We start from the raw sequence: 115343 nt of genomic DNA, 5'->3' as shown, positions 1-115343 counted from the left end.
GCACTGGTGACTACAGCTTAAAGCCAACTATTAGAGTAACTACTGAAGCGGCTTCTGGTGCTATTTCTGGAATGGTAAACCCATTTGAATATCAAGTAGAGGTTAGTGCTGTTTCTGGTACCGAAGAACCTATCACTGCGTTAACAAATGAAGAAGGTAAATTTATGTTACACGGAGTACCTGCTGGTACGTATAGCGTAACTTTTACTCCTGACGAAACTTCTGGATTAACTGCTAAAACTGTTGAAGAAGTTACTGTAGTATTAGGAGAAAATACAGATATGGGAACAGTTGAGTTAGAATAACTCACTTAACATAAATTATTACAAAGGATGCTGTAAAAAGCATCCTTTTTTTATACTTTTAAGCTAAAATTTATTTCCATAAATGGACGCTTCTAAAAAAGCTATTACACAACGCATACAAAACATCATAAATGATGAAAACTTAAACACGTTAATTCCTGAAGTTATTGACTGTTTTAAAGAGCTCTCTTTATCCAAAAATGAATTTTTAGTAAAAAAAGGAGAAGCTTGTCGGTATTTCTGTTTTGTAGAAAGTGGTATTTTACAATACGCTGTTAGCGTTTCTGGACAAGAAAAAACCACCTATTTAGCTTTAAGAAACGGATTCGCCTCTTCCTTAAAGAGTTTTTTACAACAAACTCCTTCGCCCAAAAACATAAAAGCATTAAGCGCTTGTAAACTTTGGGTATTAAAGATTAATGATTTTAAACACCTAATGAAAAACAACAAGGCTTTTCATCAATTTTATTACAACTTTATAGAAAATCAAATTTTTTTAATTGACGATTACCGTATTGATTTGTTGACTTTAACTCCCGAAGAACGTTATACTAAACTACTCGTAAACGAACCCAAACTACTTCAAGAAGTTCCGTTACATTATTTAGCTTCGTTTTTAGGGATTTCTACTCGACATATGAGCAGAATTCGAAAAAATATAAATTAGCGCCAAATGGCTAATATTTGCACAGTTTCTTTCCGTATTTTTGAGGGAATCTTATCAATTTAATTGAATCATTATGAAGTACGACGCAATAAACAGTCAATTATTTATAAAAAACCGCAAAAACTTTATGGCACAAATGAAGCCAAATAGTTTAGCTGTTTTTAACTCAAACGATATTTATCCTGTAAGTGCCGATAGCACATTACCTTTTGAACAACACCGTGATATTTTCTTTTTAAGTGGAGTTGATCAAGAAGAAAGTATCTTAATTTTATTCCCAGATTGTCCGAAAGAAAATTTACGTGAAGTACTATTTTTACGTGAAACTAATGAGCATATTGCTGTTTGGGAAGGTGAAAAACTAACCAAAGAAAAGGCTTTAGAAACTAGCGGGATTAAAAACGTACACTGGTTACAAGATTTAGAAAAAGTATTAGCTGAAATGATGGCTTTAGCTGATACTGTTTATATCAATACTAACGAACACTATCGTGCTAATGTTGAAACTGAAACTCGCGAAACACGTTTTACTAAGTGGTTATTAAACAAATATCCTGCACATTCAGTAGCAAAAAGCAACCCTATTTTACAACGTTTACGTTCAGTAAAAGACCCAATTGAAATTGATTTAATTCAAACCGCTTGTAATATTACTGAAAAAGGATTTAGACGTGTATTAGATTTCGTAAAACCTGGTGTTTGGGAATATGAAATTGAAGCAGAATTTATTCACGAATTTGTTAGAAATCGTTCTAAGAAATTTGCTTATACACCTATTATTGCTTCTGGTAACAACGCAAACGTGTTACACTACATTGAAAATAACCAACAATGTAAAGCAGGTGATTTATTATTAATGGATGTTGGAGCTGAATACGCAAATTATTCTTCTGATATGACGCGTACCATACCTGTTTCTGGACGTTTTACTGACAGACAAAAAGCAGTGTACAACGCTGTAAACCGTGTAAAAGATGATGCTACAAAAATGTTAGTTCCTGGAACTCTTTGGGCTGAGTATCATGTAGAGGTTGGTAAATTAATGACTTCGGAACTATTAGGTTTAGGCTTATTAGACAAAGCAGATGTTCAAAACGAAGATCCAAATTGGCCAGCATACAAAAAATACTTTATGCATGGTACTTCTCACCATATGGGGCTAGATACGCATGACTACGGATTGTTACATGAGCCAATGCAAGCAAACCAAGTATTTACAGTTGAACCTGGTATTTATATTCCTGATGAAGGTTTTGGTATTCGTTTAGAGGATGATGTGGTTGTTCAAGAAACAGGTGAGCCATTCAATTTAATGCGCAACATACCTATTGAAGCTGACGAAATAGAAGATATTATGAATACATAGTATCATTTCCCATACTTTTAAAACGTCATTAGTGTATTTCTTATAGAAACTCTAATGACGTTTTTCTTCTTAAGACAACCCTTTTTACTGTCATTCCGAACGACAAAGGAGGTGGAATCGTTTTTTTTCAATTCCAAAGGTTAACTTTTTTTACTATTTTTAGTATTTAAAAATTGTTATTGTAATGACTTATTTAGGAATGATTGGAGTATGGCAACTTATCTTAATACTAGTTGTTGTACTACTAGGAATTTTACCATCAATTATTGCTCTTTTTGATATTTTAAAAAGTGAGTTTAAAGGAAACAATAAAATTGTTTGGGTTTTCGTTGTTTTATTAACCAACTTTTTTGGTGCTATTTTATATTTCCTAATTGGGAGAGAACAAAAAATAAAAAAGTAAACAAAAAACCCTTCACCATGAAAAACCTACTTTACATATTTGCTTTTACACTAATCTCATGTGCTTCTAGTCAAATAAAAAACATTGATAATTCCGATTTGGTCGGAACGTGGAATTGGACCAATACCGATGGTGGTTTTGGAAATCATATTCATAAAACTCCTGAATCACTTGGTAAAAAAGTACAGCTAACCTTAGAAAAAAACTATCAGTTTTCAATTTTTGAGGATGGCGAAGAGATTTTAAAAGGTACCTATACTCTCACTATGAAAAAAGCGATTTATTCAAATAAAGAAGAACGATTCTTACAACTTTCTAAGGATCATCAAATTTCTGGAATTATACTCTCAGGAATCATTAGAATTGTAAAACCAAATACCTTAGAGATTTCTGATAATAATTACGATGGACTTGGAAGTATGTTTTCTCTTTCTGAATAAATGTCCTTTTAATCTTAATAAAGAACTAAACTTCTTTTGTTTATCAAAAAAAAGAGCCCTGTATTAGAGCTCTTTTCAATTATTAATCAATTTTAAACACTACTTTACTGTTAAAGTGTATTGCGGTGTAGGATTCAACGGACAAAAATATACGTACTCTCCTTTTTTTAAGGTTACTTTTTTAGAACTTGACTTACTGTTGTTTTTTACTAAAGAAGTTACATATGCGTTTTTTATATGGTGTTTTTCTTCTGTTTTTCCTTTTGGTGCTAATACAAACCCTACATCATGTCCTACGTTCTTGTTTGAAATTTCAAAAACATAGGTTCCTTCTGGAAGGGTTAAGGATTGTTGAGTAAATTTTCCTTTTGTTTGTTCTAAAGAAATGGTTTTTGCCTTTTGTGCATTTGCTGTAAATGCAAATCCAACGAATAATACTAAAATAGCTACTGCTTTTTTCATTTTTATTGATTTTTATAGTTTTACTTGTATAGACGAATAGCTGTGCAACCTAAAACCCCGTAACTACACTCTGTTAATAAGGCTGCAAAAGCTATTCGTTTTTATGCTTTTTGTGTGAATTTTCCTGCTTCTACTTTTGGAAAATCAACTTCGGTTTCTGCAATATGGTTTACATAGTTTGTTAAGGTGTTAGCTACTACATTTAAAACGATTTCTAAAATATCTCCATCGTTATACCCTGCTGCTTTTACCTCAGCTATTTCTGCTGAACTAACATTTCCTTTGTTTTTTGTAACACGTTGTGCAAATTGTAAGCCTGCTTTGATTTTAGCATCAGAAGCTTCCGCTTGACGATTTTGTTCAATTTCTCTTTCTGACAAACCGTTGTTTTTTCCTATTGCTGTATGTGCTGATAAACAATAATTACATTTATTTTCTTCTGCAATAACTAAAGCTAATTGCTCTCTAAATTTGTTTGAAAAGTTTCCACTTCCGTTTAACTCTCCTAAGCTTAAATAGCTTTGTAAAAGTGCTGGTGAATTTCCCATTACTTTAATTAGGTTGGGAATAAATCCTAATTTGTTTTGAACTGCATCAAACAATTCTTTTGATTTTCCTGTTGTAGTTTTTGGATTCAACGTTTCAATTCTTGTACTCATAATTTTATTATTTCTAAAGTTGTTTTTAATTAATTTTTTTCGCAGTTACATACTTCTCTTTCTGAAAACTGCTCGTCGTATTCTTGATACCCCCAACAATTTGGGCATTGGTTAATTTCTGTTCTCATAATTTGTTGTTTTTAAATTCTGGTACAAAGATGCGACGGAAGTAGACCTTAAAAAATGGACAAAGGTTCTTAAAACTTGGACACACTATTTTCACTAACAGTTTTCTTACATAAAGCTGGCTTTTTTTTACATTTTGGTAAAATAAGGGTAACACAAAAGCATGCTTTCCTTAGTACTTTTAAACTGTCAGAAAGGTTGTTTGTATTAGTGTAACAAAAAACTTTATTAGTTGTGTAGTTTACCACGCGTTGCGTGGTTTTTTCTTTTACAAGCTATAGCTTCTTTTAAATTGTTTTGGCGATTGCCCAGTAGCTTTGGTAAAAAAGCGAGAAAAGTAGGCAGGATCATTAAATCCTAAATCAAAAGCAACTTCTTTAATAGAATCATCTGTGTACAGCAACAATCTTTTCGCTTCCGTAATAATTCTATTTTTAATAAAATCACTCGGTGTTTCTGTTCCTATTTTTTGAAGGTGTTTGGTTAATGATTTTGGTGATAAACCTAAGCGATAAGCATATCCTGTAACTCGGTGTATTTTTTTGAAGTTTTGTTCTACCAATAAACTAAAATCTTTAAAAAGCTTGGTTTCTATATTCTCTTTTACAAAATCTTTTTCTTTTTTTATACGTACAGAATATACAATAAACTGTTTCAAAAGCGATTGTAGCATATCGTATTGGGCTGTTTCTTCCAATTCGAATTCTTCTATTAAATTTTGAAAAATAAAATCTAATTTTTGCGTTTCTTTTTCTGAAGGTACTACAAAAGGGGTTTCATATATATTATTAAACAATACCCCGTTACATGACACCTCAGCATCGTGTGTTTGAATACAATAAAAATCTCTTGTAAAACTAAGTTGATAGGCTTCTTTAATTTTTTCGGAATCTACTGAAAATACTTGTCCTGGTGATAAAAAAAACAATACTCCATCTTCAAAAGAGTAACTTTTAAAATCGATGTTATACCTCCCTTTTCCTTCTTTTATCCAAAACACCTTGTATTGATCTATTTGCTGTGGTGAGTTGACCACACATAATTCTTCAAACTGAACTGTTTGTAACGAAAAAATATTTTGATAGGAATAGTTTTGAATATCTTGTACCGCCATTTATACATAGTTTTATCGTTTGTCGAAAAAAACAGGAAGAGCTGACAAGTTTTTAAAACTTAAAATTCGCTTTAAAACTCGAATAATTGATAATTCGGGTTTTAAAGCGAATTCTAATAAACTTATTTAAGTCACTATTTTTAATTAGCTTCTATAACGGTATATTATTTAGTTTTCTATGAATAGCATCATTAATCATTTTACTAAACGTATACTTTACATCTTTTAAAAAAGGTTCAAGCTCTTCATAAGCGCCATACGGATCTAATATATATATATCCGGATCTTCTTTATCCTCGTCTAAAAAAAAGATACTATATATACTATCTAGTCTATCAAAGACAAAATAAGGTCGATTCATTGTATATCCACAATTTTCTAAACTTTCTTCACAATCTTCTCTTAGTTCTTCAAAATCATTATCAACAACACCTGTTCCACTTCTTATACCAGCTAAAAATAAATATTCTCTAAATGCTAATGGAAACTTATCTCCTCTATTATAGTGAGACTCTAGTTCTTGAATTTTATCTTTCCCTAACCCTTCTATCTTAATTCTAGGATTTAAGCTTGGGTTGTCTTTTAATTTTTGTAAATATTTTAATTCCATTATTTTTTCTTTTTTAATTTGTCATACATTCTTTCATATTTCTTCATTATACCCTTAATCTCAGGATACAACTCTTTTAAATCTGTAAAACCACTTACAGCTTCATCGGTTTTAACCACAAACTTCACTTTTTTACCTAGTGTCTTTAAATATTCTTCCAACATAACAAACTCACGAGAACAACTGGTACATGTAGCAAAAATATTACTAGTTTCTATCACAAATTCATCAGCTTTATTTACATGATTTTTTAAGAAATTGTAAATAAATTTTATTTCACTATCATATTTCCTTGGTTTTCCTGTTAAATCATAAGCACCTGTAACAAATTTAGTAAACTCATCGTAGTTTTCAAATACATCTATGGTATTAGCTGGTAACTTTGGCGGGTTTCCAAACCTATCTAAAATTCTTTGCTTATAACCAGATAAAGAAAACTCGCTAACTTCATCTACTTGCTTCCCTTTGTCAAAAAATTTAATTTTAAAATCGGCTTGGTTATGCCCTTTTACTAAACCTGGAAAGTCGTCTAAGTGCCTTATAAACAATTCTATAATTTCAGTTTTTGTTATAGAAACTAGAGATTTAGCTCTCCATAATTTTGTAGTTTGGTTTACCTTATGAGCTAATTTAGGTCTGAACAATAAATAATCTTTTAAAGCTGTATCTATATCTAACTCTGCTATTTCCCTTAATTCTTTAAGTATTTTATATTTGTCTACTCGAGAAATTCGTTTTTTTGGATCTGGATAATTTACTTGTTTTTCTAATAACTTTTCAAACTCTGTTTCTTTTTTAAAGAGTTTCTTTGCAGTACTTTTTATACCATTTTTAGTAGCCAAAGCAATTTCACCAGACAAGGAAGCTAGTTCTAACCAAAATAGGAATTCGCTTATGGCTTTTCCTAATTCTTTTTCTTTAACATTGGTAATTTTTAACAATGCATTTACGGTACCACTAGTAATTTCGGCACCTGCTGCTGCTCCTTTTACTGTCTTGTATATGGTATACGTACGTATAAACTTATTACTTTTATTGAGTGTTTCTGCTGTTTTTACGATACGTGCTAAGTGCCTAAATTTTGCTAAGTTCCCTACTCCTGATAAAGTAGTAATCACATCTACACCATATTCACCAGCAGTAGCCATATTACTCCAAAAGCTTTTATCTTCATTTGCCTTAAGTAACAACATTGGTGAAAAACGTTGTACTGCAATGGCTTTATCTTTAGAAGCATCGGCAATAAAAACAGGTTGTAGCGGGTGATATTCAGATTGCCAATCTTCTTCAGTAAATTTTTCTACCAGTTCTCCCAAATCTGGATGAAGTACTTTTACTACATCAGCTATAACGCTTTCATGTGGAGTTACTACTATATTTCCTGTTTCAGTAAACTCTAAGTTCATATTACTACTGTAAAAACCTGCTAACTTATTGGTTTTATACGGCAGTATTAATCTTGGTGTGTTTGGGTTTTTAGTTTCTACTAAAGGAGAAGTTTTGCTAAACACTTCATTTGCTGGATCCGTAAAACTACTATTACGCCATAGTTTATAAATAAATGTATTATATACTACAAAAGAACTTGTATTTAACTTTCCATATAATGTTAATAAATAACTGTTTTTTGAACTTGTTTTACGGATTAAGAGTTGTTTTAAAACTTCATCATTTTTTTCTTTTACCTTATACTCTTCATCTTTTTGAGTGAGTTTTATTCCATGTAGTAGCTTTAAAATAATGTCTTCGCTGTTAACTCCGTAATTAGTTAACATCCCTTCTAAGGCTACCCCAATAGTTTTCCACAAATACCCCACTCCAAAAGTTGTTTTTTCTTTATTTTTTGGATCTCTATATTTTAGAACTTCTGTTTCAAAAACTTCTGAGGGGATATAGTATAAATAAGTTAATGCCTCATTAATATTATTTTTACTTCTTTCTAACAGCAAATAGATAATATCTAGGTATTTTTTACAAAAGTTATATTTGTTACTCCCTTCTGAAGTATCTAAAATAGATATTCCATTTTGAAAGTATGTTACCATCATAAAACCTAAAAACCCTTCTACATTTTTAAATGTTAACTTTATAGCAAAACCTTCTTTATAGGGGTCAACCTCAAAATCATCATTCTCGGTAGGGTGATAATCATAAAACAATGTTACTTCGTTATTATTACTTATTACTTTATCTGGATACCAATATAAATTTCCTTCTTTAGAGTTTAGTTCTACCAATACTTGTCTTTTAGCAGTATCAGAAGAATCTATTTCATCGGTTAAATCACCTAATACTCTTTCTATAAATCCTCCAGTATAGCCTTTTGCATCTTTAAAATCTAAAAGGTAAGATCCATTGGTAAGTCCTCCTAATTCTTTTGGATTATAGTACAATGCTCTTTTGGAGAATATCTGTATTTCTGCCAATTGAGTATTACGTGTGTATATTGCTTCTTGAGCTTTATGATAATATAGTTGGTCTTGCTCTTCTATTTTTACAAAATTGCTATCATCTAACGCTACAAAAAAATCGTTGCTACTCTGGTTGTTTAGTAAGTTTTCTAAGGTTAAGTATTTAGTAACTCCATTTATCTCTTTTTGAAAATAGTATGAAATTTCACCTCCTTTAACCTCAACATATAAAACTGAAGAAGCATTAATTTGTGTATACGGACTACTTAACGGATCTTCTAACTTCTTTTTTATTGATTTTGTTATGTTTTTAGAAAGAACATCTTGGTTTTCATTTAAAAAATCCTCATCAATTTTTATAAAATGATATTCTAGTGTTCCGCTACTGCCTCCCTTATGCTTTTTGGGATTTAAGTAGGCTATTAATGTGTTTATATTACTCATTTTCTTTCTCTTTTAATTCAACAATCGGTATCCTACACCTACATTATGGGTAGGTTGATTGAGTTGGTTGATATTTAATCGGTAACTAGCAAACCATTTTCCTTTTCGGTTGTATTGCAATCCGAAACTGAGGTTGTCAAAGGTTTGTGGGTTTCCTCCTATTTCGGTAAAGAGATACAAGCCACTTCTGTAGGTTTTTGGATGCTCAATTGTTTTGGTAATCGTAATTTCTCGGGGTACTTTGAGTTTATACGACAACTGACTATCTAACAATTTTCCTTGTACCAAATCGTAGTTATAAATTTCTATATCGGCATTCTTTAAAGTATCTCGGTATATTTTTGCGGCTACATAGTTGTTAGTGTCTTTGATAAAAATGGTGTCTTTTACAATCTTGGTGACATCATTTTTATGTACATACACTTTTTTGTATTTAATGGTTTGTACTTTAAACGTGTCTATTTTGGTTTGCCAAACCGTGTCTTTTACTACGGTTATTTTAGGTGCTTGAGGTGCTACTTTTTGGTTTCTTTTGTTAAAAAGATTGACAAATAACAACACTATAATGACGCCCAATAGCAACCTATCGGTTTTATGGTTAAAAAAAATCATGATGTTTTTGTTTTAGCGTTTAGAAAAATGTTTGTCAGTTCAAAGGTGAGGTGGTGCTTTTGAAGTTTAGGTTTTGGCTACGCTCAACCTACTCAATAAAACCTTACCGAAATGACACAAAACACTAAAGATTACTAGAAAAAGAACCCCTAAAAACGAATGCTAGTGGTTAGACTTTTAGGGTTAATTAAGGAGTATATACGTTTGTTATGTATGTTCCTGATACTTCTATTCTACCATTTGTATAGGTTGTTCCTATAAATAGCGAGTTATTATCTCCACTAAAACCATCTTGCTTTAGAAAGTTAATACTAGAGCCTGAAGCAAAAGCATAAACTGAATAAAAGTTTTCATCTCCTCCTATAAAATCAGCTATAGAAACTCCTTGATTTAAAACTGCAGGAAAAGGTAAGTTGTCAATTTTAATTTGATTTGAGGGAGTTCCTGTAGTATTTATATTATTTATAGCTATTGAAAAAGTAACCTGATTGCCTACTCGAGTATAACTGGCTTGACCAACTGTAAAAGAATATACACTACCTTCAATTACATCCACAAAGTTTGGAGTAAAAGTCCCTTCCTCATAAAAATTAGCTTTCATTAGTCCTGCATTGGTAGCGTCTGCTGCTGGAATTACAGCATTTGTTCCCGAGTCTGATTCAACTATTCCTTGTGTTGCTGAAGGCGTGTATGTTAGATTTGTTGATCCGCCGCCACCAGCTGCACTGATTATTGGATTTAATGGATCAGTATTATCAATTGTCACGTTTGTTCCAGCAACCACCGATTGAACACCGTTAGGTTTAGCGTGTGGTAAAATATCTTCACCTTGCAATATATTTGAAGGTGAATTACTGAATGAGGATGTCAAAGCAGTTCCGAATTCCCATCCTGAATTCAAAACAGTAGGATCGAAATTTGCAGCTATTCTATCATGCACAGTGATGTTGTCAACAGACACAACCCATTGCCTATAATTATTAGGCTCTGAAAGGTTTTTAATCCCAATTGATGATTTTCCATTGTAATTTTCAAAATAAAAAGCCCATTCACTAGTGTTATCAGACGTTAATAACGTCACGTGTTTATTATTAAAACCTCCTGAACCGTTAGTTTCAAACTGCAGATTTGCTTTTACATAATTCGGCTGGTTTACCTCTAAAAAATAGACATCCATACTATAATGCAATCTTCTATTATCTGGTATAGATATGTACTCTAATCTATTACTGCCAGACCCGCTAGAAGCAAAGTAATTAAAACTATCTATCGGGTCTATTGAAAAAGACGGAAACCCATTAGTACCTGAATTTCTGTGTATGTTTGGGTAATAAACATCGTTTGTCGTATCGTAATACCCTGTTCTTTTATCTATCAATGAAGAATATTTAATCTCACCATTTTCATCTGCAAAATCAATGCTTGAGCCTGATGAACTTATTACTGGTTGTGACGGATCTGTAGTATCAATTGTAATGTTTGAGCCTGCTTGGTATTGTGGAACAGTATCTTTCAAATTACTTAAATCCACCGTAAACGTAGAATTATCATCACGTGTAAAAGTGGCTAATCCATTAGTGTCAACAGTTCCTGATACCAACCTCGCTAAATTGGTATTATCTAAATACGGAGTTAAATCAATTTGTGATACACTTACTCCGTCTTTTAATAAATCAACCGTATTGGCTCCAGAAATGGGAGATAAGGTATATTCAGGTACCTGCTGCTCTGAAGCCACACTTACCTCTCCTGTTTCATCAATTACAAACCTTCGGTTTGCTTCTCCTTCGGGTTGTTTTGCATCGATATAACTATCAATTAAATCGGAATATTGTTGTTGTGTAGGCTTGTCACCTGTTTCAAAAAATTGCTTTAAGGTTTCTTTGTTTTGTTTCATTTTTGTTCTTTTTTATCGTTTTTAAATTGGTTTTGATAAAAAAGAGCCGCTAAAAACTGTTTTTGTTAGGGGCTAAACTTTTTGTGTTTTGTTAGAGGTTTTATAGTTATCGTTTTTACTAAAGAATTATATACAAACATTAGTAAAGCCATCATATTTACTTTTTATATAACTATCATATTAAATTTCCAACATCCAAATCCATCAAGTATTTTATCTGTCTTTTTCTTTTGTTATTACCATAACATACTAATTTAATTCATGGGTATAAATAACCTCTTTAGCTTTTATAGCTCTATTATCTAAATAGTCATAATTTACTGCATTATGTATAATTTTACCATAATTTACTAAATGTTGTGTATTTAATAATATATAATCTTGTAAATTATTTAAGATTGGGTAATCTACTGAGGTTTTAAAATTAATTTTATTTAGACCTCTAAACTCTACAAGCGTATTTAAATCAACTTCTAGGTTAGTGTTGGTAGTAAAATCTAAAACTTCTATCAATTCTGTATTCATATTAAAAGTACAATCCTCCAGTATTAATAAAGGCTTGAAAACATCTTCAGTAATTGATTTTGTTACATTTACACGATATAATCTACTACTACCTCCTGCATCCCAATAAAAATTATGAAATCTTACATAAACGTTATCTTTTAGTGTTGTATTATTAGTATTTCCTAAAGAGGATATTAAGGTTAGATTAGAGTTTACTGTTTTTAATACTCCACTTATATTAACTTGTCTAAACTCATTTGATTGACTTCCAAATTGAGAACTATAAACATTTAATGAACCATCTATAACACTATTATTAAAAAATATATTTACAAAAGAACCGGTATTTAAATTACATATGGTAGTTCCTACTGTAGAGTTTATAATGTCACCTATAATATAGTTTCTAATACCTGTATACTCATGACCATTTATAGTAGAAGGACTTTCAGATGCAAAAATCAAAAGAGAGCCTGATTGAGTAAAATTAGAATTATCTATTAAATCTATTCGAGCTTCTACATTCCTAAATTTATAGGTTCTAAACAACCATACAGTACTAGTAACTACAGGTTGGTCTCTAATTACATTTATTCTTCTTATATCTAATTTTAAATCATAATAGTTAGTATTACTTTCCCAGACTATGTACCTCTTTTCATTTCTATGAGTAAAGTTTATGATGTCTGCATTAATATTAACCTTAGCTACTGCATACCCATTCATATCAGTGGCTTTAATTACTTTAAATATAGAATACCTATACTCACCATTTCCTAACGGGTTATTCATACTTGTATCATCGCTACAGGATATTTCCTTAGCTTTAATGTTAAAGCTATTATAAATATTTACCTGTCCATTTAATCCACATATTAGTGTTCCGTTTGGTATATAAATTCCACCATCTTTAAACATAATATTACTTAATAGTTTTATAGTAGGAGCTTCTAGACTAAATATATTTATATTTAATTGTTTTCTAATATCGTTAGTTAAGTCTAATGTATATATAGCAGAGTCTAATATTACTATTTGATATTGCACAGTTGTATAAGAAAATCCATTTTTTACACTATTTTGCTCTGTTACTATATCAGTTATAACCGATTGTAAGTCGTTATAGTGATTTATTAGACTTCCTAATTCAGGAGTATGAGCAATACTTCCTGACTTTACATATGCAAAATTGGTAGCTATTACTGCTGTATCTCTGTATCCTATTTCACCAGTAGTTTTATAAACTAAACTTTTATCAAAACTCGAATCTAAATTCGCATCTGTCGGGTTTATTCCTCCTAAATTCAAACCACCAAAATCTACTGTAAAAGTAGAATTATCGTCTCGTGTAAACGTTGCTAATCCATTAGCATCAACAGTTCCTGATACTAATCGTGCTAAGTTGGTATTATCTAAATATGGTGTTAAGTCAATTTGTGATACGCTTACTCCGTCTTTTAATAAATCAACGGTATTGGTTCCAGAAATGGGTGATAAGGTATATTCAGAAGCTTGTTGTTCAGAAGCTACACTTACTTCTCCTAATTCGTCAATTACAAACCTTCGGTTTGCTTCTCCTTCTGGCTGTTTAGCATCGATATAACTATCAATTAAATCGGAATATTGTTGTTGTGTTGGCTTGTCGCCTGTTTCAAAAAATTGCTTTAAGGTTTCTTTGTTTTGTTTCATTTTTGTTCTTTTTTATCGTTATTAAATTGTTTTTGATAAAAAAGAGCCGCTAAAAAGAGTGTTAGCGACTAAACTTTTTCTTTGTCGTTGTTTTTTTGTTTTTCGGTTGTTTGCTCTAAGGTACTTTGCATACCCGCTTGTTTTAACAAACTGTGCAATGCTTTAAAGGGGTTTACTCCATAAATTTTGTTGTAGTTTTCTAAAATTGACTTAGTTTCGGTAATAGCTATAAATCCTGCTATTATTTTTAAAAAAGGAACTTCATTTACAATGTGTTTTTCTAAAAAATAAGCTGATATTATTACCAAGTTATAAATAACAAACTTTGAAATGGTATGTCCAATTCGTTCGCTTTTTATAGGTATTTGTAATTTTAAAGAGGCATAGGCTCCTGTAATAAAATCAACTACGATTAGTAACATCATGGTAGTTAACACTCCATTTAAAGGCGACAGTAAAGCAAGCAACCAAAAAATGAAATGCGAAAATTTATCCATTCTTTTTTAGTTTTCTAAAGTCTAATACCCTGTTTTTAGGATATGCTTTAATACTTACACTATTTCCTTGATTACCTCCTAATAGATACACATATCGTCTGGTTTCTTTAATTAAGAACCCAACATGTCCTTTCCAGCTACTAGGATTTTCTCTCCATAAAACTACCACATCTCCTGGTTCTGGATTTGTAGTAGAGTCTCCTACCGACAACCAACTGCGCGCAGTTAGCTGGTTTGTATGTTCATAACCTGCTTTTTTGGCTACCCAATTTGCAAAGGCACTGCACCAAGCGGTTTCATCTTTAAATTTTCCTCCATCAAAACCTAATGAAGTAAAATAGTTTACAATTTGAGGATGATCTTTTGAGCCTTTCACCTCTTTGACTCCATATTGCGATAACGCTACTGATATTAAATTATTCATACAAATGTTTAATTTTTTTAAAGCGCTTGCAGACAAAACTTGTAAGTTGTTGATTCTTTTTCTTTTTCCTAGACCTGAAAGGGGTTAATCATAACTTTTTTTCGTTTCTGCTTACATTAAAGATTAATAAATAACAATGAACTGTTAGAAAAGCAAGACAAATATAAAACATATTACAATTAAAAACAAAACAAATTACAAATATTTTGCATTATGTTTTAATCTAGAGGTGTTCTTGAAAATTCTCTATAACTTTTTACATAAAAAAACCACCTAAAGTTTTAGGCGGTTTTGGTTTCAAATATTAAACTCTTGTTTGTTGATCAACTATTTTTAAAATATCGGGAATTCTATATTTTCCTGTCATCATAAGAATATTGGTTTTTGCTTGCTCTACATCATAACCAATTGATGAAACATATAACGGCTTTTTACTTTCTCCTCTGTAAACAGGAAAAGAGACTTCTTCTGTGTTATGAAACCTGTTTTTTGCAACTCCTATCACAGGCACTTTCTCTTTTAATTCTTTCCACAAATATCCACCCAAACCAAATTCTTTTTGATTACTTATGTAACAATGTCCATCAATTATAATGGCTTCCAATGTATTCAAATCTAATGACGCTAATAACTTTAAAATACAAGGAAGTTCTCTTTTATAAAAGTTTCCTGACTGATACTCTTCTACTCCCTCATAAACTGTTGTTAGTATTTTTTTAGGTTTTTCATCTTCCCAAGAAAACAAAGCGCCAACTACCTTGGCACTTTGCTTATAATAATAAACATCTATAGCTAACAACATAAACATTATTTTAATGTACCATCTTCATTGAAATCACGTGAAGTATTAGGAACTAATTTATTATTACTCATCTTATATTCTGACTCTAATTGACCATTCTTATAATAGTCCCTAACCCAACCTTCTTGGTACCCATTAACATACTCCTCCTCTCCAGACAACCATCCTTCTTCTTCATACGTTAAACAAAATCCTGTAAAAGGTTTCCCTTGATAATATAATATAGGTGAGCCTCCTCCATCCATACTAAATAAATTTAAATCTTCTTCTCTTATTCTTAATATTTTATCCATAATTTAATTTTTTATAATCCTATAAATTTTACAAATGTTGTTAAGTAATTACAATGAACACATGGTGGCTGAATTTTGTTAGCACCAAATCTCAAAAACCTATTGTAACCAACTATATTCTTAAAAACCTCGTCTCCTAGTTTTCCTAAAGGATCTATTTCTTTTAGTAAGGCATCTAACGCTCTTATTTCACCATGGCTTGCCTCTACTCCCGCTCTTAAAATATCATCCGTATCTGCGTTTAACCCTTTTTTTACCTCGTCGAGATGCTTCATATAACGTTTTTTTAAACTTGGATGCATCTTGTCTAAAAACCTCTGAAACTTTGTTATTTTCCCTTCACTATCTATATATTTATTAAGTTCTTTTGAAAATTCACCTATCTCATCAACACCTTCAATTTTTCTAGTGAAATTGTGTGCTGTAAATGTTTTAGATATTTTTCCATTCTTTACATAAGTCATTCCTGATACCATAACATACTTCTTCAATCTGTTTTTAGATAGGTTTTTAATTAATGTTTCTACAACAGAATTAACTTCTTTGACTGTTTGTCCTCCAGCTTTACCATATTTATTCAAAGCAAAACCAAAATCAATTAAATCTTGCAAATCTTTACTTTTGTACCTTGTATTGTATGCATCCTCAAAAGATTTAATTAATGAATTATTCAACACATCATCCAAATACTTTTTAGCATCAGCCTCACTAAGTTTTTTTAGTTTCTCAGCAAGTTCTTCTACTTCATTTTTTGTTCCCCTGAAAAACTCTTTACCATCTTTTACTAAAGCATATAGATTTTCTCCAACTGGAACTGGAACACCACTCGCCAATACAGGTTGCTGTGGCACTTTTTTAATAGCTACATCAAACTTTTCAAAAAGTGTATAAATATCATCCCTAAAAGTTCTCGTTGCCTTAGACAACCCTTCAAAAAACTCATCTAACCATTTTCTTAGTGTTTTAAGATGCTTTGGAATATCTTTTATAAAGTCTGCAATAACATCAACTAACTTTACAAATGTATCAATGCCAAATTCCACAGTATTCCCTAACGCTTTTGCTGCTTTTTTAGGTATTTCTGCTAACGCTTTATACGATCGTAACGTTTCTTTTAATGCTTTAGCAATCGTTCCTGTTCCTCCTGTTAAAAAGAAGGTAGCAACCTCTGAAGCTACAAAACCAACGAAGAAACCAATATAATACCCTAAGGCTCCTGGGTTTATTTTTATATCTGAGGTTAAAAACCTAAATACAATTTTTACAGCATATGCCGGCATACTGGCTATAAAGCCAAAAATAGCTTTTAAATTCTCTAGCGTAAACAGTGCTACAAAACCATCTATAAGGTTTTCAAAACTCTCTGCAAACAAACTTAGGTAACTAGCTGGATTTTCAAAGAACTCAGTGCTTTGTATGGCTGCGTTTAGCACATCAAAGAGCATTGCTAAAATATCAATAAACGATTTAACAAACTCTATAATACTGTTAATTAATCCTACTAACAATCCATTGATATACTCGTATAAATCCAACAAATGGTTTGATACGCTATCAAAAAAGTCTTGTAGCTGTGTAGGAATAGCATCCAATACCTCTATTACCTTACTAATATCAAACGGTATCAGTTTTGCAAATCGTCTTTTTTTAAGCAGTAATTTTGCTATTGAAGTGGCTTGTGTAGCTGCTGGTTGTATATAGGTTTTATAAACGTCGTTGCTAAACTTTTCTACATCAAACAAATTACCTTCTCCTCGTAATTTAGGTAATAACGGATTGTATTTAGACCCAGATTCATCTTTAAAAGCCGTATTCCACCGTTCTTCTCCTAACTTTAATTTGTTTACTTCTTTACTTGCGTTTTTTAACCCACCTGATATATCTGTAAAAACATCTTTGGTAGACCATCGTATGATTCTTCCTCCTTTCAGTAACTTTTTAGTAACCAACAAATAAAACACACTATCTTCCTCTGCTAATTCTTCTTTGATCATTTCAGAAAGGTCATTGGTTTGTACCTGAACTCCAAAAGCTTTTGCTACTTTAGAAAGAGTTAACCTATCTACCTCTGGTAAAGTTTTTACATTTTTTCCTTTATGAATTCTGAATACCGTACCAAAAGCATTCGTGCCTCCACCAGATTCTATAAACACCACTATTTGATGTGTATTTACTTTGGTAATATTTTGGTACGCTCTTTCTAGTTTTGCTCCGTTATCTGAAACAAATACCGTAATAAACGCATCGTATTCAATGCTGACTTCTTCTTTCTGTTTTGACTTTGAGCTGTTTTGAATCTCAAAAAAAGCATCATCTTTAAGGATGTCTCCCCAAAGCTTTATATAAAACTTTTCGTTTATTTTATAATAGGTAATTTCTCCAAGACTAAAGTCATAATACGACTTTATAAACGCTGTGTTTTCTGGACTTATATCGTAATCAAAATCATTTAAAATTTCACCTACTGGTTGTGGATTTTCTTGCAAAAAAAAATCTCCATATTCTCCAGATAATGTACTATTGATATGTAAAAACCACTTATTGGGATGTTGTACTCCTTTTTCTATTTCTACATATATATTAGGGCTTGGAACTGCTGTTTCTTTTATTTTTTGTTGCTGAACATCTGAAAACACCACCAATCCATTAAAATTGGTTTTGTGTTTAAAATGTTTGCTTCCATATTCATGAGCATGCATATTTTTTTTGTTTTTTATGATTAATAAAAAACAAACCTCACCCAGCCCTCCTCTTCTCAAAAAGAGGAAGGAACTAACAAACACAATACGTTTTATTGATTTTTTGGGTGAGGTTTGTGACTGTGTGTATAGAAAAATGTTTGTTAAACAAACATTTTTACTGCACTTATGCTACATTATTAGTATCGCCCACAATATCGTAATCTACACCATCTGGTCCTTGTCCTATCTTATAAGTACTTACATCAAATAAGCCTTGACCTTCACAATCTGGATTACACGGCAAACCTCCTTCGTTTAATACAACAGAATCTGCTTGTAACACGGTTAAGGTTGTTGGTACACGGGTTTCCCAAGTACCTTCTACCTCACCTTCAATGGTTTGCATTTCTTCGGCAACAGAAACATATAAATCATCGTCCATATCGGTAACCATACCTTGACCATTCCAAATTTCACCAGTTTTCATATACCAGTTTACAGCTTCTTCAAAACCTGGGCGTACAGGTACTACTGATCTTGCCATACCACTTTGTAAAAAGGCTTGGAAAACAGGGTCGCTACCTTCGTTGTGCTCAAAATTAGCATCCCAATCATTTTCATCAGCATAAAAATATGGGTAAAATGTATACGCCATAATTTCCCAATCAAACGCTTGTTCAAAAAACTTAACAGTTTCTGCATGTTCTTGAAAATTAAGATTTCTAGCTACATGCTTAGCCCCAGTTTCTTTACCATTCTCTTTATAATTATCTTGAGCAGTAACAACATCAAAAGGTTTTGTCATTAAGTCGATAGCAATACGTTTTAGTTCACGTTTTTCAATACTACGATTGATTTGAGAACTCAATTCTTTTTTCTTTTCACTTGGTTCATTCTCTAACTCCTGAGACTTGATAAAGTCATTATACTCTTGTAAACGCTCATTATAAGCATCCATAATAGCTTTATAAGTTTCATTCTGCCACTTTTCTTGTGCCTCATCGGTCACTTTACATGTTACACTTACATTAAAGTTAATAGCAAACATATCCCATGTTGATGCTGAAACAGCTAAAGCTCCTTTAATCTTTTTGCTTTTTAATGAGTATCTATCTGAACTAAATAAAATCTCTTTATTCCCTTTTGTATAGTGAGTCTCTCCTCCAACTGATATATATACTTCACCTCCATTACTATCTCCTGAACCATGAGAGAAAAAACCTCCAGAAACCAAATAATCACTAACTACATATCCTTCTGGTAACTCTATATTTTCATTAATAGAATCTCCTTCTTGTGTTCCATCTCCTGTTATTCTTTTGAAGTTAACTTTAAACGATTTACTCACTTTCACCTCTGGATCCAAAAAAGCAGAAACTTCTGCATTATACTCAGAGGCTATTTTTTGATAGTTTGTATCATTTAATTCTTTTGAATTTTTAACTCCTCCAAACAACTCTTTCGGATGAATAGGTTTCTTAGGAATTACTTGTCCTGTCGGTGTTTTTTCATTTCCTTCGCCATTTTTCAAATATGATTCAATATAAAACTTCGCTGGTTCTGGTAACGCAAATTCATACATTAAGCGTTTACCATAATTTATCAACTTATTCTTATAAATCTTATCTACCCAACGATACACTCCTGTAACATGTTTATCTCCTTTACGGTTATCAAATCCATGAGTATTATTCTCTTCATATTCTCGCAATATACGAGACGTACGTTTGGTACTAATCTTCTGTACCACGCGCTCTAAGGCTCTTTCTGTTACCTCCTGCGCATAGGTTTGTGCTTGTAGGTTTGAATCTGAAGAAGAATTAGAAGATGAAGTATTAAAGCTTGTTCCTAAACTTAAACCAAAACCAGAATAACTAGCATTAGCCCCAAAACTAGTAGCATTATCACTATTTACAATAGACGACGCTTCGTTTTGCATTTCATTACGTTCTGTTGAGGTAGTGTCTGTTAGGTTTTCTACTTCTTTTTCTGTTGTTGTTTCCGTAGTTGTTTCTGAAACTCTTAAATCTCTAGTAGAACGTTCTTTATATTCGCGTGCCATGATATTTTCTATATGCGACACTTCTCCGGGCACATAGCAACACACCTCTTGTTCTACTCGCCTAAAATCTGCTACTCCTAATTGAGATATTCCATAAAGAACACCTTTTCCATCAGTACTTGGACCCTCAGAGGTATTACCACTAACTATACATTGACCAACAAAATTGTTAGTTATTTCATAGTACCCATCATCAAACTTAACCTGAAACATAATGTTTTTAAACTCTAACGACACTCCGTTACTTAAAACAAAACTACCGTTCAAACCAAATACAGGTCCTGAAATTAACTGTTGTAAATTTTCTGGAAATAACTCAATTCGTAACAACGTATCATCAAAACTAGCAGGACTACTCTTAAATGAAGTTCCGGTATATGGTACTTGAGCATCAATATCATCTAAAGTATAGTTTGCTTCTGTTACTCTTACATTAGTAGAATCTTCAACCTTTAAAAACATAATAATTTTTGATCCTTTCCCTATTTGACCAAAAACATCTCCCGAATAAGAGTACAAAGGTGTACTTTTACTAAGGTTGTAATTTAGAGTACCTCCTTGAATAGAAACAGCTCTTACTTTTTCTGGAGTGTTTTCTAAAATTTTCTGGTTCTCTTCTTTTATTTTTTGTCTAAGAACCGTTTTTGCCTCATAAAAATTATCATATAATTTAAGTCCTTCAGAATTTAATAAATCTTTAGTCCCTTCTGAATACTGAAAAGTAGTTGTCGTTGTACCGTCTGCAGCTCTACTAATCTCTTCTGCTTTTTCAAATTCAAACTTAGGCAATTCTAAATCCGGATATATTTCTAATCTTTTTTCAAATCCTGATGTAGCGTCTACAATTGTTTGAATCGTTGGTTGAGCTACATTTTTTATATCTTCTACAGCTAATTCATGAGCTTGTAAAGCTTCTTTATATCGTACCTGCTCACTTTTATTATAAACATACTCAGCTTTTTCAATTTCCTTTAAACCTAGTTCATATTGTTGTAAACGTGTTTTAGCCATCTCAACCTGTAAACTAGATGTCAAATACTCTGATGAACTAGGACTTATGTTTGTAGCTCCTCCTTCAAATTGCTGATCTGAAATAACCACTTCTTTAGGCACAATAACACTTGCATTCGCTCTACGTACAAATTCTTTTTCATTTTCTTCTGTAAAAACAATTTCCCCCTCTGTTTCTTGTGAAAAGCTGTTAGTAAACACATTAAATGCTTTTAAAAACTTATTCGCTACCAACATTTGAATCAATCCTTCTCGAACAATAGCCGATTCCTTGTTAATGGTTTGATAAAATAAGTTTTCCCATAAAACGAACTCTTCATCAACAGTAAGTTCTTGTGCTGCATATAAATTAGCATCAATACCAGCATACGATAATACTGTCTTATTGCGCAGTAACCATCCAGAAAACTGATATAACGCTTCGTGTAAATTTTTAATCTCTACCCTACTCGCTATGGGTGTAAAATTCGTACTATAAGCTCCTTTTAAGGCTGTTTTTCTTTCTTCGTTTGTAGTAGCTCCTTGTATTACTTGAAAAGCTAAACTCTCTGCTTTTTTTTCTTCTGGAAACGAAACAAATCCGATTTCTTTGTCTTCAATTAATTGTGGACTACGTAATGTTACAAACCTAAATAGGTTTGATTTGATTGGTTTTTTACTCATTTTTATAAAATTTTAATTAATTCTTAATCAAGCTCAAAAAAGAGCCCTGTTTAGTTGCTTTTCTAACAGTTCTTTTTTCTTGATTTTGGTTTTATTCAAAAAAATGTTTGAATAAACGAGTATAGATTTCAAAAAAGTGAAGAAAATCAAGTTAAAATCTTAAAAACACAATCGCTAAAACCACACAAATGTTTGATTATTACAATTTTTTTGTATATTAGCAATTCATTAACGAGGCAAATATAAAACATATTACACATTCAAACAAACAAAAGTTTAATTATTTTTTGCAATATGTAAAAACATAAAATGTTATGGGAATTTCCGAAAAAATAGCAGCAATTAGAGATGCTTTTAACTTAAATAACTTTTCTTTTTCAAAAAAAATAGGGGTTACTGGAACCACTATAGATAGCATTATTAATGGGAGACCTCAGTCTGACGGTAGTAGAAAAAAAACAAAACCTGGTTACGATGTTCTTACTTCTATTATTAATGAATTCAACATTAATCCCGACTATTTATTTGGAAAAAGTGATGCAATGCTAAAAACTGAACCTACAAATATTCAAACATATTCTGGAGTTCCTCAGGTTGTTTCTGTGAATTCTTCAGGTAATGAAAACGTGGTTTATGTTCCTATACAAGCAAGAGCTGGTTATTTAAATGGTTATGGAGATTCAAATTATATAGAACAACTTCCTTCTTTTAATATGCCTCATCTTAATAATGGCACCTTTCGTTGTTTTGAAGTACAAGGAAACTCTATGGTGCGTACTTTTTTTGATGGAGATTTAGTTTTTGGAAAGTATGTTGAGAATTTACATGATATTAAAGATGGTCGTATCTATGTAATTGTAAGTAAGAATGATGGTATTGTTTTAAAACGTGTCATTAATAGAATAGAAGAAAGAGGTAAACTTATTTTAAAAAGTGATAATAAAGATGGCAACTACCCTACTTATACCATAAATGCTGAGGAAATTATGGAAGTTTGGTATGTAACTATGTTCGCCTCTAAACAAATGCCTGAACCTGTTGATGTTTATGATAGATTACACGATTTAGAAAGTAAAATTGTTGAATTAGAAGAGCAAATTAGCAGTAAAAATTAACTTTTATGCTTAAAAAACTGCTTTTTTTAGTTCTTTTACCCCCTTTTTACACCACTGCTCAATCCAACTGGCAACAATTTAAAAAACTACAAGGAACCCAAAAAACATGGGTACTACTCCATCCTTTTAAAGCAAAAAAAGCTTTTATTGTTTCACGTGAAGCATCGAGAGTAAGTGACTCTCTAAGAGTTTCTCCCTTACTAGATGGCGATTATGCAGGCGGACAAGTAGATGCTTTTCGTCATGCTTTTTGGATGGCTTTGTTACGACAATCAATTGGAGAAAATGCAGCTCGTTCACTTGGCAAAGCTCACGAAAAAGACAACTATAAAACATATAAAGAGCGAAAACTGGAAGACGGTGTTATTCCTGATCAAATTTCTTCTGAAATGGATTTATTTAACAACGAAATTGGCTTAACACTTTCTAAAAAAGGTGGTAACCTTCCTAAAAATGGGTTAATGTATAGAGTAATCAATGCCATTCATCAAGGAAAATTAAAAATTATTAAAAAAGATAAAAACGGTAATTTTCTGACTTGTAATAATGAGGTTATCCCTAAAAAAAGGCTTTTTGGTAAATGGGAAAATAATAAATGTTTGGTTGGTTCTAATTATAATAGATAAATGCAAAAAGTATATGTAATTTCAGGTACCATGTGTACGGTAGATTTATGGCAATATGTTTTTCCTAAACTAAAAAACATACTTCCAGTACATATTGATATTACTCCTGCTAATTCTTTTGAGGAAATTAATCAAATGATACTGAATCATATTGAAGAACCAGCTACAATTATTGGTTTTTCTTTAGGTGGATTTTCTGCTATGAACTTTAGTGTTCATTATCCTGAAAAAGTGAGAAAGTTAGTTGTAGTTGCTGCTAATACTGATGGATTGAGTGATTCAGAAATTCAACTAAGAAAAAGCACTATTGACTTTTTAGAAAAGCACACCTACAAAGGAATCTCTCAAGTAAGAATTCAACAATTTTTACACACAGATAATCACCGTAATTCCGAAATTATTTCTGTTATTAAAAAAATGGATGCCGATTTAGGAAAAGACGTACTACTTCGTCAATTAAAAGCAACTTCAACTCGTTTAGATATTTCGCAAAAAGTTTTAACCTTAAACACACCTATGTTTTTTATTGCTGCTGAAAATGATGCCCTTGTCAACCCCAAAAAACTAAAAGAATTTGCCAATAAAACTGAAAAAGGAACATATATAATGATTAAGAATTGTGGTCATATGATTCCTCTTGAAAAACCTGAAGAACTGGCATCAATACTGAACTTAACCATCAACTAACAATATAAAATGTCTACTAACCTTAACAATGTTATCAGTTACAACTCTAATTTTTTACCTGAAAAAGAAGCTACAGAGTTATTTCAGCAATTAACTAGCCTGTCTGAACTTACAAATATGATGGAAATGAAACTTCCATCTGATGAGGTAATTAAATATAACTTTGGTAAAGTAATGTTTGTTGATTCTGACTTGTTGGAGAAAAATATTTTTCCAAAACCGATTTGGGGAAACGTTATGGAATGGCCAAAATATATGCTTCCGATAAAAAGACAAATAGAAGAACATACTGGACAGGAGTTTAAAACTTGTGTATGCATTTATTATCCCAATGGAAATTCTGGCATTGATTATCATTCAGATAAAGTGGCTTTTGGAAATACTGATATCATTCCTTCCGTTAGTTTAGGTGAAGAACGCATGTTTTATCTTCGAGAAAATAAAACCATGATTGAAAACAAAATACTTCTGAGGCATGGAAGTTTGTTAGTTATGGAAAAAGATTGTCAAGAATACTACGAACATAGCCTTCCTGAAAATCCAAAATATTTAAAACCAAGAGTCAATTTAACATTTAGAAAATACGGTTTTTAAAGATATTCATACCAAAAACCATAAACTCGCTCTCTTTTTCATCCTTATAAATACTAAGAAAAACTGTTTTTGTTAACTACTATTTAAACCCATTCTAAATATTTAAGAAAACAATTCGTAAAGTTTGTTCAAGTACTGTCATCCTCTTAAATTTGTGCTATTATTTAATCAACAAACAAAATAATGAGCGGATTACTAAAATCTTCTATCGGAAGAAAATTTGCCATGGCACTTTCGGCATTCTTCCTGATGTTTTTCTTATTACAACATTTTGCAATTAACATTACTTCGATTTTTCCAGATAATGGAGCTACATTTAACAAATTGTCGCACTTTATGGGAACAAATCCGTTAGTTCAATATGTAATGCAACCCATTTTAATATTTGGTGTGGTGTTTCACTTTGTAATGGGATTCATCTTAGAAATTAAAAACAAAAGTGCTCGTAAGGTTAGCTATGCTAAAAATAATGGAGCTGCAAACTCTACTTGGATGAGTAGAAACATGATTTACAGTGGTGCTGCTATTTTAGCCTTTATTGTATTACACTTTATCGATTTTTGGTTTCCAGAAATCAACACCAAATTTATTCAAGGTGATTGGAGTGGTTTACACGATGGAGAGTTTAGGTACTTCCACGAACTACAACACAAGTTTTTAAGCCCAATTAGAGTTGGTGCTTATGTAATTGCTTTTGTATTCTTAGCATTACACTTATTACACGGATTTAATTCTGCTTTCCAATCTGTGGGAGCAAATAATAAATATACTAAAGGATTGAAAACTTTTGGTAAGCTTTACGCGATCTTAATTCCATTAGGATTCGTAATTATTGCATTATTTCATCATTTCAATCACTAATACGCAACAAGTATGGCAACTTTAGATTCAAAAATTCCAAAAGGTCCATTAAAAGACAAATGGACAACTTATAAAGATAAAATTGACTTGGTAAACCCTGCTAACAAGCGTTTAATTGACGTAATTGTAGTAGGTACTGGTTTAGCAGGTGGTTCTGCTTCTGCAACGTTAGCAGAATTAGGATACAACGTTAAAGCTTTTGCTTACCAAGATTCACCTCGTCGTGCACACTCTATTGCAGCACAAGGTGGTATTAACGCAGCAAAAAACTATCAAGGTGATGGTGACTCTTTTTACCGTTTATTTTACGATACTGTAAAAGGTGGTGATTACCGTTCTCGTGAAGCAAACGTTTACCGTTTAGCTGAGGTTTCTGCAAATATTATTGACCAATGTGTGGCGCAAGGAGTTCCTTTTGCACGTGATTATGGTGGTCAATTAGATAACCGTTCGTTTGGTGGGGTATTAGTATCTCGTACGTTCTATGCGAAAGGTCAAACTGGTCAGCAATTATTATTAGGAGCGTATTCAGCAATGAACCGTCAAATTGCTCGTGGTAAGATTGAAATGTTCAATCGTCATGAAATGTTAGATCTGGTAATTGTTGATGGAAAAGCTCGTGGTATTATTGCTCGTAACTTAGTTACTGGTGAAATTGAGCGTCATTCTGCACACGCAGTAGTAATCGCTTCTGGTGGATACGGAAATGTGTATTTCTTATCAACCAATGCCATGGGATCTAACGCAACAGCGGCTTGGAAAGTTCACAAAAAAGGAGCCTTCTTTGCAAACCCTTGTTACACACAAATTCACCCAACTTGTATTCCACGTTCGGGAGACTACCAGTCTAAATTAACCTTAATGTCTGAATCGTTACGTAACGATGGTCGTATTTGGGTTCCTAAGAAAATGGAAGATGTATTAGCAATTAGAGAAGGAAAATTAAAACCTACTCAAATCGCTGAAGAAGATAGAGATTATTACTTAGAAAGAAGATATCCTGCTTTTGGTAACTTAGTACCTCGTGATGTGGCTTCTCGTGCTGCAAAAGAGCGTTGTGATGCTGGTTACGGTGTAAATGCTACTGGTGAAGCTGTTTATTTAGATTTTAAATCAGCTATTGAGCGTTACGGTAAAGAACAATGTAAATTACACGGAGTTAAAAACCCTTCACAGGAGAAAATTATTGCTGAGGGTGAAAAAGTAGTAGAGGCAAAATACGGAAACTTATTCCAAATGTATGAGAAGATTGTAGATGACAATCCATATAAAACACCAATGATGATTTATCCTGCAACGCACTACACCATGGGTGGAATTTGGGTAGATTACAACTTAATGACTACCATTGATGGTTGTTATGCTATTGGTGAAGCAAACTTCTCTGATCACGGTGCTAACCGTTTAGGAGCTTCTGCATTAATGCAAGGTTTAGCTGACGGATACTTCGTACTACCTTATACCATTGGTGATTATTTATCTGATGATATTCGTACAGGAAGAATTTCAACAGCTACGAAAGAGTTTGAAGAAGCTGAAAAGGCAGTTAAAGATCGTATCGACTTCTTCATTAACAATAAAGGAAAACATTCTGTAGATTACTACCACAAGAAATTAGGAAAAATCATGTGGGATAAATGTGGAATGGCTCGTAACGAGCAAGGGTTAAAAGAAGCGATGGCTGAAATTAAAGCGTTACGTGAAGACTTCTGGAAGAACGTAACTGTTCCTGGAGATGCGAATGAAATGAACCCAGAGTTAGAAAAAGCAGGAAGAGTTGCTGATTTCTTAGAACTTGGGGAATTATTCGCTAAAGATGCCTTAAACAGAACAGAATCTTGTGGTGGTCACTTTAGAGAAGAGTCTGTTGAATTAGACGGCCCTCAGAAAGGAGAAGCAAAACGTGATGATGCTAATTTTGCTTACGTTGCTGCTTGGGAGTATAAAGGTGAACCAGCTGATGCTGTATTACACAAAGAAGAATTAGAGTTTAACGATATTGAATTAAAACAACGTTCATACAAATAAGAGAGAATTATGAATTTAACACTTAAAATTTGGCGTCAAAAAAACGCAAGTGATAAAGGAAAAATGGTCGAATATAAGGTGACCGATATTTCTGAGCATATGTCTTTCTTAGAAATGATGGACGTATTAAATGAGCAATTAGTAAACACTGGTGAAGAACCTGTAGCATTCGACCACGATTGTCGTGAAGGAATTTGCGGTATGTGTTCTATGTTTATTAATGGTGAAGCACACGGGCCAGATCGTGGTGTAACTACTTGTCAGTTACACATGCGTATGTTTAACGATGGTGATACAATTACCATTGAGCCATTTAGAGCTGCTGCATTCCCAGTAATTAAAGATTTAGTTGTTGATAGAAGTTCTTTTGAAAGAATTCAACAATCTGGAGGTTATATTTCAGTAAATACTTCTGGAAATACTACCGATGCTAACGCTATCTTAGTTCCTAAAGAAAATGCTGATAAAGCCATGGATGCTGCCACTTGTATTGGTTGTGGTGCTTGTGTTGCTACTTGTAAAAACTCATCTGCCATGTTATTTGTAGGAGCTAAAGTATCTCAATACGCTTTATTACCACAAGGACAAGTAGAAGCTACCGAACGTGTTAAAAATATGGTAGCACAAATGGATTTAGAGGGTTTTGGTAACTGTACCAATACAGGAGCTTGCGAAATTGAATGCCCGAAAGGAATTTCATTAGAAAACATTGCTCGTATGAACTCTGAGTTCTTAAAAGCAAGTTTTAAAGGATAAAATTTTATACCCTTTTATAGATATAAAAACCGAGGCTAATGCTTCGGTTTTTTTTTTATGCTTTCTCTCATACTTAATATTTACACACTCATACCTTTTTTAAATTTAAAGGTATAAAAAGCATATACATTTGTCCCCGATGATTACAATATGATAATCTGTGGGGGACTATCTATTACCAAATCAATCATCTCTCCTATTAGAGATAAAAAGCCTGAGTAATAAACTCAGGCTTTTAAATTATTAAACCCTTTCTTTTTCTTTCTCTTTTTCAACATGTCCCTTTATTGTAAGCATTTTTCTGGATGCTTTAGCATTTGATATAATCGTAATGGCTTTTGAAAACCCTCCTACTCTCCTAGTGTCGTATGACACTTCTATTTGTCCTTTTTCACCTGGCATGATTGGCTTTTCTGGTTTTTTGGGAACCGTACACCCACAAGTAGATTTGATATCTTTTATAATTAAAGGTTCAGCACCAATATTTGTAAACTCAAACACACGGACCCCATCAGCGCCTTGTTTAATTTTTCCGTAATCAATTGATGCAGTTTCAAATTGAAATTCTTGAGCGCTTGCCATAATTGCCATTAACCCAACAATTACACATAATACAGTTTTTCTCATTTTTGATATTTTTTTAGTTCGTATTAAATATTTTATTTCTTCGAATTTATTTGAATATCTCTCCCAAAAAAAATCAAACGGACACACTACTTTAAAACAGGTACCAACAACTTACAACATGTTATTGATATAAAGAAAAATGTCGTTGGTACCTTCAGCTTTGATTATAACTTATATTTTGTTTATTTTGAAACACATGATGAGCTTTATTAAAAAACATAGCGCAGAAATATTAATCCATCTCCTTTTTTGGACTTTGTTTGTCTTTATTTCTCTTTTTGTGTTTACACCCTATTATTGGGCTGAAAATCCTTTTTTACAGTACTTTTTTATTCTTATCATTATCGTATATACCAACAATCAATTTTTACTTCCTCTGTTTGTAAAAAAGAAATGGTATATGTTGTATGGAGTGGTTTTTATATTTATTTCTGTACTAGCAACACAGCTGTATTGCAATGTTTTTGCTCGTTGCGGATGTTCTATCATGAAGTGTTTAAGTGATTATTTATGGCAAACATTGGTCCCTTTGTTATTTTTCTCTTTTATTTGGATGCTTTTTAGATTTATAGATGAACAAGGCAAACTGGAATCCATAACTCAAGAACGAACAGAAATGGAACTGAGGTTTTTAAAATCTCAGATAAACCCACATGTACTATTAAATAATTTAAACACGATTTACGCATACTCTATCGATAAACCTAACCAAACCCCTAATTTAATTCTAAAACTCTCTGAAAACCTTACACATGTCTTATATGAGACAAATTCTGAAAAGGTTTCTCTCGAAAAAGAACTCATTTTTATACAGAATTACATAGATTTTCAAAAAATTCGAACTGAAGGAGTGAAGGAAATTAATTATCAATACAAAACTGATAATAATCAATACCTAATTGCTCCACTTCTTTTAATTACTATTATTGAAAATGCTTTTAAGCATAGTATTGCACACAGTAAGGTTGATATTTCTATCAACGCTACCAACCATCAATTGCATTTAATAAGCAGTAATCAATTCAATATCAATACAAATAAAAACAGCAATGCTATTGGTTTGGAAAACTTAAAAAAGAGATTGCTGTTGATTTATCCAGATAATCATTCTCTTTTCGTTCATCAAAAAGGAGATATCTTTACTGTAGAACTGAAAATAGAGCAATTATGAAATGTATAATTATTGAAGATGAGTTGCCTGCGCAAACTATTTTGAAAAAGTATGTAGGCAAAATTCCAGATGCTGAAATTGTACATACGTTTCAAACAGCAATGCAAGCTAATGAGTTTTTAAAAAACAATACTGCAGATGTTGTTTTTCTGGATATTAATTTACCTGATATTCCTGGATTAGATTTTATCAAAACGGTGAAAAAACCTCCTAAAATAGTTATTACCACTGCATATCCTGATTATGCAGTAAGTAGTTTTGAGCTAGATACTATTGTTGATTATTTAGTAAAACCATTTTCTTTCGACCGTTTTTTAAAAGCTGTAAGTAAAGTGGAAAACCAACTGAACAACCTTAACACTTCTGATAGTAATATTATTTACCTAAATATTGACAAGGTTATTCATAAAGTCAATTTAGAAGACATTTTCTATATAGAGTCTGATCGAAACTATTTACATTTCATTGCTTCTGATAAAAAACTAACAATTATCGACTCTTTAAAAAACTGGAAAGAAACGCTTAATTCTCATCAATTTATACAAGTACATAAGTCATATATAGTTAACTTTACTAAAATTGAAAAGTTTACAGGAACATCACTGCATTTTGAAAACAGGAAAGTTCCTATTGGAAGAACTTATAAAAGTAACCTATCGATGCTTTTAAAAACAAAGCGCCGATAGGTTCAACACTTATTTCCAAGTATTCTCTGCTTCTGTCCCATTCCAAATAACCGTGGCTAAATATGGGTTGTCTATAAAAGGATTTCTATTTCCTTGTTCCTTAGCAACAGCATTATTGCGTTGTATCTCTAAATCCGACACCGGATCATCTGCATTCCACTCTAACAATAAACTAACCATATTGCTATCTGACGCGGTAATTGATCCTACCGTTACATTTTTTGGCAAGCATTGATTGCCGTAACGTAGGTACATATACATTATCATACGAGCAACGTCTCCTTTCCATTCGTCTCCAGGATACCAATTCGCAGACACATCTCCAGCATTTCCTGCGCCTGCTGCAAATAATTTATTTCCTCTTTGAGAGTTAAATGTTACATCGCTAGGTCTTAAATGATGCGCATCTGCTCCTGGTCCACTGGTTCCTAAATTAGGATTTCCTAATGATTTAGGATACACGTGTTCTCTATTCCAATCTCCTGTATTTCCTCCATTGGCATCTTTACTACGAGTTCTATCTGTTACATAATTTCCATCTGCATCATCATAACCATAAATTAAAACTACTTTGCTAGGATCGTTAGGGTCTATATCTGATTGTTTTAATACATCCCATACTTCAGGAGTATACGATAAATTAGTAGTGTGAGTACTAGCAATAGTTACTGCTAATTCATCCATTAAAGAGTTTCCTGTAAGTGTAAAATCTATATCTTTATAATATGCTGATAATTCGGTAGGAATGGTAAAATTTCCTGAATTGCCATTAGCAGAAGCATTAACATTAATTACTACTGTTGCTGTAGAACAGCTGCTTGGTGTAATGGTACTACAAATAGTGTACTTAAAAGAATCTGTTCCTACAAAATCTTGAGCTGGTGTATACTTATACACATTATTACTTTGAACTACGGTTCCATTTCTTGCAGAAGTGGTCTCGAACGTTACTTTTACATTTCCGGAAGTATATGTGTCATTTGCCAAAAAACTAGGCAATACGGTCTCTTTATTTTCTGCTGCTTCAAAAGAATCATTAACAGCTATTACTTTATCTTCTTCTACCGGTGGTACAACTTCACTATCGCTACCTCCACAATTAATAAACAATGCGAGCATTGTTATTACTCCTATTACTTTCTTCATGATTCTCTATTAAATAATTTAGTCTTTTGTATGTTTATCATGCACCTTTGTTGGTACATTCTCATTCCATAGGGTTAAAATATCTGTCGCTACACTTGCTCCACTTCCTGCGGCTATCGCAAATTGACTTCTCCAACCAGCTAGTGTTCCACAAACATATAATCCTTCTCTAATTAAGTGGTTAAAGTTACGCAATTGAATTCTATCTTTCATAGCATTTGCACGCATATGTCGTTCTACATATTGTTCTAACCCAGCTATATCGAACGGTTTAGAGTAATTAAGTGCTATAACTACATTGTTGCTACGGTACTCTTTTTTATTTGTAACAACTTTATAAATATCTTCTTCTTCCAAAACAGCGATTACTTTCTCGTTATCTATTTGAGATACCTTTGGGTATAATTGTGTTAACTGCTCTTTCCCTTCTTCGAGAATGTCTTTTCCTAAAGTTCCTGGAGCAAGTCCAAGAACATTATTAAAAAGTGCATCTTGTAAATGAGAAGAACGCTGATGCATTATAATTCCTACTTTTTTGTTTTTTGCATACTCTTTAGCAAGTCCAGACCCTAAAACTAAAGCACATTGCATGCCTGATACTCCTCCTCCTACAATAAGTGTGTCAAAAATCATCTTAAGCTACTAACATTTTAAAATTAGCTGCAAATAGTTTTACTGCAATGGCCAATAAGACTACTCCAAATATTTTTCTAATAATATTAATTCCGTTAGGTCCAATAACTTTTTCAATTTTAGAAGAAGTCTTTAACACAATGTAAATGACAATTACATTTAACAAAACAGCTACTATTATATTCTCCAAATTAAATTCAGCTCGTAAAGAAAGTAATGTTGTTAAACTACCAGGACCAGCAATTAATGGAAAAGCCAAAGGAAAAACAGTCGCGCTTAGCGCTTCCTCATCATCTTCTTTATAAAGGGTTATTCCCAATATCATTTCTAACGCTAGAAAAAATAAGATAAAAGAACCAGCTACGGCAAATGAATGTACATCAATACCTATTAAATTTAATAGTCTCTGTCCTAAAAATAAAAACAAAATCATGATAAAACCTGCTATTACAGAAGCTTTTTCTGATTGAATGTGTCCTACTTTTTTACGTAAATCTATAATAATAGGAATGTTCCCTACAATATCAATTACCGCAAACAGTACCATAAAGGCTGTAAAAATTTCTTTGAAGTTAAAGTCCATAGTTGCTATATTTTCGCGTGCAAAATTATATAAGTAATATTACAATCTAGTATTTTTGCATTTAAATTTACGAGAAGTTAATATAAACTTCCAATATTAAAGACATTTTATGTTTCAATTAGGAAAAACCATCGTTTCTGAAGACCTTATAGAAAAAGAGTTTGTTTGTAACTTATCGGCATGTAAAGGTGCTTGTTGTATAGATGGGGATGCAGGTGCGCCTCTTGAAAAAGAAGAGACCGCAATTTTAGAAGAGATTTACCCAAGAATCAAACCTTTTTTACGAAAGGAAGGAATTGATGCTATTGAAAAACAAGGTACTTGGATTACTAGTGATTTTGGTGAACTAGAAACCCCTTTAATAAACGATGCTGATTGTGCTTATGTTATTTTTGATGATAAGGGTACCGCTTTATGCGCTATTGAAGAAGCATACAATCAAGGTATTGTAGATTGGAAAAAACCTGTTTCTTGCCATTTGTATCCTGTTCGTGTAAAGGATTATAGTGAATTTGCTGCCGTCAACTACCACAAATGGGAAATTTGTGATGATGCTTGTTCTTTAGGTAAAGAACTGCAAGTTCCTGTATACAAATTTGTAAAACAAGCTTTAATTAGAAAGTTTGGGCAAAACTGGTATGATGAACTTGAAAAAGTAGCTGAGAAACATTTAAAAAAATAATTTCATAAAACTAAAAAGCGATGCTAAATAGCATCGCTTTTTTTATTAAAAACTCTTTTTAGTTTACAGTAAAACTCCAAACTTGTCCTATTGACTTCGCTCCCGAGTTGTCTTTAGTATTTATTTTCCAATAGTACGTTTTACCACTTACAACATCAACTTCTAAACTAGTAGTACTTAAGTTTTCTTCTTTTATTGTTGTTGGGTCTGCATCTTCTCCAAAATATACATCATAGGTTAATGTATCTCCAGTATTTGAGTCAGCTCCTTTCCATTGAAGAGTTATGGTAGTTCCAGATATCGTTCCTTCATCTTCTGGTTTTACTAATTCAGCTGTAAATGGTGCTGTATTTGTTTCTCCCTCGCCTTTAGTATAAAAAGCAAAGACCTCCGATGGATCTCCTTCTTTTCCTTTATTATCAACTGCTGTCACTCTCCAATAATGAGCGACTCCTTTATCTAAAGCGATAGTGATGTTCGACGCAACTGCAGTTTGAGTTTTAACAATATTTGTTAATTCTCTATTCGTTGCTATTTCAATTTTATAACTAATGTTGTCATTATTTGGATCTGTCGCATCGCTCCAATCAAAAGGAATGCTATTATCAATACATAATAAGTTTTGTGTGGGATATGTTAGGGTTACCTTGGTTGGCGCTTCATTAACAACTTCTCCACCGCCGCCACTACTACTTCCTCCTCCACAACTAAATAACAGTGCTGTTGAAAATAATCCTAGTGTTTTAAGTACTCTTTTCATTATTTTAATATTTTAAATGTGTTTGTTTCATCTGTTCCTAGTTTTAGGATATAAATTCCTGATTTAAACTTATTGAAAGGAATAGATAACTCATTACCTTGTTTGTTAATCTTGTTTTTTAATACAACTTTTCCTGTAACGTCATAAACCATAACCTCAATAGTTGAGGCAGCATCGTTAGGAACTAATAAGTCAATAGATTCTGAAACTGGGTTTTTCTTAAGGAAAATATTGTCGATAACTGTTTTAAATTTTCCTTCACATTCTTTTGCTGTTTTAACTTCTAAGATACCACTTCCTTGAACATTGATATCAAACGTTGAGTGATTAAATGTGTCTATTAAGTTTCCGTTTAAATATACATTATAAGGAGCTGTACCCGATGTAACATTTATTGTATACCCTTTCGCTACATTATTTTTAGCAACTTTTAATGAAACTGGACTTGTTTCTTTTATTTGAACTTCGAAACATTGCACATAATCGTCTCTATCATTCACCTTCACGCACACTTCATACGCACCAGGTACTAGGTTTGAAAATGTTATTGATTCTGTTGTTAATTGTTCAGATACTTCTGTTGAGGTTCCTTTTACAGTAACGGTATAACTTACAAAGGTTTGCTTAACGTTTACAGTGATTTTTCCGTCGTTTTCATCTGCACAGGTTTCTGATGTAGTTTGGATAGCAATATTATCTGCATTCTTATAACTAGTATCACAAACATCACCTACTCCATCTCCATTACCATCTGCTTGGTCGGCATTTGCTGTATTAGGACAGTTGTCTACATTATCCATTACACCGTCTCCATCGGTATCTTGGCAAGCATCTCCTATTCCATTATTATCTGCATCTGCTTGATCTGGATTTGCTGTTGTTGGACAATTATCATTGACATCTAAAATACCATCTCCATCGGTATCTTGACAAACATCTCCTATTCCGTTTCCATCAGCATCTGCTTGGTCTGGATTTGCTGTATTAGGGCAGTTGTCTACTCCGTTTAACACACCGTCTCCATCTTCGTCTCCATTTACATCAAAAGTAAATTTCCCTGAGAAAACACCTCTACCATAAGTAGCTGCAAAAACAGTATTATCATCTCGCAAATCTAAATCTAAAACAGGAACATTACTCATTCCATTATAAGACTGTGTCCAAATAGGCGAAACATCATTAAAATTACTCGTTTTCCAAACACCTAAATCTGTACCTATAATTACTTCATTTTTACTTAATGGGTTTTGTAATATTGCTTTTACTGGGATATCAGGCAAATTACCTTCTTTACTAACCCAATTTGCTCCTCCATCATTAGAATACCAAATGTTGTTTACACCATAATTATGCATTGTAACAAAAATTTGATTTTCTGTTTCACCAAACTCAATATCAGATACCGAACCAACAAAGTCAGGTCCTGTTATATTAGACCAAGTACCAGAACCTGAATCAGCGCCCTCTACTTTAAGAAGTTTTCCATTTTTTAATCCCACAAATAGTTTACTTGAAGTAGTTGTATGAGGTGATACTCTTAATGCAGATGGTTCAGAATCCATTAATACATTTGTTAATAATGATTTTTCTACCAAACCGTCTACCAAGATATTTGAGTATCTTCTAATTGCTGAACTAAAAGATGATGATGAATAATTTGAATATAAAATATTCAAATTAGAGTCTAACTCTTCTTGATTTATAAAATCTCCATTACGAGCATTTTCATCGTTAATGGTTATTACTTTATCTGTTTTGTAGTCATACAATATTATACTTTGGTTATAAACATAGTTCGCTATAAAATACTTATCCTTTCCATCGGTGTCAAAAAAACTGGCAGCACCATCACCTCCAGAGGCTCTTATTGAACTATTAATTCCTTCCGAAGCTTCTTGAACTAACTGGGTTCCATTATCTTGTGCTCCTGCTAAGAAATATTCTTTTCCTTCAAATGCTGTTGTTGGTGCTACTCCTAGGGTATAAAACTGTAGTGTATTATAATTGTTGTTTCTAGCATCTATTGTAGATCCTGAGTTATTAGAATAGTATACTCCTCCATCATTACCAAACACCATTCTACTAGAAGAGGCAAATGCCAAACCATGGTGATCAGCATGTACCAAAGAAACCCCTAGTGAGGATAATAAATTGTTATTTGACCATTTTGAAATTTGTTGCCAACTATCTGCTCCATTGGTAGATTTAAATAAATCTATTCCTCCAACATACAGTGTGTTTTCATCATTTGGGTCTACCTTTATTAACAAATCATAAAAAGCTTGTCCTCTGGTAAAATCATTCGCTTCTATATCAGTATCCGCATCATTTGGTAATGCTGTTTCATTAACTGTAGTAAAGCTATCTGTCGTTTTTAAAATTTTTACTGGAGCTTCAGAATCATTAATTTCTGCTAACACATATACCATTCCTGCATTAGAAGGTGATAATGCTATTTCCGTTCTAATTCCATTTTCAATAGAATGAACTAAACTAAAATTCTCTCCATCAGTCGACTTTAAAATTGCTCCTCCTCCATCTCCAAAAGTAAAGCTTCTTGTAGTACTCAAATAGATTGAGTTATCTGAGGCAATTTCTAAATTATTTGGTTCATAAGGATTTCCTCCTGATGTTTTTGGAAGGTTTATTTTGGTAAAGTCCGTACCGTTAATTGATTTGTAAACACCAATACTATCTCCTCCTAATGAAATTCCTCCTGTATATCCTGCTTCTCCTGCTGCTATGTATACTTCAGATACTCCTGAGTTATTTCTTATTACAATATCGTTTATGTGTTGTATTCCTGGAACTATAGTCGAATTTGTCGCATCCTCTTTTAATTTTGTTAACGTTCCATTTACAGAACCTGTAGATAACTTAGTTATTATAGCATCTCCTATTTCTTGGTTTATCATTACTGCTGGAATGGTTACTGCTTCCGCTCCATCACCTGCAGCCATGTTAAAAGGAGTTGTATTTTCATTATTAACTATAATTACAGCCACTGCTCCTGCGTCTTGAGCATTTTTTGCTTTTGCTGAAAAATTACAGGTTCCTCTTCTAATAACGGCTATTTTACCATTTAGTTCTGATGCATTTGTAATAGCTTCACAACCATTGTCAGTTGGAGCTATTCCATCATTTACTAAAATTAAATCTTGTGTTATTGGTGTTGTTATATCTCCTCCAAAGGCAGTTGTTAATACTGATATATAATCTCCTCCTATTTCGGCAGGTGAATTAACGGTTAGTTTAGAATTTGTATCTAAAAAGCTTTCACCTGTAACTCCTCCTAGCACTTTTGACCAAGAGTTTCCTCCATCTGTAGATTTCCATAAACCATCTCCATTCACATCTCCGTTTACATACGACTCTCCAGTTCCTACATAAAAGGTTTTTGAGTCATTTGGATCTCCAGCTATACATGATACTGCTAAGTTTTCAGGTATTCCTACGCGAACCCATTTAGAATCTGGGTTTGATATGTTTGTATTTTTCCACAAACCTCCACTAACTCCTCCTGCAAAAACAGTTTCATTCGTAGCATCATTTGGATCGAACAAAAGTGCTCGTGTTCTTCCTCCAACATTATCTGGTCCTCTTTCTACCCAAGCATTATCGACATCACCAGGTACTTTTCGTCCAATTCTTCTTTTGTTTAATTCCTCTTGAAGTCTGTAAACATTTTCTTTGTGTGTTCTTCCTGTACTAGGATTGATTTCATTCAGGTATTTTTGCTCAAAATAAGCGTTCGGAGGCAGTCCTTGCGCTTTTCTTTTTTTCTTAGGAAGTTTTCCTGTTTTTTGAAAAGGATGTTCTTGCAACGTTTTTGCATGCTGTTTTCTTAGTTTATCAATTTCCGTTTCATTAGTAACGGAAACTTTAAAAACAACACCGCAGATAGCTATAATTAAAAAGCTAAAAAAAAGTATTTTTTTATTCATAATAAAGTAGTTGATGAGTACTATAACAGATAATTTTTACTTTACCCTAATTATTTTTAGCAATAATACATCAAACGACTTGTTTTTAAATAAAAAAACTAACTATTTAACACTTTCTAACTAATATTTCCCATTATTTTTCTGTGCAAACGAATAGCATACCCGTCTGATAAACCTGCAACATAGCTAGAAATTTGCATAATTCTATCGTATAAATCCTCTTTATCTTGTTGGTACTCTTTGGGTATTAAGTTTAAGACCAGCTTATCATAATTAGATTGTTCATTATCAAACTTATTGTTTAAAGCCGTTACAAAAACATCTAGAAGGTCTGCAATAATTTTATATCCTGCAACTTCTTTTTCAACAACCTCTTTGCTTCTGTAAATTTTATCGACGCTTATTTTAATGATATCATTAATCTGAGCTTCGTATTTACATTTGTCTAACAGCCCCTTATCGAACGTTCCATTCAAAATAGCGACTTCATTGTCTAAAAAGATCGTTACTGCTTCATTAATTAACACTCCTATAGCTAACGCTCGTAAATAACTTACACGGTCTTTAGTGTGCTGTAATGAATGGTATTTTTGACTATCAATCGTATATTTTACCAACTTAATCATGTATTCTAAGGCATAATCTTCTTCAATTAACCCTAAATTGATTCCATCTTCAAAATCGATAATTGTGTAACAAATATCATCAGCTGCTTCTACTAGGTACGCTAAGGGGTGTCGGTAATAAGAAATTCCTTCAGCTTCTTTCTTCAATAATCCTAAATCTTGCACTACATCTAAAAAAGCGTCTTTTTCTGACTGAAAAAAGCCGTATTTCTTATCTACGATGTGTTTCGTTGGTTTCTTTGGTAGACTCTCTTTAGGATACTTTAAAAAAGCTCCTAGTGTTGCATACGATAAGCGTAAGCCTCCTTGAATTCCTTCTCTATTTTCTGTAAGAATTTTAAATCCGTTGGCGTTTCCTTCAAAATCTATTAAATCTTGGTACTCTAAATCGGTTAATTGATCTTTGTACTGAAGCCCCTTTCCTGTTTTAAAATACTCTCCAATAGCTTTCTCTCCTGAATGCCCGAATGGCGGATTTCCAATATCGTGCATTACCGATGCCGCAGCTACAATGGCTCCAAAATCGTTAAAAGTATAGCCTAGCTCTTTTAAATGAGGGTGGCGCTCTAACAATACTTTTCCTACACGTCTTCCTAAAGTTCTACCTACAACCGATACTTCTAAACTGTGGGTTAAACGAGTGTGGACGAAATCAGTTTTAGACAATGGAATTACCTGTGTTTTATCTTGTAGGCTGCGAAAAGCCGATGAAAATATAATTCTATCAAAATCTACCTCAAAACCTAAACGAGTTTCATCTTGTTTTGCACGTTCACGTTTTTGAGTATCACCAAAACGTTTTAAAGAAAGGAGTTGTTCCCAGTTCATCATTCGTAAATAAAATTTTGTCGAAAATACAAAATCTTTATCCTAAACCTAGTTTTTCTTCTACATCATATTCTCTAATAACCTCCTTATCAGACGCAGCTACTTCTAGCCATTCTGTAAAACTTTTCACCTTGTAATGCAAACATCCATCCATGTAGTAAGCTAATGACCATTCATTACCCTTTTTCTCTTCATGAGTTAACCAACACCATGCTCCTCCATTTGAATCTTCAGACATTAAAGAAAGTAAACTTTCTGTCATAACCTTCTCCTCTCCTAAATAAACAGATTCGTTTAAAGTATTATGGTAATCGTATTCTTTATAAAAGCCTCCATTTTGGATACTATCTATATTTTGTACAAAAACCCAATCGCCTCCATCTCCAAAATATTTCAGAAATAGTTTATATGACTTTGGGAGTTTTAGATTTAACTTCTCTTCAATCACTTTAATTTCTTCATCAGTTAATGTTTTTCCAACATTCTCATGGTAATGGTAGTTTTCTAATAACCTAACTATACTTTTAGAAATTTGATGATTGTAATCAGTAGAATTCCTAAATTTATCTAGCAAACTCTTTGATTTACTCCTAACAGCTTTTTTCTTTTCTATTTTATCTGAATCAATTCTGTTATTCTTTCTTAAAATAGCAACAGCTACGGAAAAAATGCCAAGAATTATAAAGTATTTTATCTCCATAGACCTCTAAAATACTAAAAAAGAGAAGCCTTTCGACTTCTCTTTATCACTTTTAATTTAATTGGTAATTTTCATTGCTAACAAAAACGAATTCACTTTGTTTTCAATGATTTTTTTTAAGATCCACACATTAAGCAATCGTCTGGACCTGCATTTTTGGAAGCTTCAACCATCGCCTTAAACTCTTCAGGACTCATCGGTTTTTCGTCTTCTTTCTTTTCTACATTTAATGTGAATTGCTTCGCATTTACAGCAGACTTTGTACGTAAATAGTACATTCCTGTTTTTAATCCAGATTTCCAAGCATAGAAATGCATCGATGTTAACTTTGCATAGTCAGGATCTTTCATAAATAAATTTAACGATTGAGATTGATCGATAAAATATCCTCTATGGCGTGCCATATCAATAATATCTTTCATACTCATTTCCCAAACGGTTTTGTATAACTCTTTTAGCTCTTGCGGAATTATGTCAATATGTTGAATAGATCCGTTTGCACGCATAATATCTTCTTTCATATTGTTATCCCATAAACCTAATTCTACTAAGTCTTCTAGTAAATGTTTATTTACTACAATAAACTCTCCTGATAATACTCTACGTGTATAGATATTAGAGGTGTATGGCTCGAATGCTTCGTTGTTTCCTAAAATTTGAGAAGTAGATGCTGTAGGCATTGGTGCTACTAATAACGAGTTACGAACTCCATGTTTTTTTACATTCTTACGTAGTTTTTCCCAATCCCAACGACCACTTAATTCTTCATCTTTAATTCCCCACATATTGTGTTGGAATTCTCCTTCTGACATAGGAGAACCTTTAAAAGTTGAATAGGCTCCTTTCGCCTTAGCAACTTCCATTGATGAGGTTACAGCTGCAAAGTATAGGGTTTCAAAAATTTCTTGGTTAAGCTTCTTCGCTTCTTCTGAAGTAAACGGTAAACGTAACATGATGAAAGCATCTGCTAATCCTTGAATTCCTAATCCTACTGGGCGGTGGCGGAAATTTGAATTTTCTGCTTCTTTAACAGGATAGTAGTTACGATCAATTACTGTATCTAAATTACGAATTACTTTTTTAGTGACTTTAAATAACTTTTGATGATCGAAAAACTTATTTCCATTTTCGTCTTCAGCAACAAACATTGGTATTGCTATTGATGCTAAGTTACAGACAGCTACTTCATCTTCTGCCGTATACTCCATAATCTCAGTACATAAATTTGAAGAACGGATTGTTCCTAAGTTCTTTTGATTCGACTTACGGTTTGCAGCATCTTTATATAACATGTACGGCGTACCTGTTTCTATTTGTGATTCTAAGATTTTTTCCCATAAATCACGCGCTTTAATCGTTTTCCTTCCCTTTCCAGCAGCTTCATAACCTGTGTATAAACGTTCAAACTCTTCTCCATAAGTGTCGTATAAATGAGGGCACTCGTGTGGACACATCAACGTCCAATCAGCATCTTCCTGTACACGTTTCATGAATAAATCTGAAATCCACATTGCATAGAATAAATCACGCGCACGCATTTCTTCTTTACCATGGTTTTTCTTCAAGTCTAAAAAGTCAAAAATATCTGCATGCCAAGGCTCTAAATACATTGCAAAAGACCCCTTACGTTTTCCTCCTCCTTGATCTACATAGCGTGCTGTATCGTTAAATACGCGTAACATAGGTACAATTCCGTTTGAGGTTCCGTTAGTTCCTGCAATATAACTTCCTGTAGCACGAATATTGTGAATAGATAACCCGATACCTCCAGCTGATTGTGAAATTTTGGCTGTTTGTTTTAGGGTATCATAAATTCCATCAATACTATCGTCTTGCATTTGTAGTAAGAAACAAGATGACATTTGTGGTTTTGGTGTACCTGAATTGAATAATGTTGGTGTTGCATGGGTAAAATATTTTTTACTCATCAATTCGTATGTAGCAATTGCTTCGTCAATATCTTCTTTGTGAATACCTATAGCAACACGCATTAACATTTGTTGTGGACGCTCAACAATATTTCCGTTTAACTTTAATAAATAAGAGCGTTCTAATGTTTTAAAACCAAAATAATCGTAATTAAAATCACGACTGTAGATAATTGTTGAATCTAATTTATCGGCATTTTCCATGATGATTTTATATACATCATCTGCTAGTAAAGGAGCTTTATTTCCTGTACGTGGATTGATGTATTCGTACAAATCAGTCATTGTTTCTGAAAACGATTTTTTGGTATTCTTATGTAAGTTAGATACGGCAATTCTCGCTGCTAATTTTGCATAATCAGGATGTGCAGTTGTCATTGTTGCAGCAATCTCTGCTGCTAAATTATCTAATTCAGAAGTAGTTACCCCATCATACAGTCCTTCAATAACACGCATTGCTACTTTAACTGGATCAACAATATTGTTTAATCCGTAACACATTTTTCTAACCCTTGCTGTGATTTTATCGAACATCACAGGCTCTTTTCTGCCGTCTCTTTTTACTACATACATATTGATATTGGTTTTTTGTTGGTTAATAGCGTCGCCAAAACATAGTTGTTTATGGCAACATGTAAAATGTTAATACTAGTTTTGTTTCTTTTGAAACGATTATAACGCTAAAACACTGTAAAAAGTGCTGTAACTGAGTAAATACTGCATGTAGGGGAAATAGCAGCTTATTGGTTCCTAAAAATCTGCATCAAAGCTGATGCTTCCTGTACCTCCGGATTTTACTCCAGCTTTTTGGTACTCTGATACTCTTTTTTCAAAGAAGTTTGTTTTCCCTTCCAAAGAAATCATTTCCATGAAATCAAATGGATTGGTAGACCCATATTCTTTTTCGCATTCGAATTCTAAAAGTAGTCTATCGGTAACATACTCTAAATATTGAGTCATTAACGTTGCATTCATTCCTATTAAACTCACAGGCAAAGACTCCGTTATAAATTCTCTTTCAATATCTAAAGCAGAAATTATAATTTCTCTAATTCTTTCTTTTGGTACTTTATTTACCAAATGGTTGTTGTGTAAGTGTACTGCAAAATCACAGTGCATACCCTCATCACGAGAAATTAACTCGTTAGAGAATGTTAATCCAGGTAAAAGTCCACGCTTTTTTAACCAGAAAATTGAACAGAAAGATCCTGAAAAGAAAATTCCTTCAACTGCTGCAAAAGCAATTAAACGCTCGGCAAACGAATCTGAATCAATCCATTTTAATGCCCAATCTGCTTTCTTTTTTATAGCTGGGAAAACTTCAATTGCTTTAAATAATCTATTTTTTTCCTCTTCATCTTTAATATACGTATCAATTAATAATGAATAGGTTTCAGAATGAATATTTTCCATCATTATTTGAAAACCATAAAAGAACTTTGCTTCTGAATATTGCACTTCATTTACAAAGTTTTCTGCTAGGTTTTCATTTACAATTCCATCAGATGCTGCAAAAAATGCTAAAACATGCTTAATAAAGTAGCGTTCATCGTCTGTTAATTTAGAATTCCAATCGGTTAAGTCTGAATGCAAGTCAATTTCTTCAGCAGTCCAAAAACAAGCTTGTTGCTTTTTATACCATTCCCATAAATCGTTATGTTGAATTGGAAAAATTACAAATCTGTCTTTATTTTCTTGTAAAATTGGTTCAATCGATGCCATGCTTTTTAAGCTCTTTTTAGTGTGTTATTTTTTATTCCCTGAGATAGAAACAAAGATTGGAAAAATTGCTAAATTTTGAAAGCTATACTTATTCACAAATCCCTTGAAGTTTTTAACAAATCTTCTTTTCTCCTTCAATTTACATTTTTTTAAGTTTTTACAAAAACTTAAAAATCAATACTTTAAAATTAAAAAAAACGCTTGATAAGTGATACTCACTGAGTTTCTTATTTTGTGTTTAAACATAAAAAAAGTGATACAAAATGCATCACTTTTTAAGTTTTTATTTGCTTCTTTTTAAGGGCTATTTTGTAACCTTTAAAACGTCTTCGATTATTTGTTCAATTTGTTTTTTAGGCAGTGCTCCATGTGCCATTTGAGGATCTTCTTTAGCAGGGCAGAACAACATAGAAGGAATGCTTCTTATTCCAAAAGCAGTAGCTAATTCTTGTTCAGCTTCTGTATCTATTTTATAAACATGTATTTTTCCTTCATATTCTACACTTAATTCTTCCAAAACAGGAGCTAATGCTTTACATGGTCCACACCAGTCAGCATAAAAATCAATTATTGCAGGTAATTCTCCTTCAAATTTCCATTCTTTATTTTCTTCATAGTTAAAAACTTTTTTTAAAAAAGCTTCTTTGTTTAAGTTTTCAGTCATGCTTATTCATATTATAATTATGTAAAGGTAGTCGTTTTTATTTCAATAGGTTTACAGGGGCTTTTTTGTTAAAATCATCTTAAAATAAATGACTATGAGTGTTTTTCTTCTAAATTTGGTCTAATTAACCAATTTTTTAATCATGAGAAAAATCCTTCTTCCCATTATTTGTGCAGGAACAATTTTAGTTTCTTGCAAAGAAGAAAAGCAACCTAAAAAAAATATTAGTGTGAACTATCCAGAAACAACTAAAAAACCTGTTGTAGATGAATATTTTGGTACCAAAGTAACTGATAACTATCGTTGGTTAGAAGACGATAGAAGTGCTGAAACTGAAGCTTGGGTAAAAGCTGAGAACGAAGTTACTTTCGATTACTTAAACAAAATTCCATACCGTGAACAGTTAAAAAATCGTTTATCAGAGCTATGGAACTACGAAAAGGTAGGAACTCCGTTTAAAGAAGGTGACTATACCTATTTTTATAAAAACAACGGATTACAAAACCAATATGTTTTATATAGAAAAGATAAAGAAGGGAAAGAAGAGATTTTCTTAGACCCTAATACATTTGCTGAAGATGGAACAACATCGTTAGGTTCAGTAAGTTTTACCAAAGACGGAAAAACCGTTGCTTATGCTATTTCTGAAGGAGGAAGTGATTGGAGAAAGGTTATTATAATGGATGCTGAAACTAAAGAAATAAAAGAAGATACTTTAGTAGATGTAAAATTTTCTGGAATAGCTTGGAAAGGAAGTGAAGGATTTTACTATTCTAGTTATGACAAACCTAAAGGAAGTGAATTGTCTGCCAAAACAGATCAACATAAATTATACTTCCATAAGTTAGGAACTCCTCAAAGTTCTGACGAAGTTATTTTTGGAGCCACTTCAGCAGAAAAACATCGTTATGTGGGTGGATACTTAACAGAAGACAACAAATATTTATTAGTTTCTGCTTCAACCTCAACTTCAGGAAATAAGTTATTTATTAAAGACCTCACTGACCCTAACAGTAAGTTAACTCCTATTATTGACAATTTTGATAGCGATACGGGGGTAATAGACAGTAGAGGTAGTAAATTATACTTAGTTACTAACTTGAATGCTCCTAACAAAAAGATTGTTACTGTTGATGCTGCAAACCCAACACCAGAAAACTGGGTAGATTTTATCCCTGAAACTGAAAACGTATTATCTCCATCAACAGGAGCTGGATACTTCTTTGCTAAATATATGGTAGATGCTGTTTCAAAAGTAGTACAATATGATTTTGACGGGAAACTAATTCGAGAAGTAAAATTACCAGGTGTAGGTTCTGCAGGTGGTTTTGGAGGAAAAGCAGAGGCAAAAGAATTATACTTCTCTTTTACCAACTACAATACTCCAAGCTCTTCATATAAGTTCAACCCAGAAGATGGAACTTATGAATTATACTGGAAACCTGCTATTTCTTTCAACGCAGATGACTATGAAAGTAAGCAAGTATTTTATACATCAAAAGATGGAACAAAAATTCCTATGATTATTACCTATAAAAAAGGATTAGAGTTAAACGGTAAAAACCCTACTATTTTATATGGTTATGGCGGATTCAATGTAAGCTTAACTCCAAGTTTTAGTATTGCCAATGCGGTTTGGATGGAACAAGGTGGTGTATATGCTGTACCAAACTTACGTGGTGGTGGTGAATATGGTAAAAAATGGCACAACGCAGGGACACAGTTAAAAAAGCAAAATGTTTTTGACGATTTTATTGCTGCTGCTGAATACCTAATCAAAGAAAACTATACTTCTTCTGATTACTTAGCTATTAGAGGAGGATCAAACGGAGGTTTATTAGTAGGAGCTACAATGACACAACGTCCTGATTTAATGAAGGTAGCTTTGCCTGCTGTAGGCGTATTAGATATGTTACGTTACCACACATTTACAGCTGGAGCTGGTTGGGCGTATGACTACGGAACTTCTGAACAAAGCAAAGAAATGTTTGAATACTTAAAAGGATATTCACCAGTACACAATGTAAAAGAAGGTACTCAATATCCTGCAACTATGGTAACTACTGGTGATCATGATGATCGTGTAGTACCAGCTCATAGTTTTAAATTTGCTGCTGAATTACAAGAGAAACAACAAGGAGACAACCCTGTATTAATTAGAATTGAAACCAATGCGGGTCATGGAGCAGGAACTCCTGTAGCAAAAACTATTGAACAGTATGCTGATATTTTTGGATTTACTTTATTTAACATGGGATTTGAAACATTACCAAATGCTCCAAAATCGAAAATAAAAAGTTAAAAACTGTAACATTTTTATAAAAACAGACTCTTATTAGAGTAAATTTACTACCTCGGGACAAAATCTCGAGGTAGTTTGTTAAAATTAAGATTCATTCAAAAAACATTAAAAATGAAAACCATTCACAAAATGCTGTTTACTACTGCCGTTGCTTCTTTAGGAGTTATTGCATGTAAAACAGACAAAAAGCCTGAAGAAAAAGTACAGGCAATTGTTTTAGAAAACATGGATACTTCGGTTAAACCTACCGATGATTTCTTTAGATATGTTAACGGTTCTTGGATTGATAACACTGAAATTCCTGCTGACGAAACTTCTTGGGGAGGATTTAATCAGTTGAGAAAAACCACTACCAAAGATGTATTAGCTATCTTAAACAAGGCTATTGAAGAAGGTAATTTCCCTAAAGTAAAAGATGCTGAAGGAAAAGAAATAGATTCTGATCAAGAAAAAGCGGTAAACTACTACGAAACTATCATGGATACCGTAGCTAGAAATAAAGCGGGTAAAGCACCTGTACAACCTTTTCTTCAAAAAATTGAAGAAATTAAAGACTTAAACGACGTACAAACTTTTATTACCAACATGGCTCCTTATGGAGGTGCTGGTTTTTATGGTTTTGGAGTGTTTAACGACCTTAAAAATAGTAGTATGAATGCGGGTTATATGGGAGCTGGCGGACTTGGTTTATCAAGAGATTACTACGTGGATGAAAAAGTAAAAGACAAACTTGAAAAATATGAGATCTTTGTAGCTAAAATGTTACAAGAGTTTGGTGATGATGAAGCTACAGCAAAAAAGAATGCAGCGACTATTGTTGCTTTTGAAAAAAGTTTGGCTGAGCCTAGAATGACAAAAGAAGAACGTAGAGATACGCGTAAAATTTACAACCCAATGACCCTTGCTGAATTGGCTGAATTGGCTCCTGTAATTGATTGGGAAGCTCATTTAAAAGGAATTGGTGTTGATAGTATTGATAAAATTATTGTTACAGATCCTGGGTATTTCAAAGCAATGAATGAAATCCTTAAGAACAGCCCTATTGAAACTGTTAAATTATCATTACGTTGGAACGCTATTAACAACTCTTTAGGTTTATTATCTACTGATTTAGAAAAAGCTAATTGGGAATTTTATAGCAAAGATATGCGTGGAGCTAAACAACAACGTCCAAGAGACGAGCGTGCTTTAGCTAATTTAAACGGCGCTATTGGTGAAGCTTTAGGTAAGTTATATGTAGATGAAAAATTTCCTCCTGAAGCGAAGCAAAAAGCTAAGGAAATGATTGATAACGTAATGTTAGGTTTTGAAAAACGTATTGCGCAATTACCTTGGATGAGTGCTGAAACTAAAGAAAAAGCTTTAGAGAAATTACACAAATTAACTGTTAAAATTGCGTATCCTGATAAATGGAAAGACTACTCAACTTTACTTGTTAAAGGATTAGACGAAGGGGGTACGTATTTTGACAACGCGGTTAATGTTCGTAAGTGGAACTTTGAAAAAGATATGGCTAAATTAGGTAAAGAAGTAGATAGAACTGAATGGGGAATGTCTCCTCAAACTGTAAATGCTTACTTTAATCCTGTAAACAATGAAATTGTATTTCCAGCCGCAATTTTACAACCTCCTTTCTATAACTACAAAGCTGATGAAGCTGTAAATTATGGAGGAATTGGAGCCGTTATTGGACACGAAATTTCACACAGTTTTGATGATTCTGGAGCTCGTTTTGACGGTGATGGAAACTTAAAAAACTGGTGGACAGAAGAAGATGCTGAAAAGTTTAAAGAAGTTGGTTCAAAGTTAATCAAACAATTTAGTGATATTGTTGCTATTGATAGTATGAACTTAAATGGTGAGTTTACTTTAGGTGAAAATATTGGTGATTTAGGTGGTGTACAAGCTGCTTATGAAGGATTACAAATTTTCTTAGAAAAGAATGGGCGTCCAGAAAAAATTGACGGATTTACACCAGAACAGCGTTTCTTCCTTTCTTGGGGAACTATTTGGAGAACAAAAATGCGTGATGAAGCGTTAAAAAACCGAATTATGACAGATACACATGCACCTGGAATGTACAGAGCTTATATGCCTCTTAAAAACGTAGATGCCTTTTATGAAGCATTTGATGTTAAAGAAGGAGACAAAATGTACTTAAAACCAGAAGATCGTGTAAGAATTTGGTAAATTCAATTAAAAAATAAGTACCTTTAAACCAGTGTATATACACTGGTTTTTTGTTTTCCAAAAATTAACAACAAGTTTTGTATATTCCAAAAAATAGTAAGTAATTCGCCCTCCTTAATTTTTAATAGAATGAGATTAATTGGAAGGATTGAAAAAATATCCTTTTTAAACTGGGAAATAGAAGATTTACCTGTAAAGATTGATACAGGAGCCTATACTTCTGCAATACATTGTAAGCATATTGAAGAAAAAGACGGTGTGTTAGAGTTTATATTACTCTGCCCAAAAACAGAAAAATATAATAATAAATTGCTTCAAACAAAAAAGTATAAAGTAAAAAGCATAAGAAGCTCAAACGGAAAGAAACAAAAAAGATATGTTGTTTCTACATCCGCTATTTTTTATGGTAAAAAATACAAAATAAAGCTATCGTTATCAGATAGAGGTAAAATGAATTATCCAGTATTAATTGGTAGAAAATTTTTAAACAAGAAATTTATTGTGGACGTTTCACAAAAAAACATCACATCAAAAGAAATATAAAAAATGAAAATTGTTGTTCTTTCTAGAAACCCTAAATTATATTCAACCAAACGCTTAGTAGAAGCAGGCGAAAAAAGAGGTCATGAAATGGTCGTATTAGACCATACCAAATGTGATCTTATTATCGAAAAAAGAAAGCCTGCAATAGTATACAACCATGAGCTTGTAACCGATGTTGATGCCATTATACCTCGTATTGGTGCTTCCGTTACTTTTTATGGTACTGCTGTTGTGCGTCAATTCGAAATGATGAAAGTTTTTTCTGCAGTAGAATCTCAAGCTTTGGTACGCTCAAGAGATAAACTAAGTAGTTTACAGGTACTTTCGAGAGCAAATTTAGGACTTCCAAAAACGGTTTTTACCAATTATTCGAAAGATACTTCAGAAATTATAAAAAAAGTAGGTGGAGCTCCTTTGATTGTTAAACTTTTAGAAGGCACACAAGGTTTAGGTGTTGTTTTAGCCGAAACCCGAAAAGCTGCCGAATCTGTTATTGAAGCTTTTAACGGATTACAGGCTCGGGTCATTGTTCAAGAATACATTAAAGAAGCTAAAGGAGCTGATATTCGTGCTTTTGTGGTAGATGGTGTGGTTGTAGGTGCTATGAAGCGCCAGGGAAAAGAAGGTGAATTTAGATCTAACTTGCACAGAGGAGGAACTTCAGAAATTATAGAGTTAACTGATGAAGAAGAAAATGCAGCTTTAAAAGCTGTAAAAGCAATGAAATTAGGTATTGCTGGTGTAGACATGTTACAGTCTGATAGAGGTCCCTTAATTTTAGAAGTTAATTCTTCTCCTGGTTTAGAAGGCATAGAAAAAGCCACAGGAAAAGATATAGCAAAAAGTATTATACGCTACGTAGAAAGAAATGCTTAAAACAAAACCGATACAAAAGAGTATCGGTTTTTTGTTTCTTACTAAAGAGTTACTTTTGTAGCCATGCTACAGGTAAATAATATTTCATTCACATATTCATCTAAAGAAAACACCTTAGAAAACATCCATTTTACACTTCAAAAAGGAGAACACTTATGTGTAATGGGAGAAAGCGGTTGTGGAAAATCTACACTTTTAAAAATTGTTTATGGCTTACTTGATGTTGATAAAGGAGATTTATATTGGAATGGTACTCAAATTTTGGGTCCTCAACACCATTTAGTTCCTGGAATGGCATTTTTTAAATATGTAGCACAAGATTTTGATTTAATGCCTTTTACCTCAGTAAGTGAAAACATAAAAAAGTTTTTATCTCGTTTTTACCCCAAAGAAGCAGAAGAAAGAACAGAAGAACTTCTTGATGTTATTGAAATGACTGAGTTAGCTAACGAAAAAGTTAAAAATTTAAGTGGCGGGCAACAACAACGAGTTGCTATTGCTAGGGCTTTGGCCAAAGAACCTGAATTATTATTGTTAGATGAACCTTTTAGTCAAATAGATAATTTTAAAAAAAACTCGTTAAGAAGACGCTTGTTTTCTTATTTAAAAAAGAAAAATATTGCTTGCATCGTAGCAACTCACGACGGAAATGATGCACTTTCTTTTGCTGATACTCTGATGGTAATTCGCAACAACCAAATCATTGCGCATGACAGTCCAGCAAATTTATATAAAACCCCAAAAGAAAAATATATCGCTTCTTTATTTGATGATGTAAATGAACTTACCATTAACAAACAAACACTACTGCTATATCCTAATTTGCTTGAGATTACCAAAGAACCTTCAAAACTAGAAGGAACGGTGCTAAAATCTTATTTTAAGGGAAGCCATTGGTTGATAGAAGTTGCTTATAACAACCAATCTATTTTTATACATCACTCTGAAAATATTGAGCATAAAAAAACAGTCCCTTTTAAGTTAAAAGAGACTGTTTAAACCAATAATAACTATCTCAATAATTATTACTCAACTATCTTAAAATAAATTACTTTCTTAAAAAAATACACCCTTACCGTCTAAACACCAAAAGATAAAAGTGTATTATAGCTTCTTCTTCTATTCTGGTTATAACAACCTTTCCTGAATGTAAAACAAGTAACTTTTATTTTACCCTACCTTTTTCTTTAAAAAATTTTTTTGATGGTGTTTTTTACTCCATTAAACTCAAAAGATTCTCCTTCTTTTTTCCCTAAAATTAACTTCCCAATGGGTGAAGATGAAGATATGGCGAAGTATTTTTTATTTGCAAAAGTTAGCAAGCCTACGCTCACACTAATAAAGTAGTTTATAGTTGAAGTAGTTATAACCACACTACCCAAATGAGCCGTTTTTGAAGTTGTTTTTGTATTAATTTTAGCTAGTGTTTCTTTCATTTGAGCTATTCCACTAAGTTGTTGACCTGCTTTTTCCATTTCTAATTGTAGCATTGCCCTTCCTGTTTCGTGCTTATCTCCTGCAGAACTTTTTGTTTCAGATAGTAAGGCTTTCTGATGAGAAGAAATGGTTTCTTCCACCGTTTGTAAGCGTTTGTTTACATACAACTCACATTGTTTGTATAGCTCTTCTTTAATATTCATTTCTTAATATCTCTAAGCACTTTTAATTTACAAGTTCTGCCAACTCCTTTCCTACTAAACTCCCAATAGCTACTCCCATTCCGCCTAACCGTACACCACAAAAAACATTATTTGAAAGCTGTGTTACAATCGCTTTTTTCTGGTTTCCAACCCCCATAATTCCACTCCAACGATGTTCTATTTCGACTTTATTATTCGGTAAAATTGTCGTTTTTAAAATTTCTTCTAATTTATTTTGGATAAGCGATGTTTGTCCAAACTCGGTAGTTTCTTCTCTTTTTAAATCAAGGTTTCTTCCTCCTCCAAATAAAATTCTATCATCAATATTTCTAAAATAATAATACCCTTTATCTAGGTGAAAGGTTCCTTTAATATGTAGATTTTTAATGGGCTTGGTAATTAAAACTTGGGCCCTTGCTGGTTGTACATCTTCTTTTAAGAGCTGGTTTGCAAATCCGTTAGTAGCTACAAATAATTTGTGTGTGCTAAATGTAATTTCATTTGTTTTTACTACAACTCGCTCATTGTTTTCAAAAAAGTTTTCAACCTGAATATTGTTGATAATTTTTATCTTTGAAGACTGTACTTTTTCTAACAACTTTGCAGCCATTTTACCAGTATCTATCTGTCCTTCGAATTGATTTGTTATATAATGTTGATGGATGTTTTTAAAGTTAAATTCATTAGGTGCTACTGTAAAAACATCTGAAGAAAATAACGGTTTCAAAAGCTTGTTTATAGCCTCCTTTTTATTTAAACACGATTCATATAATTCGGTTGTTAAAAACAATTCAAATCCTTTATGCTGTTGAAAGTCGATATTCTTATCACCTAATGTCGTTCTTAAAAGCTGTAACCCTTCCCAACGTTTTTTTACCAAATTAAAAACCTCTTCTTCAGTATGTGTTTTTAAGTCGTCTATTAGTTCTGATAAACTTCCAAAACAAGCAAAACCTGCATTTTTAGTACTGGCTCCTTGCGGTAGTATTCCTTTCTCTAGCACTAAAATTTTTGCTTTTGGATATTTTTTCCGCAACTGCAACGCACAATTTAATCCCACAATACCGCTTCCTACTACAGTAAAATCAACTTTTGAAAACCATTCTTTTAATTCCCAGTAACTGAAACTCAATATCATATAAATCTGATTATATTTGTGACTTGGCACATTCCTTGAATGCCTAAATTTAAACATTAAAAAACAACTCTATGAAATTAATTGGAATCTTAATTTTAGCTTTAAGTTTTGCAAAATGCGCAAGTGTAAAAACAGAAAATAATCATCCCTTTAAAATAGAATCTGCTAATTATTCTAATGTAACTGGTGGTGTAAAAGGTAGTTATAGTTCTACAAACTTAATTATATACTTTAGTGCTGAAGAGCCTATTGATTTTCAAAAAGTATATTTTCAAAACAGAATTACCAAAGCTGTCGTCGAACAACATAACAATCAAACATATATTGCAGCTCGCTATAAAACCTCCTCTGATGACGAACAAAAGGATATTGTTTTACATGCAGACCCTAAAAAAGAAATTGGAAATACCCCCAACACTCCAACTGAGGAATTCCCTTTTAAACTTAAAGAAAATGAAGCAATGGTTTCTTATGTTATAGGAGAAAAAACTTACTATGCGAAAGTAGAAAACATTATAAAAAAAGAGACGGTTTTTATGGAATAAAAACCTTTACATAAACAATAAAAAGCACCTCAAAAGAGGTGTTTTTTATTTTTGGCACGTAATTTGAAAACTAATAAGCATAACCATAAAACGAATGCTTATGAAACGTATAAAATTACTTTTAATACTACTTATTAGTGGTGTAACACTTACGTCGTGTGTTGTAAGAAATGAAATTGTAGATGATGGTTTTTCATTAAACGAGTACATTTCTAGTTATGATTTATGGTATGTAGATTATCACAGAACAACTGGTAGTGGCGAAGTTCCTTTTTTATCAAGAGCTTTTACCATTTCTTTTTTAAATGGAACCATGTATGCAAATAATAATATTGTTGATATTGGTAAAACTGGAAATGGCTTAGGGATAGCAGTGGGTAACTATCGTACACAGGGAACGATTTTAGAAACGCGTCACGATATAGATGGGTATTTTGAATTTGATGTGGTACAACTTTCTAGTAACGAAATTAGAATTGATGATTTATCGCAAAATGTTAGTTATTATTTAGTAGGTTATCAAGTAAACACTTTTGATTATGACATGTTGTTCTACGAAAACATTGAGTATTTCTTACAAGAGTTTAAAGCTTGGGAACGAACAGGTGAGTCTGGAGGGGTAGCAAACCCTTTTGATCAAGAGCATTATCTTAGATTTACACCAGAAAATAACGTAACTTTCAATTCATCTCATGACCCTTTTGGCACAAATGTTGATTACATTAATTGGGACTTTGAAGGAAGCTATGTAGTTCGTAATGTTCAAGGTGTAGAAAATTTAAAATATTTAACACTTAATTATGATAACGGAGATACTGAAGAGTTTGATTTAACCGTTATAAATGACGAAACGATAGAATTGTATCATGTAAGTTCTAAAACAACATATGTTTTTTCAGGAAGAGGGTTTATACAATATCTTAAAGGAGAAAAAACAAGTACTGCTAAACCGGCTGTAAAAAATAGCGGTAGAAAGCGTACTAAAATAGAAAGAGAAACAGTTCCGAAAAGGAAATAAAAATAAAGTTTGGTTAGTTGATTTTTGGTTGGTGTAGTAGCCAACTAAAAGGAACCGCTCCGCTAGGGGCGGTTTTTCATTTTATAATGGTAGCTTAACATAAAAAAGGTTACCTTTATACAAAACAAAAAACCATGCAACAAACTGCTTTAATTACTGGAGCAACCTCAGGTATTGGTAAGGCAACCGCTCAACTTTTTGCAACAAATAACATCAATTTAATTCTTTGTGGTAGACGTATTGAAAAGCTACAACAATTACAACAAGAACTCTCGCAATTCACCAAAGTGCATATACTTCAGTTTGATGTTCGTTATAATGAAGAAGTACAACGTGCAATCAACAGTTTACCTAATGAGTTTAAACATATTGATATTCTTATTAACAACGCTGGAAATGCCCATGGGCTAGACAGCATTCAAAATGGAAATATTGATGATTGGGATGCTATGATAGATGGAAACGTTAAAGGCCTCTTATATGTTTCAAAAGCAATCATTCCTCAAATGGTGGAGCGTAACAACGGTTTCATTGTAAATATTGGTTCTATTGCAGGAAAAGATGTGTACCCTAATGGAAATGTGTATTGTGCATCAAAGTTCGCTGTAAACGCTTTAAATAAAGGAATGCGTATTGATTTGAATCAACACAATATTCGCGTAAGCGCTATTCATCCTGGATTAGTAGAAACTGAATTTTCAGATGTTCGTTTTAAAGGAAATTCTGAAAGAGCTAAAACCGTATATCAAGGCTACAAAGCACTGCAACCTGAAGATATTGCAGATATTATACACTTTGTAGTTACTCGTCCGTACCATGTAAATATTGAAGATTTAATTGTATACCCAACAGCGCAAGCTAGTGCAACTATTGTAAACAAAAATGCTTAAGTTGTGATTAACAAACGTCTTTTAATTAAAAACTTACTGTCTCATAACGACGAGAATAGTTTTTATGATAAAAAACAAAAGTTATCCTTAAGCACTAAAGAAGGAAAAGCTAAGTTTATAAAACACGTTTGTGCTCTTTCTAATTCAAATCCTAACAATAACTCTTATATTGTTATTGGTATTGAAGATGAAGAAAATAAAATTATTGGAGTTGATTTTTACGATGATAGCAAAATTCAAAATTTAGTAAATGCTTACCTGAATAACCCTCCAAAAATAGAATACGAAAACGTTCCTTTCCCCCGTTTACAGCGTCATAAAGTAGTTGGTTTGGTAACTATTTATCCTACCAAATTAATTACCTCTTTAGCTAAAAACGCTTGGAAATACCGCAAAGAAACGATTTTTTATCGCAGAGGAAGTAACTCTATGCCTGTTGAAGGTAATTATGTACTTAAAAACAACAACCAAGCCATTGTTGAAGCTATTGAAAAAAATGCCAGCAATAATATTCAACTTACTCTTGACGGTGTTTTTGATTTTATAAATCGACATAAACCAGAGTACAACCCGCAATACAAAGTGTTTAATGAGCAATTTGTACTTTGTTGGGCAGGAAAAAAGAAAGTTATCGCTCATGAAGAGTTTTTTACTCGTGTAGACATTGAGTTGATAAACGAGCAAGTGCGTTTATTTTTCTCTTCATTAGACGATGTACAAATTAAGTATAATGAACAATCGTTTATTATTACCGAATACATTGTTTTAGGAATTGATAAGAGTGAAAAACGTTATCCATTAGAAAAAACAATTATCAATTTTAAAGATAACGGAAAGCACGATATTGTTACGGAATTTCTTTTTGAAGCTCCTCAATATCACAACGATATATTACAGCTTATTTATAAAAACAATAATAGTATTGTTGCTAAAATTGTAAAAAAGAAGCCCCTTTCAGTTATTGAACACGAAGATGTATATCGATTACCCACCTCCTATTTAATTTGTTATTTAAACGGGTTTGAAAGTGCTCCTCTACAACTTAAAAAAGCAAAATACTATATCAAAAATTTAGAGGATAAAACCACCTATATAAAATACAAAGAAGCCATGCGCGTAATACGTAAAGTGAAGTATAATTAGAATGTTTAATTTATCTTTTCAAACTTTTGAGAATATCCTTCGTTAGAAATAAAGTTTAAAATCAAAGACTCATTATTTAATTCAAAAAAAATCGTAGCTATATTAGAATCCTGACAACCAGTAGTTATAGTATTGTTTTCATAGGTTCCTGAACTTATCATTTCATCTGAGTATGGATCACATAAAGAATTATTAGTTGTTAATATTCCATTACTTTTAAATTCAATAGTTTTATTACTTCTAACAGGTTCAAAAGTTCCACTACCATCTCCTGGATCTGCTAAAACCTCAATTAATTTCCATTTTCCTACTAATTCAGTTTTTAAACCCTCTGTCTTATTACTACATGAGAACATAAGACTAACTGCTAATAAAAATAAAATTTTATTTTTCATTTTTTGGATTACCTCTTTAATAATTAGATGCTTATTTATATAAAAGGTTGCGTCATTTTTGTAAATAACATGATTAAAAATATAAAACAAACCTTAATATTTAATTACCTCAACACTAATTGTACCATTGTAATTATCCCAATTAATAGAATAAAAGACAACGACAGTTTTCTGAATTTTGACTGTGGGATGTATGCTAGTATTTTTTTTCCTATAAATGATCCTACTAATCCAATTACAAACAAAAAAGGTACATACTTTAAATCATGGTCATGAATATAACCGTTGTTGTAGTAGACAAATGTTCTTGAAAAATCAATCATAAAGTCTATAAAGGCCGACGTTGCTATAAACACACTCTTTTCTAAATTAAAAGCTGCCATGGTTAAACCTCTAATGGCGCCTCCTGTTCCTAACAACCCTGCAGAAAACCCAGAGAAAGAACCTCCAACAATAGCATTCTTTTTGTTTGGAGAAATAGTAAACTTACTTTTAATCAGGAAGAAAGCACTAAATGCAACTAAAAAGACTCCTAAAAATATTTCTAAATATGTGTTGTTTAAGTATTTTGATAGTACTCCGCCTAAAATCACAAAAACGACAGAAGGAATTCCGATGTTTATCAACAACTTCTTATCTAATCCTTTTTTAAACAAAAAGATTTTACTCACATTACTCGACAAATGAAAAATAGCTGTAAGCCCTAAAACAGAATAAAAATCGAAATAAAAGTTTCCTAGAGGCACAAAGAAAACAGATGATCCGAAACCACCTATGGTACCTATAACTTCAGCTACTAAAGCTAATAGTAAAAATATGAAGTTAATATCTTTCATCGTTTCTTATGCTAACATCGCAACCACTCTTGCTGGTGCGGCTGATGCTCCTACAATTTTTAACGGAAATACAGCTACTTTAAAGCCAGTTAACGGCAATGCATCTAAATTTACCAACTGTTCCATATGACAATACTCCTTGTTTTGTCCTACCAAATGCCCTTCCCAAAACAATTCAGAATTGTTGGTTTCTTTTGCTTTTTGAATCATGTACGGAAGTGGTAAATCCCATCCCCAAGCATCAATTCCCATCACTTTAATTCCTTGATCAATCAACCATTCAGTTGCTTTTGCACTTACTCCAGTACCTTTTTTATGAAAATCTTTTGTTCCGTTAAGTTTATCACGTCCTGTTTTAAGCAACACAATCATATTCGGTTGGATTTCTAGCTGATTTTCTTCTAAAAATTGTTGAATATCTTCTACAGTAATCGGATCAAAATCTACCTTATGTTTCATATCAATCACTATCCCTTCTCCAAAACACCAATCTAACGGAACTTCATCTATCGTTTTTGCTTTTTTCCCATTTACAGTAGGAGAATAATGCCAAGGTGCATCAATATGAGTTGTGGAGTGTACTCCCATTTTTTGAATTGTATCATCTGCCCATCCTGTAAAGTTTTTAGGAAAAAGTTTAAATGGCAATCCTAGTATTCTAATTAGCCATTTTGCTTTATGATGTGGTTTATGTTTTATTTTAACTTTCATAAACCAAGGGTCTTGTTTATTATACTGGATAGGTTTGGATAAATCGATAATTTTCATAGTAACATTCGTTGTTACAAACAAAGATAAAAGAAAATCCCTCGCTTTTGCGAGGGACTTATATTGTTTATTGGTTACTTATTTCGAAGACTATTTCACCTCCATTTACAATATCTTGATGGCTTAACAAAAAATTGTCTAACTTTTTACCATTAACGGTCACGCTTTTTACATATACATTTTCTTTGCTTTGATTTTTAGCTATAATGTTAAGCGTTTTTCCATTTTCTAAATGAATCGTCGCTTCTTTTATGTTTGGACTTCCTAAAGCATAGTAAGGCGATCCGGGAGTTACTGGGTAAAAACCTAGACTACTAAAAATATACCATGCACTCATTTGACCCGCATCGTCGTTTCCACATAAACCTTCTACAGTATCTGCATACATGGTGTCCATAATCATACGAACACGTTGTTGTGTTTTTTCTGGGTGTCCTGTCCAGTTATATAAATACGGAATATGGTGCCCTGGTTCATTACCATGTACATAATTACCTATAATTCCATCTCTCGTAATATCTTCATGATGTGCGATATATTTATCATCTATTTCGGTTGTAAATAGCTCATCTAATTGCTTACTAAATTTTTCTTTCCCTCCCATCATTTCAATCATATTATCAATGTTTTGAGGTACATACAACCCATAATTCCATGCATTTCCTTCTATAAAACCTTGCCCGTGGGTATCCATCGGATCAAAATTTTCTCTAAACTTTCCATTCGAAAGTTTAGGTCTCATAAAACCTATGGTTGGATCATACACGTTTTTATAATATTCAGCTCTTGCTAAATACTCTTTTTCTGTATCCTTATCTCCTATTTTATTAGCTATTTGCGCAATACACCAATCATTGTAGGCATATTCTAACGTTTTTGAAACAGATGAACTACTTTTATCTTCTGGAACATAGTTGTAGTCCATATAATCTCCTATTCCGTCAAAATACTTAACTGTTGCTGTGTTGGTAGATGCTTTTAAAGCGTGATTTACATCGAAATCTCCCACATTTTTCACCAACGCATCTGCAATTACAGAGGTTGCATGATACCCTATCATACACCAGTTTTCATTCGCATAATGACTCCAAATAGGTAGCATTTTATGAACGCTTTGATCATGATGTGCTAACATCGATTTTATCATATCGTTATTTCGCTGTGGTTGCGTAATATTATACAGTGGATGTAATGCTCTATAGGTATCCCAAAGTGAAAAAATAGTATAGTTTGTAAATCCTTCTGAAGTATAAATATTTTGATCTAATCCACGGTATTTTCCATCAACGTCTTCATATAAAATAGGAGATAAATTTGTGTGATATAAGGCGGTGTAGAATGTTGTTTTATCTTTTTCTGAAATGGTTTCTACATCGATTTTACTAAGCTCGTTATTCCACTTATTTTTAGTTTCTTCTTTTGTTTTATTAAAATTCCAATGAGGAATTTCAGTTTTTAAATTGGCAAGTGCTCCATTAGTACTTACTGGTGATAAAGCAAATTTTATCTTGATTTGCTCTCCTTCTTCCATATCAAAATTGAAATAGGCTCTAATGTCTTTTCCTGCCATTTCAGGAAAGTTTTCATTTTGTTTAAACTTTCTATAAAAACCATCATAGGTTTCCTTATTATATTTTTTATGTCCGTAACTTTTAAAAGGTTTAGAAAATTCCATAGCAAAGAACACTTTCTTGGTTCTTGCCCATCCTTTTGTTTGTCTATACCCAGTTACCAATGAATCGTTTTCAACACGAATAAATGTCCATACATTTTTATTATCGTGGTGGTATACATTGTACACTAAATCTAAAAGAATGTGTGCCTTCTCTGATTTTGGGAATGTGTATTGATGAAAACCTACGCGCTCACTTGCTGTAAGTTCTGCTTTGATGTTGTAGCTATCTAGGTTTACTTCATAAAATCCAGGTGACGCTTTTTCTGTATCGTGTGAAAAAGTAGCATAAAAACCTTTGGTTCCTTCTTTTGTTTGTAATGGATCTAAAATTAAATCGCCTGTAGTTGGCATTACTAAAAAGTCTCCAAGATCAGCATGCCCTGTACCACTAAAATTTGTGTGTGCAAAACCAATTATGGTTGAGTCTTTGTATTGGTATCCTGCACAATATTCATAGGTTTCTTTATTATACTTTCCTTCTTCATCAAACATGACTTCAAAATTTGTTTGCGGACTCAATTGTACCATACCAAAAGGAGCCGTAGCACCCGGAAAAACATGTCCCATTTTACTAGTTCCAATTAATGGGTTTACATATTTTGTATAATCTTTTACATCTGGACTTTTTTCTGTTAGTGTTTTTGAATCTTTATTACATTTTACATTTAATAAAAGTACAAAGAGAAAAAGTGATAAGCCTATTATTTTTTTCATATCCTTAATAAATACAATTGATGACACTAAAAAAATAAAAAAGATGTTACAATTACTTTTTTATATTACTAAATTCATAAAAAGATATAATTCTAAACTTATTATTTCTTTTTGTTTTATAATAAACAAACAAGAAAAAATCCCTTGCTAAAAATACAAGGGATTTTGGTTATTCTTCTATAATGGTTCTCACTTTCCACCATCTAAATTTTTTTGCCAATCTTTCAGCTCTTGCCATTTACCTTCGTAGGCTAATTTTGCTTGTTTTGGCCATGTATTGGGTTTATGAACTCTGTAACGGTCTCCTCCACTTTTTAATACTTCTTGGCATTTTTCTATAGATGTTTCTGACAATAACTTCCAGGTATTAATACTAAAATTATGGAAAAGTTCTTCAATTTTAGGTCCTATTCCTTCTACTATTTTTAAATCATTCTCTTTTATTTTTTTACCAAAAACCTTTTTAATTTCATTGATATCAAATGGTTTTTGTTCTTCAGATATGGAGGGAACTATATTAGATTTTGCTAATTTTAAATCAGTTTCCAATACTAATTTACTTTCTTTACAGTTCCTTAAACTTGATTCTAACTTTGCTATTTTATTCTTTAAGAGAACTATTTCATCTTTCTTAATGTTTTTACTTGATAGCTTTCCTAATAAATAGCCTAAAATAGCGGCAATTATTGCTACTGCTATTGAAATTAATATACACCAATTCATGATTTTATTATTCGGTTAATAGTTAGTTAAATTACTGATTGTTAATTTATTAAAAATAACTTAATCTATTAAGAGATTTTTAAGACCTTATCTTAAATAATTGTTAAGTGTGCGTTTTTGATGAAACGTTTTGTTTTAACAGGCGTCTTTTAGCTGTAACCTAATCTTAAAAATAAAAACGTAACATCATGAAAAAATTTGTATTAACTGCTTTAGCAATCGCTTTATCTTTCGGAACTATTACCGCTTCAACTTCATACAAAGTTCCTGTTAAAACCACCTTAGAATACCCTAACGTAAGTACTTTTTGTAAGTTAATTAGAGCTGGAAATTTTGAGGCTGTAAAAGCTATGGTTGAAAACGGAACAGATATCAACAGAAAATCTACTGGATTAACTCCTTTAATGTTTGCTGCTAGATATAACAAAGCAGATATTGTTCAATTATTAATTGATAGTGGAGCAAAATTAAACGTAAAATCAGAAAGAGGATATACTGCTTTAGAATATGCTAAAATGTCGAAAGCGCATGAAGCTTATACCGTTATTGCTGCTGCTTTAGAAAAATAATATAGCCACCAACTTAGTTAAAAACAAAAAGTCTCATCGAAATGATGAGACTTTTTTATATTTTGAAAACTTTGTTTTCTTATAAATCGAACTTAATTCCTTGTGCTAAAGGTAATTCATCAGAATAATTTACAGTGTTAGTTTGACGGCGCATGTACACTTTCCAAGCATCAGATCCAGACTCACGTCCACCACCTGTTTCTTTTTCACCACCAAAAGCTCCGCCAATTTCAGCACCAGAAGTACCAATGTTAACATTAGCAATACCACAGTCAGACCCTGCGAATGATAAGAATTTTTCAGCTTCTTTCATTTCTGCTGTCATGATTGAAGAAGACAACCCTTGCGCTACTCCATTTTGTAATTCAATCGCATTTTCAACATCTCCTGAATACTTCATTAAGTATAAAATTGGGGCAAATGTTTCGTGTTGAACGATTTCATAGTGGTTTTCAGCTTCAATAATTGCTGGTTTCACATAACAACCACTTTCATAACCTTCTCCTTCTAAAACGCCTCCTTCTACTAATACGTTACCTCCTTCAGCTTTTGCTTTTTCAATAGCGGCTAAATACGTATTTACAGAGTCTTTATCAATTAATGGTCCAACGTGATTGTTTTCATCTAATGGGTTTCCTATTTTTATTTGACCGTAAGCACCAACAATCGCATCTCTTACTTTATCATATACCGACTCGTGAATGATTAAACGACGTGTAGATGTACAACGTTGACCACAAGTACCAACAGCTCCAAATACAGCACCTGGAACCACTACTTTTAAATCAGCAGTTGGCGTAATGATAATTGCATTGTTTCCTCCTAATTCTAATAATGATTTACCGAAACGCTCAGCAACTTTAGTACCAACAATTCGTCCCATTCTTGTAGATCCAGTAGCAGATACTAAAGGAATACGAGTATCTTCAGTAATGTATTCACCAACTTTATAATCTCCATTAACAATACAAGAAATTCCTTCTGGTAAATCGTTAGCTTTTAAAACCTCAGCTATAATATTTTGGCAAGCTACTGAACATAAAGGCGCTTTTTCTGAACCTTTCCATACACATACGTTACCACAAATCCATGCCAATGCTGTATTCCAAGACCAAACAGCTACTGGGAAGTTAAATGCAGAGATGATTCCAACCACTCCTAATGGATGCCATTGCTCTCTCATTACGTGCCCTGGTCTTTCTGATGGAATTACTTGTCCGTTTAACTGACGAGATAAACCTACAGCAAAATCACAGATATCAATCATTTCTTGAACTTCACCTAAACCTTCTTGGTAAGATTTTCCCATTTCGTAAGAAACTAATTTACCTAAGGGTTCTTTTAACTCTCTTAATTTATTTCCAAATTGACGAACTATTTCTCCTCTTTGTGGAGCAGGCATTGCTCTAAAAGTTTTAAAAGCAGAAGTAGCTGCTTCCATTACCTTTTCGTAATCTTCTTTGGTAGAAGCTTTTACTTTTCCTATTAACTTTCCATCTACAGGTGAATATGATTCAATAATTTCACCATTTGCAAAGTTTACTGAACCTGTTGAAGTTCCTTCATTTATCTCTTGTAAGCCTAAAGTAGCTAATGCTTCTTTGATACCAAAATCTGCCATATTTTATATTCTAATTTTAGTTGTTTAAATTTAAAGCTCAAAACTACGAATAATTTTACAATTAATAAATTAAACAAACAGTGTTGTTTTTGTTTAAAAATTAACAAATAATCATGAAAAACATTTATCTACTACTTTCATTACTGTTGATTTTGTCAGCATGTGATGCTCCTAAAAAAACTTCTAATAAACAAAAAGACATACCTGTAAATGAATTCGCCATTATTATTCATGGAGGTGCTGGAACTATTCTAAAAAAGAACATGACTCCCGAAAAAGAAACTGCTTATAAAACTATATTAGAAGAAGCAATTAAAACCGGATATGAGATTTTAAAAAATGGTGGTTCTAGTGCTGATGCTGTTGTAAAAACCATTCAAGTAATGGAAGAATCTCCTTTGTTTAATGCAGGGAAAGGTGCTGTATTTACCCATGATGAAACTAATGAATTAGATGCTTCTTTTATGGATGGAAAAACACTGAACGCTGGTGCAGTAGCTGGAGTAAAAGATATAAAAAGCCCTATTGAAGCGGCAAGAATTGTAATGACAAACTCTAATCACGTAATGCTTTCTGGTAGTGGAGCTTCTCAATTTGCTAAAGAGCAAGGATTAGAAATTGTAGATCCGAGTTATTTTTATACTGAAAATCGTTTTCAATCTTTACAAAAAATAAAAGATAAAGAAAAAACTGCATTGGATCATGATGATAAAAAAGCCTCTTTTTATGATGCTGATATTAAAAATAGTAAGTTTGGTACTGTTGGCTGTGTAGCCTTAGATAAAGAAGGTAATATTTCTGCTGGAACTTCTACTGGTGGTATGACTAACAAACGTTGGGGGCGAATTGGAGATTCTCCTATTATTGGTTCAGGTACCTATGCCAATAATAACACCTGTGGTGTTTCGTCAACGGGTTGGGGTGAATATTTTATCCGTACTCAAGTAGCTTATGATATTTCTGCTCAAATGGAATATCAGCAAAAATCGTTGAAAGAAGCTACTAAAGATGTTATTCAAAACAAATTAACAAAACTTGGGGGTACTGGTGGTGTTGTTGCTTTAGATAAAAATGGCAACATGTCTTTTGAATTCAATACTGCGGGAATGTACAGAGCTTCAATGAATGATAAAGGTGATTTGGTAGTAAAAATCTACAACGATTAAAACTGGTAGTTTAAACCTGTATAAACACCTATAAAATAAGGTTGAAACCCATTTGAATCATTTTTAAATGTATTTAACTGGGTTTTTAACATTGGGTTAATATTTAAAGACCATTTTTTACTGAACTTATAACTAAGGTCCACTCCTAAATTTCCACTGAAGTTAATGTTATTTAAATTATTCGCTTCTCCTGAAGTTGAAAAAGCAGTGGTTTTTAAATTCACATCATTCTTATTTAAAAACAAAGAACTAAAACCAACAACTACTTGTGTTTGTAACTTTTTTCCTTCTAATACACTATACTTAACTTCTACTGGAACCTCAATATATCCATAACTTTGATTCAATTCACCATCAAGGCTTCCTGAACTTATAGACACTGAACTTGTACTGAAACCTGTTTGAGAAGTATCACTTAATGCATAACTTTCTCCTGAACTGAATGCTACATTTGCACTACTGGACTTTACAGGGTTTACTGCCACGTTGTTATTAGAGAATCCTATTTCTTGCAAATGTATCCCCGATTGAAGTGTCCACTTTTTATTGAATTGATAAGCTACTTGAACTCCGTACGAATAACTTGTATTTCCTTTTGTTGAATTTGATAAGCTAGCATCAATTGGAGATGATTTAGAAAATGAATTGGAATTTAATACTGCTACGGTCGGTGAAACCGTCCAAAGTTTCTTTATTTCTTCCTTTTCTTCATCAATATCTTTAGCGTTTACAATCGCTAAAAAGTCTTTTTTAGGCTTTACACCTTTTTTAATAGAATCATTTTCTTTTTTCAAAAAAGTACTTTCTTTCTTTTTAAGAACTGGCAAGCTCCTTTCAAGCTTGCCAGTAGAGTTTTCTTCTTTCACAACATCATTTTTAGCCAGTAAAGCCCCTTCAACTACTCTACTTGACGTGTTGTTGCTATCTTTTTCTTGCAACTCTTTTTTGCTAACCTTCACAACATGATTAGCGGTTAAAACTTCATTAGAATGAAGCTTTTCTTTCAATGTTTTTCTCTTACTTTTTTCTTCTTTTACAATAGGTGTTTCTCTTATATTCTCTTTTGTTGGTTGTAATAATAACGACTCTTTTAATTCTTCTTTTTTAATTACTTGCTTTTTGGGTGCAGACTTTGGCGATTCAACAACAATTGCATCTGTATCCTCTGTATTTTCTTGATTAGTAACGTAAGGATAAAGCAAAAGACCTAAAACAAATACCGCAGCTGCTCCTCCTGAAAACCACCAAATAGGAAAAACACGATGTTTTTTCTTTTTTTGGAGTTTTTCTTCAATAGTACTCCATACTCTTTCATTTGGAACAACCTCCAAATCTTTAAGTTTTTCTTGAAATAGTCTATCGATGTTTTTTTCTTCCATCAGTTATGCTTTTGCCTTTTTTGCTTGATATAATTCCATTTCTTTTTTCAATATCTGCCTTGCTCGTGATAAATTTGATTTTGATGTTCCTACAGAAATTTTTAATAATTCTGCTATTTCTTTATGTGAATAATTATCTAATACATATAAGTTAAAAACTAAACGATACCTATCTGGTAAGTTTTGGATAAACTTTAATAAAACGTCAATACTCACATTTTCAGTTTCAAGCTCTACTTCTTCAATTATTACTTCGTCAGGTGCTTCAGAAACTAACTGTAAGGGTGATTTTTCTCTATACTTCTGTAACACTGTATTTATGGTTATTCTCTTCATCCACCCTTCAAAAGATCCTTTGTGTTGATATTGAGGTATCTTTTTAAAAATTGTTAGAAAACTATCTTGCAATGTGTCTTCTGCATCTTGATAATTACGAGAATACTTTAGACAAAGCGCAAAAAGCTTACCAGAAAATAACTGGTAAACTTGTGCTTGCGCTGTGATATTTTGATGACAGCATCCTTGTATGAGTTTTTCTAAATTGATGTTACAAATTTACTGGAATTACCACTTCTTCGTATACATCTTCTCCTTCTTCATTCTTACCTTTCCAAAACTTAAAAACATAATCTTCTTCTTGGGTTGCCTCAACAGGAAAAGCATATTCTTCTTGTCTTGCATCTTGTGTACAAGCAACATCAAGAGCTACTATTGCTGTACCAGCTACAATTCTAGTGGTATCTACTTTTTGGTAGTACAATCCATTAAAAGAATAGCAACTATTGGGCAACGTATACTTTATTTTTATGGTATCTACTTCTCCGAATGTGAAACTTTCAGGGGTTGTGGCACTATCAACCTTTAAAAACTCATACTTAAACTTAGGGCTGTCATCATCTAAACAAGAATAAAACGTAAATACACTTAAAAAAAGGATTAAAATTTTTTTCATGATATATATAATTGGGGGTTATTATTATTTTAATTTTCCATGGTTTATATACTAGATGAAAAAAAAACTAAAAGGTTGCGTCGAATACTCTTACTTTTGTGAAAGTTTATGAAAACCACCATTTTTAACATACAATCTACAGAAGATTTTAACACAACCGCATTACAGGTTTTTTCACATCAGTTTACAAACAACAAGGTGTATCGTTCTTTTTGTGATTTGATATACGTTCATCCTTCTGATGTAAACACCATAGAACAAATTCCGTTTTTACCTATTCAGTTTTTTAAAACTCGAGAAGTGCTTTCTTCAACTGATGAAATTCAAGAAATTTTTACAAGCTCTGGTACTACAGGAAGTACAACAAGCAAGCATTTAGTTACCGATGTGTCTTGGTACGAAACCAGTTATGTAAAAGGTTTTGAACATTTTTATGGAAATATAGAAGATTATGTGGTATTAGCATTACTCCCTAATTATCTCGAACGTAAAGGATCTTCTTTAGTTTATATGGTTGACGATTTAATCAAACGTTCTAAACATCCAGAAAGTGGCTTTTACCTCAACAATCTAGACGAACTTGCTCAAAAGCTTATACATTTAGATTCACAAGGAAAAAAAGTATTACTTATAGGTGTTTCTTTTGCTTTGTTAGATTTGGTAGAACAATACCATTTCAATCTTTCTAATACCATCATAATGGAAACTGGCGGAATGAAAGGTAGAAGAAAAGAGCTTATTCGTAACGAACTACATACTATTTTAAGCAATGGTTTTGGAGTGAATACAATTCATTCTGAATATGGAATGACGGAGTTGTTAAGTCAAGGGTATTCAAAAGGAAATGGTCTTTTTAACTGTCCGCCTTGGATGCAAGTCTTAACTCGTGATCCAGAAGATGCTTTGACTATTTTACCTAAAGGAAAATCAGGAGGGATTAATGTAATTGATTTAGCAAACTATAATTCTTGTTCCTTTATTGCTACACAAGATTTAGGTAAAGTATACCAAGACAACAGTTTTGAAATTATCGGTCGTTTTGATAATTCCGATATTCGTGGTTGTAATTTAATGGTTTTATAACTTTTTTATTTTTTGCTATCTTACCTTGCTATTAACCTCTATTAGTTCAAGGTCTTATGAAAAACTGGGCAGAAAATGTACAGTGGAATCCATCTGCAGTTGCACTTCCTTATTCGGAAAATGAAATTCAACAACTTGTTTTAAAAGCAATTCGATGTAACCAAAAAATTCGAGTTATTGGTTCAGGCCATTCCTTTACTTCGCTATGTAGTACTGATGAAATATTGGTAACTCTCGATAATTTTCAAGGACTCATTTCAATTGATAAAGAAAAAAATCAAGCTACTGTAAAAGCAGGAACAAAACTTTCTTTATTAGGAGAATTATTGTTTAATGAAGGATTAGCCATGGAAAACCTAGGTGATATCAACGTTCAGTCAATCGCAGGCGCTATAAGTACCGGAACACATGGAACTGGTGTAAATCTTAAATCCATTAGTAACCAAGTTATTGGGTTAAAATTTGTAAATGGAAAAGGAGAAATCATTGAGTGCTCCACTACAAAAAACACAGAACTATTTAAAGCTGCTCAAGTATCGTTAGGCTGTTTAGGCATTATTACTGAAGTTACTTTGCAATGTATTTCTACCTATAAGCTAAAACTTCAAAACAAAAAGGAGAAACTAAGCGATGTATTGGCTACTTTAAGTGAAAGAAATTCCAAAAACCGTAATTTTGAGTTTTACTGGATTCCATATACCAATATTGCCTGGACCAAAACTTCAAACATTGTTGAAGATTCTGAACCTGATAAAGTAAACTTTTTTAATTATTGGACTGAATATATACTTGAAAATCACGTTTTCAAACTCATGTGTGAATATGCTACCATTTTTCCATCACAAAACAAAACAGTAGCTAACATCACTGCAGCAAGTATTAGCAATGTAAAAAAAGTATATCACAGTCATAAAGTATATGCCACACAACGAATGGTAAAGTTTCATGAAATGGAATACAATATTCCTGCAGAAGCTTATCAAGATGTATTTAAAGATGTGCAAAAAATTGTCAATTCTAAAAAATTCAATATTCATTTTCCTATTGAAAATCGCTGGGTAAAAGGAGATGATGTATACATGAGTCCTGCTTACAATAGAGATTCGGCATATATTGCTTGTCATGTGTATAATAAAAAAGATAGCAGAGCTTATTTTGCTGCTCTTGAAGAAGTTTTTAAAGCCTATGGCGGAAGGCCTCATTGGGGAAAAATGAATACATTTAACACAGAAGATATTATAAGAATGTATCCTAAATTCACCCATTTTATGACTTTCAGAAAAGAACATGATCCCGAAAATATCTTTGTGAATCCATATCTTCAAAAACTGTTAGGTATTTAATTGTATGGATGCATATTTTAAAAACATAAATCAAGAGCTAAAAAACTACCAACGAGCTATTCCTTGTTTGTTGGTAGATTTAGATATTTTAGATGAAAATATAACAGAAGTACTTTCTAATTTTAGAAACGATGCTTCACTCAGAGTGGTAGTAAAATCATTGCCCTCTGTTCAATTGATTGAATATATTTTACATAAAACAAACTCAAATAAGTTGATGGTTTTTCATCAACCATTTTTAACAGATTTAGCCTCTCGATTAGATAACAAAGCAGATGTTTTACTGGGTAAACCTATGCCTATAAAAACTGCAATATATTTTTACAACAACTTAGCTCAGCCAAATAATGGGTTCAATCCATTTACTCAAATTCAATGGTTGGTAGATACCGAAAAACGAATTGAAGAATACATTAATTTAGCCAAACAACACAACCAAAAACTACGATTAAACATTGAAATTGATGTGGGATTACATCGTGGTGGTTTTTCTTCTTTAGAAAACTTATCAAAAGGACTATCTCTTATTGAAAACAATCAAGATTTTGTTGAATTTTCTGGGTTTATGGGTTATGACCCACATGTAGTAAAGCTGCCTAAAATTGTTCGTTCGCAAAAAAAATCCTTACAATTAGCAAATCAATTTTATGGGGATTGTAAAACCTTAGTTCAAAATGATTTTCCTGAGCTATGGAATAAAAATTTAACCTTTAACGGAGCTGGAAGTCCGACTTTAAATTTACATAAAGAACAACGTTCTCCAATAAACGATATTGCTATTGGTTCATGTTTTGTAAAACCTACGATGTTTGATATTCCTTCCTTAAAAAACTACAAACCAGCAGCATTTATCGCTACTCCTATTTTAAAAAAATTTTCAAATACAACGCTTCCTGGGTTAGAAAAGCTAAAACAATTTTTTTCTAAAAAGTCTGCTTTTATTTATGGTGGATTTTGGAAAGCTGATTATTACTATCCAAAAGGTATAAAACAAAATAATTTATTTGGTGCTTCTACCAACCAAACCATGATTAATATTCCTAAAAATGAATCTATACTAGTAGATGATTTTATTTTTTTAAGACCCCATCAAAGTGAATTTGTTTGTCTACAGTTTGGTGAAATTTTACCTATTAGAAACGGTAAAATTCAACAGTCTTGGCAATTATTAAATAATTTCTGATTGTATTTGTAATGTTTTTGTTTTTTATCGACTACCCATAAAATTTACTACTGATGAAAAACTTTTTTACACTGCTTTTAATCGTAATTTCTACTGCATTATACGCTCAAAAAACAGACTACAACACAAAAAAAGGCTATGTAGCCGAAGGATACGATGTTGTTTCTTACTTTACAAATAATGAACCCATTGAAGGAAAAAAGAAATTTCAAACCACGTACGACGGAGCTAAATTTAAATTCGCTTCAGAAAAAAACTTAATGCTTTTTAAAGAAAACCCGACGAAGTATGTTCCTCAATATGGTGGATACTGTGCTTATGCTGTAGCTGCCAAAAAAACCAAAATGTATATAGATGCTGAAGCCTATGAAATTAGAGATGGAAAATTATATCTTTTTTACAGCTCTTGGATTTCTAGCAAACTTGACGATTGGAAAAATGGTGATACTAAAAAGTTGCAGGCACAAGGAGATAAAAATTGGGAAGAACTAAAACATAAAAAGAACTAGTATGAAGCATTTATTCATCCTTTTTATATTTTTTTCAACCCTTGCTTTTTCACAAGAATACAATACTAAAAATGGTGTTATTGCCAAAGGTTATGATGTGGTAAGTTATTTTCATGCTAAAGCTGAAAAAGGAAATAAAAAATTTACCACCTCTTACCAAGGGGTTACTTTTCGCTTTTCTTCAAAAGAAAACTTAACTACCTTTCTTAAAAACCCTCAAAAATACACTCCTCAATATGGAGGATACTGTGCTTATGCCATAGGAAAAACTGGAGAAAAGGTAGATATTGATCCGAAAACTTTTGAAATACGAGATGGCAAATTGTATTTATTTTATAACTCATGGGGAACCAATACATTAACCTTGTGGTTAAAAGAAAAACCAGAAGAGCTCAAAAAACAAGCAGATGTTAATTGGAAAAAATTGAATCGTTAGTTTTAGATTTAATAGTTGCGGGGGCGACTTCTTAAAGGGCTGATAATTTCAGCTCTTTTTTTATACTTATCGTTTCTTTTTATTCTTATTTTTGGTTGATAAAAACAGCTCTATGAATCATTTCTCTTCTTTCAATAGAAAAAACATTCAACAAGAATTACAAACAACCGAATTTGATCTTTTGGTAATTGGCGGTGGTATTACAGGTGCAGGTATCGCTTTAGATGCTGCCTCACGTGGAATGAAAGTCGCCTTAATTGAAAAGAACGACTTTGCCTCAGGAACCTCTAGTAAATCTACCAAACTAATTCATGGAGGTTTACGTTACCTAAAACAATTTGACTTTTGGTTGGTAAAAGAAGTGGGTACTGAGCGTGCTATTGTTCATAAACTAGCACCACATTTGGTAATTCCTGAAAAAATGATTTTACCTTTAATTGAAAATGGAACTTACGGTTCGTGGCTAACATCAATCGGACTTAAAGTTTATGATGTGTTAGCTTCTGTTGAAGGAGATGATAAACGTAAAATGCTTGATAAAAAAGAAGCCTTAGAAAAAGAACCTTTGTTACCTGAAAGTATTTTAAACGGTGCTGGTTTTTATGCCGAATATCGTACCGATGATGCTCGTTTAACTATTGAAGTTTTAAAAACAGCAAGTCAATACGACGCACAAATATTGAACTACACCTGTGCAAACGAGTTTATTTATGAAAACAAACGTGTAGTAGGCGCTAAAGTAACCGATGTTTTTACTGAAGAAAGTTATGATGTTAAAGCTAAATATGTAGTAAATGCAGCAGGTCCTTGGGTAGATGAATTACGCCAAATTAACAATTCTAAAATTGGAAAACGCTTGCATTTAACCAAGGGAGTACATTTGGTTGTTCCGCATGAAAAATTACCTGTAAAACAAGCTGTTTATTTTGATATTCCTGATGGCCGTATGATGTTTGCCATTCCTCGTGGAATGGTAACTTATTTTGGAACTACCGATACCAATTACCAACAGGATAAAAATACTGTGAAAACTTCAATGGTAGATGCGTTGTATTTAATTGAAGCCGTAAATAACATGTTTCCTGATATTCAATTAACTATAAATGATATACAATCTTCTTGGGCTGGGCTGCGTCCGTTAATTCATGAAGAAGGAAAATCTGCTTCTGAATTATCTCGTAAAGATGAAATTTTTGTGTCTGATACTAAGTTAATTTCAATTGCTGGAGGGAAACTAACAGGCTATAGAAAAATGGCAGAACGTATTGTAGATATTGTTGCTAAAAAAATGAAACGACGTTTTGAAGTAGATTTTGACCCAATTCAAACAGAAGAAATTGTTTTAACAGGAGGTCCTTTTCAAAATTACAAATCAGTAAAATTATACATCAATCAAATTTATAAACAACTAAAATCACAAGGGTTTTCTGAGAAAGATGCTAGTTATTTAGTACACAACTACGGTAAACAAACTGAACTCATTTTAGATAAGTTTGATGAACTAAATGAAGAAAATTTGCAAGAGCGCTTATTAAAAGCTGAAATATGGTTTGCTATAAAGCATGAAATGACCTGCACTCCTACCGACTTTTTTATACGAAGAACAGGTCGCCTATTTTTTGATAAACCAAGTGTTGATCTTTATAAAAACTTTGTCATTCAAGAATTTACAAACCGTTTTAATTGGGACGAAAACACAACTTTAAAACACCAACAAGAATTAGATAAAAAAATAGATTTAGCTGTAAATTTTAACTAGTTTCTTACCTAGAAAATTAATCGAGTATCATATCTTTGGCGATTGCAAAAATTAGCTATGTAAAAGGTTTGTACAATTAATTTTTAAATAATATGAAACAACTAGTACTCGTATTTTTTCTATTAACCACAATTATAGCAAAAAGTCAAACTAATATTATTTCTAATTCAGATTTTGACAATATTAAAATAAATAATATTGCCTTAACTGATATAAAAAAGACTTACGGAAAACAAGCTAAAGTAGAATCTTTGTTGGGTGCAACTACTTCTTATGAAGACAATGGGTTTTATCACTATTTTAGATTTAATGGTTTAAAACTTGATTTTTCTACTTCGGGAAGTAAACCTTACATAGAATCGTTAGATGTTTTAAGTAATGAAGCTACTTTTACAATTAAAGGAATTACCGTTACTGTAGGAGACTCTATTAGTAAGTTAGGAGAGGTAGCCTTTAGTACTGGTAGGAATGGTTCAAAAAGTATTTTATATGCTGAATGTGATAGTTGTGATGTTTTTATTAATATAGATTTTAATCAAGCAACTAAAAAAATTACAAAAATCAATTATTTTGATATGTCGTAATTGATTTACTTTAAAAAGTATATTAAAAATGCCTAGAAGTAATTTTCTAGGCATTTTTATTTATAGCTATAGAACATCAGTTTACTTGTTATTCTTCCTTCTCATGCTCTTCCAAATCTTTAGTTAAATCTAACTTTCTAAGTGTTGGATTTACAATTCCTGTAGTAATAACGGTAATTAAGGTCATGGTTCCACCAAAAACTACTGCCGTTACTGTTCCCATTAGTTTTGCTGTTACCCCACTTTCAAAAGCTCCTAATTCGTTAGAAGAACCAACAAACATAGAATTTACTGAAGCTACTCTACCACGCATATGATCGGGTGTTTTTAATTGTAAAATGGTTTGACGAATCACCATTGAAACTCCATCGGTTACACCGCTAAAGAACAGGGCTACAATAGAAATCCAAAAAACGGTTGATAAACCAAATACTATAATACAAATTCCAAAGCCAAATATGGCCGTTAAAAGCTTCATTCCTGCATTTTTACTGATAGGTATATAAGCAGTTACTAACATCGTTAAAAAAGCTCCTATGGCAGGTGCAGCACGCAATGCACCAAACCCTTCTGGCCCCACTTTTAGGATATCTTGAGCATAAATAGGTAGTAATGCTACGGCTCCACCAAACAATACCGAAATCATATCTAAGGTAAGTGCTCCTAAAATAGCTTTTGTTTTATACACAAAACGCACTCCTTCTTTTAAACTTTTCATTACAGGTTCCCCTATTTTAGGATTTAAAATAGGTTTCTTTTTGATAAAAAATACCGTAAAAAATGATACTGATACTAAACCAAATACAATACATAACGACCAATGTACTCCAATCCATGAAATGGTTAATCCTGCAAAAGCTGGCCCTAATACTGAAGCTATTTGCCAAGTTGAACTACTCCATGTTGCGGCGTTAGGATATAGTTTTTTAGGTACAATTAGAGCTATTAATGAAAAAATAGTAGGTCCGAAAAACGAACGTAATAAGCCACCAAAAAACACCAAAGCATAAATGGCATATAGTACTGTATTTTTATTCCACCCATCAATAAAACTAGGCAGTGTTAAAAAGAACAACCCCAAACTAATTAATGAAAATAACCCAATACACAAAGCTAGTAAGTTCCTTTTTTCTTTTTGATCTACAATATGACCTGCAAACAACGCCATAGATACTGCTGGAATTACTTCCATTAGTCCTATAATTCCTAACGATAACGGATTTTTAGTGATACTGTATACCTGCCATTCGATAATAATGAATTGCATAGACCATGCAAATACCAAGGCAAAACGTACTAAAAGAAAAATATTAAACTCTTTGATTCTTAAGGATGCGTAGGGATCTTTTTTCTCCATGAATTAATTTAGTTTCAAATCCATTAAAATGGCAAATGTTTCATTAACATCTCTTTCTTTTACTACTATGGTCATTTCGTGTGTGGTAGAAATTACTTCTTGTACCGCAATGTTTGCCCAAGCAAATTGTTTTAAAATAAAATAATAAATACCTGATTGATCTAGATTTCCTTTAGGAAGTTTTATGGTTATAGAAGCTAAATCGTTTACATTGTTAATTAGTGCTTCTTTCTTAAAAATTTCTTCAACAAATGGCTGTAAATTTTTACTTGTAACAATATTGGTTTCAAAAATACCTTGTGAAACTGTTAAAAAATAATCTTTACTATCTGCCGATTTACTTAAAATTTTAGCGATTTCCTTTAATAACGAAGTCGTATTTTTAAACGTAAAATCACATAAATCTGAACGTACAATTACGTCTCCCAAATTCAAAGCAAGTCGTTTAATATTTTTTCGAACTCTCAATTCATTCGCTGGAGACAATCTGTTAATAGCCATCATAACTGCACCTACTTTTACTTCTTTTTTCAACAGTTTAGAAACTTCAGGTAAAATTTCTCTTGCTAACGATGATACGTTAATTAGCTTCTCATTTAGAGCCTCCTCTATGAAAGGGGTTTTTCTGATGGTGATTTCAACAGCTTCTTGAATTGTTTTCATGTTTGTTTAGTTTTAAACTAAAAGTAACAAAAATACAATTAATAGTGAATTTATACTATATTTTTAATTTGTAATATATTTTATTAAAAACTTTGTTAATCAGATTTTTAAACTAAATTTGTGCTTATTGTATCTTGTTACAAGACCTATACACAACTCAAATATAGAAGCGATTGATGGGGCTTCTTAATTTTTATTAAGAAGGATTATTTGTACAAATGCAAACAACTAATCTAATCTATTTGTTAACTTTAAAAACTCATCTTTCGCTTCTTTTTTGTCGTACAAAACGTTATAAACAGCGTCGATTATTGGAGTTTTAGCTTTGTTTTTTTGATTGATTTTATAAGCACTTTTTGTAGCATAGTACCCTTCAGCAACCATACTCATTTCTAACATTGCAGATTTTACAGTATAGCCTTTCCCTATCATATTTCCAAACATTCGATTTCTACTAAATGTCGAATATCCCGTAACCAATAAATCACCTAGGTATGCTGAATTATTAATATTACGCTTCATTTTATGAATCTTTTTAATAAAACGTTTCATTTCACGAATACCATTACTCATTAACACCGCTTGAAAATTATCTCCATAGCCTAAACCATGGGCAATTCCTGCTGCAATGGCATAAATATTTTTTAGCATTGCTGCGTATTCTGTACCAATAATATCATCAGAAATTTTGGTTTTAATATAGCGTCCAGCTATTGCTTTGCTTAGGTTTGTTGCTTTTTTCTCATCTTGGCACGCCAATGTTAAATACGATAAACGTTCCATCGCTACTTCTTCTGCATGACAGGGTCCTGATATTACTCCAATATTTTCATATGGTATGTTGTATTTTTCATGAAAATGCTCACCTACTATTAATCCAGATTCAGGAACAATTCCTTTAATAGCTGAAAAGATAATTTTATTTTCTAAAGATACTGTTAGTTTTTCCAGTTCAGTACTTAAAAAAGCTGAAGGAATGGCAAAAATTAACACATCGTAATTTTCAATAATATAATTTATATCTTCAGACAAATCTAACTGTTCAGGATGTAATTCAGCAGAACTTAAATAACTTGGATTATGTTTATTGCGCTTAATATGCTCAATGGCATATATGCTACGCATATACCAACCAATAGTTTCTAAATTTTCAGATAACATTTTAACAATAGCTGTAGCCCAACTTCCACCTCCTAAAACGGCTATTCTAGTTTGATTGCTCATAAGTAGTATTTGTTTGTAATACAAAATTAAGAAATCTATAAACGACTCTCTAAACTTAAAGCTTATTATATTTGAAAATTGAAAAATCAAGTAACATGAATGTACAAATCATAAACAAGTCAAAACACCAAACTCCTGCCTATGAAACTGAAGGTTCTGCGGGTATGGATTTGCGTGCTAATATAGATGCTGCTATTACTTTAAAACCTTTAGAAAGAGCCATAATAAAAACGGGATTATTTATTGCCCTCCCTGTTGGCTATGAATCTCAAGTTCGTCCTCGTAGTGGACTTGCAGCTAAAAAAGGAATTACAGTATTAAACTCTCCTGGAACTGTTGATGCAGATTACCGTGGTGAAATAGGGGTTATTTTAGTTAATTTATCTAATGAAGAGTTTGTAGTAAATGATGGTGAGCGTATTGCTCAATTAATTATAGCAAAACACGAACGTGTAAATTGGCAAGAAGTAACTATTTTAGATGAAACTGAGCGTGGAGCAGGAGGTTTTGGAAGTACTGGAGTATAATGGAAGAACCTAATTTACAACCCTTACGAATTACTTCTGGTTGGAAAATAGAATGGAATTTATTTTATGAAGTAGATCCTTCAGAAGGTTTTATGCATTATTTAGACTCAAGTTCTTTATTGCATTTGTCTAATTATCAACTTATGAGGGCTATTGATTTAGATTTCAGACCAGAAAATGACCTTAACGGTCTTTTTTATCTTAGAGTTATAAATCTTACTGAAGTTAAAAATCCTAAGACTCAAAAAACAGATTACAAAGGTGATTGGGAAAACTTATATTTTGAGTTATCTTCAAAAAATAGGTTAGAAATTGTTAAGGAAATTGAACGTTTGGTAGTACAAATACCACCCTACAAACAATAGTAATTTACAATAGTTTACATACTTGACTCATTTTTCGAACATCCTCAAATAACAATTCAAAGGTTAAAAAACAATGTGAATGATATTGATATCCTAACTTTTTATAAAATTCAAAGGCTTGTGGTTTCTCATCCATAGTATCTAACCATATCAATTCATATTGTTTTTTAATGGCTTCCTCTTCTAACCAAGCTAACAATTGCTTTCCAATTCCTTTACCTTGAGTGTTTTTATGCAAATAAATTCGATGAAGTTTTAATGATTTTTTTTGCTCAAACCCTGATAATTTTTCATCCCATAAAATCCTAAAAATACCTACTCTTTTTGTATTGAAAAGAACAAAATAATAACTTGTTTTTTCTGCTGATAGCTCTTTTTCAAGATTCCTTTTAGAAAATTGACTTTGCACATACCAATTGCCTTCATCTTTCCAAAAATGTTTGTATGCAGCTTTATACACATCATCCATTAAGGTAATGAGAAATTTAAAATCTTCAACCTGTATTTTTTGTAATTGTATGGTATTTGAGATTCTAATCATGTTTTTTTTATAAAAAAAGCTGTTCTAGATAACCAGAACAGCTTTTTAAAATAGTAATAGTTTGAACTTTAAATTTAAAATTTCTTATTCTTGGTTTTCAATAGCTTCTTTAATTTTATTTTCAAGTTCTTCCATTAATTCAGGATTGTCTTTAATAACTCCTTTTACAGCGTCTCTACCCTGACCTAGTTTAGTGTCTCCATAGCTAAACCATGAACCACTTTTCTTTATAATTCCGTATTCTACTCCAATATCTAAAACTTCACCAACTTTTGATATTCCTGCTCCATACATAATATCAAATTCTGCTTGTTGAAATGGCGGAGCAACTTTATTTTTTACAATTTTAACTTTGGTACTGTTACCAATTACTTTATCACCATCTTTAATTTGTGTTCTTCTACGAATATCTAAACGAACCGAAGCGTAGAATTTTAAAGCATTACCACCTGTTGTCGTTTCAGGGTTCCCAAACATAACCCCAATTTTTTCACGTAACTGGTTAATAAAAATAACAGTACAGTTTGTTTTGCTAATCGTACCTGTTAATTTACGCAAAGCTTGTGACATTAAACGTGCATGTAGTCCCATTTTAGAATCTCCCATTTCACCTTCAATCTCTGATTTTGGTGTTAAGGCTGCAACCGAGTCAATCACTACAATATCAATAGCTCCTGAACGAATTAAGTTATCGGCAATTTCCAACGCTTGTTCACCATGATCTGGTTGAGAAATAATTAAATTATCAACATCAACACCCAAACTTTCAGCATAAAAACGGTCAAAAGCATGTTCTGCATCAATAAAAGCAGCAATGCCTCCTGCTTTTTGAGCTTCTGCAATCGCATGTATAGTTAATGTTGTTTTACCTGATGATTCTGGTCCGTAAATTTCTATAATTCTTCCACGAGGGTATCCTCCTACTCCTAAGGCTAAATCTAATCCTAAAGAACCTGACGATATTGCATCTACATCTTCTACTTGGCTATCTCCTAACTTCATTACGGTTCCTTTACCGTACGTTTTATCTAACTTATCTAGTGTAAGTTGAAGCGCTTTTAATTTGGCTTCTTTTTCTTTATCTGCTGCCATAAATCGTGCTAATTATTTTAAATAATAAGAACGGCTAAGTTATGAAAAACTAGCCTTAATATCCTATCTTTTTATGTTACATTTTGTAATATTGTGCTTCTTAAAAAAAGAAAAGATGTCAAACCATCGTCACTTCATGATTTATAAACCTTATGGTTTTTTATCACAATTTATTACCAATCAAAAAAAAGGAGGAAAACACAAATTACTAGGAGAACTGCATGCTTTTCCTGAAAAAACAATGGCTGTTGGTAGATTAGATGTAAAATCTGAAGGTTTATTACTATTAACAACTGATGGAAAAGTAAGTGATTTTATTACTACCAGAGGTAGTGTTGAAAAGGAGTATTATGTTCAATTAGATGGTGCTATTACATCTGAAGCTATTGAACAATTACGAAATGGAGTGGAAATTGGTTTTGAGGGAAAAAAATACATAACCAAACCTTGTAAAGTTGAATTAATTGATACTCCCGATTTACCTGAACGTTCTAAAAAAATTCGCGATGCTCGTCACGGACCTACTCCTTGGATAACAGTTACCTTAACCGAAGGAAAATTTAGGCAAGTACGTAAAATGACCTCGGCTGTTGGTTTTCCTACATTGCGTTTGGTACGTGTTCGTGTAGGTGATATTTTATTAGGTAATATGCAAGTTGGGGAAGTAAAAGAGCTTGATAAATTAATGTAACCTAAGTTACTTTTTAAAAAGTATCTTTTAAGTACTTTTACAAGTATGAGAGATAATTCAAACACTTTTATTTACATTATAGCGGGTATAATTATTCTACACTTTTTAATAGGCTTTGGATATTTACTTTATAAAATGAGTAAAAAAGAAAATAAAAAATAATTACCCCTTTACCATTCTTATATGCGGAATACCATCTTCTAAATAGCCTTCTCCAACTTGTTTAAATCCGTGAGATTCGTAGAATTTTTGCAAATAGGTTTGTGCAGAAATCGTTATAGTGGTTTCATTATAATTATCAACAATAGCTTTGATAGATGCTTTAATCAAATCGTGTCCGTACCCATATTTACGTTCACTTTCTTTTACTACTACCCTACCAATACTAGGGGTATCAAAATATTCACCACTATTAAACAAACGAGTGTACGCTATTATTTCACCTTCTTTTTCTCCTATCACATGTAAAGCTTTTTGGTCTTTACCATCAAGATCTTGATACACACAATCTTGTTCAACAACAAAAACTTCAGAACGTAATTGAAGTAATTCATACAGTTCTGAAGTTGTTAATTCTTTAAATTTTTTTACTATAAAATTCATGAACAGCAAGCTATTTTATTGACTCTATTCGCATGACGACCACCCTCAAATTCGGTAGATAGAAAAATCTTTACAAAACCTAAAGCTTGTTGTAACGATACAAAACGAGCTGGAATAGTTAAGATATTTGCATCGTTGTGTTGACGTGTTAATTCAACCAATTCGTTATTCCAACATAAAGCTGCACGCACTCCCTGGTGCTTGTTGGCAGTCATTTGTGCTCCATTACCACTACCGCATAAAATGATTCCCATTTCTGCTTGTCCTGTCTCCACAGCTTCAGCAGCCGGATGAATGGTATCGGGGTAATCCATACTATCGGTTTCATTCGTACCAAAGTTGATTACTTTATGTCCTAATTCTTCTAAAAGTTTAACGATTTCAAATTTGTATTCGGTACCTGCGTGATCGTTTCCTACAGCGATTGTCATAATTTGTTGATTTTAATTCAGTTGTGAATTACAAAAATACAGTTATTCACGGTTATCAACAGTAATTAACAATGCTTTTTTTAGTATTCTTAATAACCTCTTTAAAATTAAGAGGTTAAACTATATTATCTAATTGTTAAGAACTCATAAAATATTCTGAAAAGAAAATTTGATTTTCTAAATATTTTTTACAATACAAGAACACATATTAATTATGCAACTTTTTTTTTGAGATTTTAATGAACATTTATCAACATTAAATTAACCCTTTTTTTACATTGAAAAGAATATTAACTATTCAAAATTTTCAGTGAATTGCTGTTTATAACTTTTGTTAATAACTCTATTTTATAGTTGATTTTTAAAGTTTTATTTAACTAATAACTTGTTTATTTATTTTAATAAGTCACTTCACCAAAAATAAAATCCACTTTTTATGCTACATATTAACACACTATAATAACAATCATTTCTTTTTTTAAATTTTTAAAATCTCTTTTATTAATAATATAATATGTTAATAACAGTTTTTTTAAAATTTAAGTTTTAGAGATTCTTCTACTAATCATTTACTGAGTTACAAAAATTAGAGTAACTTCTTTGTTTTCTTTTAGTGCAAATTGCAAAAAATAAGACGTAAATACTACGTTTGTTGAAAAGTGATAATAAGTGAGTAAAAAAGGCTTATACGGCTTTTTTAGAAGCTTTGATTAAGTAAATAGTATCTTTAGTTACAACTTCTGAAGGAGTTTTTTTGTTTAAAGTCGTATTAATACTCACAACAGTTACGATAATTCCTGTAATGAATATAAAAATAAACAGCGCTATTATTTTTCGTAAGTTTTTCATTTATAACGACTTTCTTACTATAAAGACGTATGAATTTAAGAAACGTTACAATTTTATTAAGTTTTTTTTAACTTTTTAAGGAATAACTATTTGAATAGCACTTTTTAGAATACTAACTTTAACTTCACCTTTACCTATTAACTCACCATCTGCTTGAATATAAGGAAGTTCATCATTGTTTTTGGGAGTTATTAACAATGAGTTAGCCAAATGCGTTTCTACTTTTCTATGCTGAAGAATTTTTCCGTTGTATAATTTTTTAATTGAAAAAAGTAAGTCCCAGAAAGATAGGTTTTTAGCTATTGTTATATCAAATAACCCAGTATTAGAACCTTTATAATCAGTTAATTGCATACCTCCTGCAGAATACTTACAAATTCCAAACAAAGTCATTAAACACGTTGTTTCAATAATTTTATTGTTAATAGCTATTTTAAAAGTAGTTTTTTTGTAGAGTAATAAACCAGCTATTCCACTTAATAAGTACGCTATAGAGCCAAATCTTTTCAATTTATTTAACTTGTTAACAACATATCCGTCATAGCCAATACCTGCAACATTATTAAAATAAGAAGTAGTATTAGCCAATTCTAGATAACCAATATCTTGAAAAACAGTATTTTCCTGTTTTATTAAATTAACAGAAGCTTTTATATTTTTTGGTATATTATAAGTCTTAATCCAGTCATTACCAGTACCTAATGGAATAACTGCAACGGTTATTTCTTTTGAATTTATTGAGTCTTGAGACATAATTCCGTTAACAACATGATGTAAAGTGCCATCACCACCAACAGAAATTATTTTTTTATAGCCTTTGTTAATAGCTTCTTGAACAATTAATTTTTCATGATTTGCATATTCAGTTTTTGCATATTCATAGGTTATATTATTACATTTTAATTCCTGTTGAATATCAGACCAATATTTATTGAATTTACCATTACCAGCAACGGGATTTACAATAACAAACCAAGAATTATTCATATAAATACATTAAATAAAGAGCGGTAAAGTACAAAATGAATTTATAACAGTTATTTAAATTAGTAGCATTAATTTTATTTGTACTTTGGTAAAAATTTAAATAAGAAGAAAGATTAATGACTAGAAAGAAAAAAATCTACAAAAAAAAGGGTAAAGTTATCAAAGATCTTACCCGAAACATTTTCAAAATTTTTAACGAAGACAGTACTAAATATTATAATTATAAGCAGATTGCTGCTAAATTAAAGGTTTCCGATACAGATGGTAAAAATCAAATTATTAAAAAATTAGCTGAATTAACGGCAAATAAAAAGATTAAAGAAGTAGATAGAGGTAAATACCAAATTGACGAAGACCGTAAATATCACGTTGGTACACTTGATGCTACTTCTAACGGTAACGCTTATTTTATTTGTGATGATTTTGAACACGATATTTTTGTGCCTTCAGTAAACTTAGGTAAAGGTCTACATAATGATACTGTTAAAGCTTACGTATATAAAAAGCGTAGAAGTAACAAATTAGAAGCTGATGTTGTAGAAATTATAGAAAGAGCAAAAGCTGAATTTGTTGGGGTATTACAAATGAACAAAAACTTCGGATTTGTTATACCAGATAACAGTAAAATGTATGTTGACATCTTCATCTCTCAAAGTAAACTGAATGGAGCTCAAGACGGCGATAAAGTGGTGGCTAAAATGACCGATTGGCCAGAGAATTCTAAAAATCCGTTTGGAAAAATTACTCAAGTTTTAGGAAAACCTGGAGATCATGATACCGAAATTCATTCTATTTTATTAGAATACGGTTTGCCTTATGAGTTTCCTTCAGAAGTTGAAAAAGAAGCTTCAGAGCTACCTATTGAAATTACCAAGGAGGAAATAGCCAAACGTAGAGACATGAGAGGTGATTTAACATTTACTATAGATCCTAAGGATGCCAAGGATTTTGACGATGCCCTATCCTTTACCAAACTTGAAAATGGAAACTATGAAATAGGTATTCACATTGCCGACGTATCTCATTACTTGCAACCTAAAACAGTTTTAGACGACGAAGCTTACGAACGTGCTACATCTGTGTATTTAGTTGACAGAGTGGTTCCAATGCTTCCAGAAATGTTGAGTAATGGAGTATGTTCATTGCGACCCAATGAAGAAAAGCTTACCTTTTCTGCCTTATTTGAAATGAATGAGAAGGCACAAATTATTAATCAATGGTTTGGAAGAACAGTAACCTATTCAGATAAGCGTTTTGCTTACGAAGAAGCCCAAGCAATTATTGAAAATAAAACGAATATAATTCCTGCAGATGTTTCTTTAACTGGTGAAGCTTATGAGGTTGATGAAACTATTGTTGAAGCTACATTAAAATTAGATGAATTAGCCAAAAAGATGCGTAAGAAACGCATGAAATCTGGAGCTATTTCTTTTGATAGAGTTGAAGTAAAATTTAATTTAGATGAAAATGCTAATCCCATAGGTGTTTTCTTTAAAGAAGCAAAAGATGCTAATAAACTAATTGAAGAATTTATGTTATTAGCAAACAAAAGAGTAGCAGAATTTGTTGGGTTATCAGCAGGAAGACCAAGTAAGAAAACTTTTGTGTATCGTGTACACGATGAACCAGATGTAGAAAAATTAGCTTCATTACAAAACATTGTTAGCAAATTTGGCTATAAAATCAACACAGAAACACGTCAAAAAACATCTGATAGCTTAAATAAATTATTATCAGACGTGCATGGTAAAGGAGAAGCGAATATGGTTGAAACCTTAGCGATACGTTCAATGAGTAAAGCTGAATATACTACACAAAATATAGGTCACTACGGTTTAGCTTTTGATTATTACAGTCACTTTACTTCACCAATTCGTCGTTATCCTGACGTGATGACACATCGTTTATTACAACATTATTTAGATGGTGGAAATTCACCAAAAGCAGAAATTTATGAAGAGAAATGTAAACACTCTTCAAAAATGGAAGAATTAGCCTCAAAAGCAGAAAGAGATTCTATCAAATATATGCAGGTTAAATACATGCAAGATCATAAAGATGAAGAATTTGAGGGGGTAGTTTCTGGTGTTACAGAATGGGGAATTTATGTTGAAATACAATCTAATAAATGTGAAGGAATGGTTCGGATCAAAGATATTAAGGATGATTATTATATATTTGACGAAAAACAATACGCTGTGATAGGTCAATCGACCAAAAATATGATCCAATTGGGTGACGAAGTTGTGGTTACAGTTAAACACACCGATTTGGAACGTAAACACCTTGATTTTAATTTAATTTCGCACTAATTTGTATAGTTTTGAACAATAAAAATTGATATTTACCTTTATAGTATTGGTATAATTATTGGTTATACTCAATTAACTAATGGAATTAATTATGAAGAAGTTAGCAATATTAAGTTTGTTTTTGATGACCGTTATAGCATCAGCTCAAACAACCATAACTAAGAATTTAGGAGACTTTTCAATTGTAAAAGTGTATAACGGTATTGATGTAAAACTCGTTAAATCAGATGTTTCTAAAATTATAGTTACTGGTGAAAAAACAGATAAGGTTAAAATTAAGTTGGATGGAACTACTTTAAAAATACTATTGAGATTCCCTGAAACTACTGCCGATGGTAAAGTAAAAGCAACATTATATTACAATAAAACTTTATCAATTATTGATGCCAATGAAGGTGCTACAATTACTGGAAAAGATATCCATCAACAAAAAGTTGAGATTAGAGCACAAGAAGGAGCTTTTATTAACCTTGTGGTAGATGTTAAGCATTTAGAGGTAAAAAGCTCTTCAGGAGCTGTTATAAGGCTATCAGGTGCGACTAAGAATCAAAATGTCAATGCAGATTTAGGTGGAATGTATCATGGATACAAATTATCAGTAGAAGAAATGACCACTGTAAAGGCTGGATCTGGATCTAAAGTAGAAGTACAATCAGGAGAAACGTTAGATGCTAAAGTATCATTTGGAGGTTCAATTTTTTACAAAGGAAAACCAGAAGTATTTAGAGACAAAAAAGTAATTGGTGGAGTAATTGAACACCGAAGTTAATTTCGTATCTTTGTTGCGCAAAATTTAATAAAAATGAATTTACTTACTATATTTTTAGGAATGATCGGACCATGGCAAATAGCTATTGTCGTTGCATTAGTATTATTATTATTTGGAGGTAGAAAAATCCCTGAATTAATGAGAGGTTTGGGAACTGGTATCAAAGAATTTAAGGATGCTACTAAAGATGAAGAGAATACAGATAAAGTAGAAGATAAGAAATAAGATATTTATTATAAAAAAAAACCGAAACATAATTGTTTCGGTTTTTTATTTAATTAAAGTTTTATAGCGGTCCCAGAAGCAGTAACCATAAGCATACCGCCATTGGAACCCACTGTTTCATAATCCAAATCAATTCCAACAACAGCATCAGCTCCTAACATTTTAGCTCTATCTGACATTTCTTTCATAGCTATTTCTTTAGCTTCTCTTAGTACTTTTTCGTACGAGCCAGACCTACCTCCTACAATGTCTCTAATACCAGCAAAAAAGTCTTTAAAAATGTTTGCACCAATAATTGTTTCACCAGTAACAATACCTAAATATTCTTTAGCAGGTTTATTTTCTAATAATGGCGTAGTTGATAATATCATACTTATTCTTTGTCTTTATTTTCCTGTGCTTTCTTCATAGCTTCACCAATTTGATTACTAGCTGTAAAGCTTGCTACCATATCATTTAACATGTTACTACCAGCTTGAGGTGAATTAGGTAATAAAATTAAGTTACTATTTGTTTCTTCACCAATAGATTGTAAAGTATCGTAGTGTTGTGTTACAACAATTAATGCAGATGCTTCTTGGCTGTTAATCCCAACTTTATTTAATACTTCTACAGATTCTTCTAAACCACGAGCAATTTCTCTACGTTGATCTGCAATACCCTGCCCTTGTAAACGCTTACTTTCAGCTTCAGCTTTTGCTTTTTCAACAATTAAAATACGTTGAGCATCTCCTTCAAATTGTGCTGCTATTTTTTCACGTTCAGAAGCATTAATACGGTTCATTGCTGCCTTTACTTGTGCATCTGGATCAATATCTGTTACTAAAGTTTTTATAATGTCATAACCATAATCAGCCATGGCATCGTTTAATTCAGTTTTTACAGCAATTGCAATATCATCTTTTTTAACAAATACATCATCTAACTTCATTTTAGGAACTTCAGCACGTACTACATCAAAAACATAAGATGTAATTTGATCGTGAGGATAATCTAGCTTATAAAACGCATCATATACCTTATCACGGATAACTTTGTATTGTACAGAAACTTTTAATTTCACAAATACATCGTCTAAAGTTTTGGTTTCCACAATTACATCTAATTGTTGAATTTTTAAACTTAATTTACCAGCAATTCTATCTACAATAGGAATTTTTAATTGTAAACCTGAATGACGAATGCTTTGAAAGCGACCAAAACGTTCAATAATTGCAGCTGTTTGCTGCTTAACAATAAAGAATAACGATAAGAATACAAGAATTCCGATAACAATGACCGGATACATATAAATTGACATAATTTTAATTTTTAAATGTTAGTAATTTTTTTTTTGATAAATATACTATTTAATAATAGATATTTATAGGACGAATTTTTATTGAATTGTTACAATTCTTTTTTTAAAATTATATTTGTAAAAAATCAATTATATGGAACTTATACAACAAAGCATAACAGAAATTTTAATCCTACTTTTTTTAATCGTTACTTTTTTACAATCAGGAATAGATAAGGTAACAGATTGGAAAGGAAATTTGGCCTTTATAAAAGGGCATTTTAAAGACTCTCCTTTAAAAAATTCAGTGCCTTTTTTACTTGCTGTAATATTGGTGATGGAATTATTAGCAGGTGCACTAATGTTTGTAGGAATATTTCATTTATCAACAACAGGTAATCATAATATAGCTTTAATAGGAGCAGAATTATCGGCTGTAACTTTGATCTTTCTATTAATTGGTCAACGATTGGCAAAAGATTACGCCGGAGCGATGACTTTGGCAGTATACTTTATAATTGCCATTTTAGCGGTTTATTTATTAAATAGATAAAAATTATAATAAATAAAATTACAAATAATAATAATTTATATAAAAACCCCTAAAAAAACACTTTTTTAGGGGTTTTTATATTTTAGTAAAGTATTTGTATGGTTTACTATTTTTAAAGCGTTAAAATAGCTTTAAATTAAGTTTTAGCTGTTTTTTAAGATAAATATTAAAGAAGAATATTCACCTGAACGATTTGCTTTTATATTTGACTTTAATCCCGTAAAAAAAGCATGTATAGGTCTTGCTTTTTTTGTCTTGTATTTTTCAGATAGTAGGGAAACATAAAAAGAATCAAATTTCATAGGAAGTATTTTTTCTACCTTCATTTCAACCAAAGAAAATAGTTTTGACATGGCTGTTTTTGAAAAATGCCATAAATGTCTTGGAACATCATAAGCAGCCCAAAATTCTTTGTAATGTTTAGCATCGAAACTTTTATAATTAGGAACGGCAATAATTAATACTCCTTTTGGTTTTAAAAGCGATTTTAATTGTTGTACGTATGCTGTTAAATTAGGAATGTGTTCTAATACATGCCAAAGTGTGATAACATCAAATTGCTCATTTTCTAATTTTAAAATATCTTCTAAAAGATATATCTTTTTATTCTTAGCAATAGCCCTTGCTTTTTCTGAAGGTTCAACACCTGTAATATTCCAGCCTCCATTTTCACATATTTTTAAAAAATCGCCAGTACCGGCACCAACATCTAAAATTGATTTATTTTCTGTTTTAAAAGAATTAATCAATTTTAGTTTCTTTTTTAAGGTGTAGTTTTTTACAAATTGATATGTTTTATCAAAAAGAGTGATTTTACTATCTGTATGTGAAATATATTCTTCACTTGCATAATATTTTTCTAAGTTATTAGGTACAGGTGAAGTTACTAGCATGTCGTAATCTTCATTTATCATTACCTCATAACTCTCTTTCGATACCGTATGATCAATACAGTTTAAAAAAGGTTTTAAGTTCTTATAGAACTCTTTATCTGTAATCAAATTAATAAATTGTGTTGAATGTTCCACAAGGAACATCAGTTTTGTTTGAACAATTATACATAAAAAAATAAAACGTTCCACATGGAACATTTTATTTTTTGTAAATCTAAATTAAAAATTATCTACCCATGTAAACCAGTAAAACCGATATATCGCTTGGCGATACTCCACTTATTCTACTTGCTTGTGAGATGGTTGTAGGTTGTATTTTAGACAGTTTTTCTCTCGCCTCAAAGGATAAAGATTTTACTTTACTATAATCAAAAGTAGCGGGAATAGGCACGTTTTCTAACCTGTTTAATTTATCAGCATTGTTTTTTTCTTTTTCAATGTAACCCGAATATTTTAAGTGGATTTCAACTTGCTCTATTATTTCATTATCAATTTTGTTTTCTTGAATATAGTTTTCAAGCTTATCAATAGATCTAAAATCAGAAAACGTTAATTGAGGTCTAGCAGCAATTTTATACAATTTCATAGATTGGTTAATTGTTGCTAAATTTTTACTTTCTAAAATAGGATTGATTTCTTCTTTGCTTACGCTTAATCCTTTTATATAATCGATTAAGTTTTCAGTTTTATTTCTCTTCTCTTCTACTCTATTCATTCTTTCTTGAGAAGCCAATCCTAATTTATAAGCTTTTTCTGTTAAACGCAAATCGGCATTATCTTGTCTTAATAATGTTCTATACTCAGCACGAGAAGTAAACATTCGATACGGTTCTTCTGTCCCCTTAGTAATTAAATCATCAATTAAAACTCCAATATAAGCTTCACTTCTTTTTAAGATAAATGGTTCTTTATTTTGGGTTTTTAAAGCTGCATTCACACCTGCCATTAAACCTTGAGCCGCTGCTTCTTCATAACCTGTTGTACCGTTAATTTGACCAGCAAAAAATAAGTTATCAATTAACTTAGTTTCTAAGTTGTGTTTTAATTGTGTAGGTGGAAAATAATCGTATTCGATAGCATAACCGTACCTGAAAAATTTTACGTTTTCAAATCCAGGAATCGAACGTATGGCTCTGTCTTGAATGTCTTCTGGAAGCGATGTAGAAAATCCATTTACATAAATTTCTACGGTATTCCATCCTTCAGGTTCGACAAAAATTTGATGACGTTCTTTCTCTGCAAAACGATTAATCTTATCTTCTACAGATGGACAATAACGTGGTCCTGTAGATTTAATTCTACCATTAAACATAGGGGAACGCTCAAAACCCTCTCGAAGTAAATCGTGTACTTCTGGATTGGTGTAAGTGAGGTAACAAGAGCGTTGTTTTGCCAACGGTTTTGTTAGGGGTAAATAAGAGAATTTTTCTGGAGTATCGTCACCAGGTTGTTCGGTCATTTTAGAATAATCTAATGAACGACCATCAACACGAGGAGGGGTTCCTGTTTTCATTCTACCAGCTTCAAAACCTTTGGCTACTAAATCTTCAGTAATACCTGTTGAAGCTCCTTCTCCTGCTCTACCTCCACCAAATGTTTTTTCACCTATATGAATCAATCCATTTAAAAAAGTACCCGCGGTTACAATTACTGTTTTGGCTTTTATTTCTAAACCTAGAGCTGTTTTTACTCCTGTAATTTTATCACCTTCAAACACTAATCCATTCACAGAATCTTGATAAAAATCTAAGTTCTCAGTTTGCTCTAACATGGTTCTCCAGCATTCGGCAAATTGCATTCTGTCTGATTGAGCTCTTGGACTCCACATAGCAGGCCCTTTAGATTTATTTAGCATTTTAAACTGAATTGCAGTCTTGTCAGTTACAATACCGCTATACCCCCCAAGCGCATCAATTTCACGAACTATTTGCCCTTTTGCAATTCCACCCATAGCAGGATTACAACTCATTTGAGCAATGTTTTGTAAGTTCATTGTAAGTAACAAAGTGTGTGCTCCCATGTTTGCACTAGCTGCTGCTGCTTCGCTACCAGCATGTCCACCTCCTACTACAATTACATCGTATGTTGTATTAAATAAACTCATTTTTTATAATCAGTTCCACGTGGAACTCTTTTATTTTTTATCTAAAATTTCTAAACATTCATTTTCTTTAGAGCGCATAATTTGCTTCTCTTCATCAGTCTTATCTTTGTATTTCATATAATGTAAAATACCATGAATTATTACGCGATGTAATTCATTTTCAAACGAAGTATCAAACTCCTTTGCATTCTCTTCTACTCTTTCTACTGAAATAAAAATATCACCCCCAACTAACTTACCTAATGTGTAATCAAAACTGATAATATCTGTTAAGGTATCGTGTTGTAAAAACTCTATATTTATTTTATGTAAATAAGCGTCATCACAAAAAATATAGTTGATTTCTCCCAATTCAAAACCTTCTCTTTCTATACATTCTTGTATCCATTTAGAAGTGTTTTCTTCATTGTTTAATTGAAACTCGGTTTCGTAATTAAATGCAATCATTTCTTTATATCAAATACTATTGTTATTATTTCTTTAACTCAATTAAAAAGCAACAGTATTTAATATAATTTAAAGGCTTTTTAATAGGCTATTTCTTATCCTTCGGAAGGCTAAAGTACTCTTGCACCTTCTTTTTGTAATTTTGGCGCAAAGGTAGTGATTGTCTGTTTAATATCTCGGTTTGGTTATAAAACAACTTTTTAAACTTCAATTCCTTAGTTGTATTGTTATTAAACTCTTGTAAATTGGTGTTCGATTTACGTTGTTTTTCTCTATTTTGTTCGAATGTAGCCTTGTCTAATTTAAGTAACTCGTAGTGTAGCTGCTGCATTCTATTAAGGCTCTCTTGCCTAAACCCTTTTTCTAAAATCTCATTTTCTAGCTCTTCCATCTTCTTTAATGCTTTCTTCGCTTCTTTATTAGCACCGTTTCCTTCTTTAATAGCATTTTCTAATTGTTCTCTTAATAGAGATTGCTCTTTGTAAATTTGATATAATTCACCATCTAAATCATCATTTTGTTCACCGTTTTGTCCCTCTTTATCACCTTTATTTTCTCCATCTTTTGGGTTTCCTTGATTTTTCTTTTGCATACCTTGTTTCATCTTCTCCATTAATTCATTTTGCTTTTGAATGATGTCTGGCAAGCTAAACGATTTACCTTTCCCCTTCCCTTTTCCATTTCCAGGTTTAGGATTTTGCATAGCGTCTAAAGTATTACTCAACATATCTGCTAATGTATTTGCTGAAGTCATTACATACTGTTGATTAGAAATTCCATTTTGAAAATAATTATCTGCAAAATTTTCTAAAGATTGATCTAAATTATAATGCGCTTGTGCTAGGTGATCTTGAATCGTTGATGAAATACTAGGAACTCGCATTGAAAGTACAAATAAACTATCATCAATATGTTCAAAATAGGTTTTAAGCTGGTGTTGTTTTTGAAGGTTTTTACCAAAGTTTGGATGTGATGAATTAGCGGAAGAAAACTCATCCATCAAAGCTTCCTGATCAAATGAAAAAGTAATAAGGTTTTCTAATATTTGACGTAAACCTTCCATATTTTCTTCTTCCATTTCTGCACTCATTGATTGCATTGATTGTTGCATCTTCTGACTCATTTGCTGCATTTTTTTAGCAGCCTCTTTTTGATTTTTTTTTGTTTCAGAAGCGTTATTCTTATCTAAATTTTCTTCAGCTTTCTTGAGTTCTTCTTGAGTTTGTTTTTCTAAATCTTCCATAGAAGGCATTTCCATGGGGCGTTTTAAAGCTTGATTATCTTTTTCTAAATCATCTAACTCTTTCTTTGCTTTTTGAAACTCTTCATTAATTTGTTGCTGTTCTTCTTTACTAGCTTCTTTGTTACTTAACTCCTCTTGTTTTTTTGATAAATCATCGAGTTTAGTTGCTAATTGATTCATCTTTTGCTCTACATAAAAGCGTTTAGTCATTTCTAAAATACGTTCCAAACTACGTTCCTGTTGTTTGTTTTGTTCAGCCAGTTCTTTTGTCTTTTTAATTAAATCTTCTTTCTTAAGTTTATCTGCTAGTTGGTGTAATTCATCTAATAATTTTTGTTGCTTTTCTAACTTCTTAAGTTCTTCAATACGCTTTTTAAGGTTTTCTTTTTTCTGCTCAAGACTTTCATTTTCCTCTTTCTTTTCAGAAAAATTCTCTTGTAATTTTTGTGTCTGACGTTGCATCATTTGCTTGTATTGCTCTTGACGCTTTATTAAATTCTGAATTTTCTTTTGATCGTTCCAGTTGATATTCTTTTTGTTTTGTAAATCAAACTGAATTTTCTCTAAATCTTTCTTATTTTTTTGTTGTTGATCTAGTGAGTTAGTTATGTTTTCTATGTAGTTTTTTTGTTCTTGTAATAGCTCTTCTTCTATTTCATCTTCTGTTTTTTGTCGGTAGCTAAACTTTTTACTCATGGCTTTTTTACTACCATTTACAACATCATTATCATATACTTGAAAGTACATTTCATAGTCTATTCCCTCTTTTAAATCCAAACTTCCAGGAAATTCAAAATAAAAGGTTTGAAGAATCTCTTTAGTTGTGTTAATTAATTGATTGTTAGTATTTTGATTGTTGTTTTTATCGTAATAAATCAATTCTAACCTCTTAAAACCATAATCATCAGCAATTTGACCTACAAACTGTGCATTTCCTCTTGCAATACTATCAATATTTGAATTTACATTAATAGTTGGATATTCATCTTTAGTAACACTTATAGAAAATTGCAATTGTTCGTAATCTATTAGGTTTTTGTTAGATGTTGTAATTTGATAATTCGTAGTGTTTAGTACACGTTTTGTAAACTCAAATTCATTGTTTTCTTTTTGTTTAAAAATTGTTCTTTTTTCTTTTTCTATAAAGGTAACTGTATCGGTTTCAGAAGTTTTTACGTCCCATTTTATAATTGTTCCTTGTGGAACATTTAAGTTTCCTGTGTTGTTAATTCTTTCAGAAGCTTTGCCTATATATGACGGATAGGTTAGGTTTAATGAGATATTTTGAATGGAAGGAGTTTTAACAACTGTTATGGCATACTCATTAGATTCAATTCCGTTGGCACTTGCATAAAATAAGATAGGATGTTGAACTTCAGAAAACGTATATGAAAACAAACCATTTCCTTCATTTTCCATAAAGTATTGCTGATTGTTAAAATGAATTTTGGTTTCCTGTGGTATCACCTCCCCTTCGGTTTGTATGTACACCGTTATATCTTTTCCTTTAATAACACGTAAATCTTTTGCTGTTAAATTAAAATAAAAGGGAGCTGGAGGAGTATACGCTACCGAATAATTTACTACGCGATTAAAACTTTGAGAGAGTTTAGAAGAGGTACCTGTGAGCATAGAAATTCCCCAAATAAGCACAGGAATCAAGGCGTATTTTAAATATGCTTTATTTGCACGAAAATCAATAGCTCTGTTAAAAGAAACTGGCTGCAATTCTTTCGATTTTTGCTCAATACTGGCAACTAATAAATCCGATTGCTGATTGTTTTGTTCTAATTGTAAAACATTTAATAATTTGTCTTTTACTTCAGGAAAGTGATTTCCGATGATTTTAGAAGCCTCTTCAAAAGAAATTCCTTTTTGTAAGCCTGCAATTTTAAAAATAGGAAAACAAATAAAACGAAAAAATAAGAATGCTTCTACCGCAATAAATAACCAAAATAAAATAGTTCTAGCCGTTGGTTGTAACCATAAAAAGTATTCAACAAACAGCGTGAATAGCAAATAAATTAGTCCTAACGAAACAAACAAAATGCTTCCTTTTATCAATTCATTTGTGTAAAACTTCTTACTAAACTGCTTTAGTTTTTGCTGTATTTTATTAAAATTTCCCATATCTAAGTATAAAAATACATGTTTTATGAGAAAATCTTAGTTAAAGATTTATTTAAACACTTCTATTTCATTAATAAACTACTTTATATAACCTATGCAAGGTGAAAAAAATAAGGATTTACCATACCTTTTATAAGGTAAAAAAGACAATGAGTATTTAAAGTTGAATTAAATTGCTAGTGCTAATTTTAAAAACATTAACAATGTTACAAAACATTTCAAATTTAGGAACACTACTAAATAAAGTAGCGCAACAAAACATTAACGGAGGTTTCTTTTCTGGAACGAACGAATGTGATATTACAGGATGTCATGAAAGTTACCCAGGAGGAAGTGGGTATGTTGGCCGTGGCGAAGGAAATCCATGTGCATTTGATACCCCTACAGGTGTAAGTTGTGTTGGAATTATACAAAACGATTTATGTTGTATAAGTTAAAAACGAATATCACAGAGCAGTATTTACCTAAATACTGCTTTTTTAAAGAGTAATAAAAAAATGCTAAATAATATGTCTTTTGTAAGGAATCTAAGCTTTTGCAAACTAATACAAAAAATATTTTAGTATGAAACAACTAGTTTTACCAGCATTGTTTTTAATTACATTTAATGCTTTTTCTCAAAGTCCGTGGACAAAAAATAAAAATGAAGGATATCTTCAAGCTTCATTTACTACTATTGGAAGTTATGATAAAATATATGGCAATCCAGAGTATAAACCCCAACGAGAAATAACCGATAATACATTACAACTATACGGAGAATATGGAGTAACAGACAAAACAACTTTCTTTGCTACCATTCCGTTAAAAATGATAAAAACGGGCGATTTTACCGAAGATATGTCTGTTATTTTTCCTTCTTTTACTATTGACGAAGCTTCTGAAACTTTATTAGGAAATATTCAATTAGGAATAAAACACAACTTTTCTAATAATAAATGGTTGTTATCAGGACAACTTTCTATTGAAGCGAATACAAGCAGTTATCAAGAAAATTCAGGAATACGAAGTGGCTATGATGCGTGGACATTCACACCGTTATTTTTAACAGGAAGAGGTTTTGATTCATGGTATATACAAGCATTTACAGGATTTGATATTAGAACAAATAACTATAGTTCTAACTATAAATTAGGAGGAGAAATAGGTTACAAAGCTCTAAATTGGTTGTGGGTAGCAGGCTTTTTAGACGGTGTTGCCTCTTTAAAAAATGGTGATGTAGTATTGCCTCAAGAAAACCTAGCTACTGGCTTGTATGTAAACAACCAAAGCTATGCTGCTTTTGGATTAAAACTTATAGGAGAGTTCAATAAATCTTTTGGAGCTAATGTTGGGTTTGGAGGTGCTTTTTCGGGAAGAAATGTGGCCAAAGCCCCAGCATTGAGTTTCGGATTGTATCATAAATTTTAGAAAGTAAAACACCTCTTACTTATTTTAAGACAAAAGTATGGGCTTTTAAAATTCAATTCAAATTGCTCGTATTAATTTTAAAAAACGATAAAGTTCTTAGGCAGTATTTCAAATTTAAATCTAGGCATTAACTAAACAGGGTCGTTTTGGATTTATGAGGAGTCAGCACGACCAAGATTGTTCAAGAAACGTTATATTACTTTCAATAAAGCCTATCAATATAAATAACAGTTAAAAAAGCGAGTTTAACTCGCTTTTTTTCTTTTTTCTCTTTCCTCCTTTTTCTTTTCTATTAACATACAACTATCTTTGCGCTTTCAAATCAATAAAAAAATGACTGAGAACGTAAGAGTACGCTTTGCTCCGAGTCCGACAGGACCTTTACACATAGGTGGTGTAAGAACTGCTTTATTCAATTATTTATTTGCTAAAAAACATAACGGAACCTTTGTTTTACGTATAGAAGATACAGATCAAACCCGTTATGTAGCCAATGCAGAACAATATATCATCAATTCGTTAGAGTGGTGTACTATTCCATTTGATGAAGGTCCAGGTAAAAACGAAAAATTCGGACCTTACCGTCAGTCAGAACGTAAAGATTTGTATAAAAAATACGCAGATCAGTTAATTGAAACTGGTTGGGCATATTATGCTTTTGATACAGCTGAAGAACTAGATGCACATCGTAAAGATCACGAAGAAAAAGGAAAAACCTTTATCTACAATTGGCATAATCGTCAAAAATTAAACAATTCCTTGGCTCTTTCTGCTGATGAAGTTACAGCTAAGATTAATGCAGGAGAAAAATTTGTGATTCGTTTTAAAACGCCACAAGATGAAACGTTGATTTTACAAGATGAAATCCGCGGTACCATAAAAGTAGAAACAAACACCTTAGACGATAAAGTATTGTTTAAATCTGACGGTATGCCAACGTATCACCTAGCAAATATTGTAGATGACCATTTAATGGAAATTTCACATGTAATTCGTGGAGAAGAGTGGTTACCTTCTCTTCCACTCCATGAATTATTATATCGAGCATTTGAATGGAAAGCACCTAAATTTGCACACTTACCATTAATTTTAAAACCAGTAGGAAAAGGAAAATTAAGTAAGCGCGATGGTGATAAACTTGGTTTTCCAGTATTTCCGTTAGCATATACCAACGAACAAACAGGAGATGTTTCACGTGGATACAAAGAAGACGGATACTTTGCTGATGCATTTATCAATATGTTAGCATTCTTAGGATGGAATCCAGGAACAGAACAAGAAATTTTTAGTTTAGAAGAATTAACAGAAGCGTTCGATTTAGCGCGTGTGAGTAAATCAGGAGCGAAGTTTAATCCAGATAAAACCAACTGGTTTAACCAACAGTATTTACAACAAAAGGACAACGAAGAACTTACAGCGTTGTTTTTACCAATTCTTAAGAAAAAGGGAATAACGGCAGATAAAGATTGCGTAAAAAAAGTAGTTTCTTTAATAAAAGAGCGTGCGACGTTTGTCGCTGATTTTTGGGAGTTATCTAGCTTTTTCTTTGAAAACCCTTCAGAATACGAAGCGAAAGCGGTTAAAAAGCAATGGAAAGACACTACAAGTGAATTAATGCAAGAACTCATTCAAGTGATTTCTAAAATTGAAGACTTTTCAGTTGAAAATGCACAGACTGAAATTAAAGGCTGGATTACCTCAAAAGAAATAGGCTTTGGTAAAGTAATGCAACCCCTACGTTTAAGTTTGGTAGGAAAGCTAGCGGGCCCAGATTTGTTTGATATTATGACAATGATAGGTAAGCAAACCACGATTACTAGAATACAAAACGCGATAAACGAACTATCATAAAAATAAAAAAGCCGCTTAAATAGCGGCTTTTTTTATATATTAAATAGCGGTTTAAAACATACAACCTCCTAAATGTTTGGCAGCATTACGACCACTATTAGCACTACCGTTATTCCAGTTTAACTTAAATACAACACCCAATGTTCCTTGAATATGTGAACGCATACTTTCATATCCCTCAAAAGAATGTTTGTAGTATAGTTGAGGATTAATACCTACTTTATCACTAACCCAGTAAATTCCACCACCTCCAATATTTAATGTAGGAGTCATTTTACGTTCAGAATCAACCAAACTACCCCCTACAAAAACATAAGGAGCTAGCTTATTAAATACGGCATTAAAATTATAACGAAATGAAGCATCCATAGAGAAATACTTAGCAGAATTAGAAATAAACCCAACATCATCAATAGTATTAAACGACATGGCACCGTCTAAAGAAAAGCGATCACCTATAGGCATGGTTAAACTCAATGTAGGAACTTGAAACAAGTATTGATCACCAATATAAGCAGCATCACTTTCGTTAAATTTAGTTATTCCAAAACCTACACCTATTTGCCAAGAGTCGTTTAAATTTTGTGAAAAAACGGAAGTTGTTAAACAAGTAAAGATTGCTATGAATAAGATTTTATGTTTCATCGGGAGAATAGTGTTTAGAGTAATAACTGGTTTAATAAGTTTTTAGTATAATTAAGTTAATTGGCATTTACTTTTTTAATAGCTGCGGTAAAATCATCCAAGTCGTTATTGTTTAAAATTAAATGAACGGCTTCATCACAAACTTTTTCAGCATTTTCTGTAGAGAAGTGTAAAGCAATAGCAATCTTACGAAGTATCCCCACTTCTTCTTTGGCTACATCTTCATCTGCAAAAATCATCTTGGTTAAAAGAAACAAACGTTCAATACGCTCATCATAACTAACAGGAGCATTTATTGGAAACTTTTCTGGATTTTTTAAAATAAGTTTGTACTCTTCTTCACTAATGTTTAATTTTTTAGCAGCTCGGTCTAATAACAACTGTTCTCCTTCTGAAATAATTCCATCAGTTTCAGCAATTTTTACCACACTAGCAAAGTGCCCTATTTCTTGTTTGTGTTTTCCGCTTGAATATAAATCTGATATTGACATAATTTTTTGTTTTTTATGATTGAAAGTAAGTAGTATTTATTTTTAGAAGTAAAATTTAAATAAAGTCATATAAATACCGCCGAAAGTTAACAATTCTAACCAAAAACAAAGTATTATTTTTTTTTATTATAATTAAAAAACACATAAAATCTATTAATAAAAAACAGTGTTTTTTTATCTGTTTTAAAGAGTTTTTATTTTTAACTAATACAAATACTTATGGAAGCTGCTTTTAATCCTTTAAAATAGCGATTATACGGGTTTCAATAAAAAAGATAGAGAAAAAAATAAAAGAATAAACAATACTTATAAAGTTTTAAAAAAGAATCAATAAAATTTAAAATAGTTTTACTCTTGAAAAATGATTAACTTGTTAACAAACGAATTTTTAATCTTATCAAAAAATGAAAACGGTATATACTATTTTAATTTTTTTAGTTTCGGTAACGCTGAGCTTTTCACAACATAAGCAAGAAATAGAAAAAGAGGTTAATGAACAAATATGGAAACCGTTTAAAAAATCTTTTGAAACCAGAGATTGGAAATCTTTCAATCGTTTGCATTCTGATGAAGTCTTACGTGTAAATAAATATGGAATTCGTACAGGAGCCGAATACAAAAACTCAATCGAAGTATCTTATCAAAAACCAACAACCAAAAAGCGACAAATCGATTTTTGTTTCAATCAAAGAACTTACAAAGAAAATACAGGTTACGAAGTAGGGTATTACCGAGTTATATATACTGAAAAAGATAAAGAATCTCGCATAGTGTATGGTAGGTTTCACGTGGTATTAAATAAAAAGAATGGTACTTGGCTAATTGCACAAGATTGGGATACTGACACCATGAATGGAAAGTTAATTACCAAAGAAGATTTTGAATCAGGTAGCTGCTTAAATACAAAATAATCACCATCAGTTACGTCATTGCAAGCCTTTCAATTGTTGTACAAAACAGGTCATGTTAAAGCAATTTTTAAGTAGAACGCTCTCAACAAACAAATTACTTTATCGCACCCTTTTGTAAGGCCTTTGAGTTGACATTTTAATCGTAGAAGGAAATCGTAAAAGTTCATTAGAGCTAGCTCTTATTTAAGACAGTCAGAAACATCCTAAAAAGCATCCAATGCACAACTAAAAGGCTTCTTGATGGTTCACTTAAATCATAAGAAGGTTGAACTGGTATAACTGAGTAAAATAAAGGAATAAAAGCGTAAAAAGGACCTTGAAAATTTCTTATTTTTACGATACAAGCTTTAAAACCCGTCTATGAACAACGAGAAAAATTCCGAAACGTGGAAAAAACTCTACCAAAACGCACAAGAACTCACCAAACCAACTTCGATAGATAATCTCCTATCTGATGACGATCTAACCTTCTTAAAACAAGAATTAAAAAACATCATCAATCGGTTTTTAGACAAAGGAGAATTGCATAAAGGCATTAAAGTATATATAAACCACGAGCTTCAAAACGGAATTGCTGAAGAAATGGCAGCCAATAGACCCGAAGAAAATGAAAGCATTGAGCAATGGTGTATAAAACTATTCGGAAATCAAAAATTCGGAGTTGTTTTCAATAGTTTAGAAAGCTTTAGCAATGAATTTACCGAGAGAATGTGCCATATTGTTGCTCCCTTACTTGAAAAAGCAGGAATGCCTTTGGGCGGACTCTCTTTTTTATTTTTTATGGGCAACTATGGTTTTACCCCTTTCGGAATTCATAAAGAAGCCAAAGGAGAAGAAGGTTTTTTGTTTCATTTAGGCCCCAACCCTAAAGATTTTTATACTTGGGATATTGAAGAATACAACCAAATAGAACACAATACTCAGGTGTTCCACGAGGTAGATGCAATGTTACCAACATCTACAACATATCCGTTAAAAGCAAAATCGGCCATGTTTATTCCACATCATGTATATCATATTGCCAAAACTGATGAATTTTCGTTGAGTGTGGTAATGGATTATATCAATCCGTCGAGAGACTATTTAGAAAAAACAATTGCCACACAAATAGCCTCAAAAGAGTTACCAAAAAATCCGAAAGTAGGATATTTACCGCCAGTAGATATCAACACCGATGAATTAGATTGGAATAGCTTATTAAACCGTGAAACGTGGGAACAGCAATACCAAAAAACACTTACAAAATACATAACGAAACTAAAAAGTAACGCAGGAGTTTTACAACCTTCAATACCTGAAAACAAAGAAGGTTTACCCAATCCGCCGTTTCAAATTACGGGAAAAACAATTTTCCCGTTGATGATACATACAGAAAACACAGAGAAAACTTGCATTATGGCAAGAGGAAATGAGGTTATTGTTAGCAACAACTCACAGTTAAACACACTTATAGAGAAACTAAATACAGGAGAAACCCTACATTTTGATGAACTACAAAAGGCCCTCACTCCTACTTGGGAATTGATGGATGTATTTGACTTTGTAAGTCAGTTAGCACGAACTGAAGCGATTGTTATTTGTAAGGAATAAGGTTGTGTTTTTATATTTTGTTATTACTGATGTAAATATTTTTCTCACAATTACTTTAAAAATCTACTAATCTGTGCTATTTCTTAAGGTTAAAATTAAAGAAGTAGTTAACTCTTGTAAGTAGTTAAAATTAGAAGGAATAAAAACACCATTACTACTAGTTAAAGAAACTCCATCATCATATAAGTTGGTACTTAGCGTCCATAAATTTATAATACGATCTTTATCATTAAGATAATTGGTAAAACTACTATAGTTGTATAAAATCAACTTATTAGGAATATAAACCTCCCAGTCATAGGAGTTGTGTATATAATAATAATACAAACTATAGTCATTTAAAACGTCGTAGCCCCTTTCTAAAGGATCTGGTTCTGGAGATGATATGGGGTGTGTAGGCTCTCCTTCAGGATCTGTTCCCCTATTATAATTACCATATTGCTGCTTAAATGCAATTTCAAACGCATTTCTATTATTTTCTAACAAAGTTCTAAGGCTAACTTTTAAAGACTTTCCAGTATATAACCTGTAAAAGTATTCCCTTGCATCTTCGTTTTCTATTAAAGTACGCCCAATTAAAAAAGAAGTCATATACATCATATTATGAACTTCTTGGGGTTGTAGTACAATAGGAATGTTGGTTACAATACCAGAAGTGTTTTTAGAAGCAATAATATTAACGATATCGTTTTCAACAGTATTTGATAGATGAATATTTTCAGTTTCCTCATTGCAAGACATGCATGCTAAAAGCACACTAAAACACATAATTTGTAAATACCTCATACTCTTATTTTTTTAGTTTAAATCAACTAAAAATAGCAAACGTATGTAAATTATTATCGAAGAATTCAAATTTGCAAGGAACAAATGCTAAAACGTTTATTTCTTAAAAAGAATTTGCAAAACTTCATCTTTTCTTCTGGTGGCTACAGGAATATTGTATCCATTTTTAGTTACTAAAAAGCCCTCATTAAGGTATTTGGTAACGTAAGAGGTATTTATAATATATGATTGATGACACTTTAAAAAGAATTGGCTGTTTAATAAGGGCTGAATTTTTTTCAAAGGCTTTGAAACAACTATGTGTTCATTGTTTAAATAAAAAGTAGTATAATTTCCGTCAGATTTACAATAAATAATATCTTTAAAATCAACTAAATGTTGCGCTTCTAAAGTTTTTAATACAATTTTATTATGAATATTATTTGTGTAGTAGTTGTTAGCAACTGTTACTAAATGTTCTTTGGTTTTTAACTTACGATGGTTATGGATGGCTTTTTTAACAGCAGTTTTTAGTTCATCATTATCAATGGGTTTTAATAAATAATCTAAAGCTCCAAGTTTAATCGCTTTAATAGCATGAGAGTCATATCCGGTAACAAAAATGATATCGAAATTTAACTCAGGTAAAACAGCTAAAATGTCAAAACTTGAGCCATCACCCAAATCAATATCCATAAAAACAAGATCTGGGCTATGTGTAAGGATAGATTTTATACCTTCTTTTACTGAAGAGGCTTCATCTATAATACTAATTTGTTGTTGAAAACCTTTAGTTAACAACTGCTTAAGCTCATCTCTAACATGCTTTTCATCTTCAATAATTAATCCTTTTAACATATTTATAATTCTATATATGGAATTGTTAATTCAACGCTAACCCCGCGTTTACCAGTAGTTGCTAATTTGTTTGTTATCAAAACTTCTTTACCCGTCATCTTGGTTAGAAACTGATTAATTAAATTAATAGATGATTCTTTAGGGTTCTTTTTTTTCTTAAAACCAACACCATTATCATCAATAACACATACAAGGTATTCTTTTTTACAAGAAATTTCAATATCTAATTCTCCTTTACAATCTAGTTTTCCAAAGCCGTGAATAATGGTATTCTCAACAAAGGGCTGTAATAGCATAGGAGGAATATGCAACTCGTTTGCAGTTACAATATTATTTTTTAAAGTATAATTAAACCTGTCAGGAAAACGAAACTGTTGCAGTTCAATATAATCTTGTAGCGATTGTAATTCATCTTCTAAAGGAACATAATCTTTGGTAGAATTATCAAAGACTGTTCGCAAGAGTCTCGAAAACTTAACAATATAGTTAGCATAATGTGTTTTATTATTTTCAACCCCTTGTTTTATGAGACCTAAGCTGTTAAAAATAAAATGCGGATTCATTTGTGAACGCAACAAACGTTGTTGTAACAAGAAATTTTGTTTTTCAATTGTAAACCTTCGTTGTTTGTAAAAATTTAAAACAAATATGCTAAGAGCAACAATTACTAATAATAACAACAATAAAAGGTATTGGTTGCGTTGTAGCATAATACTTTTAATTTCAGCTTTATTCTTTTCGAGTTGTAATGTTTTTTCTTTTTCGTAAGACTCTTGCAAAACCCGAAGTTCGTTATTGATTCGACTATTATAATTCTTCTCTAAGTACAAAAGAAGAGAATCTAATTTAGGCATCACAATATCAATACCTTCTTGCTGTTTGTAAGCAATTTCTAAGGTTGTTTTTAAAATTTCTTTTGTATCAACAAAAGCAACATCTACCAATCCAATATCAAAAATCAAACCAATATACTTTTCAGCATTTTTATAATCGTTTAACTTAAAATAAGTAGTAGATAAATTAAGGTATGTGTTAATTAACCGCTGAGAACCTGATTGTTTTGAAAGTTTTTTAGAAAAAAACAAGGCTTTTTTATAAGGAACAATAGCCTTATGGTATTCCTTTTTTTGATTGTAAGCATACCCTTGAGCACTATATAATTGATACTTAGTTTTGGTGTTTAAGAGTTGCTCATAAGGAAGAACTTTATTAAGCTCTTGAGTCGCTTTTAGAGGCTTGGATAAACTGCTGTATAAGGTTGCATTGTCTATTACAGAAATTAAATAATTAACAGTGTCTTTGTTTTTTAAATAAAGTGTAGCCGCTTTTTTACTAGCAAGCAAAGCCTCTTCATATTTTTTTAAAGCCTTTTTTACCTGTTGCTTGTTACTATACACATAGGCCTTTTTTGCATAATCTGTGGGATCTAATAAAGAATTTAGTTTTTCATTAATACCCGCAGCATTTAAATAATCATTTTTTATTGTAAAATACATAGCATATAAGGCTCTGAAATACAAAAGTTCTCTATTGTTTTTAATTTTTTCTGATGCAAACGAAGTTGCATAAATTAAATCACTAATGGCTTCGTCATGCTTTTGCAGTTTATAATTAAAGCGGGAAGACATATAGGCATATTCAGCCTTTAAAGAATCGGAAAGATGATTGGTAGGAATTTTTTTAAGCTCTTTTAAGTAAAAGAGTAATGAATCTTTAGAAATGCCTTCTTTGGTTTTTTTGTAGTAAAAGTTAGGAGGTTTAGAAATAGTATTTAAAGACTTTTTTTTACAAGCAAATACCACACAAAACAATAACAAACAATAAACCTTTTTCATTTTCCTTTATAATAACCGAAGCTAAAATTAACAAAATTTATAGAAGACGATAAAAAGTAGTCATCCATTAACTTAATATTAGCATTTACAAAAAAGTAGAGTAAACGATTATGAATCGGTTACTTACAAATTTGAAATAGTTAAAAAGTAATTGTTAAGGCTGCTACTTTAGTGGAGAAATAAAACCTTAACACTTTTTAATTATGAATACAATTATAGCCCAATTAGGCACTGTTTTAAACAAAACAGCACAAAAATCAATCAACGGGGGTGGACGTGTTGTTTGTGTTGGAACTTGCATTAATATACATGGAGGATTACCACACTGTGTTCCTTGCGGAAATGAAGAACCTCCAAAAGAATAAAAACAGACATCATCTTTGACGGTCTATAAATAGCTCAAAGACTCATTAAAAATTAAATACAAATGAAAAAAACAATTTTAAACTTAGGAACTGTTTTAGGTAAAACAGCCCAAAAAGAAATTCTAGGAGGATTTAAAACCCAAGCATGCTATACAGATAGTGATTGCTGTAATTTTCAACACAACTCATCGTATGGTTATGTATGTGAGTTACAAGGAGGAGATACAGGTATTTGTGTCCCTGGAATCTTTGGTGAAAATCCATGCGGACTATAATCTAAACCAACAGAAAAAGAAGGTGTTTGAAAAAACACCTTTTTTTATACAAACTTTTTTCTACAGAACAACAGTTTCCTTTGTGGTATCATTTCGAGCCATAGCGAGAAACCGTAAGATTCAGCCTAGCTAAATCTCATTCAACACCATTACAAACTCACACACAAATAAATAACCCTTGCCTCCCTCCTCTTTTTTTACTATGTTTAACACGCTAAAAAAGTAAAAAGTAGTACTACCCCTTATCTCAACTATTTTTTATAAATAACAAGTAACAACAAACACTTCTTTATGGGTTGCCGTAAAGGTTTGTGGTTGTATATATTTAGTTTTATTATAAAAAAATAATACATGAATAATTCTTATTTTTTATACTCTAATGAAGAAGACATTAGAGTTGTTCGTTTTCATATTTGTACATGGGAATTTAATAATGATAATTCATTGATAGAGTTTGGGTTGGAGTTAGATTATGACTCTATTAAAACTAAAAACAGTTTAAAATTAGATTTAATTATACCATGGTTATCTGAAAAAAATAAAATTAAGGATTATTATGAAAAGTTAATTGACTCAAAAAACAGTAGGTTTATATTCAATGATTCTATTGAAAGTACAGAATCTCTCGATGGAGGAAACAACAGAAAGGGTGTAATTCATTACTTTAAAAAAAGAGATGAACTTTGTATTTTACCTGCCAATTTAAAAAATAAATTTAAAGAGTTTAAAATTGAAATTAATATTGATTTGCCTATAAATCAAATAAGTTGTAATCCCTATATACGTTTCGCTGTTGAGTTAAAAAATTATAGTTTATCTACAATGAGTAAAGGTATAGGTAGATCAACAAAAATTTATGATATTAAAGTTAATGAAAATCGTAATATTCCAAATAGTTTAGTACCAGTAATTAGTAAAGCTTTCCCGTGTCAAATTGATAGTTGTTTTTGTTTTCATATAATACCAAACAACTTTAACTTAACGTTTTTGGAAACCGAATATTTAAAAAGTGTACGAAAATTAGAATATGAACCATTTAAAAACTATTTTAACGACTCACGTTTAAAAAAAGATAACTTAATAGTTGTTTTTCTAAAAAAGAAAGAAAATGAAAGTTTTTCTTTTTTCTCAATATTTACAAAAGAGAGGATAGGAACCAATCAAGTGGCTTTAGCTATATTTTTAAATATAATATGTGCTTTTTTATTTTCATTCCCAGATATAAGAGAAAAAATTTTTTTAAAAAAAGAGGGTAAAATTGATTTTAGTAATATTCCAATGGAATATTTTATTGGTTTTTTTATTGTAATTTCTATGGTGTTTTATTTTTTCTATCCAAAAATTTATAAGCATTTTAAAAATTTATTTAGAAAAAGATGATAAAAGTTTTATTAGACACTAATATTATTATTCACAGAGAGGCAAACAAAATTATTGAATATGATATAGGTCAGTTATTTAATTGGATAGATAAACTTCACTATGAAAAATATATTCACCCAATTACAATATCAGAAATTGAAAGCTACAAAAATAAACAAGTAGTAGAAACTTTTTCAACAAAATTGGATAGTTATAATCAAATAAAACATCAAATATCTTTCTCTACAGAAGTACAAGATGTAAGTGATAAATTTGATTTTAATCAAAATGATATTAATGATACACATTTATTAAATGAAATATTTGAAGGAAGAATAGATTTACTTATCACGCAAGATAAAAAAATACACCTTAAGGCAGAAAAACTTGGAATTTCTGATAAGGTATACAAAATTCAGTCTTTCTTAGAAAAAGTAATATCCGAAAACCCCGACTTAGTGCAGTATAATGTACTTGCTGTGAAAAAAGTTGACTTTGCTGAGGTAGATATTAAAGATAGTTTCTTTGATAGTTTTAGAGAGGATTATAATGAATTTAATTCTTGGTTTAAATCTAAATTTGATAAAGTTTGCTATGTATGTTATAATGACAATAATTTAACTGCTTTTCTCTACATTAAGGTAGAAGATGAAACGGAAAATTATTATGAAATAAAGCCATTGTTTTCAAAGAAAAAGAGATTAAAAATAGGAACATTAAAAGTTATAAGTAATGGGTATAAAATTGGCGAAAGGTTCTTAAAAATAGTATTCGATAATGCTATTCAATACAAAGTAGAAGAAATTTATGTAACTGTTTTTGACAAAAGACCTGAACAAGGACAACTAATTGATATGTTAAAAGATTGGGGTTTTGTTGAACATGGAATAAAAACAACAAAAAATGGAGATGAAATTGTCCTTGTAAGACCATTTGGAAAAACTTTACCAATTAACATTAATAAACCTAAACTTTCATTTCCATTTTTTTCTAGAAAAACTAGAAAATATATAGTCAAAATAGAACCACAATATCATACAGAATTATTTCCTGATAGTATAAATACTAGAGAGGATGAAACAAAATATATAGAGAATGAACCTCATAGAAATAGAATAGGAAAAGTATATATATCACATTCATTTGATAGGCATCTTAAACCAGGAGATATTTTAATTATTTATAGAATAGGAGAAACAAAACCCAAAAAATATTCAAGTACTGTAACTTCAATTTGTATCGTAGAAGAGGTTATTAATGATTTTAAGTCTTTTGAAGATTTTTACAAAGCTTGTTATAGAAGAACGATGATAAAAAAAGAAGATTTAGAAAAGAATTGGTGGAATAAGAAAAAATACAAACCATTTGTTATAAAGTTTCTTTATGCACATTCATTTCCAACACCAAAGCCAACGCTTAATGATTTAAATAAAATTGGTGTAATTCCTGATATAATGAACATGCCTCTTGGTTTTATTGAAATAGACAATAATCAATTTAATAATTTAGTTAAATTTGCTTATAAATAAAAGAATCTTATGAAAGTAGTGTTATCAATAAAGCCTGAATTTGCATTTAAAATTTTTGATGGTACAAAAAGATTTGAGTTTAGAAAGGCTATTTTTAAAAAAGATAATGTAAAATCTGTTATAGTTTATGCTTCATCACCTGTACAAAAAGTCATAGGAGAATTTGAAATAGGTGAAATAATTAATAATGACCTTGAAACCCTTTGGAATCTAACAAAAGAGTATTCAGGAATAACAGAAGATTTTTTTTACGAGTATTTTGCTGATAAAGAAAATGGGTTTGCTATTCAAGTAAAAAATAAGAAAATATATAAAACTCCAAAATGTTTAAAAACAGATTTTAATTTACACCCTCCTCAGTCGTTCGCTTACGTGAAATAAAATATTTTATAAAAAAATAATCCTCGTACATTTGCGTAAAATTTTTGTACGTTGAGCAAGCAAGCAATTGTAAACCACTACCAACAATCTGAAAATGTAAAACAGATTGTTCATCAGCTTCAACAAGATCCACACCATTTTCAAATCACGAATTTGGTCGGTTCTTCGTTGTCTTTTGTCATTTCCGAAACTTTTAAACAAGCCGATAAACCTTACTTGTTAATTTGTAACGACAAGGAAGAAGCCGCGTATTATCTGAACGATTTAGAGCAGTTATTAGGCGATAAAAACGTGTTGTTTTATCCGGGTTCGTATCGCAGACCCTATCAGATAGAAGAAACCGACAATGCCAACGTGCTCTTGCGTTCAGAGGTGTTAAACCGTATCAATTCTCGTAAAAAACCTGCGATTATTGTTACCTACCCTACTGCCCTGTTCGAAAAAGTAGTCACCAAAAAAGAGTTGGAAAAAAATACGCTCAAAGTGGTGGTGGGCGAGCAAGTATCGCTCGATTTTGTCAACGAAGTACTGTTCGAATACCATTTTAAACGGGTCGATTTCGTAACCGAACCAGGAGAATTTTCGGTACGTGGTGGAATTATCGATGTGTTTTCGTTTTCGCATGACGAACCCTATCGTATAGAGTTTTTTGGCGATGAGGTAGACAGCATCCGAACCTTTGATGTAGAAACGCAACTTTCTAAAGAAAAACTGAAGAAAGTAAGCATTATGCCCAATGTAGAAAACAAAACACTACAAGAGTCACGAGAAAGCTTTTTAAAATACATATCAGCAAAAACCGCTGTTTTTGTGAAGAATGTAGACTTACTAAGCGATTCGCTGGATAAATTCTACCGAAAAGCAGAACTATCATTCAACGAATTATCTACCGAAATCAAACACGCAAAACCCGAAGAATTGTTTTGCAACGGAGAGCTGATTCGAAATCAATTACAAGAATTTACATTAGCATATTTATCAAATAAAACCGAGGGTAAAAACCTTACTGAAATAAGTTTTAATACGCATCCCCAGCCCTCTTTCAACAAAAAATTCGACCTGTTAATTCAGAATTTCAACGAATTTTCTGCCAAAGGATTTACCAATTATATCTTATGTTCTAACGAACAGCAAGCACAACGTTTCCACGATATTTTTGACGACCACGAAGAAGCTGATGCTGAGCGTAGTCGAAGTAAAGTTTCGTATGAAACCATTGTGTTTCCGTTGTATCAAGGATTTGTAGACATTGATAGTAAAATTGTTTGTTATACCGATCATCAAATCTTTGAGCGTTATTACAAATTCCGACTCAAAAACGGATACGCAAAAAAACAATCCATTACCCTACAAGAATTGACCAAATTAGACGTAGGTGATTATGTAACCCATATCGACCACGGAATTGGAAAGTTTGGCGGACTCCAAAAAATTGATGTAGAAGGCAAAAAACAAGAAGCCATTAAGCTAATTTATGGCGACCGTGATATTTTATACGTGAGTATTCACTCGCTACACAAAATTTCTAAATTCAACGGAAAAGATGGAAAACCACCTAAAGTATATAAACTAGGGTCGAATGCTTGGAAAAAAGTCAAGCAAAAAACCAAAGCCCGCGTAAAACATATTGCGTTCAACCTAATTCAGTTATACGCAAAACGAAAACTACAAAAAGGATTTGCTTTCGGACCCGATACGCACATGCAGCATGAGTTGGAAGCAAGTTTCTTATACGAAGATACGCCCGATCAGTTTTCTTCTACCCAAGAAGTAAAAGCCGATATGGAAAAAGAACAACCGATGGATCGTTTGGTGTGTGGTGATGTTGGTTTTGGAAAAACAGAAATTGCCATTAGAGCGGCTTTTAAAGCGGTAGATAACGGAAAACAGGTTGCGGTGCTTGTACCAACCACCGTTTTGGCATTTCAGCACTTTAAAACCTTTTCTAAGCGATTAAAAGACTTTCCGGTTACCATTGATTATCTAAACCGTTTTAGAACCACAAAACAGCGCAAAGGCGTGTTAGAAGGAATTGCTGATGGAAGTGTGGATATTGTGATAGGAACGCACCAGTTAACTAATAAAGCAGTTCAGTTTAAAGATTTGGGATTGTTGGTTATTGATGAGGAACAAAAATTTGGAGTAGCAGCCAAAGACAAGCTAAAAACGATTAAGGAAAACGTAGATACGTTGACCTTAACGGCTACACCAATCCCGCGTACTTTACAGTTCAGTTTAATGGCGGCGCGTGATTTATCGGTCATTAAAACACCACCACCCAACCGTCACCCTATAGAAACCAACGTGATTCGCTTTAGCGAAGAAACCATTCGCGATGCAATTTCGTACGAGATTTCTCGTGGTGGACAGGTATTTTTTATCCATAATCGTATTGAAAACATCAAAGAAGTAGCAGGATTGTTACAACGTTTAGTACCAAGTGCTAAAATTGGTATTGGTCACGGACAAATGGAAGGAAAAAAGTTAGAAGAACTCATGCTAGGTTTTATGAACAATGAGTTTGACGTATTGGTGTCAACGACCATTATCGAAAGTGGATTGGATGTACCGAATGCCAATACGATTTTCATCAACAATGCGAATAATTTCGGACTGTCGGATTTACACCAAATGCGTGGTCGTGTAGGACGTTCGAACAAAAAAGCCTTCTGTTATTTTATCACACCACCGTATCATCATATGACCGACGATGCGCGTAAACGAATTCAAGCATTAGAGCTGTTTTCTGATTTAGGAAGCGGATTGAACATTGCCATGAAAGACCTGGAGATTCGTGGTGCTGGAGATTTGCTAGGAGGTGAACAAAGCGGATTTATCAATGATATTGGTTTTGATACCTATCAGAAAATCTTACATGAAGCGATTGAAGAATTAAAGGAAAATGAATTCAAAGACTTATATCCTACGGATGAAAATGCACCGAAAGAGTATGTAAAAGAGGTGCAAATTGATACCGATTTTGAAATTCTGTTCCCAGATGATTATGTGAATTCGGTTACCGAACGTTTGAGTTTATACAACAAATTAGGAACCTTAACTACGGAAGAAGAATTACAAACCTTTGAGACCGAAATTATCGACCGTTTTGGAGAGTATCCAACGCAAGTGGCCGATTTATTAGACAGTGTTCGTATCAAATGGTTGGCGAAAGAATTAGGTTTAGAAAAGGTGATTTTAAAGCAAAAACGCATGTTGGGTTATTTTGTATCCGATCAGCAAAGTGCTTTTTATCAAACCGAAGCATTTACCAAAATGTTGAGGTATGTACAGCACAATCCGAAGAGTTGTGTAATGAAAGAAAAGAAAACCAAAAACGGACTGCGCTTACTCATCACGTTTATTAAAATTGATAGTGTACACAAGGCGTTAGAAACCTTACAAAAAGTATAAAACGTCATTCCTCGCTCGCAATGACGGTACAAAGAAGTTGTCAGTTCGAGTGGTTTTCACGATTGGAATGAGAGAAAATTGTATCGAGAACTAGTTTGTATGTATCTCGATACAAATTTCTTTCCTCTATCGAAAAAGAAATTCACTCGATGTGACAATGTAAACTCACGATTTAAAGATTGCTTGATTTCCACTTCGATTGCACTTAGTGTCCATTTGCAATTAAGGAAGAAGTTGTCAGTTCGAGTGGTTTTCACGATTGGAATGAGAGAAAATTGTATCGAGAACTAGTTTGTATGCATCTCGATACAAATTTCTTTCCTCTATCGAAAAAGAAATTCACTGGATGTGACAATGTAAACTCATAACCAAAAGATTGCTTGATTTCCACTTCGATTGTACTTAGTGTCTATTCGCAATTTAAGGAAGAAGTTGTCAGTTTTGTAAAAAGTAACTAATTTGTTGATAAAATTTAAAATGAAAATATACTTTGTTTACATATTAAAATGTTCAGATAAAAGCTATTATACAGGAGTAACTTCCAACCTTTCTCAACGAATATTTCAACATCAAAATGGAACTTTTAAAGATAGTTATACTTCAAAAAGAAGACCTGTTGAATTGGTTTTTTATTGTGAGTTTACTAACGTAGAAATGGCTATTGAAAAAGAAAAACAAATTAAAAAATGGTCTAGAGCAAAAAAAGAAGCTCTTATAAATAATGAGTTTGAAAAACTACCTAATTTAGCAAAGAAGAAGTTTAATAATTAAGCCTTGTCAGTTCGAGTGGTTTTCACGATTGGAATGATTGAAAATAGTATCGAGAACTAGTTTGTATGCACCTCGATACAAATGTCTTTCTTCTATCGAAAAAGAAATTCACTCGA

The 115343-nt window shown here is 31.9% G+C and carries 108 protein-coding genes (1 of these 108 running past the window's edge); 52 read left to right on the top strand and 56 right to left on the bottom strand.

From position 1 onward, the window contains the following. From V1T75_RS06690 to V1T75_RS06670, 5 genes are all read left to right on the top strand, one after another. Positions 1-305, top strand: the end of a protein-coding gene (locus V1T75_RS06690) for a DUF4382 domain-containing protein (RefSeq protein ID WP_330487780.1). Its footprint begins 475 nt before the window's first position; the window shows 305 of its 780 coding nt (coding positions 476-780); its start codon lies beyond the left edge, outside the window; it ends in the stop codon at positions 303-305. Between the two features lie 82 nt (positions 306-387). After that, a complete protein-coding gene (locus tag V1T75_RS06685) occupies positions 388-972 on the top strand; it encodes a Crp/Fnr family transcriptional regulator (protein ID WP_330487779.1) in 585 nt (194 codons plus the stop codon). 73 nt (positions 973-1045) lie between these two features. Further along, positions 1046-2338, top strand: a complete 1293-nt coding sequence (locus tag V1T75_RS06680) for an aminopeptidase P family protein (RefSeq protein WP_330487778.1) — start codon at positions 1046-1048, stop codon at positions 2336-2338. 184 nt (positions 2339-2522) lie between these two features. After that, positions 2523-2741 (top strand): PLD nuclease N-terminal domain-containing protein, encoded by a 219-nt coding sequence (locus V1T75_RS06675; protein ID WP_330487777.1) that lies wholly within the window; start codon positions 2523-2525, stop codon positions 2739-2741. A 17-nt stretch (positions 2742-2758) separates the two neighbouring features. Further along, entirely contained in the window at positions 2759-3181 is a 423-nt protein-coding gene (locus V1T75_RS06670; protein ID WP_330487776.1) for a hypothetical protein, read from the top strand. A 99-nt stretch (positions 3182-3280) separates the two neighbouring features. On the opposite strand, the gene V1T75_RS06665 is transcribed toward V1T75_RS06670, so the two are convergent. The 14 genes from V1T75_RS06665 to V1T75_RS06600 form a co-directional block, all read right to left on the bottom strand. Continuing rightward, a complete protein-coding gene (locus tag V1T75_RS06665) occupies positions 3281-3643 on the bottom strand; it encodes a cupredoxin domain-containing protein (RefSeq protein ID WP_330487775.1) in 363 nt (120 codons plus the stop codon). 101 nt (positions 3644-3744) lie between these two features. Next, positions 3745-4302 (bottom strand): carboxymuconolactone decarboxylase family protein, encoded by a 558-nt coding sequence (locus V1T75_RS06660; RefSeq protein ID WP_330487774.1) that lies wholly within the window; start codon positions 4300-4302, stop codon positions 3745-3747. 394 nt (positions 4303-4696) lie between these two features. Further along, positions 4697-5542, bottom strand: a complete 846-nt coding sequence (locus V1T75_RS06655; protein WP_330487773.1) for a helix-turn-helix domain-containing protein — start codon at positions 5540-5542, stop codon at positions 4697-4699. Positions 5543-5693: 151 nt separating this feature from the next. Then, positions 5694-6152, bottom strand: a complete 459-nt coding sequence (locus V1T75_RS06650; RefSeq protein ID WP_330487772.1) for a hypothetical protein — start codon at positions 6150-6152, stop codon at positions 5694-5696. Beyond that, complete coding sequence (locus tag V1T75_RS06645; RefSeq protein ID WP_330487771.1) at positions 6152-9007, bottom strand: hypothetical protein; 2856 nt, start codon at positions 9005-9007, stop codon at positions 6152-6154. The genes V1T75_RS06650 and V1T75_RS06645 overlap by 1 nt, the downstream gene beginning before the upstream one ends. Before the next feature lie 12 nt (positions 9008-9019). After that, on the bottom strand, positions 9020-9619 hold the full coding sequence (locus V1T75_RS06640; protein WP_330487770.1) for a hypothetical protein: 600 nt from the start codon (positions 9617-9619) through the stop codon (positions 9020-9022). Positions 9620-9806: 187 nt separating this feature from the next. Then, positions 9807-11516, bottom strand: a complete 1710-nt coding sequence (locus V1T75_RS06635) for a hypothetical protein (protein WP_330487769.1) — start codon at positions 11514-11516, stop codon at positions 9807-9809. 249 nt (positions 11517-11765) lie between these two features. After that, positions 11766-13712: a hypothetical protein gene (locus tag V1T75_RS06630; RefSeq protein WP_330487768.1), complete on the bottom strand. Its 1947-nt coding sequence runs from the start codon at positions 13710-13712 to the stop codon at positions 11766-11768. A 68-nt stretch (positions 13713-13780) separates the two neighbouring features. Continuing rightward, positions 13781-14209, bottom strand: coding sequence for a phage holin family protein (locus V1T75_RS06625; RefSeq protein ID WP_125066381.1), 429 nt, complete (start codon positions 14207-14209; stop codon positions 13781-13783). Continuing rightward, positions 14202-14633: a TIGR02594 family protein gene (locus V1T75_RS06620; protein ID WP_073182396.1), complete on the bottom strand. Its 432-nt coding sequence runs from the start codon at positions 14631-14633 to the stop codon at positions 14202-14204. Before V1T75_RS06620 ends, V1T75_RS06625 begins: the two co-directional genes overlap by 8 nt. 304 nt (positions 14634-14937) lie before the next feature. Then, on the bottom strand, positions 14938-15435 hold the full coding sequence (locus V1T75_RS06615; RefSeq protein ID WP_330487767.1) for an endonuclease V: 498 nt from the start codon (positions 15433-15435) through the stop codon (positions 14938-14940). Positions 15436-15440: 5 nt separating this feature from the next. Then, complete coding sequence (locus tag V1T75_RS06610) at positions 15441-15728, bottom strand: hypothetical protein (protein WP_330487766.1); 288 nt, start codon at positions 15726-15728, stop codon at positions 15441-15443. An 11-nt stretch (positions 15729-15739) separates the two neighbouring features. Beyond that, positions 15740-18427: a hypothetical protein gene (locus tag V1T75_RS06605; protein WP_330487765.1), complete on the bottom strand. Its 2688-nt coding sequence runs from the start codon at positions 18425-18427 to the stop codon at positions 15740-15742. Between the two features lie 166 nt (positions 18428-18593). Further along, complete coding sequence (locus tag V1T75_RS06600; protein WP_330487764.1) at positions 18594-22145, bottom strand: hypothetical protein; 3552 nt, start codon at positions 22143-22145, stop codon at positions 18594-18596. Between the two features lie 314 nt (positions 22146-22459). Between V1T75_RS06600 and V1T75_RS06595 the strand changes: the two genes are divergently transcribed. The 7 genes from V1T75_RS06595 to V1T75_RS06565 all read left to right on the top strand — a co-directional run bounded on the left by V1T75_RS06595 (position 22460) and on the right by V1T75_RS06565 (position 28812). Then, positions 22460-23260: a LexA family transcriptional regulator gene (locus V1T75_RS06595; protein WP_330487763.1), complete on the top strand. Its 801-nt coding sequence runs from the start codon at positions 22460-22462 to the stop codon at positions 23258-23260. A 5-nt stretch (positions 23261-23265) separates the two neighbouring features. Then, on the top strand, positions 23266-23886 hold the full coding sequence (locus V1T75_RS06590; protein WP_330487762.1) for a DUF6973 domain-containing protein: 621 nt from the start codon (positions 23266-23268) through the stop codon (positions 23884-23886). Further along, entirely contained in the window at positions 23887-24573 is a 687-nt protein-coding gene (locus V1T75_RS06585) for an alpha/beta fold hydrolase (protein ID WP_330487761.1), read from the top strand. 9 nt (positions 24574-24582) lie between these two features. After that, positions 24583-25167: an alpha-ketoglutarate-dependent dioxygenase AlkB gene (locus tag V1T75_RS06580; protein WP_330487760.1), complete on the top strand. Its 585-nt coding sequence runs from the start codon at positions 24583-24585 to the stop codon at positions 25165-25167. 183 nt (positions 25168-25350) lie between these two features. Continuing rightward, positions 25351-26028 carry a succinate dehydrogenase cytochrome b subunit gene (locus V1T75_RS06575; protein ID WP_330487759.1) on the top strand — a complete coding sequence of 226 codons (678 nt, stop codon included), beginning with the start codon at positions 25351-25353 and terminating at the stop codon, positions 26026-26028. Positions 26029-26040: 12 nt separating this feature from the next. Next, entirely contained in the window at positions 26041-28056 is a 2016-nt protein-coding gene (locus tag V1T75_RS06570; protein WP_330487758.1) for a fumarate reductase/succinate dehydrogenase flavoprotein subunit, read from the top strand. 9 nt (positions 28057-28065) lie between these two features. After that, positions 28066-28812: a succinate dehydrogenase/fumarate reductase iron-sulfur subunit gene (locus tag V1T75_RS06565; protein ID WP_330487757.1), complete on the top strand. Its 747-nt coding sequence runs from the start codon at positions 28066-28068 to the stop codon at positions 28810-28812. 243 nt (positions 28813-29055) lie between these two features. Here V1T75_RS06565 and V1T75_RS06560 read toward each other — a convergent pair whose 3' ends face one another. Then, positions 29056-29439 carry a DUF1573 domain-containing protein gene (locus V1T75_RS06560; protein WP_330487756.1) on the bottom strand — a complete coding sequence of 128 codons (384 nt, stop codon included), beginning with the start codon at positions 29437-29439 and terminating at the stop codon, positions 29056-29058. 196 nt (positions 29440-29635) lie between these two features. Here V1T75_RS06560 and V1T75_RS06555 point away from each other — a divergent pair, with 196 nt between their 5' ends. Both V1T75_RS06555 and V1T75_RS06550 read left to right on the top strand, forming a co-directional pair. Beyond that, positions 29636-30610: a sensor histidine kinase gene (locus tag V1T75_RS06555; RefSeq protein WP_330487755.1), complete on the top strand. Its 975-nt coding sequence runs from the start codon at positions 29636-29638 to the stop codon at positions 30608-30610. Continuing rightward, positions 30607-31296, top strand: a complete 690-nt coding sequence (locus V1T75_RS06550; protein WP_330487754.1) for a LytR/AlgR family response regulator transcription factor — start codon at positions 30607-30609, stop codon at positions 31294-31296. Before V1T75_RS06555 ends, V1T75_RS06550 begins: the two co-directional genes overlap by 4 nt. A gap of 9 nt (positions 31297-31305) precedes the next feature. Here V1T75_RS06550 and V1T75_RS06545 read toward each other — a convergent pair whose 3' ends face one another. From V1T75_RS06545 to V1T75_RS06535, 3 genes are read right to left on the bottom strand one after another with little or no spacing between them, the layout of a single operon-like run. Then, entirely contained in the window at positions 31306-32442 is a 1137-nt protein-coding gene (locus V1T75_RS06545) for an endonuclease (protein ID WP_330487753.1), read from the bottom strand. Positions 32443-32460: 18 nt separating this feature from the next. Next, positions 32461-33075: an FAD-dependent oxidoreductase gene (locus V1T75_RS06540; protein ID WP_330487752.1), complete on the bottom strand. Its 615-nt coding sequence runs from the start codon at positions 33073-33075 to the stop codon at positions 32461-32463. A 1-nt stretch (position 33076) separates the two neighbouring features. After that, entirely contained in the window at positions 33077-33658 is a 582-nt protein-coding gene (locus V1T75_RS06535; RefSeq protein WP_330487751.1) for a MarC family protein, read from the bottom strand. A gap of 109 nt (positions 33659-33767) precedes the next feature. Between V1T75_RS06535 and V1T75_RS06530 the strand changes: the two genes are divergently transcribed. Continuing rightward, positions 33768-34340 (top strand): DUF3109 family protein, encoded by a 573-nt coding sequence (locus V1T75_RS06530; RefSeq protein WP_330487750.1) that lies wholly within the window; start codon positions 33768-33770, stop codon positions 34338-34340. A 58-nt stretch (positions 34341-34398) separates the two neighbouring features. On the opposite strand, the gene V1T75_RS06525 is transcribed toward V1T75_RS06530, so the two are convergent. From V1T75_RS06525 to trxA, 7 genes are all read right to left on the bottom strand, one after another. Next, the gene (locus tag V1T75_RS06525) at positions 34399-35100 is read right to left on the bottom strand and encodes a hypothetical protein (RefSeq protein ID WP_330487749.1); all 702 of its coding nucleotides are present in this window, start codon (positions 35098-35100) and stop codon (positions 34399-34401) included. Then, complete coding sequence (locus V1T75_RS06520; RefSeq protein WP_330487748.1) at positions 35100-39044, bottom strand: thrombospondin type 3 repeat-containing protein; 3945 nt, start codon at positions 39042-39044, stop codon at positions 35100-35102. The genes V1T75_RS06525 and V1T75_RS06520 overlap by 1 nt, the downstream gene beginning before the upstream one ends. A 116-nt stretch (positions 39045-39160) precedes the next feature. Then, positions 39161-40498 (bottom strand): deoxyguanosinetriphosphate triphosphohydrolase, encoded by a 1338-nt coding sequence (locus V1T75_RS06515; RefSeq protein WP_330488006.1) that lies wholly within the window; start codon positions 40496-40498, stop codon positions 39161-39163. Positions 40499-40535: 37 nt separating this feature from the next. Next, positions 40536-41198: an SMI1/KNR4 family protein gene (locus V1T75_RS06510; protein WP_330487747.1), complete on the bottom strand. Its 663-nt coding sequence runs from the start codon at positions 41196-41198 to the stop codon at positions 40536-40538. 116 nt (positions 41199-41314) lie between these two features. Next, on the bottom strand, positions 41315-43699 hold the full coding sequence (locus tag V1T75_RS06505) for a ribonucleoside-diphosphate reductase subunit alpha (RefSeq protein ID WP_330487746.1): 2385 nt from the start codon (positions 43697-43699) through the stop codon (positions 41315-41317). A 177-nt stretch (positions 43700-43876) separates the two neighbouring features. Next, a complete protein-coding gene (locus V1T75_RS06500; protein ID WP_330487745.1) occupies positions 43877-44848 on the bottom strand; it encodes a ribonucleotide-diphosphate reductase subunit beta in 972 nt (323 codons plus the stop codon). A 304-nt stretch (positions 44849-45152) separates the two neighbouring features. Continuing rightward, positions 45153-45512, bottom strand: coding sequence for a thioredoxin (trxA, locus tag V1T75_RS06495; RefSeq protein ID WP_330487744.1), 360 nt, complete (start codon positions 45510-45512; stop codon positions 45153-45155). A gap of 142 nt (positions 45513-45654) precedes the next feature. Here trxA and V1T75_RS06490 point away from each other — a divergent pair, with 142 nt between their 5' ends. The 5 genes from V1T75_RS06490 to V1T75_RS06470 all read left to right on the top strand — a co-directional run bounded on the left by V1T75_RS06490 (position 45655) and on the right by V1T75_RS06470 (position 52422). Continuing rightward, positions 45655-47814 (top strand): prolyl oligopeptidase family serine peptidase, encoded by a 2160-nt coding sequence (locus tag V1T75_RS06490; RefSeq protein ID WP_330487743.1) that lies wholly within the window; start codon positions 45655-45657, stop codon positions 47812-47814. A 111-nt stretch (positions 47815-47925) separates the two neighbouring features. Then, positions 47926-50004 carry a M13 family metallopeptidase gene (locus V1T75_RS06485; RefSeq protein ID WP_330487741.1) on the top strand — a complete coding sequence of 693 codons (2079 nt, stop codon included), beginning with the start codon at positions 47926-47928 and terminating at the stop codon, positions 50002-50004. A 129-nt stretch (positions 50005-50133) separates the two neighbouring features. Further along, a complete protein-coding gene (locus V1T75_RS06480; protein ID WP_330487740.1) occupies positions 50134-50547 on the top strand; it encodes an ATP-dependent zinc protease family protein in 414 nt (137 codons plus the stop codon). 3 nt (positions 50548-50550) lie between these two features. Next, positions 50551-51423, top strand: a complete 873-nt coding sequence (rimK, locus tag V1T75_RS06475; RefSeq protein ID WP_330487739.1) for a 30S ribosomal protein S6--L-glutamate ligase — start codon at positions 50551-50553, stop codon at positions 51421-51423. A gap of 63 nt (positions 51424-51486) precedes the next feature. After that, the gene (locus V1T75_RS06470; RefSeq protein WP_330487738.1) at positions 51487-52422 is read left to right on the top strand and encodes an ABC transporter ATP-binding protein; all 936 of its coding nucleotides are present in this window, start codon (positions 51487-51489) and stop codon (positions 52420-52422) included. Between the two features lie 188 nt (positions 52423-52610). Here V1T75_RS06470 and V1T75_RS06465 read toward each other — a convergent pair whose 3' ends face one another. Next, a complete protein-coding gene (locus V1T75_RS06465; RefSeq protein ID WP_330487737.1) occupies positions 52611-53063 on the bottom strand; it encodes a 3-oxoacyl-ACP synthase in 453 nt (150 codons plus the stop codon). 22 nt (positions 53064-53085) lie between these two features. Then, positions 53086-54195, bottom strand: a complete 1110-nt coding sequence (locus tag V1T75_RS06460) for an NAD(P)/FAD-dependent oxidoreductase (protein WP_330488005.1) — start codon at positions 54193-54195, stop codon at positions 53086-53088. Between the two features lie 77 nt (positions 54196-54272). Between V1T75_RS06460 and V1T75_RS06455 the strand changes: the two genes are divergently transcribed. The 4 genes from V1T75_RS06455 to V1T75_RS06440 all read left to right on the top strand — a co-directional run bounded on the left by V1T75_RS06455 (position 54273) and on the right by V1T75_RS06440 (position 57797). Beyond that, positions 54273-54746, top strand: coding sequence for a hypothetical protein (locus V1T75_RS06455; RefSeq protein ID WP_330487736.1), 474 nt, complete (start codon positions 54273-54275; stop codon positions 54744-54746). Positions 54747-54846: 100 nt separating this feature from the next. Beyond that, positions 54847-55764, top strand: a complete 918-nt coding sequence (locus V1T75_RS06450; protein ID WP_330487735.1) for a hypothetical protein — start codon at positions 54847-54849, stop codon at positions 55762-55764. 134 nt (positions 55765-55898) lie between these two features. Then, positions 55899-56654, top strand: a complete 756-nt coding sequence (locus tag V1T75_RS06445; protein WP_330487734.1) for an SDR family NAD(P)-dependent oxidoreductase — start codon at positions 55899-55901, stop codon at positions 56652-56654. 3 nt (positions 56655-56657) lie between these two features. Next, positions 56658-57797 (top strand): ATP-binding protein, encoded by a 1140-nt coding sequence (locus V1T75_RS06440; protein WP_330487733.1) that lies wholly within the window; start codon positions 56658-56660, stop codon positions 57795-57797. A gap of 5 nt (positions 57798-57802) precedes the next feature. On the opposite strand, the gene V1T75_RS06435 is transcribed toward V1T75_RS06440, so the two are convergent. From V1T75_RS06435 to V1T75_RS06415, 5 genes are all read right to left on the bottom strand, one after another. Further along, positions 57803-58192, bottom strand: a complete 390-nt coding sequence (locus V1T75_RS06435; protein ID WP_330487732.1) for a hypothetical protein — start codon at positions 58190-58192, stop codon at positions 57803-57805. A gap of 104 nt (positions 58193-58296) precedes the next feature. Continuing rightward, a complete protein-coding gene (locus V1T75_RS06430; protein ID WP_330487731.1) occupies positions 58297-59028 on the bottom strand; it encodes a sulfite exporter TauE/SafE family protein in 732 nt (243 codons plus the stop codon). A gap of 6 nt (positions 59029-59034) precedes the next feature. Continuing rightward, positions 59035-59796, bottom strand: a complete 762-nt coding sequence (locus V1T75_RS06425; protein WP_330487730.1) for a cyclase family protein — start codon at positions 59794-59796, stop codon at positions 59035-59037. 67 nt (positions 59797-59863) lie between these two features. Next, entirely contained in the window at positions 59864-62185 is a 2322-nt protein-coding gene (locus tag V1T75_RS06420; protein ID WP_330487729.1) for a GH92 family glycosyl hydrolase, read from the bottom strand. 189 nt (positions 62186-62374) lie between these two features. Then, a complete protein-coding gene (locus V1T75_RS06415) occupies positions 62375-62908 on the bottom strand; it encodes a hypothetical protein (protein WP_330487728.1) in 534 nt (177 codons plus the stop codon). A gap of 188 nt (positions 62909-63096) precedes the next feature. Here V1T75_RS06415 and V1T75_RS06410 point away from each other — a divergent pair, with 188 nt between their 5' ends. Next, positions 63097-63477: an ankyrin repeat domain-containing protein gene (locus V1T75_RS06410; RefSeq protein ID WP_330487727.1), complete on the top strand. Its 381-nt coding sequence runs from the start codon at positions 63097-63099 to the stop codon at positions 63475-63477. A gap of 79 nt (positions 63478-63556) precedes the next feature. On the opposite strand, the gene amaB is transcribed toward V1T75_RS06410, so the two are convergent. Further along, positions 63557-65098 (bottom strand): L-piperidine-6-carboxylate dehydrogenase, encoded by a 1542-nt coding sequence (gene amaB / locus V1T75_RS06405; RefSeq protein ID WP_330487726.1) that lies wholly within the window; start codon positions 65096-65098, stop codon positions 63557-63559. A gap of 113 nt (positions 65099-65211) precedes the next feature. On the opposite strand from amaB, the gene V1T75_RS06400 reads away from it, so the two are divergent. Then, positions 65212-66264, top strand: a complete 1053-nt coding sequence (locus V1T75_RS06400) for an isoaspartyl peptidase/L-asparaginase family protein (protein WP_330487725.1) — start codon at positions 65212-65214, stop codon at positions 66262-66264. On the opposite strand, the gene V1T75_RS06395 is transcribed toward V1T75_RS06400, so the two are convergent. The 3 genes from V1T75_RS06395 to V1T75_RS06385 are packed head-to-tail and all read right to left on the bottom strand — an operon-like array spanning position 66261 to position 68595. Beyond that, complete coding sequence (locus tag V1T75_RS06395) at positions 66261-67643, bottom strand: outer membrane beta-barrel protein (RefSeq protein WP_330487724.1); 1383 nt, start codon at positions 67641-67643, stop codon at positions 66261-66263. The genes V1T75_RS06400 and V1T75_RS06395 overlap by 4 nt on opposite strands. Before the next feature lie 3 nt (positions 67644-67646). Then, complete coding sequence (locus V1T75_RS06390) at positions 67647-68147, bottom strand: RNA polymerase sigma factor (RefSeq protein WP_330488004.1); 501 nt, start codon at positions 68145-68147, stop codon at positions 67647-67649. 43 nt (positions 68148-68190) lie between these two features. Further along, positions 68191-68595: a hypothetical protein gene (locus V1T75_RS06385; protein WP_330487723.1), complete on the bottom strand. Its 405-nt coding sequence runs from the start codon at positions 68593-68595 to the stop codon at positions 68191-68193. 108 nt (positions 68596-68703) lie between these two features. Here V1T75_RS06385 and V1T75_RS06380 point away from each other — a divergent pair, with 108 nt between their 5' ends. From V1T75_RS06380 to V1T75_RS06350, 7 genes are all read left to right on the top strand, one after another. Then, positions 68704-69678, top strand: coding sequence for a LuxE/PaaK family acyltransferase (locus tag V1T75_RS06380; RefSeq protein ID WP_330487722.1), 975 nt, complete (start codon positions 68704-68706; stop codon positions 69676-69678). A 56-nt stretch (positions 69679-69734) separates the two neighbouring features. Beyond that, positions 69735-71021, top strand: a complete 1287-nt coding sequence (locus V1T75_RS06375; RefSeq protein ID WP_330487721.1) for a D-arabinono-1,4-lactone oxidase — start codon at positions 69735-69737, stop codon at positions 71019-71021. 4 nt (positions 71022-71025) lie between these two features. Beyond that, positions 71026-72204, top strand: a complete 1179-nt coding sequence (locus V1T75_RS06370) for an alanine racemase (protein WP_330487720.1) — start codon at positions 71026-71028, stop codon at positions 72202-72204. 53 nt (positions 72205-72257) lie between these two features. After that, positions 72258-72713, top strand: coding sequence for a YHS domain-containing (seleno)protein (locus V1T75_RS06365; protein WP_330487719.1), 456 nt, complete (start codon positions 72258-72260; stop codon positions 72711-72713). Position 72714: 1 nt separating this feature from the next. After that, a complete protein-coding gene (locus tag V1T75_RS06360; protein WP_330487718.1) occupies positions 72715-73149 on the top strand; it encodes a YHS domain-containing (seleno)protein in 435 nt (144 codons plus the stop codon). Positions 73150-73261: 112 nt separating this feature from the next. Continuing rightward, positions 73262-74908, top strand: a complete 1647-nt coding sequence (locus tag V1T75_RS06355; protein WP_330487717.1) for a glycerol-3-phosphate dehydrogenase/oxidase — start codon at positions 73262-73264, stop codon at positions 74906-74908. A gap of 92 nt (positions 74909-75000) precedes the next feature. Continuing rightward, the gene (locus tag V1T75_RS06350) at positions 75001-75492 is read left to right on the top strand and encodes a hypothetical protein (protein ID WP_330487716.1); all 492 of its coding nucleotides are present in this window, start codon (positions 75001-75003) and stop codon (positions 75490-75492) included. A gap of 88 nt (positions 75493-75580) precedes the next feature. Here V1T75_RS06350 and V1T75_RS06345 read toward each other — a convergent pair whose 3' ends face one another. The 3 genes from V1T75_RS06345 to V1T75_RS06335 all read right to left on the bottom strand — a co-directional run bounded on the left by V1T75_RS06345 (position 75581) and on the right by V1T75_RS06335 (position 78736). After that, a complete protein-coding gene (locus V1T75_RS06345) occupies positions 75581-76849 on the bottom strand; it encodes an MFS transporter (protein ID WP_330487715.1) in 1269 nt (422 codons plus the stop codon). Positions 76850-76852: 3 nt separating this feature from the next. Then, positions 76853-77512, bottom strand: coding sequence for a hypothetical protein (locus V1T75_RS06340; RefSeq protein WP_047788067.1), 660 nt, complete (start codon positions 77510-77512; stop codon positions 76853-76855). A 228-nt stretch (positions 77513-77740) separates the two neighbouring features. Further along, positions 77741-78736, bottom strand: a complete 996-nt coding sequence (locus V1T75_RS06335; protein ID WP_330487714.1) for an NAD(P)H-dependent glycerol-3-phosphate dehydrogenase — start codon at positions 78734-78736, stop codon at positions 77741-77743. A 95-nt stretch (positions 78737-78831) separates the two neighbouring features. On the opposite strand from V1T75_RS06335, the gene dut reads away from it, so the two are divergent. Both dut and V1T75_RS06325 read left to right on the top strand, forming a co-directional pair. Continuing rightward, positions 78832-79263, top strand: coding sequence for a dUTP diphosphatase (gene dut / locus V1T75_RS06330; protein WP_330487713.1), 432 nt, complete (start codon positions 78832-78834; stop codon positions 79261-79263). Continuing rightward, positions 79263-79628 (top strand): hypothetical protein, encoded by a 366-nt coding sequence (locus V1T75_RS06325; protein WP_330487712.1) that lies wholly within the window; start codon positions 79263-79265, stop codon positions 79626-79628. Before dut ends, V1T75_RS06325 begins: the two co-directional genes overlap by 1 nt. A 4-nt stretch (positions 79629-79632) precedes the next feature. Here V1T75_RS06325 and V1T75_RS06320 read toward each other — a convergent pair whose 3' ends face one another. Further along, a complete protein-coding gene (locus V1T75_RS06320; RefSeq protein ID WP_330487711.1) occupies positions 79633-80169 on the bottom strand; it encodes a GNAT family N-acetyltransferase in 537 nt (178 codons plus the stop codon). Positions 80170-80253: 84 nt separating this feature from the next. Next, positions 80254-81261: a recombinase RecA gene (recA, locus tag V1T75_RS06315; RefSeq protein WP_330487710.1), complete on the bottom strand. Its 1008-nt coding sequence runs from the start codon at positions 81259-81261 to the stop codon at positions 80254-80256. A gap of 115 nt (positions 81262-81376) precedes the next feature. Here recA and V1T75_RS06310 point away from each other — a divergent pair, with 115 nt between their 5' ends. Continuing rightward, positions 81377-81952, top strand: coding sequence for a pseudouridine synthase (locus V1T75_RS06310; protein WP_330487709.1), 576 nt, complete (start codon positions 81377-81379; stop codon positions 81950-81952). A gap of 162 nt (positions 81953-82114) precedes the next feature. Here the strand turns inward: V1T75_RS06310 and V1T75_RS06305 are convergent, their stop codons facing one another. From V1T75_RS06305 to V1T75_RS06290, 4 genes are all read right to left on the bottom strand, one after another. Then, entirely contained in the window at positions 82115-82555 is a 441-nt protein-coding gene (locus V1T75_RS06305) for a GNAT family N-acetyltransferase (RefSeq protein WP_330487708.1), read from the bottom strand. Continuing rightward, a complete protein-coding gene (gene rpiB, locus V1T75_RS06300; RefSeq protein WP_330487707.1) occupies positions 82552-82986 on the bottom strand; it encodes a ribose 5-phosphate isomerase B in 435 nt (144 codons plus the stop codon). Before rpiB ends, V1T75_RS06305 begins: the two co-directional genes overlap by 4 nt. 684 nt (positions 82987-83670) lie before the next feature. Further along, positions 83671-83835 carry a hypothetical protein gene (locus tag V1T75_RS06295; protein ID WP_164505163.1) on the bottom strand — a complete coding sequence of 55 codons (165 nt, stop codon included), beginning with the start codon at positions 83833-83835 and terminating at the stop codon, positions 83671-83673. A 75-nt stretch (positions 83836-83910) separates the two neighbouring features. Beyond that, positions 83911-84822 (bottom strand): diacylglycerol/lipid kinase family protein, encoded by a 912-nt coding sequence (locus V1T75_RS06290; RefSeq protein ID WP_330487706.1) that lies wholly within the window; start codon positions 84820-84822, stop codon positions 83911-83913. A gap of 116 nt (positions 84823-84938) precedes the next feature. Here V1T75_RS06290 and rnr point away from each other — a divergent pair, with 116 nt between their 5' ends. From rnr to V1T75_RS06275, 3 genes are all read left to right on the top strand, one after another. Then, positions 84939-87134, top strand: a complete 2196-nt coding sequence (rnr, locus tag V1T75_RS06285) for a ribonuclease R (RefSeq protein WP_330487705.1) — start codon at positions 84939-84941, stop codon at positions 87132-87134. 91 nt (positions 87135-87225) lie between these two features. Continuing rightward, positions 87226-87903: a head GIN domain-containing protein gene (locus V1T75_RS06280; RefSeq protein WP_330487704.1), complete on the top strand. Its 678-nt coding sequence runs from the start codon at positions 87226-87228 to the stop codon at positions 87901-87903. A 33-nt stretch (positions 87904-87936) separates the two neighbouring features. After that, positions 87937-88128, top strand: coding sequence for a Sec-independent protein translocase subunit TatA/TatB (locus tag V1T75_RS06275; RefSeq protein ID WP_330487703.1), 192 nt, complete (start codon positions 87937-87939; stop codon positions 88126-88128). A gap of 53 nt (positions 88129-88181) precedes the next feature. On the opposite strand, the gene V1T75_RS06270 is transcribed toward V1T75_RS06275, so the two are convergent. Continuing rightward, complete coding sequence (locus V1T75_RS06270) at positions 88182-88499, bottom strand: heavy metal-binding domain-containing protein (RefSeq protein ID WP_330487702.1); 318 nt, start codon at positions 88497-88499, stop codon at positions 88182-88184. 2 nt (positions 88500-88501) lie between these two features. Further along, positions 88502-89428, bottom strand: coding sequence for an SPFH domain-containing protein (locus V1T75_RS06265; protein WP_047788054.1), 927 nt, complete (start codon positions 89426-89428; stop codon positions 88502-88504). A gap of 133 nt (positions 89429-89561) precedes the next feature. On the opposite strand from V1T75_RS06265, the gene V1T75_RS06260 reads away from it, so the two are divergent. Beyond that, positions 89562-89960 carry a DoxX family membrane protein gene (locus V1T75_RS06260; protein ID WP_330487701.1) on the top strand — a complete coding sequence of 133 codons (399 nt, stop codon included), beginning with the start codon at positions 89562-89564 and terminating at the stop codon, positions 89958-89960. A 143-nt stretch (positions 89961-90103) separates the two neighbouring features. On the opposite strand, the gene V1T75_RS06255 is transcribed toward V1T75_RS06260, so the two are convergent. From V1T75_RS06255 to V1T75_RS06240, 4 genes are all read right to left on the bottom strand, one after another. Next, the gene (locus V1T75_RS06255) at positions 90104-90988 is read right to left on the bottom strand and encodes a class I SAM-dependent methyltransferase (protein ID WP_443082042.1); all 885 of its coding nucleotides are present in this window, start codon (positions 90986-90988) and stop codon (positions 90104-90106) included. A 91-nt stretch (positions 90989-91079) separates the two neighbouring features. Then, a complete protein-coding gene (gene mnmG, locus V1T75_RS06250) occupies positions 91080-92957 on the bottom strand; it encodes a tRNA uridine-5-carboxymethylaminomethyl(34) synthesis enzyme MnmG (protein WP_330487700.1) in 1878 nt (625 codons plus the stop codon). A gap of 30 nt (positions 92958-92987) precedes the next feature. Next, positions 92988-93404, bottom strand: coding sequence for an rRNA maturation RNase YbeY (ybeY, locus tag V1T75_RS06245; protein WP_330487699.1), 417 nt, complete (start codon positions 93402-93404; stop codon positions 92988-92990). A gap of 88 nt (positions 93405-93492) precedes the next feature. After that, positions 93493-96777 carry a DUF4175 family protein gene (locus V1T75_RS06240; protein WP_330487698.1) on the bottom strand — a complete coding sequence of 1095 codons (3285 nt, stop codon included), beginning with the start codon at positions 96775-96777 and terminating at the stop codon, positions 93493-93495. A 203-nt stretch (positions 96778-96980) separates the two neighbouring features. On the opposite strand from V1T75_RS06240, the gene V1T75_RS06235 reads away from it, so the two are divergent. The 3 genes from V1T75_RS06235 (at position 96981) to gltX (ending at position 100038) form a co-directional block, all read left to right on the top strand. Further along, positions 96981-97214, top strand: a complete 234-nt coding sequence (locus V1T75_RS06235) for a hypothetical protein (protein WP_330487697.1) — start codon at positions 96981-96983, stop codon at positions 97212-97214. Positions 97215-97341: 127 nt separating this feature from the next. Beyond that, on the top strand, positions 97342-98187 hold the full coding sequence (locus V1T75_RS06230; RefSeq protein ID WP_330487696.1) for a hypothetical protein: 846 nt from the start codon (positions 97342-97344) through the stop codon (positions 98185-98187). 333 nt (positions 98188-98520) lie between these two features. Next, positions 98521-100038 (top strand): glutamate--tRNA ligase, encoded by a 1518-nt coding sequence (gene gltX, locus V1T75_RS06225; RefSeq protein ID WP_330487695.1) that lies wholly within the window; start codon positions 98521-98523, stop codon positions 100036-100038. A 51-nt stretch (positions 100039-100089) separates the two neighbouring features. Here gltX and V1T75_RS06220 read toward each other — a convergent pair whose 3' ends face one another. Beyond that, entirely contained in the window at positions 100090-100683 is a 594-nt protein-coding gene (locus tag V1T75_RS06220; protein ID WP_330487694.1) for a hypothetical protein, read from the bottom strand. A gap of 56 nt (positions 100684-100739) precedes the next feature. Then, the gene (locus tag V1T75_RS06215; RefSeq protein WP_330487693.1) at positions 100740-101174 is read right to left on the bottom strand and encodes a TerB family tellurite resistance protein; all 435 of its coding nucleotides are present in this window, start codon (positions 101172-101174) and stop codon (positions 100740-100742) included. A gap of 404 nt (positions 101175-101578) precedes the next feature. Here V1T75_RS06215 and V1T75_RS06210 point away from each other — a divergent pair, with 404 nt between their 5' ends. Together V1T75_RS06210 and V1T75_RS06205 are read left to right on the top strand one after the other, a co-directional pair. Beyond that, positions 101579-102085 (top strand): nuclear transport factor 2 family protein, encoded by a 507-nt coding sequence (locus V1T75_RS06210; RefSeq protein ID WP_330487692.1) that lies wholly within the window; start codon positions 101579-101581, stop codon positions 102083-102085. A gap of 360 nt (positions 102086-102445) precedes the next feature. Further along, on the top strand, positions 102446-103675 hold the full coding sequence (locus V1T75_RS06205) for an RNA methylase (RefSeq protein ID WP_330487691.1): 1230 nt from the start codon (positions 102446-102448) through the stop codon (positions 103673-103675). A gap of 66 nt (positions 103676-103741) precedes the next feature. Here the strand turns inward: V1T75_RS06205 and V1T75_RS06200 are convergent, their stop codons facing one another. From V1T75_RS06200 to V1T75_RS06190, 3 genes are all read right to left on the bottom strand, one after another. Beyond that, the gene (locus V1T75_RS06200) at positions 103742-104461 is read right to left on the bottom strand and encodes a hypothetical protein (protein WP_330487690.1); all 720 of its coding nucleotides are present in this window, start codon (positions 104459-104461) and stop codon (positions 103742-103744) included. Positions 104462-104557: 96 nt separating this feature from the next. Further along, entirely contained in the window at positions 104558-105298 is a 741-nt protein-coding gene (locus V1T75_RS06195) for a LytR/AlgR family response regulator transcription factor (protein ID WP_330487689.1), read from the bottom strand. Between the two features lie 2 nt (positions 105299-105300). Next, the gene (locus tag V1T75_RS06190) at positions 105301-107133 is read right to left on the bottom strand and encodes a histidine kinase (protein WP_330487688.1); all 1833 of its coding nucleotides are present in this window, start codon (positions 107131-107133) and stop codon (positions 105301-105303) included. Between the two features lie 203 nt (positions 107134-107336). Here V1T75_RS06190 and V1T75_RS06185 point away from each other — a divergent pair, with 203 nt between their 5' ends. From V1T75_RS06185 to V1T75_RS06155, 7 genes are all read left to right on the top strand, one after another. Next, entirely contained in the window at positions 107337-107498 is a 162-nt protein-coding gene (locus tag V1T75_RS06185) for a hypothetical protein (protein WP_330487687.1), read from the top strand. Between the two features lie 62 nt (positions 107499-107560). Continuing rightward, positions 107561-107773: a hypothetical protein gene (locus V1T75_RS06180; RefSeq protein ID WP_330487686.1), complete on the top strand. Its 213-nt coding sequence runs from the start codon at positions 107561-107563 to the stop codon at positions 107771-107773. A gap of 459 nt (positions 107774-108232) precedes the next feature. Further along, complete coding sequence (locus V1T75_RS06175) at positions 108233-109153, top strand: hypothetical protein (protein ID WP_330487685.1); 921 nt, start codon at positions 108233-108235, stop codon at positions 109151-109153. Further along, positions 109150-110664, top strand: coding sequence for a PIN domain-containing protein (locus V1T75_RS06170; protein WP_330487684.1), 1515 nt, complete (start codon positions 109150-109152; stop codon positions 110662-110664). The genes V1T75_RS06175 and V1T75_RS06170 overlap by 4 nt, the downstream gene beginning before the upstream one ends. A 9-nt stretch (positions 110665-110673) precedes the next feature. After that, complete coding sequence (locus V1T75_RS06165) at positions 110674-111045, top strand: hypothetical protein (protein ID WP_330487683.1); 372 nt, start codon at positions 110674-110676, stop codon at positions 111043-111045. A 51-nt stretch (positions 111046-111096) separates the two neighbouring features. Then, positions 111097-114456 (top strand): transcription-repair coupling factor, encoded by a 3360-nt coding sequence (gene mfd, locus V1T75_RS06160; protein WP_330487682.1) that lies wholly within the window; start codon positions 111097-111099, stop codon positions 114454-114456. 477 nt (positions 114457-114933) lie between these two features. Further along, positions 114934-115227: a GIY-YIG nuclease family protein gene (locus V1T75_RS06155; protein ID WP_330487681.1), complete on the top strand. Its 294-nt coding sequence runs from the start codon at positions 114934-114936 to the stop codon at positions 115225-115227. The last annotated feature ends 116 nt before the right edge of the window (positions 115228-115343 follow it).

Source organism: Tenacibaculum sp. FZY0031 (genome assembly GCF_036350695.1).
Classification (GTDB): Bacteria; Bacteroidota; Bacteroidia; order Flavobacteriales; family Flavobacteriaceae; genus Polaribacter.
This window is presented reverse-complemented; position numbering and strand designations above follow the sequence as displayed.

Bases quoted from the DNA above. Each gene is read 5' to 3' on its own strand.
- V1T75_RS06685 (WP_330487779.1), top strand. From the start codon at position 388: ATGGACGCTTCTAAAAAAGCTATTACACAACGCATACAAAACATCATA.
- V1T75_RS06680 (WP_330487778.1), top strand. From the start codon at position 1,046: ATGAAGTACGACGCAATAAACAGTCAATTATTTATAAAAAACCGCAAA.
- V1T75_RS06675 (WP_330487777.1), top strand. From the start codon at position 2,523: ATGACTTATTTAGGAATGATTGGAGTATGGCAACTTATCTTAATACTA.
- V1T75_RS06670 (WP_330487776.1), top strand. From the start codon at position 2,759: ATGAAAAACCTACTTTACATATTTGCTTTTACACTAATCTCATGTGCT.
- V1T75_RS06665 (WP_330487775.1), bottom strand. From the start codon at position 3,643: ATGAAAAAAGCAGTAGCTATTTTAGTATTATTCGTTGGATTTGCATTT.
- V1T75_RS06660 (WP_330487774.1), bottom strand. From the start codon at position 4,302: ATGAGTACAAGAATTGAAACGTTGAATCCAAAAACTACAACAGGAAAA.
- V1T75_RS06655 (WP_330487773.1), bottom strand. From the start codon at position 5,542: ATGGCGGTACAAGATATTCAAAACTATTCCTATCAAAATATTTTTTCG.
- V1T75_RS06650 (WP_330487772.1), bottom strand. From the start codon at position 6,152: ATGGAATTAAAATATTTACAAAAATTAAAAGACAACCCAAGCTTAAAT.
- V1T75_RS06645 (WP_330487771.1), bottom strand. From the start codon at position 9,007: ATGAGTAATATAAACACATTAATAGCCTACTTAAATCCCAAAAAGCAT.
- V1T75_RS06640 (WP_330487770.1), bottom strand. From the start codon at position 9,619: ATGATTTTTTTTAACCATAAAACCGATAGGTTGCTATTGGGCGTCATT.
- V1T75_RS06635 (WP_330487769.1), bottom strand. From the start codon at position 11,516: ATGAAACAAAACAAAGAAACCTTAAAGCAATTTTTTGAAACAGGTGAC.
- V1T75_RS06630 (WP_330487768.1), bottom strand. From the start codon at position 13,712: ATGAAACAAAACAAAGAAACCTTAAAGCAATTTTTTGAAACAGGCGAC.
- V1T75_RS06625 (WP_125066381.1), bottom strand. From the start codon at position 14,209: ATGGATAAATTTTCGCATTTCATTTTTTGGTTGCTTGCTTTACTGTCG.
- V1T75_RS06620 (WP_073182396.1), bottom strand. From the start codon at position 14,633: ATGAATAATTTAATATCAGTAGCGTTATCGCAATATGGAGTCAAAGAG.
- V1T75_RS06615 (WP_330487767.1), bottom strand. From the start codon at position 15,435: ATGTTGTTAGCTATAGATGTTTATTATTATAAGCAAAGTGCCAAGGTA.
- V1T75_RS06610 (WP_330487766.1), bottom strand. From the start codon at position 15,728: ATGGATAAAATATTAAGAATAAGAGAAGAAGATTTAAATTTATTTAGT.
- V1T75_RS06605 (WP_330487765.1), bottom strand. From the start codon at position 18,427: ATGCATGCTCATGAATATGGAAGCAAACATTTTAAACACAAAACCAAT.
- V1T75_RS06600 (WP_330487764.1), bottom strand. From the start codon at position 22,145: ATGAGTAAAAAACCAATCAAATCAAACCTATTTAGGTTTGTAACATTA.
- V1T75_RS06595 (WP_330487763.1), top strand. From the start codon at position 22,460: ATGGGAATTTCCGAAAAAATAGCAGCAATTAGAGATGCTTTTAACTTA.
- V1T75_RS06590 (WP_330487762.1), top strand. From the start codon at position 23,266: ATGCTTAAAAAACTGCTTTTTTTAGTTCTTTTACCCCCTTTTTACACC.
- V1T75_RS06585 (WP_330487761.1), top strand. From the start codon at position 23,887: ATGCAAAAAGTATATGTAATTTCAGGTACCATGTGTACGGTAGATTTA.
- V1T75_RS06580 (WP_330487760.1), top strand. From the start codon at position 24,583: ATGTCTACTAACCTTAACAATGTTATCAGTTACAACTCTAATTTTTTA.
- V1T75_RS06575 (WP_330487759.1), top strand. From the start codon at position 25,351: ATGAGCGGATTACTAAAATCTTCTATCGGAAGAAAATTTGCCATGGCA.
- V1T75_RS06570 (WP_330487758.1), top strand. From the start codon at position 26,041: ATGGCAACTTTAGATTCAAAAATTCCAAAAGGTCCATTAAAAGACAAA.
- V1T75_RS06565 (WP_330487757.1), top strand. From the start codon at position 28,066: ATGAATTTAACACTTAAAATTTGGCGTCAAAAAAACGCAAGTGATAAA.
- V1T75_RS06560 (WP_330487756.1), bottom strand. From the start codon at position 29,439: ATGAGAAAAACTGTATTATGTGTAATTGTTGGGTTAATGGCAATTATG.
- V1T75_RS06555 (WP_330487755.1), top strand. From the start codon at position 29,636: ATGATGAGCTTTATTAAAAAACATAGCGCAGAAATATTAATCCATCTC.
- V1T75_RS06550 (WP_330487754.1), top strand. From the start codon at position 30,607: ATGAAATGTATAATTATTGAAGATGAGTTGCCTGCGCAAACTATTTTG.
- V1T75_RS06545 (WP_330487753.1), bottom strand. From the start codon at position 32,442: ATGAAGAAAGTAATAGGAGTAATAACAATGCTCGCATTGTTTATTAAT.
- V1T75_RS06540 (WP_330487752.1), bottom strand. From the start codon at position 33,075: ATGATTTTTGACACACTTATTGTAGGAGGAGGAGTATCAGGCATGCAA.
- V1T75_RS06535 (WP_330487751.1), bottom strand. From the start codon at position 33,658: ATGGACTTTAACTTCAAAGAAATTTTTACAGCCTTTATGGTACTGTTT.
- V1T75_RS06530 (WP_330487750.1), top strand. From the start codon at position 33,768: ATGTTTCAATTAGGAAAAACCATCGTTTCTGAAGACCTTATAGAAAAA.
- V1T75_RS06525 (WP_330487749.1), bottom strand. From the start codon at position 35,100: ATGAAAAGAGTACTTAAAACACTAGGATTATTTTCAACAGCACTGTTA.
- V1T75_RS06520 (WP_330487748.1), bottom strand. From the start codon at position 39,044: ATGAATAAAAAAATACTTTTTTTTAGCTTTTTAATTATAGCTATCTGC.
- V1T75_RS06515 (WP_330488006.1), bottom strand. From the start codon at position 40,498: ATGAACTGGGAACAACTCCTTTCTTTAAAACGTTTTGGTGATACTCAA.
- V1T75_RS06510 (WP_330487747.1), bottom strand. From the start codon at position 41,198: ATGGAGATAAAATACTTTATAATTCTTGGCATTTTTTCCGTAGCTGTT.
- V1T75_RS06505 (WP_330487746.1), bottom strand. From the start codon at position 43,699: ATGTATGTAGTAAAAAGAGACGGCAGAAAAGAGCCTGTGATGTTCGAT.
- V1T75_RS06500 (WP_330487745.1), bottom strand. From the start codon at position 44,848: ATGGCATCGATTGAACCAATTTTACAAGAAAATAAAGACAGATTTGTA.
- trxA (WP_330487744.1), bottom strand. From the start codon at position 45,512: ATGACTGAAAACTTAAACAAAGAAGCTTTTTTAAAAAAAGTTTTTAAC.
- V1T75_RS06490 (WP_330487743.1), top strand. From the start codon at position 45,655: ATGAGAAAAATCCTTCTTCCCATTATTTGTGCAGGAACAATTTTAGTT.
- V1T75_RS06485 (WP_330487741.1), top strand. From the start codon at position 47,926: ATGAAAACCATTCACAAAATGCTGTTTACTACTGCCGTTGCTTCTTTA.
- V1T75_RS06480 (WP_330487740.1), top strand. From the start codon at position 50,134: ATGAGATTAATTGGAAGGATTGAAAAAATATCCTTTTTAAACTGGGAA.
- rimK (WP_330487739.1), top strand. From the start codon at position 50,551: ATGAAAATTGTTGTTCTTTCTAGAAACCCTAAATTATATTCAACCAAA.
- V1T75_RS06470 (WP_330487738.1), top strand. From the start codon at position 51,487: ATGCTACAGGTAAATAATATTTCATTCACATATTCATCTAAAGAAAAC.
- V1T75_RS06465 (WP_330487737.1), bottom strand. From the start codon at position 53,063: ATGAATATTAAAGAAGAGCTATACAAACAATGTGAGTTGTATGTAAAC.
- V1T75_RS06455 (WP_330487736.1), top strand. From the start codon at position 54,273: ATGAAATTAATTGGAATCTTAATTTTAGCTTTAAGTTTTGCAAAATGC.
- V1T75_RS06450 (WP_330487735.1), top strand. From the start codon at position 54,847: ATGAAACGTATAAAATTACTTTTAATACTACTTATTAGTGGTGTAACA.
- V1T75_RS06445 (WP_330487734.1), top strand. From the start codon at position 55,899: ATGCAACAAACTGCTTTAATTACTGGAGCAACCTCAGGTATTGGTAAG.
- V1T75_RS06435 (WP_330487732.1), bottom strand. From the start codon at position 58,192: ATGAAAAATAAAATTTTATTTTTATTAGCAGTTAGTCTTATGTTCTCA.
- V1T75_RS06430 (WP_330487731.1), bottom strand. From the start codon at position 59,028: ATGAAAGATATTAACTTCATATTTTTACTATTAGCTTTAGTAGCTGAA.
- V1T75_RS06425 (WP_330487730.1), bottom strand. From the start codon at position 59,796: ATGAAAATTATCGATTTATCCAAACCTATCCAGTATAATAAACAAGAC.
- V1T75_RS06420 (WP_330487729.1), bottom strand. From the start codon at position 62,185: ATGAAAAAAATAATAGGCTTATCACTTTTTCTCTTTGTACTTTTATTA.
- V1T75_RS06415 (WP_330487728.1), bottom strand. From the start codon at position 62,908: ATGAATTGGTGTATATTAATTTCAATAGCAGTAGCAATAATTGCCGCT.
- V1T75_RS06410 (WP_330487727.1), top strand. From the start codon at position 63,097: ATGAAAAAATTTGTATTAACTGCTTTAGCAATCGCTTTATCTTTCGGA.
- amaB (WP_330487726.1), bottom strand. From the start codon at position 65,098: ATGGCAGATTTTGGTATCAAAGAAGCATTAGCTACTTTAGGCTTACAA.
- V1T75_RS06400 (WP_330487725.1), top strand. From the start codon at position 65,212: ATGAAAAACATTTATCTACTACTTTCATTACTGTTGATTTTGTCAGCA.
- V1T75_RS06395 (WP_330487724.1), bottom strand. From the start codon at position 67,643: ATGGAAGAAAAAAACATCGATAGACTATTTCAAGAAAAACTTAAAGAT.
- V1T75_RS06385 (WP_330487723.1), bottom strand. From the start codon at position 68,595: ATGAAAAAAATTTTAATCCTTTTTTTAAGTGTATTTACGTTTTATTCT.
- V1T75_RS06380 (WP_330487722.1), top strand. From the start codon at position 68,704: ATGAAAACCACCATTTTTAACATACAATCTACAGAAGATTTTAACACA.
- V1T75_RS06375 (WP_330487721.1), top strand. From the start codon at position 69,735: ATGAAAAACTGGGCAGAAAATGTACAGTGGAATCCATCTGCAGTTGCA.
- V1T75_RS06370 (WP_330487720.1), top strand. From the start codon at position 71,026: ATGGATGCATATTTTAAAAACATAAATCAAGAGCTAAAAAACTACCAA.
- V1T75_RS06365 (WP_330487719.1), top strand. From the start codon at position 72,258: ATGAAAAACTTTTTTACACTGCTTTTAATCGTAATTTCTACTGCATTA.
- V1T75_RS06360 (WP_330487718.1), top strand. From the start codon at position 72,715: ATGAAGCATTTATTCATCCTTTTTATATTTTTTTCAACCCTTGCTTTT.
- V1T75_RS06355 (WP_330487717.1), top strand. From the start codon at position 73,262: ATGAATCATTTCTCTTCTTTCAATAGAAAAAACATTCAACAAGAATTA.
- V1T75_RS06350 (WP_330487716.1), top strand. From the start codon at position 75,001: ATGAAACAACTAGTACTCGTATTTTTTCTATTAACCACAATTATAGCA.
- V1T75_RS06345 (WP_330487715.1), bottom strand. From the start codon at position 76,849: ATGGAGAAAAAAGATCCCTACGCATCCTTAAGAATCAAAGAGTTTAAT.
- V1T75_RS06340 (WP_047788067.1), bottom strand. From the start codon at position 77,512: ATGAAAACAATTCAAGAAGCTGTTGAAATCACCATCAGAAAAACCCCT.
- V1T75_RS06335 (WP_330487714.1), bottom strand. From the start codon at position 78,736: ATGAGCAATCAAACTAGAATAGCCGTTTTAGGAGGTGGAAGTTGGGCT.
- dut (WP_330487713.1), top strand. From the start codon at position 78,832: ATGAATGTACAAATCATAAACAAGTCAAAACACCAAACTCCTGCCTAT.
- V1T75_RS06325 (WP_330487712.1), top strand. From the start codon at position 79,263: ATGGAAGAACCTAATTTACAACCCTTACGAATTACTTCTGGTTGGAAA.
- V1T75_RS06320 (WP_330487711.1), bottom strand. From the start codon at position 80,169: ATGATTAGAATCTCAAATACCATACAATTACAAAAAATACAGGTTGAA.
- recA (WP_330487710.1), bottom strand. From the start codon at position 81,261: ATGGCAGCAGATAAAGAAAAAGAAGCCAAATTAAAAGCGCTTCAACTT.
- V1T75_RS06310 (WP_330487709.1), top strand. From the start codon at position 81,377: ATGTCAAACCATCGTCACTTCATGATTTATAAACCTTATGGTTTTTTA.
- V1T75_RS06305 (WP_330487708.1), bottom strand. From the start codon at position 82,555: ATGAATTTTATAGTAAAAAAATTTAAAGAATTAACAACTTCAGAACTG.
- rpiB (WP_330487707.1), bottom strand. From the start codon at position 82,986: ATGACAATCGCTGTAGGAAACGATCACGCAGGTACCGAATACAAATTT.
- V1T75_RS06295 (WP_164505163.1), bottom strand. From the start codon at position 83,835: ATGAAAAACTTACGAAAAATAATAGCGCTGTTTATTTTTATATTCATT.
- V1T75_RS06290 (WP_330487706.1), bottom strand. From the start codon at position 84,822: ATGAATAATTCTTGGTTTGTTATTGTAAATCCCGTTGCTGGTAATGGT.
- rnr (WP_330487705.1), top strand. From the start codon at position 84,939: ATGACTAGAAAGAAAAAAATCTACAAAAAAAAGGGTAAAGTTATCAAA.
- V1T75_RS06280 (WP_330487704.1), top strand. From the start codon at position 87,226: ATGAAGAAGTTAGCAATATTAAGTTTGTTTTTGATGACCGTTATAGCA.
- V1T75_RS06275 (WP_330487703.1), top strand. From the start codon at position 87,937: ATGAATTTACTTACTATATTTTTAGGAATGATCGGACCATGGCAAATA.
- V1T75_RS06270 (WP_330487702.1), bottom strand. From the start codon at position 88,499: ATGATATTATCAACTACGCCATTATTAGAAAATAAACCTGCTAAAGAA.
- V1T75_RS06265 (WP_047788054.1), bottom strand. From the start codon at position 89,428: ATGTCAATTTATATGTATCCGGTCATTGTTATCGGAATTCTTGTATTC.
- V1T75_RS06260 (WP_330487701.1), top strand. From the start codon at position 89,562: ATGGAACTTATACAACAAAGCATAACAGAAATTTTAATCCTACTTTTT.
- mnmG (WP_330487700.1), bottom strand. From the start codon at position 92,957: ATGAGTTTATTTAATACAACATACGATGTAATTGTAGTAGGAGGTGGA.
- ybeY (WP_330487699.1), bottom strand. From the start codon at position 93,404: ATGATTGCATTTAATTACGAAACCGAGTTTCAATTAAACAATGAAGAA.
- V1T75_RS06240 (WP_330487698.1), bottom strand. From the start codon at position 96,777: ATGGGAAATTTTAATAAAATACAGCAAAAACTAAAGCAGTTTAGTAAG.
- V1T75_RS06235 (WP_330487697.1), top strand. From the start codon at position 96,981: ATGTTACAAAACATTTCAAATTTAGGAACACTACTAAATAAAGTAGCG.
- V1T75_RS06230 (WP_330487696.1), top strand. From the start codon at position 97,342: ATGAAACAACTAGTTTTACCAGCATTGTTTTTAATTACATTTAATGCT.
- gltX (WP_330487695.1), top strand. From the start codon at position 98,521: ATGACTGAGAACGTAAGAGTACGCTTTGCTCCGAGTCCGACAGGACCT.
- V1T75_RS06220 (WP_330487694.1), bottom strand. From the start codon at position 100,683: ATGAAACATAAAATCTTATTCATAGCAATCTTTACTTGTTTAACAACT.
- V1T75_RS06215 (WP_330487693.1), bottom strand. From the start codon at position 101,174: ATGTCAATATCAGATTTATATTCAAGCGGAAAACACAAACAAGAAATA.
- V1T75_RS06210 (WP_330487692.1), top strand. From the start codon at position 101,579: ATGAAAACGGTATATACTATTTTAATTTTTTTAGTTTCGGTAACGCTG.
- V1T75_RS06205 (WP_330487691.1), top strand. From the start codon at position 102,446: ATGAACAACGAGAAAAATTCCGAAACGTGGAAAAAACTCTACCAAAAC.
- V1T75_RS06200 (WP_330487690.1), bottom strand. From the start codon at position 104,461: ATGAGGTATTTACAAATTATGTGTTTTAGTGTGCTTTTAGCATGCATG.
- V1T75_RS06195 (WP_330487689.1), bottom strand. From the start codon at position 105,298: ATGTTAAAAGGATTAATTATTGAAGATGAAAAGCATGTTAGAGATGAG.
- V1T75_RS06190 (WP_330487688.1), bottom strand. From the start codon at position 107,133: ATGAAAAAGGTTTATTGTTTGTTATTGTTTTGTGTGGTATTTGCTTGT.
- V1T75_RS06185 (WP_330487687.1), top strand. From the start codon at position 107,337: ATGAATACAATTATAGCCCAATTAGGCACTGTTTTAAACAAAACAGCA.
- V1T75_RS06180 (WP_330487686.1), top strand. From the start codon at position 107,561: ATGAAAAAAACAATTTTAAACTTAGGAACTGTTTTAGGTAAAACAGCC.
- V1T75_RS06170 (WP_330487684.1), top strand. From the start codon at position 109,150: ATGATAAAAGTTTTATTAGACACTAATATTATTATTCACAGAGAGGCA.
- V1T75_RS06165 (WP_330487683.1), top strand. From the start codon at position 110,674: ATGAAAGTAGTGTTATCAATAAAGCCTGAATTTGCATTTAAAATTTTT.
- V1T75_RS06155 (WP_330487681.1), top strand. From the start codon at position 114,934: ATGAAAATATACTTTGTTTACATATTAAAATGTTCAGATAAAAGCTAT.